The sequence below is a fragment of the Kocuria sp. KKT182 genome (assembly GCF_055635395.1).
The window spans coordinates 1-111,247 of the sequence record NZ_JBVMVZ010000002.1 but is presented as its reverse complement, the minus strand read 5'-3'; the positions used below and the strand labels follow the sequence as shown (position 1 = coordinate 111,247).

Genomic DNA, 111,247 nt, shown 5'->3' with positions numbered 1-111,247 from the left:
GGGTCCGGGAGCACTTCTCCGAGCTGCTCAGCGTCGAGGACGCCCCGGCGTGGAAGCCTGCCCGGTCCGCCTACGACTACGCCGCCACCCACCGCGGCACGGACCCGCAGGACATGCTGCTGATCGCGGTGCACCCCTGGGACATCCACGGCGCCCACGAGGCCGGGCTGCGCACCGCCTGGATCAACCGCACCGGAGCCCAGTACCCGGCCTACTTCGCCCGTCCCGACCTGGAGGCCGCGGACCTGCCCTCGCTGGCGGACCAGCTCACCGCCGAGGGCAACTGACCCGGAAAACCAGCGCAACGGGGTAGTCGGTCCTGCTCAGTCGGTCCTGATCAGTCGAGCAGGGCGTTGACGGCCTCGGCGACCTGTCGGGGATGGTCCTCGGGGGTGAAGTGCTTCCCGCCCTCGATGCGTATCAGCTCGGCCTGGAGGTCCTCGGCCAGCCGTTCACCGTAGGGCAGCTTCTGGAACCGGTCGGCCACACCCCACACCACGCGCGCGGGCAGGTCCAGGCCGGGCAGCTGCCCGGCGATGTCCAAGGTGTCCTGCACGTCCAGGGCGCGGACCTGGGCCATCATCGCCGCCGCGGCACCGTGGGTGACGTAGGGCGCCCAGTGCTCGCCCAGGGACTCCAGGGCCATCCGGTGGTCGTCGTGGCCGCGGTGGATCAGCTGGGCGAAGGTCGGGTACAGCAAGGCCTCGGGGGTGTGCGCCAGCACCGGGGCGACGCGCTGCATGGCCTTCACACTGGGGATGGGCCAGGAGCCGTAGGCCACCGCGTTGGTCAGCACGAGCCCGGCGAACCGGCCGGGGGCACGCGTGGCAGCGATCTGGGCCACCCCACCGCCGAGGTCGTGGCCGACCAGGACCGGCTGCTGCTCCAGCTCCAGGGCTTCCAGCCACTCCAGCAGGTAGCCGGCCTGGGCGGCGAGACCAAGATCCCGGCCCCGGCCCTCGGAAATGCTCCTGCCGTAGCCGGGCATCTCCCAGGCCAGGGACCGGCCCGCCACCAGCGGCATGACGTGGCGCCACAGCCGCGGTGAGGTCGGGATGCCGTGCACCAGGACCACCGGAGCCCCGGTGCCGTGCTCGAGCCAGCGGACCATATGACCGCCGATGCTGCGCTGCAGGGCTTCCACGACCGCGTCCTCTCATTCCAGGGATCTCACCGTGCGGCCCACCCTACCGGGGGTAGCACCGGCCCCAACCGTGGACGCGGGGCCCTTCACGCCGATGCTGCAGGTACATGTTGAGCCTGAACCTAGTCACTCATGAATACGCGACTACACCGGTATTACGTGAGCATCCGAAAATGGTCCCGCATGAGATACGGGGAGTATGGGTTGACATATGGCTCACAAATCGGCCACTCAGTCACAGCGACTGTATCAGCGGGGTCCTTTGGTGGGCGTTGCGGGTGACGGCTCCGGTCGGGGCGGTCTACGGGTGCTGAGGTTGACCGCTGGGCGCTCACAGCATCTCCGCCCACCCGGGGCTGTGGTCGTTCACGGCCATGGTCGGGATCAGCTCAGGGCCAGCCGGCCTCCAGTAGCGGGGTGACGGTGACTTCGTTGAGCACCAGATCCCGTGGCGAGACAGCGATCCAGGTGATCAGCTGCGCCACGTGCTCCGGAGGCATCGACTCTACAGTGGGGGTGTCCCCGTCTGCTGGTTTCCGGTCTTTGGGGGTCCAGGCGCCCCACTGGGTGTCCATCATCGTCGCGGCGGCCTCACCGGCGGGCCGGCGCCCCAGGGCCGGCATGACCACCAGGGAGAACGCCAGGTAGAACCCGCCGAGCAGGCCCGTGCCGAGTCCGGCGCCGAACACCAACCACGCCTCCACGGGCCCAGGGTCAGCGCAGCCGCAGGTCGTAGTCGATCACGTCGAGCATCTTGCGCTGACCGGTGCCGATCTCACGGATCCACACCACGCCGAGCTCGGGCAGCGTCTCCTCCACGATCCCGGCGTGCAGCAGGACCCCGCTGGACCAGGCCTCCAGCCGGTGCCCGACGTGCACGGCGGTGAGATCGTCGATGAACAATACGGTGTCGGCCACGATGACCCACCCCTTTCCAGATCGCGTTGTGCTCCCACCTTGCACTACGGCCATGACCGCCTGGTAAGCATCCGGTGGATGGGCGGTGGACACCGCGGGGACCACCCCCTGGGTGTCCCCGTGGTCCCGGGCGGCTGAACACCTGCCGGTGGCGCACCTCACGGTGGCCGGCGCTATCGGCGGGCGAAGCGGCGTCCGTATCCTGGAGGTGGACAACGACGTCGAACCCCCTCTCTGGCACCGGCGTCCACCCGGTGCTTTCACATCCCGGAGGTCCTCGCCATGACCGCTTCCCCCCTGGTCCCCGCCCCCACCCCGAACGATCACGGCGCGAGCCACCACACCCGCGGCCCGGCATCCGCCGAACCGGTCACCGCCCGGGCGGCTACCCGGTTGTCGCGCTACCGGATGCACACTGACCGTCCCGGGCTGCGGCTGCGGGCGGGCGAGGTGATCCTCGGCGTCCCCTACGCCTTGGCTGAGACCACCATGGTGCTGCCGGTGCGCTGCGAGAGCGACGGTCACAATCCCGCCACCCTGCTCTCACCCGAGGAGCTCGAGGACCTCGGTCCGACCGACCAACTACTGGGCCCCTGCTCCTGGGGCAAGGCCGGAGTCCGCCCCTGACCACCAGGTCACCGGTACCGGAACCCATCGGTCGCGCCGGGCGCGGGCGCTCAGATCAGGGACAGGGCGAGCATTCCGGCCCCGGCCGCCGCGAGCACGCCCACCACGACGGCCTGGGTGCGCGCGACGAACGGGGCCTTGGCCGGTTCGCGTTCGTGCTCGCGGCGCCGTTGCAAGATCTGCTCGATCCAGTCCAGTGCCCACGCCAGCTCCCCCCGTGCTGGGGCCCCCGTCCGGTGAAGCTGGAATGGTGTGCTGTTGCTGGGCTCAGTAGCCGTTGGCGGACAGCCACTGCTGTGCGGCGTCGGCGGTGCTGATCGGGTTCTCTCCGCTGACCTGCTGGTTGAGCCCGATTAAATCTTCCGTGGTGAGCTTGCCGGAGAGATCGTTCAGGGCGTCCACAGCCTCCTGGGGCAGCCGGTCCTGTGCTGTGAGGGGCACAACCTGTTGGGCGATGAAGTTGTTCTCCGGGTCCTCCAGGACCACGAGGTCGTTCTCGGCGATCGAGGGCGTGGTGCTGAAGATGTCAGCGACGTCCACGTCCCCGTCGAGCAGGGCTTGGAGGGTCAGGGGTCCGCCGCCGTCATTGATCGGCTCGAAGGAAGCCGGCACACACCCGTAGTTCTCTTCCAGTCCCTTCAGCCCGTAGGCCCGTTCGGCGAATTCCGGGGTGGCGGCCAGCACCAGCTGGTCGCAGACGTCGGTCAGGTCGGCGATGCTCTCCAGCTCGTACTGCTGGGCGGTTTCGGGGGTGACGACCAGGGTGTCCTTGTTCTGCGCCTGCGCCGGTTCCAGGACGATGAGGTCCTCGGGCAGTGCCTCGGGCAGGGCGGCCATGATCTCCTCGGCGGAGCTGGCGGTGGCCTGGGGGTCAGCGAAGAGCAGGAGGTTGCCGGAGTAGTCCGGAATGACGTCGATAGAGCCGTCTTGGACGGCCCCGACGTAGGCCTCGCGGGAGCCGATGGAAAGGTTGGTTTCGGTCCGGATCCCGGCCGACTCCAGTGCTCCGGCGAAGAGCTGGGCCAGGATTTCGTTCTCCGGGAAGTCGGCCGAGCCCACGGTCACGGTCTCCACCGCCGACTCCGCGGACCCGCCGTCCCCGGCGAGGGGGTCCCCGCCACCCCCGCAGGCGGTCAACCCGAAAAGCAGGGCTGCGCCCAGGGTCGATACGGGGACAGCTGGGCGGGTTGCAGCACCAAGGGTCATCGTGGTTTTCCTATCAGTTGGTGTCTTGCAGGTACCCACCGGGGCATCTGCCGGGCTGAGCTGAACCCGTGATGAAAGGCATGCCGTGGCCCGATGGCGTCGGTGAGGCCGGGATTCCGTGCAGCAAGGTATGGGCTTCCCTCTCCCGTGTTCGCACCAGCGCATGGTGTTGCCGCCGGTGACCTGCTGTGCTTTCGCTGAGGTCTCCCGATGTCAGGTTCCTCCACCGAGAGTGTCCGGCTCTGATGTGGGGACTGTCGCTCTAACGGTGTAAGAGGCGTTTCCATGGTTAGTGGTTCTCCGCCGCCGGCATCCGGTCGGCGAAGGTGATGGCGAAGGCGTTCAGCGCCGGCTTCCACCGTGTGACCCATCGTGTCTGCCCGGTGCCCTTCGGGTCCAGGGATCGCACGACCAGGTACAGCGTCTTCATCGCGGACTGCTCATTCGGGAAGTGGCCACGTGCCCGCACCGCCCTGCGGAACCGGGCGTTGAGGGACTCGATGGCATTCGTCGAGCAGATCACCCGGCGGATCTCCACGTCGTAGTCCAAGAACGGCACGAACTCGCTCCACGCCGCCCGCCACAGCCGGCTGATCGCCGGGTACTGGGCGCCCCACTTGTCCTCCACCTCCTCCAGGGCGGCCTCCGCGGCAGCGGCGGTCGGGGCCGTGTAGACAGGCTTCAGGTCCTTGGCGAGCTCGTCCCAGTACTTCCTCGAGGCGTACCGGAACGTCCCGCGGATCAGGTGGATGATGCAGGTCTGCACCGTGGCCAGCGGGAACACCGCGTTCACGCTGTCGGGCAAGCCCTTGAGCCCGTCGCACACCACGAAGAACACGTCCCTGACCCCGCGGGACTTCAGGTCGTTGAGGACCGCGTACCAGAATTTCGCCGACTCCCCGTCGCCGTCCCCGGCCCGCATGCCCAGGATGTCCTTGTGCCCGGCCAGGTCCACCCCGATCGCGGCGTACACGGGTCGGTTGCGGACCTGCCCGTCCCTGACTTTGACCATGATCGCGTCGATGAAGACCGCCGCGTAGACCTGCTCCAGGGGCCGGGCCCACCAGGCCTGCATCTCGTCCACGACGCGGTCGGTGATGCGGGTGACGGTGTCCTTGGAGACCTCCGCGCCGTAGACCTCGCCCAGGTGCGCGCTGATCTCCCCGGTGGTCAGCCCCTTGGCCGACAGCGAGAGCACGACCTGGTCCAGGTCCGTCAGGCGCCGCTGACGCTTACGCACGATCACCGGCTCGAAGCTGGCTTCCCGGTCCCGTGGGACCTCGATCTCGACGGGGCCGGCGTTGTCGGTGATCACCGTCTTGACCCGCCTCCCGTTGCGCGAGTTGCCCCGGTTACGCCCCTCGGGTTCGCCGGGCTGGTAGCCGAGGTGTTCGTTCATCTCCTCGTCCAGGGCGGCCTCGACGACCATCTTGGTCAGCTGCTTCAACAGCCCGCCGGGACCGGTCAACGCCGCCCCGCTGGCGCGGGCGGCACGGACCAGCTCCCGGACGGTGTCTTGTTCGACCGCGCTCAGCTGCGCGTTCTCTTCCGGCTCGTCACCGGGTGTCGGTGGGCTCACGTCCACCAGTGTCTCGATGTTCTCGCTCATGTCGACCCTCCAACCCCGAACGGGGTGATTGGGCCTCTTACACCGTTACTGCGATAGTCCCCTGATGTGGCGTGATGGTCAGCTTATGCGACGCGGCGAGCTCTGGCCCGGTCTTCACGGTCAACGGCCAGCACGGATGAGGCGGACAGGCGCTGGTGGAGCCTTCGGCGTGTGTGGCAGGTTGCGTGTCTTTTCTGCTCTGGCCGGTCCTCGGCCTGACGTGACGCCTTTGGAAGCAGCGGCGATCGTGGCGGTACGGGTTGAGTATTTCGGTTGTCCCCGGAATGCTGGCTGTCATGCCGTGAGCAGCGAGGCGTTATGCACGGTGCTTCGCGCGTTCTGGACGGCTGAGGCCACGAGCAGTGCGCCCGTTGCCGGTGACCCCTGAGGCCTGTACTGGAGGTCGTTGTCAGTCCCCGAGGGTGTCCATTGAAAGGGCGAGGTGTGGTCATGATCCATCCAGGTTTGGAACACGATCTCGAGGTGCTCTCCGAGGCGGAGGCCGAGGAGCATGTGACTGCCGGCTGTTTCCGGACCGGACCCGTCGGGGCCGTGGGGCTGGAACTGGAGCGCACCATCCACGACGCCCGTAACTGCGCCCGCGCAGTGCCGGTGCCCGAGGTCAGGGCGGTGGCCGCAGACCTTGAGGGCCATCTGCCGGGTGCCGGGGCGATCACTCTGGAACCGGGCGGTCAGCTGGAGCTGAGCTCAGCCTGCGCACCGGACCTTCCCTCCGTGATCGGCGCGGTGCGGGCCGATCTGGCGGCGATTGACGGGCGGTTCGCCGTTGCCGGACTGCGGTTCGGGCCGCTGGGGATGGACCCGGTGCGCGCCCCGGCGCGCACGCTGGAGCATCCGCGGTACGCGACCATGGAACGCCACTTCGACCGTGACGGGGTGGCCGGGCGCACGATGATGTGCTCCACTGCCTCCTTGCAGGTGTGTCTGGACGCCGGCTTGCCGGGCACCGGCACGGGCAGCGCGGTGCAGCGGTGGCAGCGCCTGCACCGGCTGGCTCCGGTGCTGGTGGCACTGTTCGCCAACTCGCCTTTCCGCAACGGCACTCCCAGTGGCTGGGCCAGCACCCGGCAGTCGGTGTGGCTGGCCACCGACCCGTCCCGGACCGCCCCGGTGCCGCCCTCGGACGATCCGGCGCAGGCCTGGGCGGACTACGCGCTGGACGCCTCGGTGCTGTGCATTCCGTCCCAGGACGGGTCCTGGGACCCACCCCGCGGCCTGACGATGCGGGGGTGGTTGCGCGGGCAAGGCCCACGGCCGGTGACCCGCGCTGATCTGGACTATCACCTCAGCACCTTGTTCCCGTTCGTGCGTCCGCGCGGTTTCCTGGAGATCCGGGTGATCGACGCTCAGGCTGGTGCTGATTGGGAAGCAGTGGCGGCGATCACCACCGCGGTGGTGGACGATGAGCAGGCCGCGGATGCAGCGGCCGAGGCCTGCGGCCCGGTGGGCGCCTTGATAGATCCGATGCGCGCCGCTGCCCGGGACGCCATGGCCGAGCCGGCGCTGGCACGTGCTGGGCTTCTGTGCGCGGAGGCCGCTGTGGGGGCACTGGGCCGATTGGGCGTCGACGCCCGCACCCGATCTCTGGTGGAGCACTTCCTCGAGCGCCATACGGCCCGTGGGCGGTGCCCGGCCGATGAGCGGCTGGAGCACTGGCACCGCACCGGAAACTTCTGGGACAGCACCGACGATAAGGAAAACGCCGCATGAACCACCCCGGTTTCCCCCCGCACGGCCCCGAGGCCGCCGCCGCGCTCAAGGAGCGGATCGCCTGCGGCCTGGAACGGTCCCGCCGCCGGGTGCACGCGCTCACCGCCTGCGATGAGGCGGAGCTGCTCGCCCAGCACTCCCCGCTGATGTCGCCGCTGGTGTGGGACCTGGCCCACGTGGGCAGCCAGGAGGAGCTGTGGCTGGTCCGCGACGTCGGAGGCATGGAAGCCCTGCGCCCGGAGATCGACTCCCTCTACGACGCCTTTGAACATTCCCGCAGCTCCCGCCCCTCGCTGCCGCTGCTCGACCCGGCCGACTCACGCGCCTACATCGGCGAGGTCCGCGCCAAGGCCCTCGACATCCTGGACCGCGTGCCGATGGAAGGCTCGCCCCTGCTCGAGTCCGGCTTCGCCTTCGGGATGATCATCCAGCACGAGCAGCAGCACGCGGAAACCATGCTCGCCACCCACCAACTGCGCGCCGGGGAACCGGTGCTGCAGGCGGATCCGCTGGATCCGGCCGTGCTCGCCACCCGGGGAGCAGACCTGCCGCGGGAGGTGCATGTGCCCGCAGGGCCCTTCACCATGGGCTCCTCGGTAGAGCCGTGGGCCCTGGACAACGAACGCCCCGCTCACGAGGTGCACGTGCCGGGCTACTGGATCGACACCGTACCGGTCAGCAACGCCGACTTCGCCCGGTTCATGGCCGACGGCGGCTACGACCAGGAGGAATGGTGGAGCCCCGTGGGCTGGGCGCACCGGCAGCGCACCGGGCTCAGCGCCCCCGGGTCGTGGTGGTGCGAGGGCGGACAGTGGTGGCGGCGGCGCTTCGGCGTCGAAGAACCCGTGCCCGACAACGAACCGGTCCAGCACGTCTCCTACTGGGAGGCCGAGGCCTACGCCCGGTGGGCCGGACGCCGGCTGCCCACCGAGGCCGAGTGGGAGAAGGCCGCCCGCTGGGACCCGGGCAGCAGCCGGTCCCGGCGCTTCCCCTGGGGTGACGAGGATCCGACGGCCCGCCACGCCAACCTCGGCGGGGCGGGCCTGCGCCCAGCACCGGTGGGCTCCTACCCCGACGGCGCCTCCCCGCTGGGCGTGCACCAGCTCATCGGGGACGTGTGGGAGTGGACCTCCAGCGACTTCCTCCCCTATCCCGGGTTCCGTCCCTTCCCCTACCGGGAGTACAGCGAGGTGTTCTTCGGATCCGAGCAGAAGATCTTGCGCGGCGGGTCCTGGGCCACCGACGCGGCCGCCTGCCGTGCGACGTTTCGCAACTGGGACTACCCCATCCGGCGGCAGATCTTCACCGGCTTCCGGACCGCCCGCGACGCCGGAGAGCAGGGCTGAGGATGTGCCGCCATCTGGCCTTCCTCGGCCCGCCGACCTCTTTAGCAGATCTCCTGCTGGCCCCGGAGCACGGGCTGCTCACCCAGTCCTGGGCGCCACGGCACCAGCGCAACGGCACCATGAATGCCGACGGCTTCGGCGCCGGGTGGTACGCCCCCGGGGACCCGGTGCCGGCTCGGTACCGGAGGGCGGTGCCGATGTGGGCGGATTCCTCCTTCGCCGACGTGGCCCGGGTGACCACCAGCACCGCGGTGCTGGCCGCCGTGCGCTCGGCCACGCCGGGCACCACCCCCGATGAGGCCGCGGCCGCCCCGTACACGGACAACACCTGGCTGTTCAGCCACAACGGACGGGTGGACGGCTGGCCGACCTCCGTGGCCGCACTGGCCGCGCAGCTGCCCCCGGCCCGCCTGCTGAGCCTGGAGGCGCGCGTCGACTCCGCCGTGCTGTGGGCCCTGGTCCAGGACCGGCTCGCCTCCGGGGCTGCCGCGCCGGAGGCACTGGCCACGGTGGTCGCCGACGTCTCGGCCGCCACCACCGGCCGGTTCAACTTCCTGCTCACCGACGGCACCACGATCGCCGCCACGGCCGCCGGGGACACCCTGTGCTGGCGCCGGAACGGTACCGGGACCGTGGTGGCCAGCGAACCCTCCGACGACGGACCGGGATGGCACCAGGTCCCGGACGGGTCCGTGCTCACCGCCACCGCCCACCACCTGGACGTGCGCCCCATCGCCCCCGGACGGGCAGAACCCGCCCCTGCTCAGGACAGCGCGGCGATCAGCCGGTCAAAGTCGTCCTCGGTGTTGTAGTAGTGCACCGATGCCCGCACCGCCACGGTCTGCTGCTCGGGGGCCGGGTCCAGGACCACGGGAGCAGCTGACGGCGGCAGCGCGGCGGTGGAGACATTGATCTTCTGCCTGCTCAGCTGCGCCTTCACCTGCTCGGCCATTTTCCCGTCGACGGAGAACGTCACGATCCCGCAGCGGAGGAGCCCCCGGTCGTGCACCCGCACCGCGGGCACCGCCGCGAGCCGGGCCCGCAGGCTTTCCGCCAGGGCGGCGACCCGTTCACGGATCGGCTCCAGCCCCAGGTCGAGGGCGTAGTCCAGCGCCCGGCCCAACCCCAACCGGCCCGCCACATTGGTCTCCCAGCTTTCCAGCGCCCGAGCCTCGATCTTGTCTGTGCCACCGGTCGAGCGGTGCCGGTCGTGCAGGGCGGGTTCGAGCCGGTCCAGCAGCTCGCGGCGGACGTGCACGAAGGCGGTGCCCCGGGGCCCGCGCAGGAACTTCCTCCCGGTGCCGACCAGGACGTCACATCCAAGCGTTCCCACGTCCAATGGCAGCTGCCCCACCGACTGGCAGGCATCCAGCACGAATGGCACTCCAGCAACCCGGCAGGCCCGGCCCACCTCAGCCGCCGGCTGGATCTGCGCCCCGCCCATGGGCACGTGGGTGAGTGCCACCATCGCGGCCCCGCCCCGGTCCAGCTCGCGCTGCAGGTGCTCCACATCCATCTGCCCGTGCGCGTCGTCGTCGAGCACCACGAGCTCAAGGCCGTCGCGGCGGGCCAGCTGCCGCAGGACCAGCACGTTGTGCCAGTACTCCGTGCGGCCCAGCAGGACGCGCCGACCGGTCAATGGGAGGCGGGACACCACGGCGGCCCACGCGGTGGACCCGCTCTCCAGCACGGCGACTTCGCCCGGGGTCGCGCCGATCAATCGAGCCAGGGACAAATACACGCTCTCGAACCGTTCTTCGGCCTCCGCGGCGGCTTCATACCCGCCGATCTCTTCCTCACGGCGCAGGTGTCCGACCACGGTGTCCATCACCGGGCGCGGTGCCAGGGAGCTACCTGCGTTGTTGAGGTGGGTGACGTGCCCCGTCCCCCAGGTGTCCTCGCGCGCGGCCTCGACATCGATGCTCATGGCCTCATCCTGCCAAAGCACTCCGGCCGCCCAGAGCCCTACCGGGGACTGTAAGAACAACGGTGTGTGAGGGTCCGGCCTGATCCGAAAGGAGACGGCCGTGTCAGAGTCCACGACCGAGATGACAGGCATGATGATCGATCCCGTGACGGGAGAGATCATCGATCAGAAGGACCTCGCCGAGCGGCTGCTTGCCCAGGCGAAGGAGCAGGGCGTGAGCCTGGTCGGCCCGGGCGGGCTGCTGAACCAGCTGACGAAGAACGTGCTGGAAACCGCCCTGGAAGCCGAACTGACCGAACACCTCGGTCACGACCACGGGCAGACGCCGATCGCGGCCAACATGCGCAACGGCACGAGGCCGAAGACCGTGCTGACCGAAATCGGCCCGGTGCAGATTGAGGTGCCACGGGATCGGGATGGGTCCTTCGAGCCGGTGATCGTGCCCAAGCGCAAGCGGCGTCTGGACGGGATTGATCAGATCGTGCTCTCCCTCTCTGCCCGCGGCCTGACCACCGGGGAGATCGCGGCACACTTTGAGGAGGTCTATGGGGCCAAGGTCTCCAAAGACACCATCTCGAAGATCACCGAGAAGGTCGCCGGTGAGCTGGCCGAGTGGTCCTCCCGCCCGCTGGACCCGCTCTATCCGGTGCTCTTCGTCGATGCGATCGTGGTGAAGGTCCGCGACGGGCAGGTGCGCAACACGCCGTTCTACGTCGTCATGGGCGTGACCGTGCACGGAGAACGCGACATCCTCGGGATCTGGGCCGGCGACGGCGCCGAAGGCGCCCGGTTCTGGCTGCAGGTCTTCTCCGAGCTGAAGAACCGGGGCGTCGAGGACGTGCTCATCGCCGTCTGCGACGGGCTCAAGGGCCTGCCGGAGGCGATCAACACCACCTGGGAGCAGGCCGTCGTCCAGCAGTGCATCGTGCACCTGATCCGCAACAGCTTCCGCTACGCCGGCCGCCAGCACCGCGACGGCATCGTCAAGGCGCTCAAGCCGGTCTACACCGCGCCTTCAGAACAAGCGGCAAAGGACCGGTTCGCCGAGTTCAGGGCCGAGTGGGGCCAGCGGTATCCGGCGATCGTGCAGCTGTGGGAGTCCTCCTGGGCGGAGTTCGTGCCGTTCCTGGAGTATGACGTGGAGATCCGCCGGGTGATCTGCACGACGAACGCGATCGAGTCGATCAACGCCCGCTACCGGCGGGCGGTGCGGGCGCGCGGGCACTTCCCGAACGAGGCTGCTGCGCTGAAGTGCCTCTACCTCGTCACCAGGTCTCTTGATCCGACCGGCGGCGGTAGAGCACGCTGGGTGATGAGGTGGAAGCCGGCGCTGAACGCGTTCGCGATCACCTTCGCCGGGCGGTTCGAGAGAACCGCTCACTGATGAAAACCGCCGGGCCCCACACACCGTTTATCGGACAGTCCCCCCTACCGGTCTTTGAGGAGCTGTCGCAGGAACGGATGCTCCTATTGGCGTCAATCGGTTTTGAGGTGTTGTCGGTCAGTCTCGTCGTACCGGTGCTGGCAGCGGTGGGCAGGATTCAGCATGGTCGCGGGAAACGATGAAGAAGCGGCGTGACAGGTCAGTGCTGGGGCTACTTCGGGGGAGGGGCTGGGGTTAATGGCTTTTCTTAGGTTGGAGACGGTCGAGGGCTGTGCGTATCGGGTGCATGCCGCTCAGCCCGGGCAGGGCAGCGAGGATCCGGTCCGCCTCGGCCACCGGGGTGCCGGTTTCCGGGGTGGGGTCCAGGTCCCTGACGATCGACTGTGCTGGGGCAGACCCGGTGTAGCGGGTGCCGGGGAAGTGCCACCGGGCAGCAGCCATGCGGGCGAGCCGGCGTGCGCCGGCGTTGCCGGCCAGCCGGCTGTCGGCTTCCTCGATGTAGAAGTGCAGGTGCCGGTCCTTCAGGCGAACGATGTCACCGGTCAGCCGGGTGAGGACGGGCTCGATCTCGCCCAACCTTCGGTAGGCCAGGGTGAGGACGGCGGTGTCCAGCCAACCGGTGACCATGTGGGCGCCGGTGATCTCGGCGCCCAAGACGTTGCTGCAAAGGGCGTTGATGGTCGGGCGGGCCCGGTCGTCCCAGATCCGGCGCAGCCGACCTGGTGCGGTGTCCACCGGGGCCTGGGGGATCCGGCCGTTGGCCTCGAGCACCGAACCCAGGGTGGTGGTGAGCCAGTGCTGTTCGTAGGCCCAAGTGCTGAGGAAGGCGGTCACCCGGGAGTCGGCGTGGGTCGGGGTGACGAGCACGTCACGCAGGCGACCCAGCATGTTGCTTTCCACCGCCCACAGGTAGGTGAGCGTGTTCAGGGCAGGAACGGACACAGTGCCCGTCGTTTCCTGGTGGAAGTCCTCCGGTCGCAGGGCTCGGGGGTCGCGCATGTAGGTGCGCACGTCGAACCCGGTGGTGTTCATGCGGGCACCCCGCGGGCGTCCAGGGCCTCGGCCACCAGGGTCAGACCCTCCATGCCGGGCAGTTTGGCGATGTGCCGGTCGATGGCCTCGATCTCCTTGCGTCCCTCCGGGCCGGAGAACAGGTGACGCAGGACGTGGTCGACCTCGGCCTCGGGGGAGACCCCGGATCCGACCGGTTGCCAGGCGGTGCGCAGCGCCAGGCGGGCCAGTTTCTGGGCGCGCGGGTTGTCCTGCAACCGGGTGCGGGCCTGGGTGGTGTAGAAGGCGATGTGCTTGGCCTCCTGGGCTGCGATCCTTCGCAGCAGCGCGATGAGCACGGGGCTGTCGGTCAGGGTGGCGAGGCGTTTGTAGCCGGCGGCGGTGGAGCGTTCGTTGATGGAGCCCCAGAGCATGTGCACGGCTACGAAGTCGGCTCCGACGATGTTGGACAGCAGCGACTGCTTGACCGGGCTCAGCCGGTCCCGCCAGCCGAGCTTCACCCGTTTGGCCTTGACCTCGTCGAAGGCCACCGTGATCCCGTGCAGGCCCAGCACGTGGGCCAGGGCCTCCCCGTGCCAGATTTCCTCCCAGTTCCAGGAGGTCATGAAGGTCCCCACCTCCGGGTCTTTGCGGGAGGGGCTGACGAGCATGTCGCGCAGATAACATACGGTGTGGAACTCGATCTCGCACATATAGCGCAGCGTGCGCAGCGTGTCTGACGGCAGCGGGTTGTCCCGGAACACCTCGTAGTCCAGATCCTCCCAGCTCACGGGAGTGGCCTCGCGGGCGTATTTGTCGATGTCGAAGGCCATGGTGTGTGCTCTTTCCCCTTTTTCGGTCGGAGGAACATCGCGGGCCCGAGGAGCTGGGGGAGGGCCGTGGTGTTCGTCCGCACGGTGCTGATGGCGTCGGTGTCGTCTCATGTTCGTCGCCGGTGGCCCGGCGGATGGGTGACGACACGACGGCGACCTTGCCCTGGTGGGCCCTCAGCTGAGGGGGTTCACCGGTGGCTCCGGCGTTCAGGACAGGGAGCCGGCGGGGGCGCCCGGTGCACCACGTGCGCCGGGCGCCACCTGCCGTGCTGCGGCTCGTTCAGGGTGTTCTGCGGCGGGCGGCCACAGCGCCCAGGGCAAGGTCCAGGAGCAGGAACGCGGCCAGGCTGATGCCCAGCAGCGGGAAGAACACCCCCAGGCTCACCGCGACCACGGCGACCCCGGCCACGGCAAGCCACGATGCCTGGCGCAGGCCACCACGCACCGGGGGCGCGCCGAAGGTGAGACCGGTGGCGCGGGTCGGGCGGCGGCGCCACCACATCAGGTACCCCCAGATCACCATCGCGGCCAGACCCAGGGCGAGGGCAGCGAGCACGATCTGGTTGACGAGACCGAAGAGCACCCCCATGTGGGCGGCCACCCCCCACTGGGCGAGTTTGGCCATGATCCCGAACTCGGCGAAGCGCACCTGGCCGATGACCTGCCCGGTGGTCGCATCCACGGCCACGGCATCGACCTGGGTGGGCCAGGACCGGTCGATCTCGGCCACCGTCCACGCCATCCCGGCCTCGGGGGAGGGCGTGATCTCAAGCAGGGTGGCGTCGATGCCGGCATCGCGGGCGGTGCCCAGCACGGCGTCGAAGGACCCGGCGCCGGAGACGGCAGCGGCCACGGCGGCCTGGTCGTGGTGATCACCGTGCTCGGAGTGCTCGGCGTGCTCGTCCGTCGCGGCCGCCGGTGACGGAACCGGGGTCGGGGTCGGTTCCAGGGTCTTTTCCAGCGCCGGGGTGCTCCAGCCCAGGGTGGAGCGCAGGTCGGTGACGTTGGCCCCGGCGTAGGTCGACCAGGTCAGCCCGGTGGCGGAGAGGAACAGGAACCCCAGGCCCAGCCACACCCCGGTCGCGGCGTGGAAGGACAAGGTCCGACGGTAGGTGTTCGTGGTGGTCGTGTCGGGCACCAGCAGGGCTCGGCGCCCGGTGCGGGTTCTCCGCCAGCGGGCCGCCCACAGTCCCAGCCCGGTCAGGGCGATGACGCCCAGCCAGGAGGCGGCCAGCTCGCTGTAAAGCCGACCGGGTTCGCCCAGGCCCAGGCTGCGGTGGAGTTCACCGATGGTGGTGCGCAGCGGCAAGGACCCGCTGGTGCCGTAGACGGTCTCATCCTCGACCACCTTCCCGGTGCCCGGGTCCACGAACACGCCCCGGTGCTCAGAGGCGCCCAGGGCGGGGTCGGTGAACATCACCCGGGTGGTGGACCCGGGTTCGGCCGGGCGCACCGCGGCGGGGGGTGCCTCCAGGCCGGTGGCGGTCTGGGCGGCAACCACCTGGTCGTCCAGGGACAGCGGCTGCTCGACCGTGGTGCCGGTCAGGGCCTCGGCGTAGATCACCCGCTCCAGCTGTGGGCTCAGGGCGTAGAGCGCCCCGGAGACGGCGGCGACGAGCAGGAACGGGCCGATGAACACCCCGATGTAGAAGTGCAGGCGCAGCAGCAGCGCCCGGCCCCACCGGGTCGGTGTCGGCGGACGCGGTGGTCGGGGGCGGTGGTCATAGTGGTGGGAGCGGGCATGATGGATTCGCCTGTCATAAAGGTCGAGGGAGGCGGCTGGTCTTAGCCCTGGGACAGTGTGGCCGGTGGCACAAGTTAGGCTGCGTCACACCAGCGACAGCTGGGGACAGTGACCGCTTGGGTCCCTCGAGAAGGGTGTGGTGGGTGCCCCTGCACCAGACGGCGACGGGGTGCCGCTGTCGTGGGGCAGGGGTGAAGACTCACGACAGCGGAACGGGCGGACCCCTGGGTGTGACGATCTGCAGGGCGCAGCCCAGATCGTGGAGGTCTCGCTGGAAGAACCGGCCCGGTCGACCCAGGGGGCGCCGGGCTGCCACCCACGGGAGGACCTTGGTCAGCAATCGGCGGATCGGTGCGACCAGCACATCGACCAGCGACCACCACGCGTGCTCCCCGTGGCGCAGAAGAAAGTAGGTCACGACCGCGGCCAGCAGGTGCAGCAGCAGCATCAGCCAGTGGGCGGTCTCGGCCGTGGAGAGGCCGGCGAACAGTGGCCCCGGCGGCGGATGGGTGTGGCCGGGCGCCGGTTCGATCCCCCGCAGAACGCGGGATCCGACTCCAGCGGTGTTCCCACCGGAGGAGGAAAACAGCAGGTGATAGGCCCCCTGACTGAGCAGCACCGCACAGCCCAGCCGCACCGGACCCATCCGGTGTCCTGCCAGCAGCACGCAGATCCCCACCGCAATGGCTACCGACGCCACCACGACCACCGGGTCCGGCGCCGCCCTGTCCACGGCGAAGTGCGAGGCGGCTGCCAGTGCGGTCGAGAGCACACCGGCGAGACCACCGCGCACCACGCGCGCGAGCAGACTCACCGGCTGTGGCCGGTGGACCGTCTGCCTCTCCGGTTTGGCGGTGTCTGGTTTCCGAGTGCTCGTTCCCCGTGGGGGCGGGGTGGTCATGGCGTGGCCGGCCTCAGATCTCGGTGGCGGCGATGACCGGCAAGGTGGGGGTACTGGAGCCCCCGGCCGGTTCGATGGTCATGGCGATCGCCCCGGCATCGGCGACGTCGCCGTCCAACCAGGTGCGTACCTGTCCGCCAGTGAAGCGCGCGTCCGGGACCGGGACGTCTTCGTCGATCAGCCACAGCTGGTACTCCCGCCCCTGCCCGGGGTCGGGCAGGTCGGTGGAAACGAACAGGGCGGTGTCCTGCTGCTGCGACACGAGTAGGGTGGCGGGCCGGCCCTCCACCTCGATCCGGTGGGTGGTGATGTCAGAAGCGGTCAGCAGCCGGTGCTCCCGCTGCTGCTCCTGGGCGAGAAGTTGTTGCTGTTGTCGTTGTTCCGACTGCACCCCCAGTCCCCACCCGCCCAAAGCGATTCCCGGGACGAGCGCGGCGGCGGCGGCAACGGCCAGCAGCCGACGGCGGCGACGCCGATGGGCCTCCAGGGACACCACCTCTGCCCCGTTATTACCCGTGCCGCCTGCGGGCAAGCCCTCTTCTGTCGTACCGGCGCGGGGGCTTGTTCCCGTATCTGTCGACACCGTGACCACCTCAGCGGGCGTCTCCTCCGCGGAGGCAAGCAACGGTCGGGTGCTGTGGATGGCCCCCAGTACGGTGGCCCGCAGGGCGGGCGGGGGATCCTGGGCCACCACCTCTGCTAAGTGGGCCGTGACCTCGGCATAGTCGGCCAGCTCCACCTGGCACCAGGGGCAGCCTGGCAGATGGTGCTCGAAAGCGGCCTGTTCGGCCGGCTCCAGGGCGTCCACGGCGTAGAGGGCGGCCAGCTCGTGCGGTTCGCCGGTGGCCGCGGTGGGATCATGGATGTCGCTCATGGTCGCACCCCCAGTGCGGTGCGCAGCCGGTGCAGGCCATCGCGAATCCTGGCCTTGGCCGTGCCCACAGGGATTCCCAGGCGCCGGGCCACCTCCTGATAGGTGCACCCCTGGTAATAGGCCAGTGACACGGCCTGGCGCTGCAGCGGAGTGAGCGCCTCCAGTCCAGCCTGTACTTCCTCGGTATCGAGGGTCTGCTCGACTTCCTGCCAGGTCTCATCGGCCGGTGTTCCCACCCGGCGGTTCTCATAGCTCTGTTCCCGGTCCCTCTCCCGCGCCACCTGCCGGACCCGGTCCACGGCACGGCGGTGAGCCAAAGTGCACAACCACCCCAGCACGGTCCCGCGGGTCGAATCGAAACGAGAGGCCTGTTGCCAGGCCATCAGATAGGCCTCCTGGAGGACTTCTGTGGCGATCTCCGGGGAACGGGACACCCGCAGCGTCACTCCGTACACGGTGGATGCAGTGGCGTCGTAGAGGCTTGCGAAGGCCGCCTCATCACCGTCCCCGCTGCGCCGGAGCAATGTCGCCAGATCGATTTCTGCCTCATCGCGGGAGGCCGCCGGCTTACCGGTAGGGGAGGACTGGTCCGCGAAGCCGGAGCGGCCCGGCAGATCGAGGGAACGGTCCGGGCGCTCTTCCCGGCGGGGGTGGGGCTCAGTCATCAGATCCCCCCGTTCATTCCATCGGCGCCGGTGCCCCATCCCGGACGGGGACATGCTCGGTGTGAACACTGCCACAGCCTGACAGTGCTTCGCCATCGACGCCGCCCTCCGCCACCGCCCCGGCCCCAGCGAGGCCCTGCCGAGCAGGCCCCTGGGCAGGGTCCGGTCGTGTCTGCCGGAGGCCAGAAGCGGAGATGGATTCTTCACATCTACTGTTCGTCACCGCCCCCGAAATGGATGGGTACGCCCGCACTGAGGACTCAAGGAACAAACCGGAGGAGGGGATGGCTCGGGCCGACGGCGTGGTCGCGTTCCAAGTCGTGAACAGGCAGGGCGATCAGTTATAACCCCGGGGAAAATCCGGGGCGGAAATCTCTGCTACCTCACTCAGAACAAGGCATCCCGCACATCCCAAGGCTCAGGAACTCTTCCCACTTGGTGCGATGACGGTTACGCTCGTGAACGGCCCTGATCGTAAGAGGGCTGATGAAATCGGTGCCGATCACTGTGGGGGCTTGTTCTCCACGGCGCGGTGACGGAATCTGCGGGCACTGCCGTGGGCTGTCAGCGTGGTGCTGGAACTTTTTTCGAAGTTTTTTCCCGGACCACCCATCCGGGTGGTGATCGGCTCCGAACCCCCCATGCACACACCCCAGTGTGCGAACCCAGCACGACGAAGGAAACGATCATGAACACGAAGATGCGTCTGCTCGCCGTTCCCACCCTCGCCCTGAGCGCCATGGCCCTCTCAGCGGCTCCTGCCCTGGCCGCCGATCACGGCCATGACTCCTGGTCCACCCAGGCCACCCTGAACACCCTGAACAACTCCGGCACCACCGGCCAGGCCATGGTCGATGTGCAGGGCAACCAGGCCACCGTCACCGTTGACGTCTCCGGTGCGGCCGAGACGTTCATGGACGGGCCGTTCCCGCACGCCCAGCACATCCACATCCAGGGCCAGGGCACCTGCCCCGGCCCCGAGGCCGACGCCGATGGCGACGGCGTGGTCAACACCACCGAGGGCCACCCCTCCTACGGGATGATCGGCACCTCGCTGACCACCGAGGGCGACACCAGCCCCGACTCCGGCCTGGCCGTGGAGCGCTTCCCCGGTGGCAGTGCGTACTCCTACGAGCGGACCTTCGAGCTCGACGCCCCCACCGCCGAGTCGCTGAAGAGCGGCACCGCCGTGATCGTCGTCCACGGTGTGGACCCGGCGAAGATGCCGGCCGCGGCCGCCGAGAAGATGTCGGATCTGGACCCGGCGCTGCCCGCGGCCGCGACCCTGCCGGCCGCCTGCGGCACCCTGACCGCCACCCAGATGGGGGCCATGCCCGAGGGCGGGGCCGACACCGGGGTGGCTCAGGAGACCGGTTCCACCACCCAGACCGCGGCGCTCGGCGGCGGTATCCTGGCGGCCGCCGCCGGCGCCGCTTGGGCCCTGCGCCGGCGTGCCGCCCGCGCCTGAGCCCTCCTCAGCTGATCCCAGCTGAATCCGAGGCTCCGATTCCCATGACGGAATCCCGATCCGGTCGCCGCGCAGGTTTCACCACCTGCGCGGCGACCGCCGCCCTCCTGTTGCTTGCCGGGTGCACCGGCGCCACCGGCCCGGAAGCCGGGGCCACCAGTCCGGCCCCGTCGGCCGCGGCGAGCACCCCGACCACCGAAGCCACCCCGACGGCCACCCCGGCACCGACCGCCTCCAGCCCGACCCCGGCTTCCACTGCGCCCGAAAAACCACCAGTACTGGCCGCCTCCGACCCGATCTCCCTGACGATCCCGGCCACCGGCACCGCATCCGAACTGCTGCACCTGGGCCTGCGGGACAACGGCTCCCTCGAGGTCCCACCCGAAGGCCCCGGCTCCCCGGCCAGCTGGTACACCGACTCACCCACCCCCGGCGAACGCGGCCCGGCCGTGCTGCTGGGCCACGTCAACGCCACCGGCGGCGGCCCCGGAGTCTTCGCCGACCTGCGCGCCCTGGAACCCGGCGACACCATCGAAGTCACCCGGGAAGACGGCGCCACCGCAGTGTTCGCCGTCGACCGCGGCGAGCAGTACGGCAAGGACGACTTCCCCACCCTTCAGGTCTACGGCAACACGGCCGGCTCCGAGCTGCGACTGATCACCTGCGACGGCTACGACCCGGCCACCGGGGAGTTCGACGACAACTACGTCGTCTACGCCACCCTCACCACCTGACCCGGGGGGGGGGGTGCACCCTGCCCCGTAAGCCCAGCCGTTTGCTGCGGTACCCGGGGCTGCAGAACGACGCTGGATGTAATGCCAGGACCGGTGGCCGGCCACTGACCACGTTCCTTTTGAGCGTTCGCCCCGGGTTCTTCGGCCCAGGTCTTTGTCGGTTGGTCACGGGCGGGACCTTTTCTTCGGGTGATTCCCCGGAGCATGTCTGGTGCGTCAGTGGGGTCGTCGATGTCGGCGTCCCGTGCCCGCGAAACGGGACATCATTGGGCCGTAGACGCGGAGCAGTCCGGGGTGAGGGCGGTGAGGACATCGTTCCTGAGCCGGGCGAGGTCCAGGGTTTGGCCTTCGGCCAGGCCGTGGACCCGGACCCAGTTCCGGGCCAGGGACCGGAGCCGGTCGTGACCCCGGTCGGTGTCGGCGTGGGTCGCCCCGACCCGCGCCTGACCGCGCTGACCGGTGTTGGGGCCGGTGAAGGAGATGACGGCCACCGGGCTGGAGGCTAGGCCCACCTCACCCTGGACGGCCGCGATGGTGCGCCCGTGGAAGTGATCCCCGGGGCGTAGATCCCACGCGCGTAGGGCGGCCGTCGGCCCCCCGGGCTTGGTGGTGTTGTCTTGGGCTCCTGGGGGCACCGCCTCCTGGGCCTCCCGGGGACGCTCCTGCACGGGTGCTGTCGACATCATGTCGGATCTCCTCCACCGGCACCCCGGGATCCGTCCCGTCGTCGACGGGAACACCGGCTCTCCGGGGCTGCTTCCGCAGTACCCGTAGCGCTGGGACCTACAGGTAGCGGTCGTTCATCAGTGGTTCGGAGCGAACCGGTCCGTGGACGGGTGTGCTTGCCGGGAACAACCGCGCTGCCTTGAGCATCGCCAGGGTTGGTCCCCGGAGCGCCGGGTTGGTCCCCGGAGCGCCCGATGGGAAGGAAAGAGGAGAACATCACCGGGCTCACCCATCCGTTTCCGCCACGGCGACGAAGAACAGATGCACGGGTCAGCACCACGACTCGCCGCACCGCAGCAATGATTCGAGGCCGTTGCCCCGTCACCGGAGCGGCAGTGCGTGGACCGCCCCGAGCCCGACAACAAACGTGGGATCAACTGGACCCACATGATCGCTGCGCGTAGGCCCCCGGATCCTCCGGGGCCCAAGCTCGGTGCCATAGGCGCCGGCTGGTGTTCTCCGAAAGGAACAGTCATGAAGCTCAAGCAGGCCATGGTCATCGTCGTACTGGCAAGTGCTGCAGGCGGTCTCACCGGCTGCGGCGCGCAGAGCGGGCCGTCCGCGTCCGTACCGTCCGACTCCTCTTCGAGCGCGGCCTCTACCGCCGCCTCCTCGGTGCCGGCAACACCGGCGTCCTCAACGCCTGAGGCCAGTTCTTCGGCATCTGCGACCGCCGAAGATGTCGTCATCACGATCAAGGATTTCCAGTACGAGCTCCCCGCATCGGTCGCCCCCGGGGCCACAGTCACGGTGATCAACGAGGACACCGCCCCGCACACCGTCACCGCCGACAACGACGGGGCGTTCGACGCCGTCGCCGCCGGTGGTGAGACGGTCACCTTCACCGCCCCCGAGGAGCCGGGGGAGTACCCGATCATCTGCACCTACCACCCCCAGATGTCCGCCACATTGGTCGTCCAATGAGCCGGCCCACCCGGTCACCGGCCCGGATGCGGAACGGGGCTTCGATGCTTCTGCTGCGGGTGCTGATCGCGGCCGCGCTGGTGGTCACCGCCGTCATCCACCTGCAGCTGGCCCCGGGCTATCAGCAGGTGCCCCATGACGGAATCGGGCAAGGCACCCTGTTCCGCGCCCAGGCCGTGGCCTCCCTGGTGGCGGGCTTCTACGTCCTGGTGCGGGGCACCCGGTCCGCCTACCTGATCGCTGCGATCACGGCATTGTCGGCACTGGCCGCGGTGCTGATCACCCGCTACGTGCCGCTGCCGGCGATCGGCCCGCTCCCGCCGATGTACGAACCGGTCTGGTACACCGCCAAGACCCTCTCCGCCGTCGCCGAAGCCATCGCCGCAGCCCTGGCCGGTGTGGCCTACCTGCTCCTGAGCCGGGCCCGGGCACACGCCCGACAGGGCCCGGGGCTCCGGGAAGTATTCCCCGAGCACCCCTCCATCCCTTAGCCGGACCGCACGGACAGCGACGTGACCGGAGCGACAAGAGAAGTACGCGGGGCTGCTGGTGGCCTCGCGGGGCCCTCGACCCGCCTCGACACCACGTCCGCGTCCACCCCCTCTCTGTCAGGGTCCCTTCGGTGCTCTCGCGCCCGTGCGGGTCGTGACCGCACATCACCCCTCACCTCGGCGCCTGTTCCGTCTACTGCGGCACCACCGCCGGCCGAACCGTCTTCAAAGAACTCACCATGACCGGATCCACCACCGTCGACCGCCCCCGGAGCACCGCCCCGGAGGCGCACCTGCCGACTTTCGCCCGCCACCGGCCCTTTGCCGTGTTGCTGCTGACCACGGGGGTGATCGGCTGGATCGCCTCGGCCGTGCTGGTGCTCGAGCGCTTGGCGCTGTACCGGGACCCCGGATATGTGACCAGCTGCGATATCAACCCGTGGGTGTCCTGCGGGCAGGTCATGGGCACCTGGCAATCGGAGCTGTTGGGATTCCCCAACCCGTTGCTCGGGATCGTCGCCTTCGCCGTGGTCATCACCACCGCCATGGCGCTGCTGGCCGGGGCGAGATTCGGGCGCTGGTACTGGGCAGGGCTGCAGATGGGGGTCACCCTGGGCGCGGTGTTCGTGATCTGGCTGCGGTCCCAGGCGCTGTTCTCGATCTATGTTCTGTGCCTGTACTGCCTGATCGTGTGGGCCGCGATGGTCCCGCTGTTCCTGCTGCTCACCGTGCGCAACCTCGCCCACGGCGTCATTCCCGCCCCGGCGGCCCTGGTGCGCTTGGCTTCCGAGTGGGTCTGGATGCTAGTGGCCCTGAGCTACGTCGCGGTCGCAGCCTCGGTGTTCTTCCGGTTCTTCACCGCCTTCACCGGTCTATGAGGCGGGGGTCCCGGGTCGTTGTCGGGTCAGCTGTTGGGAGACCACCATGGCGCAGTGGCCGGCCAGGATGCCTCCGGCCCACAGGGTCTGCCCGTCGAAGGCGTCGCGGGCATCGGAGTACAGCGTGAGTACGACCGTCGTGTCCGGGGTCTCCAGCAGCGACATCCGGTAGGTCAGCAGACTGGCCACACCGAGTTGTCGACTCGCTCGGGCACCGAATCGTGGCCACCGGGGGTCCTGGGCCAGGTGGGAGGCCAGATGGACGGAGCCTGGCAGGTCTGCCTCCACGCCCGGGCCCGAGCCGAGTTCACGCTGGAGGGCATCGACCTGCTGGGCGACCGGGGCGGTGGCCACCAAGGGGCGCCACTGCCCGTGCCGCAGCAAGGTCACGCTGGCCCACCGGGCGCCGCGCAGATCGTGCACGGCGGCGCGGGCCACCGCGGCCACCGCCGCACCCCCGGACAGGGTCTGCAGGCGCTGGTTCAGCCCACTCAGCACCCGGTTGATCTCCGTCAACTGCGCCGGGGAGTTGTTCATCAAGGGTGTAGGAATGCTCATGCCGACCTCCAGGAAAGGGAAATGGGGCAGGGTCGCCCCCGGAGCGCCACCACCGGTGCCACGCAGGAGTGCCTTCCGAACCAGCCGAGAGCGCATCTGCACACCGGTGGCAGGCACCACCCCGGGTTCCTGTCACGAGCCCGACCCTCGATGACCGCAGTAGCGAAGGCCGGCACATCGTGAGCCCCCGCCCCGCGGGGACGAGCGGCACCTGCGCTCCTATGGTCAGTTCGGAGCGAACCCCGGTGCGGATGGGTGGAACCCTCGATCGCCCGCCATGGAGTCACCGCCATGGTGCGGCGCACGGGCACCACCGGCAGCGGAGAGTTCCCGCTCGGGGATCGCACCGCAGCACAGGGATCCTCCGGAACGGACAGCAGTACACCGTTGTCGCCGGGCGTGGATGCCGGTGCTGGAAGGCGACGAGAGAAAGGTTTTCCGGAATCTGCCCGGATCCACCCATCCGCACGGTGATCGGTGCCGAACCACAGATGCACGCACCCGCCGGAAGCATGACCATGACGAAAGGCACAGCCGGCGAAGCGGCCATGCAGTGATGCGCATTCCGGATGCCACCTGCATGAACACCCAGAAGTTACTGGAAGGTAGCGGTTGACCCTCAGCTCACTGCATGTACGGTCGTAAACGGCATGCGTGATCCCCGCCACCCCCAATCGGAAGGACACCCCATGACCAAGAAGATGCTTCTCGCCGCCCCCGCCCTCGCGTTGGGCGCCCTGTCGATGGCCGCGGCCCCGGCCACCGCGCACGAGTCCGACATGGTCTCGACCCAGGCCACGCTGAACACCCTCAACGGCTCGGGCACCACCGGTGAGGCCATGGTGGACCTGCACGGGTCCGAGGCAACCGTGTCGCTCAACGTGAGTGGTGCGGCCGAGACGTTCATGGACGGGCCGTTCCCGCACGCCCAGCACTTCCACATCGGCGCCCAGGGCATGTGCCCGGGCCCGGAGGCCGACACCGACGGCGACGGGGTGGTCTCCACCCCGGAGGGCCAGCCCTCCTACGGCATGATCGGCGCCTCGCTGACCACCGAGGGTGACACCAGCGCGGACTCGGCCCTGGCCGTGGAGCGCTTCCCGGGCGGGTCGGCCTACACCTACGAGCGGACCTTCGAGGTCAACGCCGAGACCGCCGAGGCGATCAAGAACGGCACCGCCTCGGTCGTCGTCCACGGCGTGGACCCGACCCTGCTGCCGGCCGCCGCGGCCGAGAAGCAGTCCTCGCTCAACCCCGACCTGCCGCTGGCCGCGACCCTGCCGGCCGCCTGCGGCACCCTGGCCTCCACCCAGATGGAGGCCATGCCCGAGGGCGGGGCTGACACCGGCGTGGAAGGTGTGGCCGAGAACGGCAACACCGCCGGATTCGTCGCGGCCGGTGCCGCAGCGATGGTCGCCACCGGCGCCGGTGCGCTGGCGCTGCGCCGTCGTGGCGCCGGTGCTCGCTGAGCCGGTAGTCGAACCAGCACGCATCACTACGTGATGTCGGCCTGAGGGCTGTTGCACCCCGCACGGGGTGCAACAGCCCTCAGGTCGTCTCAGCCCCCAGCAGCGCGGACGACCTCGCACACGCCCATCCGGTCGCAGAGATCATGGCGGGGCGGGAAGGCCCCATTGAGACGCTTAGACCGCATCTAACAGACGTATTAGGACGCTACTTTACATAATCGCGCTTATCGGCCACCGGTCACAGGGGAGTTCTCGCATCTGTTTGGAACTCCCGTCCGGCCGATTCAACGGTGACCAAGACCAGATTCCAGTCGATCTTGAGGACACGCAGGTACCGCCGGCGATTGGAGCCGATCACCCTGAAGGGTTCAAGAGGCGCGGTGGCCGGTCAGCACTAACCGGCGGGTGAGGCCCGCGCCACGGGCCACGACGCGCTCGAGAGGTCCCTGTCCGAGGGCGCGGTGCCAGGCGGTGGCGAAAAGCGCGGCCACCCCGATCTGGAGGAGGAACCACAGGTAGGGCTGGTCGTAGTGCACCTCGGCGGACAGGGCCAGCAGATGAGCCGAGTACAGGGTGAGGGTCATGGTGCCCATCGCGCTCAACGGCAGCAACCAGCTCCCGAAGCGGCGGGTGAGCAGGAGGAAGCCCCCGAGCACGGCCGCCCCCGAGCCCAGGCCCATCGCCAGGGCCAGAGGGGTGTTGGTGTGCGGGCCGGCGATCGCCAGCCACCACCAGGTGGTGGTCGGCAGCACCGGGTCCGGGCCGAAGATGATGATGTCGTCGATCCCGTCCTCGGTCAGGGCCGGGGTGTGGGTCATGAGCTGGTCGTAGCCGCTGGCCTGGAGGATCAGCGCCCAGTAGGCCAGCCACGCCACCACGGCGACCCCGAGGCCGACCAGCAGCAGGCCGGCCTGCACCTGGATGCCGGCCAGGTTCAGCCGCCCGATCCCCAGACCGGCCAGCAGGTAGGCCAGGTACGGCAGGGCGGGGTAGGTGCCGGTCAGCAACAGGTGGGCGAGGGTGGCCCCGGGGGCGGCGGCCAGGTCGGCGAAGCCGGGGTTGAGCGCCGCGGCGGCCGGCAGGGCCTCACGGGTGGCGTGCATGAGCACCGGGGCGGCCAGGGCGAACACCGCCGCCCAGCCGAAGAGGGCCTTGGCGGAGAGGCTCAGGAACGGGATGGCCAGGACGAAGAAGGCCCCGTAGTAGATCAGGATGTTGATCGCCGGGATCTCCTCGGCGGTGGCGCCCGGGATCAGCGGGTTGATCGCCAGGCCCAGGGCGGTGATCAACCCGGCCCGGACCAGGATCCCGGCCCGGGTGGCGGTCATCGCCCGGCCGGTGTGGGCGGTGCGTCCTCCGGAGGTGAAGGCCAGGCTCACCCCGGCCAACAGCGCGAACAGGGCGGCGGAGCGTCCGGCGAAGAGAGTCCACTGGGCGGTGGGGGCGAAGGTCTCCGGGTCCCAGGCGGGCAGGATGTGGATGGAGACCATGCCTATCAGTGCCAGGCCGCGGGCGGCGTCGATCCCGACCAGCCGCCGCTTGCCCGTGACGGGCTTGGTGCCCGGCTCGTCGTCGGAGGCTCCCGCGTAGCTCGTCCCCCACGGCGTGGCTTCGTCGGCTGCTGGGGCAACGGCTCTGGGACGGCGGTCGGATTCACTCATGACAGGTGTGGGCTCCCCCGGGTGATGCGGCGGTGAGCCCCCCGGCCCACCGGTCCGGCCCAACCGGCCCAGGACCCCTACCACTGGACCAGGTACAGGTATGCCCCAGTTATCAGCAACCTGTGTATACACTGGGAACCCCCGGCTGACTGGGCAAAATGCCTCCGGGGCGTTGAGTTGACCGCCGCGACTCCGGGTGATCCCCCGGCCAGAACTCAGGGGACGGCACGACGCGCAGCCGCGCCATCAAAGAACGCCCGGTCTGTACCCCGGTACTGACTGGCCCTCCAACGGTCGTGAACCTGTCACGACGCGACGACCCACAAGCATCGCTTGACCTCCTGAGTCCGGCGGACCCGCAGAGCACCACTGAACCCATCGCCTCCCTGGCACACAGGAGCAGGGCCCGACCCCTTCCCCAGCGTGGGCCGGGCGTGCGATGGTGCAGCCGTGGCTCTTGTCACCACAGGTCAGACCGCGGTAGGAACGACCACAGGGATGCCCCGTGAGAAGCATCCAGAAGGGACACGATCCGCGGTCTTCGCATCGAGCGGTGATCCGCGCCGACGACGATGCCCCCACCCCTACTGCGGTGTCCCAGCAGCGAGAAATTATCCCTCCCGAATACGCAAGGTCTCCCCTGGAGCCCGGGCGAGGAGGCGAGGATTCGCCCCGCCGAGACGAAAGGCAACCGATGCACCCCACTCCCCACGACCCCCACCCCTCCACATCGGAAGACGAGACCACCCAGGACCGCTCGAACCCCGCCGCAGACACCCCGGACGGACTGGCCGATGCGGAAACCGCTGAGAAGTTCCAGCAGGCCGTCGAGCACCGCTTGAACGAGCCGGCCCCTGACGAAGAGTCCGGCGCCGAAGAGCAGCCCGCCGATACGGGCGCCGACGACGACAACCCGGTCACCGTGGACAATCCGGAATAAGACTCCACGAAGCAGTTCCCCAGTTGCTCGAGCTGGGACGGGGCGGTGACCGCACCCGCCGGTGTCGCCGTGGATCGGTGAGGTGAGAGTATCGGTGTTGTGCGCAGTTTCGGTGTCGAAGAAGAGCTCCTGCTGATCGAGGAGTCCTCGCTGCAGCCGATGCCGATCGGCCAGTACCTCGTTGACCACCACCACGGCCCCACCGGCTCCGGGCACCGGCTGGGCGTGGAGTTCCAGCAGGAACAACTGGAAGTCGTCAACCCGCCGTGTATGACCCTGGGTGAACAGCTGGAGACCATCCGGGCCGGGCGCGCCCTGGCCGATGCCGCCGCCGGCGAGGTGGGCGGACGGGCGGTGGCCCTGGCCACCGCACCGGCCCCGGCCACCACCCATCTGGTGCCCGAGCACCGCTTCGAACAGATCGCCGCCTGGGGTGGGATCACCTCCCGCCAGCAGCTCACCGGGGGTCTCCACATCCACGTGCAGATCGACTCCCGCGAAGAAGGAGTCGCGATCCTGGACCGGATAAGGATTTGGCTGCCGACCCTGCTGGCGATCAGCAGCAACTCCCCGTACTGGGACGGCACCGACACCGGCTTCCACAGCTACCGGTACCAGCTCTGGAACCGGTGGCCCGCCACCGGACCCACCGACATCTTCGGGTCCGCGACCGCCTACGACCGCCACTGCGAACACCTGCTGGCCTCCCGGGTGCCTCTGGACACGGGCATGCTCTACTTCGATGCCCGCCTCAGCGCCCACCACCCCACCGTGGAGATCAGGGTGGCCGATGTCTGCTGGGACCCCGAACACGCCGCGGTGCTCGCGGGCCTGGTGCGAGCCTTGGCCGAGACCAGCGCCCGCCGCTGGCGGGCCGGACACCCACCTGCCCCCGTGTCGGTCGGCGTACTGCGGGCCTGGATGTGGCAGGCCAGCCGTTGCGGGCTCGAGAGCTACCTGATCAACCCGCACACCGGCACCCCCACCCCCGCCGGGGATGTGGTGACCCACTTGTTGGAGCACCTGCACCCGGTACTCACCGAATACGCCGAACTGGACGCGGTGGAGACCGTGCTGACCACCATCCTGCGCGAGGGCACCGGAGCCCACCACCAACGCGAAGCACACGGCGCCGAGAAGGACCTTGCCGAGATCATCCGGGCGGCGCTGTCGGGCATCGCCTGAGGACCAACCAGAGCGAACCCCACCGCTGCGGGGTCCTCGTCTCGGGCTTTGAGGGCGTCTCCTGACAGACCGGCGATGGTCAGGCTGGCCCGGGCGGACGCTTCAGAGAGTCCACGGCCACACCGAAGCTTCCCTGCTTCGGGCTTCCTGGGCAGACCTTCTATCAACGACGACGAATCTGTTTCTGCTCCTTCTGCTGACGGTCCTCTCACGAGCCATATGTCATTCCGGGTTGCGTCCTGATCGGCGACGAAGACACTGCCGTCATCCACGCCATCCATTGGTGCGTCCGTACCGGTCCCTGTCGGAGCTCGGTGCTGTGGTGGACGGTCCGGCAGGCGCGCCGGCAGCGTCAGCGCCCGGAGGCCCCGCGGCGGCTCCGCTGACAGCCGGGCGCCGGCTGCGCCCTGTGTTCCTGTCCGCCGCTGGGGTGGAAGGCGCGGGCCTACTGCTCGGCGGGGTGGGCTGGTTCTTCCCCGGGGGCGGCTTCGACGTGCTCAGGGCCGGCCGCGGCGTCCTTGACGGCGTGGCCGCCGAACTGGTTGCGCATCGCCGCGATCATCTTCATCGCCGGGGCCTCGTCCTGGCGGGAGGCGAACCGGGCGAACAAGGCGTTGGAGATGGCCGGGACCGGCACCGCCAGGTCCAGGGCGGCCTCCACCGTCCACCGGCCCTCCCCGGAGTCCTCGGCGTAGCCGGCCAGCCGATCAAGGTGCTCGTCCTCATTCAGGGCGTTGACCGCCAGGTCCAGCAGCCAGGACTTGATCACCGATCCTTCGCGCCAGGAGTTGAAGGTCTCGCGCACCGAGGTGACGTGGCCGGCGGCCTCGAGCAATTCCCAGCCCTCGGCGTAGGCCTGCATGATCGCGTATTCGATGCCGTTGTGGACCATCTTCGCGAAGTGGCCCGCCCCGTGCTCCCCGGCGTGCACGAAGCCGAACTCCCCGGCGGGTTTGAGGGAGTCGAAGATCGGCTGGACCTTCGCCACCGTGTTCTCGTCCCCGCCGACCATCAGGGCGTAGCCCTGGGTGATGCCCCACACGCCCCCGGAGACCCCGCAGTCGAGATACTCAATGCCCTTCTCAGCCAGCTTCCGCGCCCGCGGGGCGTCGTGGACCCACCGGGAGTTCCCGCCGTCGATGATCACATCGCCTTCCCCCAGCAGCCCGGCCAGTTCCTCGATCACCGGATCCACCACCCGGTCCGGGACCATCACCCACACGACCTGGGGTTCGCGGTCGATCCCCTCCACCATCGCGGTCAGGTCCTCGACGTCGGAGAGATCCGGGTTGGTGTCGTAGCCGATGATGGTGTGCCCGGCCTCGCGCAGGCGTTCACGCATGTTCCCGCCCATCTTGCCCAGCCCTACCAGTCCCATCTGCATGGTGGCTCCCCTCGTCGGTCCTACGGTGTTCGGGCGGTACTCCCCCGGAAGCCGGTGCGACGGGCCCGGACCGTCCCGGAGCAGTGGCGCGAGGTGCGGGGCAGTCCCTTCCGGCGCGGCCCCGCCCCCCGGGGGTGCTCATCACGTTCTCACGGTGCGCCCGGCGTTGCCACCGGTGCTGGGCCTCCAGGTCGTGGCGTCTTGCACCTTGTCCCTGGTCGGTGGCTCCTGCGTGAAGAATCCACGGAGCTGTCCTGGGCGTTCTTGGACCCGCACCCGAGCAGGACACGGGGAGGGTATGCAGGGGCTTGTCCTCGTGGTGCGGCCCCTGGCCGGAGAGCGGCCGCACGACACAGTCTCGGAGTGGTGCGCTCAGCCGTCCTGGTTCTGCAGGCGCTGGACCGGCATGCGTTTGCCCTGCTCGCCGGTGGCGCGGTTGTCCTCCTGAATCTTGCGGAACCATTGGGCCGGCTCGGTGTCCCTGGCGGCCTTGGCGTCACTGGGGTAGGTCTCCATCGTTCCCACCACCCGCAGAGGGGCCTCCAGGACGGAGATCAGATCGTAGTCGGAGTTCTTTACGGGCTCTGGGTCTCATCGGCCACGGTCTGCGCCTTCCTGCTCATCGCGGACGTGCTGACGTACCTGACATGCCGATCACGCGTGGCGACACCCATGCTAGGGACTTCCCCCGGGGGGAGAAGCGACAGGCCATCCCCCCGGGGGCGGTGTATGTCCGGCGCCCGAACTGTCGGAGCGGACCTGACGCTGACCAGCAGAAACACCGCGACGGCACCAGTATCGATAACGATGCAATCACGACCAGCCAGTAGTCCCCGCGAGAAGGGTGTTACGCCTTGTCGCCCAACCAACAGTGTGCTTAGGGTCGAAGGGCACGAGCCGAGGTCACCGCGGACACCGACTCCGGGGGTGGCCACATCCACCATCAGGAGGCACCCGATGACCATTCCCCACCGACACACCACCCGCCTGGCCGTCGCCGGTCTGGTCGCCGCGGCCGGACTCGGCCTGGCTGGTTGCGGCAACGAGGACACGGGCACTGATGTCGAGGACATCACCGAGGGCGAGGTGGCGGAGTCCTCCCCGGCCGCTGAGGCCACCGACGGCATGACCGGGGCCGTGCCGCCGGTCACCCCGTACCGGGGCCCGTACAACCAGCAGTACTACGACGAGCAGCAGGTCTACGAAGGCCAGGAAGTCGCCCTGACCGGGGAGGTCGAGGAGGTGCTCTCCGACCAGGCGTTCGAGATCTCCGATCCCGACGACGCCGAGCTGGGCTCTCTGCTGGTGCTCCACACCTTGGAGGAGCCCCCTGCTCTGGAGGACGGGCAGCTCGTGGAGGTGGTCGGCGCGGTGCAGGCCTCCTTCGATCCGGCCACGGCCGCCGAGCAGCTGGGCATCGAGCTCAACGCCGAAGGGCTCGAGGACCACCAGGACGAGGGCTGGGTCCAGGCCACCGAGGTCAGCACCGACATGCCCACCGACGCCGCCACCGAGGGCGGCATGGGCGGGGGCGCCACGGACTCGCCGTAGTCGTCGTGGCACTCCCGATCGGGAGCCTGATCTCCGGCCAGGACCGTGAACCGGGCCACGGGATTCTGTTTGCCGCAGAGATCATCCGGGGCCGCCGACACGTCGGCGGCCCCGGATGACGTCCGTGCCCTGCGGGTGTGCTCATCTCGCTGTGCCGCAAGGGCAGAGCATGACTCGCCGGGGTGTGCCCCGGCACATCCCGTGGTGCGCTGCCGGCTTCCCCGTGGACCTCTGGTGTCGTGGTGATGGCCTATTCCACGACACCGCAGGCCAGCCGGGATCCGGCGTCGCCAGTGCCCAGGGTGTCTTCGTCCGGGCCCTCGGGGGCGTAGCGGTCGGAGATGTTGGCGTAGTTGTCGGTGCCGGTGTGGATCATCACCGCGCTGCCGTCCTCGTCCCGGAGCTCGTCCAGGGCGAACCGGTCGGTGAGGGTGACCAGGTTGCCCTGTCCGCTGTCGGTGACGTAGAGACTGGGCAGGTCACCGGCGTGGTCGGGGTGCTCGGCCTCCTGAGCCCCGAGGTGTCCGCCGGCGGAGAGGAACGCCCCGGTCTCGGCCGGGTCATCCGGTGCCGCGCTGTCGGGCACGCACAACCCGGTGCCGTGGACGTGGAAACCGTAGAACCCCGGTTCCAGGCCCTCGACCTGGGCGGCCACTTGGACGCCGCCCTGGACGTCGGAGAACTGCACGGTCCCCACATCGGCGTCCTGGGTGTTGCGCAGGCTCACCGTGAGGGTCTCACCGGTCTGTTCGGTGTCCGCCTCGTTGTCGGTGGTGTTCCCGCACCCGGACAGCGCCACCACCCCCGCCGCTGCCACGAACGCCGTGAACCGTGTGCTGACCTGCATGAGAACTCCTCCGGCACGAATCGAACAAGGGTGTTTGCTGCGACGCTATGCCCGGGCACCGGCCCGGAGCAATGGTTGCCCCACGCCCACGATGAGCTGCACCGGCACCTGCCACGGCACGCAATGCCACGGAGTAACCGGTCTGGGGTCCTGTGAATGCCCTGGTGAGAGGCGTGATCGCCGGACTACAGTGAGGACACTGGTGGATTTGATCCGGTGTGCGGTCTTCCGCGAGCCCGCCCCCTGTTGGAGGAGAGGCCATGAGCACCACAGTGGAGACAACCATCGTCGTGGACGTGCCGCTGAGCACCGTGTACAACCAGTGGACCCAGTTCGAGGAGTTCCCCCGGTTCATGGGCGGGATCGAGCAGGTCAACCAAATCGCCGATGACCGGTTGCGCTGGGTGGCCCGGATCGGCGGGGTGTCCCGGCAGTGGGAGGCCCAGATCCTGGAACAGGTCCCGGACCGCAAGATCGCCTGGGCCGCCACCGAAGGGGCCCTCAATGCCGGGACGGTGAGCTTCGAGGACGCCGGGAAGAACCGCACCCGGGTGCACCTGGTCCTGGAGTACGAACCCGAAGGTCTGGTGGAGACGATCGGGGACAGGCTGCACCTGGTGGAGAACCGGGCGCAGCAGGACCTGGAGCGGTTCAAGGAGTTCATCGAAGCCCAGGGCGAGGCCACCGGGGCCTGGCGCGGATCCGTGCACGAGGACGCCGAGGTCGGTACCCCCGGGGTGGAGGACGCCAAGGCGTTCAGGGGAGACGGCGCCGGGACCCGGCCGGCCGGCACGGCGGGTGCGGGTGCGGCGGCCGCGGAAGCCGCCAGCGACGATGCGGAGGAGTCAGAGACACCCGCCTGGCCACCGGGTGCCACCGAGGGCGGCACCGGGGCGCCCCGTGCTGAGGACGACGCCCCCGTGCAGGCCCGGGGGACTGGGGCCGCGTTCGAGGCCGAGGACCCGGCCGCTGCGGGGAGCCCCACGGAACCACCGATGGCCCCGGAGGACACCACCGGCGCGAGCAAGGACGCCACACCGCAGTCGAGCGTCCACGGTGACACCTCGTCCTCGGAGGAGTCGGTGCCGCCGGCAGACTCCGCCGAGGACCTCATCCCGTCCACCGGGGCGCCACGGAGCGCGGCGGATCCGGACATCACCGACCAGCCCCTGGATGTGGACGCCCCACTGGACGCCGAACCACCCGCCGGAGCGGGCCCCTTCACGGGACCTCCGGAGGCCGCGGAGGACACCGCGGGCGCCAGGCAGGACACCGCGGGCAGGCAACCGCCGACTGCCTATGACATGGCTTCCCCTACCGAGACACCAGACAAGCCCCGGGTGGATGCCCCGTTGGACGCCGAGCCGGTCCCGCCGTTGGAGACCCCGCCGGTGGACATGCCCGATGCCGCACCGGGGACGGGTCGGTCCCGGGTGGACCCGGTAACCGGGCGGCCGGTGGAGGAGAACCGCCCCGGGGAAGGCACCCTCTAACCACCGTCCAGTGCCGTGGCAGAACGATCACCGGCTGCGGGCACCGGAGGGACAGGAGTGAGGCCGTGCGGCAGATCCAGGACCGGGTGGAGGCAGGCCGGCAGCTGGGTCAGCGTCTGATGGGCCTGCGCGGTCCAGATGTGGTGGTGCTGGGGTTGCCCCGGGGCCGAGTACCGGTGGCCGATGAGGTGGCCCAGGCCCTGGAAGCGCCGCTGGATGTGCTGATGGTGCGCAAGCTCGGGGTGCCCGTCCACCCGGAGCTGGCGATGGGAGCCATCGGCGAGGAAGGCCTCCGGGTCCTGGATGAGCGCATCATCGGTCACTTCCAGATCACCGGGGCCCAGCTGCAGGAGGTGGAGGAGCGCGAGCGGGTCGTGCTGGCACAGCGCACGGCCCGGTTCCGGGAGGGCCGGGCACGACGGGAGCTGTCCGGGCGCACAGCGGTGATCGTTGATGACGGGATCGCCACCGGCGCCACCGCACGGGTGGCCTGCCGGATCGCCCGGCATCTGGGGGCGGCCACGGTGGTGCTGGCCGCCCCGGTGGCCGCCCCACGCGCAGTGGAGCAGTTCAGCGAAGCGGACGAGATCGTGGTGCTGGCCACGCCACCGGACTTCCAGGCCGTCGGCTACCACTACCGCGGCTTCTCCCCCACCCCGGACGAGGACGTCATCGCCGTGCTGGACGCCGCCGCCCGACCGGGCCCGGGATAGCGACCCCCGCCGTACATTCTGGCGTTTCTCAGGTCAACCCTGCGGCGTGCACCTACCCGTGGGTTAGGGACATATTGGCTGGTACCAGGCATCCGTCCTTGTGGTCGGGCGGTTCGCATCCCTACGGTGGCCAGACGGAGGCGGGTAGTTCAGCCCCTGGGGATGTGTTGCACGCGATGAAGGGTGCCGTCATGGGGGAGATGCTCTCCGTTGTTGTCCAGATTGATCTCCACGGGGCCGATGTGCGCCTGGTGGTCACCGGCACGGTCACCGATGCCACGCAACGGGCCTTGCACCCGCTGATGAGCCGGGCCCGCAGCATCTTGCCCGGTGCCATTGTGTGGGTGGACCTCACCGGGGCTGACCGGGTGGAGACGACGGCAGTTGAGCTGCTGCAAACCGCGCTCCAACACGATCCCCCCGATTCCGGGGCTGGGTCCGTGAAGATCCTCACCCCGGCTCAGTGCCTCGGCGCGCCCCCGGTCCCGGGTCCTGGGCCCAGCCGCGCGCTGCTGGGTAGGGAGTCTCGCTACGACCGGTTCCACCATCCCCGGCGCCCACCGGTAGCCCCGCAGGCAGTCTCGCGCACCCCCCGAGATCGAAGCCTGCGGTGAGAGGCCGTCATGTCCAGCGCTGAGCACCACAGCACCCGCCGCAGGACCACCACCGTGCAGCTGAACAAGATCAACCAGCTGCTGGGCGCTCTCGAGCACCGAGTGCGGGCAGTCCCTTCCTCGGCGGCGGTGGCGGCTCTCGCGCAGGCGGCGATGCACCAGGTCCCGGACACCCGGTGGGTCAGCGTGACGATGTGGCGCGACCAGCACTTGCACACCGTGGCTGCCACCGCCGCGGCCGCCCAGGAAATCGACGCCCTGCAACGTGGGCTGGGCCAAGGCCCGGCGGCCACGGATGCTCAGCACCCCGGGGTGGTCCTGTCCCCGGACGTCTCCCAGGACCCCCGCTGGCCGGTGTTCGGCCCCCGAGTCCATGACCGGCTCGGGGTGGCCAGCCTGCTCACCTACCGGGTGCCGTTGAGCGGCGACCCGGAGACCATGGTCGGGCTGAGCCTGTACTCCGAGATCGACGGCGCTTTCGACGAACAGGAGCTGTGGGCGACAGCGGTGATGGCCGCCCAGTGTGCTGGCGCGGTCTCGGCTCAGCTCCATCAGCAGCACCGCGCGCAACTGAGCCGCGCGCTGCACACCAATCGGGAGATCGGGGCCGCGATCGGCGTGCTGATGAGCGTCCAGCGGATCACCCGTTGGCAAGCGTTCCACCTGCTGCGCCAGGCCAGCCAGAACAGTCACCGCAAACTCGCCGACCTCGCCACCGAAGTCGTCGACACCGGCGGACTCTTCCCTCCCCGTACCTCCAACGCCTCCCGGGCCGCGCCGCAGAATCCACCCCGGCACCCGGCACCGGCAGGCACGAGGTGACCCCGGCCCCGACGCGACCGGCACCTACACCGCCGCTGCGGCCACCGGGCATCCTCCTTCCCCGACAAACCGCTCCCACACCTTGAGGAGAACACCATGACCGACACCACCAGAGCGCACCGGGAACGCCCCGAAGACGACGAGGTCCTCATCAGCGAAAAGCACCCCGCCATCACCCACGGACCGGGTCGGGAACGACCGGAGGACGACATCGAGTTCCTCACTTAAGCCACGCTCCCGCTCAGGATGCGACTGACGGTGCCGCATCGAGCACCTCGGACCGGGCACACCCCCAACTGATGGAGTTCGGCCAGGCCCATCGCACCCGAGATGGACTCAGCACATCCGCTTGCCAGACCCCATTGATCAGGAGCATCGACGCAAGCTACCTGCGGCAACGACTGAAGACCGTGTGCGCGCCCCGGGCCGCCCGCCTGGGCACCCTCGAGGAATTCACCAAGCTCAGCCCTATTCCGGTCCTCGCCGAGATCCTCGGCTACCACCCCAGCGCCATCGAACGTCACGCCACCAACGCGGCCAGCACCTACGCCCGCTACATCGCCGCGCGCCAGTAGCACCAGGAACCCCGTCAGGGCGGAACTCCCGCCTCATCACTATCCGTGCCTACCGGTTAAGCAGGACGAGTAGAAGTAGATGAGAGAACTCGTCCCACCCTGCCTACGGGCGTCCGCCCAGGCGGCAACTGGGTGCGCGGCGGACCGGTGGGGTCGTCGAGCTCGTGAGGCGGGCGTCGTCCGCGCAGGCCAGCATGGAGAACTCTCGTTTAATGAGAGATTCGCGCGTACGGTGCCTCTGCCGGATGCCACGCCGCCGAGTCCTCACCCGTCTGCGCCGGGTGCATCGCGACCTTCCGTGTCATCCAAAACCTCGCATCGACGCCTTGAGGCTTCGCCGGCAGCCTCCTGCTCGTCCTCCCGCAGCGCCTCGCAACCGATTTGGTCTCCGGGAGACCCCGCATTTACTGGTCCTCTCGCTCCACCCCCATTTTGTAGCCGCATTAGGTGCTACAATATGGGGGTGGGGGTTGAGTGGACGCATAGCGTCGGTAGGCACGGCATCACCAGGCAAGATGCGCTGTATGCCATGGCGCATGCCGAGGTCAGCGCCGAGGTGGAGGGGCGCCCCGGTGAGGTGACGGTCGTCTACGTGGGGCACCCGCACGGGCAGACGGAGCGTTACCTTGAGGTCATTGCCGTCCACCGTCCCCCGCGTGACCTGGTGATCTTCCACGCGATGGAACTCAGCGATCTGTACCGGTATTTGCTCTATGAAGGAGCGTGACCCTGATGGGTGATTACGATGAGCTGGCTCGCCGCGCCGAGCACGGCGGTCTGGGTGTGAAGCCGGGCACCGTCCGGCGTGGGCCGGAGGCGGCCGAGGCTGCCCGGGCCGCCCTGCTGGAGGCCACCGGAACCGCGACGGTTCAGGAGGCCACCCGTATCGCGGTGGGCCGGCCCGCCCTGGGCGGGGAAGGGAAGTCCCCGGTGGTCCGCGCCCGCGTCCCACAGGCCCTCAAGGACCGGTTGCACCAGATCGCGGAAACCCAGCACCGGAAGGAGTCCGAGATCGTGCGCGAGGCGCTGATCGCCTACGTGCGTTCCGAGGAAGGGGCGCAGGCGGCGAGTGGCCGGTAGTGGGGGTGGTTCCCACCGGTTGGCGTGGACTCGGTGACCACCGTGGCCGGCCCACCCGTCAGGGCCGACCACAGCTCTCCCATCCCCGGCTCGACATCGAGGAATCGAAGCGCGATGACTCGAAAGCTCACGAGGCGGCCGAATCGAATCGACCCGGCCGGCTCATTGGCTACGCGCGGGTGTCCCCCACTTCCCAGGACTTCGAGGTGCCGTTGCCGGCGCTGCCCGGGGGCGAGATGGACGTCGGAGACGTCGAGGTCAACGAGGCCATGGGTTGCGCGCCGGCCGATAAGGAGGTCTGATGCCGCGCATCTTGATCCCGTATCTGTTGTGGTGGGTGCGCCTGTACTACCGCCTCGGTCATGGGGTGGCGCACTGGGTTTTGCGCATCATGCCGATGCCTTCGGCGCTGCGGCACCGCTTGGCCGGGACCGTGGCCATCACCCCGTACCTGTTCATGGTGTGGGCTGTGGTCGGCGCCAACGACTTCACCTGGACAGCGATCGGAGTCGGTGCCGTAATCACGGGCCTGCTGCTGGTGCTGGTTCACAAAGTGGAGGCCCGCCGTGCGTTCCTCGGACGTTGAGCGCTTCAACTCCCACGTCCTGAAAGGCCCGGAACCTGATTCGTGCTGGTTGTGGCTCGGGGCGATCAGTGATGACGGCTACGGCCGCTTCTGGTTACCCATCCCTAACGGTCAACGAGCCGTCGCCGCCCACCGCTTCTCCCTGGCCACCGTCCACGGCGGCCTGGCCGCGATCGAGGGCCTGACCGCCCTGCACTGGTGTGACGTCCCGTTGTGCGTGCACGCCTCCCTGGAGCCGTCCACGCACCTGTTGCTGGGCACCGCCTCGGAGAACATGGTCGACCGGGCGATGAAGGGGCGGATGCCCTCGGCCACCGCGGCGCGGTGGCGCCGGCTGTCCAGGGCGGAGCGCTCGGCCCGTTCTCGGCAGCTGCGCGAGGAGCTCAAGACCCACGGGTGGGACGAGGATGTGGTGCGCGAGCTCGTGCACGGCATCGACCCCGACCACCCCACCTTGTTCTAGGCGATGCCTGGGCGTTCATCGTCTGTTCCGGGGTGGGCCTGGGCATGCTCGGCGTCCACGGTGGTCGACGCTGTGGTGGTGCGTCGCCTGGTGTCCGGGGAGGGGTCACATGCCCGCTGTGGGGAGTACTTCGATCGGGGCGGTGCTCATGCAGTGGTGGGGATCGTCTTCACCGGCGGGGCCGTTGGCGGTCCATGGGCCGGTGCGTTGGTAGCCCAGCTCGGCGAGGTAGCGCTCTGCCGCCCCGTGGGGCCACAGGCCCGCCGGGCTCAGTCCGGGAAGACTCGTCGGGCCGACAATGGTCTCCACTCCCCCAGCGGGGAGATGGGGGTCAGGTGCTCGGCCCGGCGCTTGGAAGAGCAGGAGGGTGCCGTACCAGAATTCTTTGGTGTCCTCATCGTGGCCGCAGGCTTCGCAGCGGTGCTGGATCTCGGCCCGGTTCAACCGGGGATCGGCAATCCGGCTCTCGGCCCGCGGAGCACCTCCTGCGCTCCGCCGGACGGGGACACCAATGCGTTGACTGTCTCTCATGCTGCGGCCCGCTTGTCCTCGTGGGCGCCCTCACGGTCTTCGGATGCGTCATCGGCGGCGCGGGGCGAGGTGTCGCCGCTGGTGTCCTTCAACAGGCCACGGACCTCAGCAACCGACAGCTCCAGCCGTTGGGCGATCTCGGCCACCGCGACCCGCTCACCCTTCATGCCGGCCACCACGCGGGCCTGGGCTTCTTGGGCCTGGACAGCATCGTGGGCGGCCTTGGCGCGGATCTCCGCGATGCGCTGCTCGGCCGTCTCCAGGATCTGCTCGGCCTCACCCTGAGCAAGGAAGAACTCCTCCCCCAGTTCCAGCAACCGCTGCTCCCGGGCCATCGACTCCGCGGCGGCCCGGCGGGCTCGTTCCCGCGCCTCGGTCTTCGTCGCGCTCTTCCGCGGGGCCATTCCATCTCCTTCACATCGACCAACACCATTCCCTTCCATTGAACACCACCACTTCCTTGACGGTCGTGACCCCACTTCTTGGCGCGGGCCCCGTCGCCGGCGGGGCCCGCGCAGCGGGAAAGGACGCCCACCGGGCGGCAGTGCTGTGAGCTTTCGCGGGGGGCTGTGGACCGCTTCCGAGATTCATCCTCCGGTCTCTCCACCGGACCCACACCCCGCCCGCGAAACCTCGTGCAGGGTGTCCACCCGAAACTGCGCGCGTGGACACCCTGGTCCGGTTGCACCCAGTCGACCTGGAGTGTGGACAGCTGATGCAACTTTGTCTGTCCTCGTTCCTCGTCCGCTCATTGGCATCATCTGTCCACACTCCAGGTCTCGTGGGCACAACCGCGTCACTTCCGTGACGGACAGTCTGGGTCGCTCGTCCCGATGACTCGCCAGCTCGCATCGGTCCTTCCCGCCCTGTCAGACCGTCACACCTCTTGCATTGTTGATAACTGAGGATGAAAACACGCATGATTGCGTCTGTGATGACCGTCCACAAGCTCAGCGCTGGGGACGGGTATGCCTACTACACCAGCGAGGTCGCCTCCGCTGATGAGCTGCGCGCCGAAGGTCGGGAACTGGGCGACTACTACACCGTTGATGGAATGCCTCCGGGCCAGTGGGTTGCCCACTCCGAAGCACTGCTGGGGGTGTCCGGGGAGGTCACCGAAGCCCAGATGGCGGCCCTGTTCGGGGAGGGTATTCACCCTGATGCCGATCGCATCCTGGCCGACGGGGGCGCCGTGAAGGACATCCGGCTGGGGCGGAAGTTCCACAAGTACACCCAGGTCAACACCGAGCTGACCCGCCGCCTGGATGAGGAGATCACCCGGCACGAACGCACCACCGGTGTCACACCGACCCGTCAGGAACGCCAGGCCATCCGCGGCCGTGTCGGCGGCCAACTGTTCCGCGAGACCCACGGGCGCGATGCTCGGCACAAGGAGGAACTGGGCCGGTTCATCACCTCCCAGACCACCCCGAAGCAGCAAACCGTCGCCGGCTACGACCTCGTCTTTTCCCCGACCAAGTCCATCTCCCTCCTCTGGGCCCTGGGCGGAGACGAGGCCCGCAAGGCCGTCGAAACGGCGCACACCGAGGCCATCTCGGAGACCCTGAGCTTCCTGGAGCAGGAGGCCACGTTCACCCGGCGTGGCTACAACGGGGTCCGGCAGATCGACGTCGAAGGCGGTCTGGTGGCCACCCAGTTCCGGCACTACGACTCCCGCACCCGGGACCCGCACCTGCACGATCACGTGGTGATCGCCAACAAGGTCAAGGGCACGGACGGCAAGTGGTCCTCCCTGGACGGGCGCACCCTGTACCGGATGGGGGTGGCCGTCTCAGAGACCTACAACGCCAAGGTCATGGAGAAGGTCTGCACCTCCCTCGGGGTCGCCGCAGTGCCTCGTCAGGCCGGTGGGAACGAGCCGATCTATGAGATCGCCGGGGTGGACCTGGACGCCATCCACCACGCCTCCTCCCGCCGCGCCGACATCGCCGGGACCCTGGATCGGCTGCAGGCGGAGTTCACCGACCGCCACGGCTACGCCCCGTCGCCCAAGCAGAAGATCGCCCTGGCCCAGCAAGCCACCCTCGAATCCCGACCGGCGAAGAAGTCGGCTCGGCGCCTGTCCGAGCTGGTCGAGCAGTGGGGCCAGGAGTACGGGCAGCAGATGCAGATGCCAGTCGGAGACGACCTGCTGGCCCACGTGCGGGCGGCCGCCACCGGCCTGCCGACCGGGCCGGACGCCGGCCAAATTGACGCCAGTGAGCATGCCCGCTTGGTGGTGCATGAGCTGTCGCAGAAGCGCTCCACGTGGAGTGTGAACCACGTCCAGGCTCAGACCCGCCGGCACCTGAAAGAGACCATGATCGGGCGCACCGTGCCCGATGAGCTGGTGGCCGAAGTGGTCAAGGAGGCCACCGGCACGCACAGCCTGTCCGTCACGCCGGCCGCTGATGTGCCGCGCCTGGCGGAGTTCACCCGCGCCGATGGCACCAGCCAGTTCATCCGTTCGGATGCCACAGTGTTCACCTCCCGCGAGGTCCTGGAGACGGAGCACCAGGTGCTCGCCGCCGCCCAGCGCACCGTCATCCCCGCTGTATCCGCGGAGCGATTCGAGGAGGTACTGGCTTCCCACACCGGCCCCCTCAGCCAGGGGCAGGTGGCCCTGGCCCGGGCCTTCGCAACCGACGAAAAGCTGCTGGCTCTGGGCATCGGCCCGGCCGGTGCCGGCAAGACCACCAGCCTCGCCCTGGCCGCTAATGCTGTCCGGGCGACCGGCGGCACCGTCATCGGCCTTGCACCGACCGCGGCCGCCGCCGCCGTGATGTCCACCGATATTGGGGCGCAGGCGACGACCATCGACGCCTTCCTGATCGCCCACCGCACCGGCCGCACCGGGGCCGCGCAGCTACACGCTGGGGACGTGCTGATCCTCGATGAGGTAGGCATGGTCACCACCCCGAAGCTGGCCGAGCTCGTGAGCGTGGCCGCCCGACACGGGGCCGTGGTGCGCGCCATCGGTGATGACCGCCAGCTCGGGGTGATCGGCTCCGGCGGTGCGCTGCGACTGCTCGACAACGAGGTGGGAGCCACTCGCCTGGAGGCCGTCCACCGCTTCCAGACCGAGGGCGAGGCCACCGCGTCCCTCGCGCTGCGCGAGCCGCCGGCCGCTGGCGCCGACACCCCGTGGGCCTGGTACCTGGACAACCGCCGCGTGGTCGCCGGAGACACCGAAGCCATGACCGACACCGCCCTGCGCGCCTGGATCACCGACACCGATGCGGGTAAGCGGTCCCTGCTGATCGCCACCGACAACGCCACCGTGACGGAGCTGAACGCCCGCGCCCAGGCGGCTCGGATCGCTACCGGAGCCCTGGACGCTTCCGGGGACTCGGTGGTGCTGCGCGATGGCCTCACGGCGCATACCGGGGACGTGGTGGTGACCCGCCGCAACGACCGGACCTTGCAGCTCAACGGCGGTAAGGACTTCGTGAAGAACAACGACGTGTGGACCGTGGAGAAGGTGGGGGCGGACACCGCGACGCTGCGCCACACCGGACATGGGGGCAAGATCACCCTGAAGGCCGAGTACCTGAGCAAGCACGGCCAGCTCGGCTACGCCGCAACGGTGCATCGAACCCAGGGTGCGACGGTGGACACCGCCCACGCGATCCTGGACGACTCCACCGACCGTGCGGCCGCCTATGTGGCCGCTACCCGAGGGCGGGAAACCAATCAGCTCTACGTCGCCCTGAGCGACGGGCAGAGCCGCGACGAGGTGCTGGAGACCATCGCCGGAGCCTACGACCGGAATCTCTCGGCGCACGAGACGGTGGCTACTGAGGCGATGCGTAACGGCGACGTCGCCACCTTGGGTGAGGTCTACCGCGAGACCCACGACGCGGCCTGGACTGCCAAGGCCCGCGCGATGGCCGTGGAGGTCATGGGCGCGGACAAGGCCGCCGACTTCACCAGCGCCGAGGCGTGGGGAGCGGTGGCCACGCACCTGCGCACCGCCCAAGAGGCCGGCATGGACCCGGCCGAGCTGCTGAACCGGGCGGTGCACCAGCGAGGTTTTGGTGGTGCGGAGGACCTGGCCGCCGTGCTGGCGTGGCGGTTGGAGCACCAGATTCAGGCCGCCCAGCGCGTCATCGACAACACCGACCGCCGGCCCCTGGGCAACCTCACCGACGAGCACCTGGAGCGGCTGGCCCAGCGCACTCGGGACGCCCAGAACCCACCCCAGGTCGAGGACCCGCAGTGGGCCTCCCACCCCTACGCCTGGATGCCCTCGGCGCAGCTGGCTGAGGCGAAGGCCAGTGCGGAGGCCGAAAACCTGGCCCTGCCCCCGGAAATGTGGGAGTCCACCACATCGCTGCACCTGGACTGGACCGCCCGCACGATGGGCGCTGAGCAGGAACGCCGGGCGGGCCTATCCCCCGCCCAAGCCGCGGTGGAGCAGATCGCCCGTGGAGAGCGCCCCCGCACCGACACGGGCGTGTCGATCAGGGAGGCGATTGCCGCCGAGCAGCAGGTGCGGGCGGTGGCCGCCAAGACCCCGGCACCAGCACCCGTGGCGGACGGGCGCCGGGTGAGCGAAGACCTGGCCCCCACCCCGTTAATCAACGACCCGCAGGTGCCGGCCCAGTATCGGGAACAGCTGGAGCGGTTGCGCACCCGCATAGAGGAGCGCGTCATGGTGCGCGGGGCCGAGCTGGCCGAGGCCCGCCCCGAGTGGGCCGCGGCCCTGGGGCCGGTGCCGGCCAAGCCCGCCAAGGCGGCCGAATGGCACCAGGTCGCCGCAGAGGTCGAGGCATACCGGAACCGCTACAACATCGGCACCCACGAGACGTCGTTGATCCCCAAGGCCCACCAGGAGGAGCCGGTGGCGGCCGCGCTGATGGCTCGCGCCACCGCGCTGCACAAGCACTCCGCGCTCACTACTGCAGCACCCCAGACGGCGGAGCAGGTTGGTCAGGCCGTTGATGAGGCGCACGTGGCCGAGCGAGTGCGCACCACCCCCGCCGAAGCGCAGAAGGTGATGGAGGCGCTGCGCGCTACCCGTGGACAGGCCGCCGACCCGCTTCCCGACCCCCAGGCCCGCCAGGCAGCCGTCACCGAAGCCGCCACGGTTCCGGTAGCCGCGGAACCCCGGCGGGTGCTGACCACGGACGAGTTGATCGCCCACGCGGTGGCCCACCACCGGACCCAGACCCAACAGGCCCCCCCGACCACCGATGCAGCTTCCCCCCAGGAGCCGGCCTCCCCGAAGCCGGAGCCCCAGAAGAAGGAGGCCGACGTGTCCGACAACGCCCAAAACGACTCCACCAGAAAGCCCATCAAAACGGACCTGGAGCGCACCCAAGCCGACGTCATCAAGCGATACAAGGCCGCCAACCGCACCGAGCAGAAATCCCGTCAGCAAGAAGACAACGCCGCAGCAACCCGCCACGCGGCCGACCGCATACGCCGCGACGGCGGCCGCAGCCTCTAAATAAGAGCTGGGGAAGGGACCATCCGGGACTCAACCCCTGCGTCGCTTGGTGTAGTTCAGCCGCCTCCGCGTGGGTGTTCACAGTAGGGGTGACACCCATGACCAGCATGGAGGCGAGTGTGGGGCAAAGGGCGTGAGAATTGTCGATGTCATCGACCAACATCGTCATGTTCTGCCTAGTCAGTTAGCATTCGTGACACCTCTTCCCATCTGTGAAGGACACCCCTGTGACCCCCGATCCCACCCCCGTTTCCACACCCCTCACCGTCCCCGGCTACGTGATCGCTGCGGCCTCCATCGCGCTGGCGGTCATCACTGCGGCCGGCTCCGGTCTGTTCGTCGGCGAGGGCGCTGCCGGCGGGGCGATCTTCGGGCTGTTCATGGCCGGGCCCGGCATCATGCTCGCGTTACTGATCTGGTGCGTCACAACCGGGCGCCACTGCTTCCTGATCTTCCTGCTGGCCACGATCCTTGTAGCCGTCGGTCAGTTCTTTGTCGGGTTCTTTGTACTCACCGGTGGGGGCAACGCCTGGGGCGTGATCTTCGCGCTAGTCACCATCCTCACCGGGGTGGCGCTGGCCTACTTCACAATCCAGGCCTTCCGCGCCCGCCGGATGGTGCGCGCATGAGCTACCAACCGCCCACCGCGCCGATGGGCACCGGGTCCTCCCCGGCACAGAAACCGAAAAAGAAGCGCGGCTGTCTCGGCTGTGGCCTGCTGATCATCGGTTTGATTGTGGCGTTGTTCATAGGGTCGGCCGTGATCGCCGGGATCGTTGAAGTCGTCAACCCCTCCGAAGACCCGGACCCGGCACCCACCGCCACGGTGAGCGTCACCCCGGAGTCCACTACTGCAGCCCCGGAGCCCACCTCGACGCCGTCGCCGGAGCCGACCACCGTGCCGCCGCCTCCGCCGCCGCCCGAGCCGGAACCCGTTGAGCCGGAGCCTGAGCCAGAGGTTCCTGCGCCGGAGCCGGAAGCTCCGCCTCAGATGCCCGAGATCGTTCCGGCTCCGGATCCGGTAGCACCACCGGCTGTCGTCCCCTACCCGAACTGCCAAGCAGTGCGCGACGCCAATGCGGCGCCAATCCGCCCCGGAGACCCCGGGTGGAATCCTGAGCTGGATGCCGACGGTGATGGCCAGGCCTGCGGTAACGACCGATAGCCCCCGGCCCGCAAGGCGCGGGTAGCCCACAGCACGGAGACCGGAGGACCCGGACACCATAGGGTGTCCGGGTTCTTTTCCTGCCTCGCCCGGGCGGACCGTGCACTAAAACGGGAACAGCCCAGAGGGACCCCGGCCACTGTGGGGCAACGCACGAGTGCCTGCCCCTTCGGAGGGGCAGGACGCCTACTGGGAAAGGATGGCGGCCTGCCCCGGATCTATGTGGTCACCACGACCAGTCGGTAGGGGGTTGCTCGCAGGCCAGTGTGCGCCGGAAGCTCTTCTCGACGTGGGAAGTGCCGCACTCTCCAAAGGGGCCGCGTTTGGTGAACAGCACGGCGGCGTGGCGGTCGAAGTGATTGGTCCACCACGAGGACATGCCGCCACCGGCCTGACACACGATCCATTCCTCATAGAGAGACTTGAACCGGTCCACGGCCTCGGTGTGAGCCCACCACTGCGGGCACCATCGCATGGCCTGGTTCATGTCCACGGATTCCACTCGTGCCATCAATCGCTCCACCCAGTCCACGAACTCCTCCGGGGTGAAATCCTGACTCACCTCCGCCTCCGCCTGCTGCTCGCTCATGAGCGTTGTCCTTCCGTGATCCGCTCCAGCACCGGGGTGATGCGGGCTTTCAAGTCCTTGTCCTCGAACCACCGCACGGTGCGCACGATCGTGCCGCCGCCGGTGGAGGTCTTCACCCAGGCGTGCCCGGCCGGCAGTTCGGAGAGCTTGGAGACCGGCATGATGTCGCGCTGGACGGTCTGCACCGACCGGGAGGCCACGCCCCGGGAGGTGGAGGTGCTGCGCACCTTCGCGTCGTAGGTGCCGATGAGCTTGCGCAGCGACTCCAGGAACTCCGCGTCATCGGAGCCACCGCCGTAGACCTTCACCGCCGCCGCCGACCACAAGGTGTCCCACCCGGTGCGTTGGAGCATGTCTACGCCCTGCCCCTTTGTCTGGAAGTAGGCGGAGACGACGATGCCCATGGACCCGAAGAAGGAGTACCACTCGGGTAGCTGCTTGAGCTTGACCACGTTGCCGACCTCATCGAGGTCGGCCACCAGCGGCACCGGCAGTCGGCCCCCGTTCCTGCGGGCGGTGTGCTGGGCGGCGGTGACCACGGCGTAGACCAGGGTCGAGACGAAGGCGGCCCCGGAGCCGGCAGCGTCTTGGGTGAGCAGGATCAGGGTGTCCTTGCTGGTGACGAAGCGGTGCGGGTCGAACACCGGTACCCCCGGGGTCGGGGTGGTCCAGGCCATTAGCTCGTCGTGGACCAGGGCCGAGGACATGCGCTGGGCACTGGCAGCTACCGACCCGCGGGTGTCCTCGGGCTGATCCCCCATGCCTTCCAACGCCGCGGCTGGGCCGGTGTGTCCGGCCTGTTTCAACAGTTGAGCCGGTTCCATGAACGCGGCCGAGGACACCCAGCGCAGCACGTCCGCCAGCGTCTTGCCGCTCTTGGCGGCCGCCAGCAGGCACCAGGAGAGGTAGTCGCGGCCCTGGGAGTCGAACTGCGGATCCCCCTTGCCGCCGGCCGACCCGGAGGCGGAGGCCGTTTGAAAGATCGAGGCGACCTCCCCGGCCGAGACCGTATCGGTGACGGTGGCCAGCAGGTTGAAGATCATCGCCGGGCGGGTGCTGTTCCGCCAAATGCGCTGGGGGTCGAACAGCCACACGGTGCTCCCCGTAGTGGTTCGGGCGGCCAGGACCTCGGCTACCCCGTCCACCTTGTTCGACGTCATCACGAACGCCCCCGGCGCCTCGACGGCATGGCGGATGACCTGGGAGGTGGTCTTGCCGCGTCCGGTGCCCCACACGTGTGCGGAGCATTCCCGCCAGCCCTGATAGACCGGGTTCTTGCCCACCAGCCCGATCGTCAGCCCGGGACCGATGCCTTGTGCCTCCGGGTGGAGCCGGTGGGCCTCCGTGGAGCGAGCAGCAGACATGGCCGGGTTGATCCGGCCTGGAGGGCTCATCCGGCGTGCGGCCTCCTGGGTTTTGGACGGGGTGCGGGTGCCCCACACCATCAGCGCGGCCACACCGGCCACCACCTCCAGGCCCACGAGGAAGGTGGCGGCCGTAGGCCAGTCCACCGCCCCGGTGGCCAGCTGGATGCCCAAGGTAAACGGGTTCCACGGCAGGTCCCCGGTCACCGGGGTCAGCACGTTCCCCAGGTGCACCAAGCCGACCGCACCCATCACGGCCGTGAACAGAATCAGGATGCCGACAAAGCTCTTGTTCTGGTCGGTGTTCATGCGTTCACCCGTGCCTGTGCGGCCGCCCAGGCGGCGTTGGTGTCGTGCACGCGCAGCTCTCCGGCGGTGAGGTTGGTTTGGAACGGCACCCCTGGTGCCTCTCCGGTCTTGAGCATGAACCTCCCCCGCCCCGGAGGGGGCGAGGTGCGCCCGGTCTTGGGATTGACGGACCCCTCGGCCGACCAGGCCACCAGCAGCGCCTTTTCCTGCTCGGACAGTGGGAAGACGGTCTCCAGCATCCCCATCTCGTTCTGCGCCAGCCCACCGAGAACCTTCATGGAGGAGCGTTCCATGAACCCGGTGGCGATCTTCGTCAGCTCCTCCGTAGAGAGCTGGAGGTCCTTCATGGAGTGGGTGATCAACAGCTGGCCGAGGCCCTTGGTGCGGTTCAGGCGGGTGATGCCGTCGATCTGGTGGACCAGCAGCTCCGAGGCGCGCAGGGCCTGCCAGAGTTCGTCCATGATCATCAGGTGGTGGCGTTCCTCCATCAGCCCGGCCTCGGCCAAGGTCTTGGCCGCGGAGATCCCGGCCTGGGCGTAGGACCAGCACACGATCTGCACCGCGGCCCGCAGGTCCAACAGGGTCTCGTCGATCGCGGAGAGATCGAAGTCCACCGACTGGTCAATCTGCATTTCCTCGGAGGTCTGCCGGCAGAACACGTCCCCGAACGGACCGTGCGCGCCCAGGGCGTTGAGCCCGGCCAACAGGTTGCGCACCTGCCCCCGATAGGAGGTCTCGTCATCGACCAGGATCGCGGCCATGATCGCCGGCCGCGCGGCCGTGATCACCTCCACCACGTCTTGGATGATCGGCTGCCGGCCCTGGGCCTCGGCGTGCTCGGCGGCTTCGGTGATCGCCATCGACAGCACCGTGGGCTCCTGCTGCCGGGCATCCAACGGTGCCTTGAACACCAGCTCCAGCAGCCCGGTCAGGGCGTTGAGGCGGCGGCTGTGGATCTCTGCGCGCATCTGCCGCTGCAACGCCTCGGGCAGCTCACCCAGCCGGCGCCACAGCGGTCCGGCATCCAGCGGGTTGATCGCCCCTACCCCGGGGGCGACCCGGATCACCTGCCCACCCACCTCGACGGTGAGCCCGGCCAGGTCGGGTTTGACGTCACTGGCGCCGACGAACAGGAACCCCTGGTCCACCAGGGCCAGGGCCATACGCACCGCCACCGAGGACTTCCCCCTCGCCTGGAGACCGAGGATGAAGCAGGACGGGGAGGAAATGATGCCGCGCAGAAACAGGTTGATCGGGTCCCCGCACACCACCGAGCCGTTGAGCTGGTTGCGCCCCAGCACCGCCCCCACCAACGGGGAGGAGGTGCCCACGGCGAAGGGCCACAGCCCGGCCGTCTGGTTGGAGGTGGCGGTGAACTCCGGGGGCGCCTCCACCCAGGAGTTCATCCCGCCGTGGGCCACGTCCATGCCCTTCTCCGTGAGCTCGCGCAGCTGCCCGTTACTCTGCGCGGCGGAGCGGCCGAAGAACTTGTTGAGGACCGCATCGGTGAGCTGATCGAAAACAGACATCACAGCGCCTTTCGCACATCAGCCGGAATCGTGGCCACGGCATCCGGGACCACACCGAGGCCGAGGTTGAACGCGAACGCCGCGTCGTCGTTGTAGTCGCATTCCCGGAGGCCCAGCTGCACGCCCTGGGCGGCGTTGCGCCGCAGCGTGGCCGCCACCCGCGGCAGTCGCTCCGGGGTCTCCACGGTGGCGGTCACGACGATCGAGAACCGCACCAGCGACGCCCCCTCGGCCTGCTCACGCTCGGCCTTCCGGGCCTTCTCCAGGGCGATGATCTGGGAGCTGGTGGGCCGGCGGTTCTTCTGATTCGCCGCGAACTGCGCGTTCGTCAGCGACTGCTGCACCTGGATGGCCGACTTGTCCGGGGACTGCGGCCGGTAGAACACCGTCACCCGCTTCTGCAGCATCTCGGAGTTCGGGGCAAGGAGGGCCACCAGGGCGTTCTCCCGGAACGTGCCCGCCGGGGGGCGCCACATCTGCCAGGACTTCGACACCACCCCGCCGTGCTCGTACCGGCCCGGGGAACCAATCACTCGGGCCGCGGAGGGTCCGACTTCCTGCCACCGCAGTCCGGTGCCGGCCTCGGACAGGCGGGCCTTCTCCACGGCCGCGGCCGCCAGGGGGTTGTAGGCGACATAGGTCTGGTCGATCAGGTCGTGTGCCTGCATCAGGGAGACCGATCCGGCACCGGCCTGCTCGAGTTGTTCCAGGAACCCGCTCAGCAGCGAGGACACGTCCGTGGCCAGCTCCTCGGCCGTGCGTTCGGGCACGCCCTCGCGTTCGTTGGCCCTGGCGCTGAACGTCAGCGCGATCCACTGCTCCAGCTTGGGCACGTCCTGGTTGAGATTGGCCACCACCTCGTCCATCGTCGCCCGGGCAAAAGACGGCACCGACTGGGACCCCGCCTGAGCCCGGCCCACCGCCACCGCATCCGGCAGCCGCTCCCCCGGGTCAGTAGTGGACTGGGTGGTGACCGAGACCTGCACCAGCTCGGTGTTGGAGCCGGCGTCACGCTGGAACGCGGCCCAGGTACCCACCATCCGGTCCACCCGGTCCTGATCCAGCAGCCCCAGCCCGGAGGAGTTGGCGATGACGAAGACCGTGCCGGTCTTCAGCTTCGGGTGCCACAGCATCACCCCGCGGTGGCCGAACAGGTCCGTGAAGGTCACCGGCTCGGTGGCCGCCAGCACCCCCGGGGCCCGGAAGGAGCCATCCGGGATCTGTGAGGTGGGACCGGCCTTGTAGGTGGTCCGGTTCTTCTTCTCTGCCCGGGAGAACATGCGTCGGGCGATCCACCGCTCCGGCTTGGACCGCCCGTTGCGGTCCTTGGACCCGAGCACGGTGGCCACGATGAACGCGGCCACCGCGATCCCGGCGGCCACCCAGATCTGGGAGGCCATGATGAACAAGAACACCAGCACGGACCCCACACCGAGGACCACGGTGGAGGCCATCGAGAAGCCCAGCAGCCCGGCCGTTTTGTCCTCGGCGATGTTGCCGTACTGCCGCACGATCACCTGGTTGCTACTCACAGATCCTCACCACTCTCAATGGATTGCTCGCTGTCCCGAACGACTTCCCGCAGCCCGAATTCCAGCCGTTGGCCGTTGATCAACGGTTTCTTGGCCCCCGTGGCCGAGGACCCTTCCCCAGCCGGGTGACCGGTCGGCCCAGCGCCATTCGTCGGAGCCACCGGCTCGGCACCGGCTGGCCCAGACGTCTCGAATGCCCCACCGGCAGCTGCCGGGGACGGGCTCGAGCTCTGCACCTGCTCCGCACCCGAGGCGCCCCCGGTCGTGGTCCCTGGTGCGGAGGTGGGAGCTGCACCGGCCGTGGTGCTCTCCACGTTCTCGGCACCGGCCGGTCCACCGGCCGAGGAAGGCCCATCACCAGGCCCGCCAGCACCAGCCGATTCCGGCGCCCCGGTCGCGCTGGAGGCACTGGAGCCGGTGGAGGTACCGCCCCCGGTACCAGCGCCCGAGGCACCTGCTCCAATGCCCGAAGCACCGGACCCCGCACCGGAGGCACCGGCCCCGGCGAACCCGCCGCCTCCACCAGCTGCTCCGGCCCCAGCACCGCCGGCACCCGCAGCACCCGCACCTGCGGCACCGGCACCCGCAGCTCCAGCACCTGCGGCGCCTGCTCCTGCTCCTGCTCCCGAGGCTCCGGCCGCACCGGCACCTGCAGCGGCGGCCATCGTGCCGATGCCGGCGGTCACCGCACCAATGGCCACCGCGCCACCGAGCATGGCCAGCCCACCAGCGCCCATGCCGCGGGGCCCAGCACTGACGGCCGGGACCATCACCCGGGCCAGGGCGGGCATCGCCAGGCAGGCAGAGAAGATGATCACGGTGCCGGTGAGCAAGGTGATGATCTGGTTGGCCACTTCATCGTCAGCGGTGCCGCTGATCCCGTTCATCAAGGCCAAGCCGAAGCCGTAGAGCACGGCCGCGACCGGCTTGAACAAGATCACTGCGATGAGCCAGCCCACCGCTTTGTCGAACGACTTGCGTCCCCGCTCCGTGGTCGAGGCAGCAGCGAAGATCGGCAGCAGCCCGCACAGGGCCCCGGCCACCCCGTAGGAGAAGATCACCAGGGCCGCGTTGAGGATCGACCCGAGGATGGCGAAGGGCGCCAACACGATCAGAATTCCCGCGGTGGTCAGCGCCATCGCTGAACCGCCCACGGCGTCCAGGCCCATCGACTGTCCCAGTCCGTCCCGGGCCGCGTTGCCGGCGATGGTGTTCACCAGCCACGGGGCCACTTCATCGGTGACCGCCAGGGACAGCGCCACCATGGACACCGCCAGCCCGGAGACCACCACGGTGCGGATTAGGCCCATGACCAGGTTCTCGGCCGACTCCCGGCTGTGATCCCGAGCGATCCTGATCACGGCGAAGGCGGTGCCGATGATGCCCGCGACCCCGACGAAGGTCGTGGTGGCGGTCTGCACCCGCTCGGTGGCCGAGCCCGCGCCCATCTCCGGGGCGCCGATGTTCAGCCACCAGGTGCCCACGAAGTCGAGCATCGTGGAGAACACCTCCACCAGCCACCCGGCCATGAACAGGATCAGTTTCTCCACCGTGTCCCCGGCGATACCGCCGGCGAGGTCTCCGACCCAATCCATCATGACTTTGGTCCCCACTCCACGTAGGGCTGGCCCTGGTGCTGGTCCCCGGTCATCATCGAGGTGCCCGAGGCCGGGTCCAGTTTCCAGTCCCCGTCCTCCCACACCAGGTCAATCTGACCGGCGATCTTCTGCGTCAGGCCGTTCTCCGAAGGCAGGTCGTAGATCAGCTGATAGGACGCCGCCTCGTCGGTGTAGTGGTCTTGGGAGTAGCCGATCAGCGTGGCCGAGGATGCGGCCAAGCCTCCCTTGGCCTCCTCCAGCCCGTCGCGGATGCGCTGAGCCTTTTCCTCCAGGCGGTCCCGGTTGGGGCCTTCCGCGATCGCCACCTCTAGGTCCTTGGCCGCGTCCTCACTCACCGAGGGGTCCAGAGCCATCGCATAAGTCGCAGCAGCCATCAGCGACCCGGCTTCGGAGTGGGCGTAGCCGACCCGCAACCCGGAGTCCCGTCGCTCACAGCCGCCGAACTCGTCGGAGGAGGGCACCACGTTGTAGCCGGCGGCCACCCAATCCAGGACCTCGGGGGCCTCAACGGCCACCGAGGAGGTGTCGGTGCTCAGCTGCGCTTGGCAGTCCCAGGCGAAGTCCTCCCCCGAGGCGGGAGCAGCCGCCTCGGCTTCTCCCTGGGTGGGGGCGGTCGTGGCAGCAGGGGTCGTGGGGGCCTGGACCTCATCGGGGGCGGTGAGGTTGCGAATGGTCCACCCGGCCACCGCGACCAGCAGCAGCACCAGGGCGATCAGCGCCGGGCCGAACCAGCGGGGACGGGTACGGGTTGCGTTGTTGTTGTTCGTGTCCATCAGGGGGTCTCCTTGGCGTTGCGGTGCCGGTTGAGGATCGGGGGCCGGCTCAGCCGCCGGTGATCATGTTCCAGATCGCCCCGGCCGCCCCGAGCAGGGCGGCAGCGACCAGCGGCCACACCGGGGCCTCGACCTCATCGCCACGGCGGCGGTTCCGGCCGGCGGTGACGAGTCCGAAGATGAAGTAGACGAACAGGACGAGGCCGGCGGCCCAGAGAATCCAGCCGAGGATCATGGTCACGTTCTCCATCCCCGGGGGCTGGGTCGGAGTGGCGTTGATGGCCGGGATCATCAGGGCGTTGAGGGTGTTGATGAACATTGGGGGGTTTCCTTTCTCAGTGCCCGGTCTGGGCGATTTTCTCGATCTTCCGCAGCACGGTTTTCAGCCGGGTGCTGGAAGGGGCGGGGGTGACGCCGACCTCGCGCCACGACGACTCATAGGGGACCGTCATGGCCACCGGGAACATCCGCGCCACACCCCGGGCGAAGCTCAGGGTGGGCTTGGTGATCCGGTTCTTGGGCCGGTCATGGACAATGACCAAACCGATCAGCTCATAGGGCAGCTGCCCAGTGGCGGAGGTCCGGGCTAGCTGGGCGGCCGACTCCAGGGAAGACGCGCTGGTGGAGCACACCAGCAGGGCACGTCCCGCCCATTCCGGTTCCTGCACCGCCGCGTCCACGACCTGCTCGGAGCACAGCCCGGCCAGAGTGGTTGTGCCCACGCCACCGGAGGCCCCGACGAGCCACAGCGTGGCCGGGGTGCCTTCCACCGGGGCCGCCGGCTCCTCGGCGGGCACCGGTTCCTCGGCCAGGGCCTGCTGGAGGTTCTGCGGGCCTCGGATGGAATCCCGGGACCCCAGGATCGGGTCCTCCTCCATCGGGTCCTCCTCCTCCACCACCTCGGGAGCGGCCACGAAAGGGTTACGAGGACTGTCCACGATCACAGGCCCTCCCGCACCGCTGCCCCGGCCCGCAGCCAGGCCCGGCGGGTGGCCGGGGTCATCGCGGAGAACCGCACTCGACCCTCCACCAGTGCCCGGTCATACGGGATCGTGGCTACGGCCCGCACATAGGGGGCGAACTCTTCGGCCAGTTCCTTGGCCTTGGTCTTCTGGTGGCCGGGCTCGCAGCACAGCACCACCACTACCGCGTTGCGCGCGAGCTCCTGGGCGTGGGTGTCTCCGGCGTGCAGGGCGGCCAGCACCCGGGAGGCACCCTCGGCGGCGTCATCGACGGACTTCACCGGGATCACCACCTGATCGGCGTGGCCGATCATCGCCTGCCAGTTCGCCCCGCGTTCGGTATTGCCCGAATCCATCACGATCGCCCGGTAATACTTCGCGGCCACCGCGTGCAACCGGTCCACCTCGTCCCCGGTGACCATGTGCCGCTCCTGGTCCCCGGAACGGTCATCGGAGCGCAGCACGTCATAGCGATCGGCCGGCTGGTGGTGGACGTACCCGGACAGGTCCCCCACCCGGGCATCGGATGTCATGAAGTGCTCAGTGCGCCCCAGCAAATCCACCACAGTCGCCTCATGGCCGGCGTCGAAGGTGCGCCACCCCAGCGACCCCAGGGAGTTGTTGTTGTCCCAGGCCAGCACCCCGCCCCCGGACAGGCGGGCGAACACAGCCGCCAGGCAGATCACCGTGGGGGTCTTGCCGGCCCCGCCCTTGGGGTTCAGGACCGCGATCGTGCGCGGCCCGGCCCAGTGGGCCGACACCGCGGCCTCATCCTTCCGCTGGCTCAGCTCCGCGGCCGAGGGCGCCAGGTGCAGGCCCAACTGGTTCAGCGCCCCGCGCCACCCGTGCTGGGCCGGGGCGTCCACCTCGGGGCGGTCCACGAAGGACGGCAACGACTCCCGCCGGCTGCCAGCAGTCTCGGGCTCCACCACCGCCGCGGGGCGGGCCGTGGACGGGCGGCCACCGAGAAACGGATTAGGCGCGGGAGCAGCCGCCGTAGCCAGTGCAGCGGGGGCCTGTTCCTCCTCCGCCGCAGCAGCCACCGGGACGGTCTCTCCCGACACCACCGATTCCACGGCAGGCACCGACTCGGACCTAGCGGGCTCGACCGGGGCCGGGGGCTCGACGGTGGCCGGTGCCGGGGACACACTTTCCTGCCTAGAGGCGCCATCGGCACCGACCAGGAAGGTGCGGGACCCGGCAGGGTCCTCGATGTGCAGCTGCATGTCCTGGCTGGTCTGCTCCGCCAGGGTCTTGGCCGTGGCCATGACCGAGCGGCGGGCATCGCCTACGGAGGAGTGGTTCTCCTGGGTCGTCTCCCCGTCAGTGTCCAGGTGCACGGTACCGGTGGAGTCGATCGTGGCGGTCATTCTCATCAGGGGGTCTCCTTAGCAGTGGGGGTAGGGCTCGCAGTCGGTGACGTGCTGGCTGTGGGAGTCGGGCCGGTCTCGACCAGGGCATAGAGGGAGCCATCGGTGGACCCGTCCACCCGGGTCAGCGCCATCCCGTTGTCGGTGATGACGTCGGGCACCGCCGCCTGATCGGCCGTCGTGGTGGCCTCGGTCTGCCCGTCACGGGTGACCTGGGTCTGCTCGCCGTCATCGGTGACCCAGGCGTAGCCGGCCGCCAGCGTGGCTTGGCCCTCCAGGCGGTGGGCGGTGGTGGCGTCCACATCGACCAGCACCGTGGAGGCCAGCAGCAACCCGTGCACCCGGTCGGTCTGCACCGTGGAGGCGGTGATCTGATTGCCGTCGAGTTCGCGCACCGCGACCTGCTTCACCCCGGTCGCATCAGTGGCCTCGTCCACGTCATAGAACCCGACGACGGTCTGCTTCCCGTCCTTCCAGGCGGCGACCACCCGGCCGTCCACGCTGCCGAGGATGCCGGTGAGTTCCGCACCCTTGGCCGGGGCCGGCAGTCTCGCCGGTTTGGGCAGGGCGGCGGAGTCGGTGCCGACCCGCCACACCTTTCCCGCCTTGGCATCAGCAGCGATCAGGTCCGCCCCTTGGGCCTCCAGCGGTTTGGCGGCCGCGGGCACCACCCGGGCGGCGGTGGACCCGTCCGCTGCCACCAGCAGGGACTTCTGATTGGGCAGGTCCAGGCGGGGCACGGTGCCGCCGTCCAGAACCACGGTGGCCTCCTGGGGGACCTGGACCCGGATCGGCTCGGTGGAGTCCGGGGTGAACAGCACCAGCTCTTTGCCCGTGGCGGCCGCCAGGCGGGTCTGCCCGTCTACGGTGAACAGCCCCAGCTGCGTCACGGTGAACGGCGCGGTGCGGCTCCACTGCTCCACACCCGTGTCGGGGTCGTGGCCGATGAGCTTGCTCCCGTCCACACTGACCGGCCGACCCTCCCAGTCCAGGACCGCCTGCACCTGTGACCCGGACATTGGCGTGGCCCACGCACCGTAGGTGTCCCATCCGGCCGGGGCCGGCACCGGCAGCTGGGCCGGGGGCGGGGTGTGCACCACCGCCACCGGCTCTCCCTCGCCCTCGGTGAGGTTCATCGCCACCGAGGCCCCGGCGGTCAATCCCAGGACTCCGACGCTGCCCCAGATCGCCAGGGCGCGACGGCGCTGGTTCCCGGATCGGGCACCCGCCGTGCGTGTCCGGGCGGAGCTTCCGCCCCGGCGCGCTGCCCTGTGCTCAGCCGGCCCGGGGCCAGCCGGGGGCTCGTACTCCTCCAGGGTGCCCAGTTCGGCGTCCACGACCATCTCGAACATGGACCCGTCCTCGGTGTGACCCTGCACCCGGCACATCTTCAACCCCAGCCGCCGGCACACCTCAGCCGCCGCATCAGCAGCGACCTCATGGGTAGCGCCCGCATCGAGGACGGGGTAGGTCAGCACCTCCCCGTTGGCCTCGGCCACGATCTGCTCCTGACTAAACGTCAGGGCGATCACCGGCCAGGTGTGCACGGCCGGGCTCACGAGGTGGCCTCCCCGGCGGGCAGCTCGTGGGACTGGTGGCCCACGACCTCCCAGGCCCCGGAGTGCTTTTCCAGGTAGATCGTCACGTGCCGGGTCCCGGTGCCCTCGGCCGGTTCCCCATCGCGGCTGGCCCACCGCCAGGTCACCTTGTACGCCCGGATCGCCTTGTCCTGCCCCACGTCGCGGGTCGTGTCCCCGATCGCCGGCACCGCCTGAGCCCGGCTGTAGGCCCCGTGCGCAGCGGGGTCCAACCACGCCCCCTGGGAGGAGTTGCGTTCGGGCTCGATCTGCTGGGCCGCCCACTCATCGGACATGAGCGGCTTCGTGCGGATTGCAGCGGCCGTCTCAGTGCGGTCCACCACGGTGTCCCAGGAATGCAGCAGAACCGCGGCCGCCCGGGCGGTGGAGTCCACATCGGTGCGGTCCACGTCCTCAACGGCCGGGAACGTTCCATCCCCGGGGACCTCCGGGGTGGGGAAGCTGCTCGACGTCGGCCAGTCGGCCGGGGCCGAGCTGGCCGGGGACGCAGCACTGGAGGAGGCGGACGTCTCCTGAGCTGGCTCAGCAGAGCAGGCAGCCAGGGGCAGGGCGCACAGGGCCAGGGCAGTGATCAGGTGGGGGCGGCGGCTCATCGCGGCCACGCTCCTTTCTCTCGCAGGATCGGCTCGGGGTCGATGTTGAAGCCCTGATAGGGGGAAACCACGTCGGGGGCATTGGGCTTGTAAATCTCGATGTGCAGGTGCGTGGACATACCGAACTGGCCCCGGTTGCCCTCCACGCCGATCACGTCGCCGCGGGTGAGCTTCTGGCCCTTTTTCACGCCCCAGGCGTTCAGGTGGCAGAAGGCGAACCCGAAATCGGGATCGTCCCCGTCCTCCTTGGCGATCACGCATCCATCGGTGTCGTTGAACCCGGTGATCCGCAGATCGGTCGGGGCGATTACCGGCCCCCCGGGGCGGGAACCGGCACCGGGGGTGGCGAAGTCCAGGCCCACGTGGTTCTGCGCCCACTCGGGCAGCCCTGGCACGTTGCGCCGCCCGTAGCCGGAAGTGAACTTGCCCCCGGGCAGCGGGGCGGTCCACTCCCCGTCACCCAGGTCCCCGTCCCACGCCTTGCCCCCGGCGGGGGCCTCACACCCGGGCGAGAACTCGACCTGACCACCGTCGAGGATCCTGGCCACGTAGCGCTCCGTCTCCGCGAACGGCGGCACACCCTTGTGCTGGGCAACCGCGCCGGGGCCGGCGTTGTAAGCAGCCAAGGTCAGGCGCACCAACTTGCTTGCATCGTCGCCGGCCAGGGACTTCACTTCATTCCTGAGGTCTGCCATATAGCGGCCGTAGGCCGGAATCGCGTCCTCGGGGTCAGTCACGTTCCCGCCGTTCCCGTACTGGGCCCAGGTCTCGGGCATGAACTGGGCGATGCCCTGAGCCCCGGCAGAACTGCCGGCATTGGGATTCCAGTTGGACTCCTGCTGGAGCTGGGCAGCTACCACGCTCACCGGCAACCCGGCCGTCTTAGCGGCCTCCTCCACCAACGGCCCCCAACCGTTGGGGACATTGATCACCGCGTCCTCGGAGTCCTCATCGGAGACGACCGCGGAAGGGGAACACTGACCCATTGCGGCTTGCATATCGGTCACCAGGGCGATGCCGGCCACACTCACAATGGGGGCGCCTACTGCGACCACTCCCACCAACGCCAGGACAGTAATTGCGAGTGTCGATGAGCTTCTGGACTCTTCCTCTTCCACGAGTCACCTCCTTTCACGTTTGGTAGTACCATCATGTAGTGAAAGGAGAGTGCAATCAAGAAAGCGTGGTGGGTCCATCGGGGCATTCGCTGTCTTGAGGAAATTCGGCGCAATCAGTGGAAGGTGTGGACAATGGTCCGTATGCCAGCGCCGATTCAGCCCCAGGGCCAAAGTGACGACGTGCATCAGGCCGTCATCGCGCTCGGGAACGGACTACGGGCCGCCATCATTCACGAACTCAGACGGAGCCCCCTGCTGGGGCCCGACCTCAACGAGCGGTTATCCCTGCCCTCGGGCACCGTGACTCCACAGCTGGCAATCCTGCGCGACCTCGGTGTAGTGGTGTCTGAAACCCAGACAGGCCGGGGCCGGCCGACACTCCACACGCTCAACGAGGCGCGGATCCAAGAACTGCTCGACACGTTGGATGCCTACCTCCTGGGCGACAACCCGTCCTGATTCTGTTGCGGCACACCAACACAACGCTCTCCCCCCAAAGGTCCTTTCTGTCCCGCTCTTGCAAGGCGGAGCCCTACCTCAGCTCAACGCCGATGGTATGTATGCAAACTCCAGGACCCCAATCAATGCGGGGGACATTGCATCGCCGCACCCCAGAGGCAGGGACGTCAAACATGCAGAGCTACAGGACCAGCAGTCAGATCGCATCTGTCCCCTGATCCGGGGACGCGGTACTCATTATGTGAACAGGTAGGTGCTGTGAGGCATGAGGTTCTTGCCATGGATGGGCCGATGAGCTGTGAAACGGGATCCGCGCTTCAGGATGGAAGTTCCTACACAAGTCGTGCGCGAAGAGAGCCCCACTCCTGCTTTACGCCAACCAGGTCGCCATCTACATCCAAGCCGCAACGGGCAGGGGGACGTCGTTAGCCCCCAGTTCAGCGGCCTGCCTCAGCGGCGACACGCGACGGGCCGGAAGATAGCTATTGTGCAATAGGTCTGTAAGACTGGCCTCATGAGTGAGTACAAGGCGCCGAAGATGTATGGCCGCAAGGTCGCATTTAGCACGCGCTTTACGCCTGATCAGCATCGACTTGCAGCTGAGGCTGCTGCTAGGTCCGGTCTGTCAATGGCGGAGTACCTTGGCGCGTTGATCGAACGCGATGCAGGGCGGACCAACAAGCTCGACAACCCACAGGAGGCGGAACTCCCGCTCAAGAACACCGCTTAAACGACTGACGGTCCGCCTGCCAGGGCGGACCGTCGAAGTCAATCAGCTGTCGCAAGTTTGGCGACCGAGACAGCTGGTTCAACAGAAACCGGATGAGAACCGCATATGAACCCATTACCAGGGGACTGTTGTGTCCCCTAGTGTACCTGAGGCGCGTCCGCAAGTGGACCCTGCCTTGCTGGATGTTGCCCTTTTTTGCCCCGAGACCCCGGCCCGCCGGTTTCTGGCGCACCACCGGATCGAGTACTTCCGGTGCGGTCAGACCAAGTCGCAGGCGTTCCCCAACCGTGGGCGGCCTGCTGGGGAGTTCGCGTTCATCCAGCTCAATCCGGCCGATTGGTTGAACTTCCTCGTTGTGGACGTCGATGACGAGGACGCGTTGTTGAACCTGATGCACCCGGCCGTGCCCGAGCCGACCTGGATCATCGAGAACCCGGACACCGGTCATGCCCAGGCTGGGTGGGCGATCGAACCGGTCTACCGGGGCGAGGGTGCTCGGCCGGGTCCGATCCGCTACGCGGAGGCGGTGCAGCGGGCCCTGGACCGGCTGGTGGACGGGGATCCCTGCTTCACCCGGTACCTGGTGCGCAACCCGGCCGCTGCGTTCCCGGCCGGGCGCGTGTGGTGGGGCCGCAGAGTCAGCCCATGGTCTCTAGGGGATCTCAAGGCGCACATGGCCGAGTACATCGATCCGTTCCACGACGAGGCCATCGACGGGCCAGCAGCACCGGCCTGGGACCCGGGCACGGCCCTGTTGGGGCGAGTCGGCATCCCGCGGGTCCCGGTGGTGGACACCGCGACGGAGGTGGGGCGCAACACCGCGGTCTTCCGCGCCACCCGCCGGTGGCTGTGGGACCAGCGGCAGGCCCGCCAGCAGACCCCGACGGAGGCCGCCTCGATCGCCCACGCCAAGGCGCTCAACGCCCAGCTGACCCACCCGCTGCCCGATGGGGAGGTGACGTGTCTGGCGCGCTCGGCCGTCCGTCAGGTCAACGCCGGCAAGGGACGTCCCACCTCCACCAGTGGTTCCGATGCGGCACACGAGTATCTGGCCCGGATGGGACGGCGTGGCGGGAAGGCCAGGACCGAGGCCAAGGCGCGTGCGGCGGCGAACAACGCCGGGAAGGCACGCCAGGCCCGTACCGACCGTGTGGGGCAGTTGCGTGCCCAGGCGGTGCGGTTGCGGGCGGCGGGGGCGACCTACCGGGCCATTGCCGAGGCCGTGGGGCGTACCGCCCGCACCGTGATGGCCTGGCTGAAGAACGCGCCCATCTACAACACCGTGGGAGACGGTGAAGTTCTCCAAGCAACAGGTATTGGTTCCGCCCCCTCCCCTAGCCTGGAGGTGCCCCCCGGACCTGCCCAGGAAGACGATGCCCCCGTAGCGTGTGAACCCGCTTACCCGTGGCCCGAAGGCGTCCTGCCTGGAGAACCAGACCCCGACTTCCGGGATCGGCTCCTCCCCGAGCACTGCGGTCTCACTCTCTGGGTGCCCCTGGACTACCTGGAGGACTACCCGCTGGGCTCCGGGTACTGGTCTTTTACCACCGCCTCCGCCTACTGGGAGACGGTCAAGGACGGACCGTTCCACGGTGCTGCGCTGGGTGGCCGGGAACTGCACGTGACGCAAGTTGGGGCCCGTCTCGGCAAACTCCACGGGTTACGCGTCCCCCATCTGACGGCCGTCACCTACGAGGTCATTCGAGGTGCCGGCGAGACGCGCTGGTCTGCACGGTTCGCCGGTTACATCGTCCACTGACAAGGCGTGTCCGGGACCAGTGTGGCGGTGCTCCCAGTGTTTATCTGACCGTTAGCTGGGCCGGTCAGGAACGCGGCCGAGTGCGGTGTGGTGCGGGAGCGAGGATCGCCGCGAACATCTCCTGTAGCGCAGCGAGGTCGTGATCCTCGGCTGCGGCCCGCGAGGCGGCATCGTTGACCGCCCCGGTGAACTGGGTCTAGTTGTTGTGGGTCATGAGGTTCTTGGCGCGGGTGCGTCGATGAGATGAGGAACGGGCTCCTCGTCACAGGATGGAAGTTCCTACACCGTCCGTCCGCGCGAGAGAGCCCGTTCATGACCCACGTTAATGCACCTCTGACCCCGACCGGCCGGCTGCGCATGGTGTTGCGCCACCTCGACGACGGGATCCCGATGGCCCACGTGGCCGCGGAGTTCCGCGTCAGTCGGCCCACGGTGGCGACCTGGGTGGCCCGCTACCTCGAGTCCGGCGAAGCCGGGCTGGCCGACCGTCCCTCGACCCCGCGGCGCAGCAGCACCCCGCACCCCGGCGGCGGTCGTGGAGCTCATCGAGCGCTGGCGCCGCAAGCACAAGTGGTCGGCGCGGCGCATCCACCGCCACCTGGTCGACCGCGCCGTGGCGATCAGCCTGCGCACCGTCGGCCGCTGGCTGCACCGGCTCGGGATCTCCCGCCTGCGCGACCTCACCCCCGCCGGCGAGAACTCCCGCAGGACCCCGGGGCGGATCCGCGCCGCCTGGCCTGGGCACATGGTCCACCTGGATGTGAAGAAGGTCGGGCGGATCCCCGACGGCGGCGGCTGGCGGGCCCACGGCCGCGGCACTACGGCCGCGAAGGCTGCCAAGCGCGGACCCGGGGCGAAGGTCGGCTACACCTACCTGCACTCGGCCGTGGACGGCTTCTCAAGGCTGGCCTACACCGAGGCTCTCGAGGACGAGAAGGCGGTGACCACGATCGGGTTCTTCTGCCGGGCGAGAGCCTTCTTCGCCGCCCACGGCATCGCCCGGTTGCACCGGGTCGTGACCGACAACGGCGCCAACTACCGGGCCAAGGACTTCACCCGCTGCGTGGAAGCCCTCGCCGGCCGGCACCAGCGCATCCGCCCCTACACGCCGCGGCACAACGGGAAGGTGGAGCGGTACAACCGGCTGCTGGCTGACGAGGTGCTATACGTCCGCCCCTACGCCAGCGAGCAGGCCCGCCGGGACGCCATCGGGGTCTGGGTGAACCACTTCAACTACCATCGGCCGCATACCGCCTGTGGTGATCAGCCCCCGGCCTCACGCGTCCCGGCCCGTGCCAATAACGTCATGCCCTCTTACATCTAGTCCAGCTACCAGTCGGCGGCTGTGGCCAGAAGATCGAAGACGAAACCGGCCGAGCGGGGGATCATCGACACCGGTAGGAACGGCTGCGCTCCGGGATCGTTTTGCGCAGCTGCCCCGCCCAGGGATAGATGTCCTAGAACAGGAGACAGTGAATGGCCTGCAGTTCGGCCAGATCTCGGGTGGGTGGCGGAACAACCGCCGGATGTGGGCCGTCACCGGGTCAGCTTCCGCAGTGGCGAGCTCTGTGGTGGTGCAGGCGCCGATCAGGTCGGTCAGGATCCCGGTGTGTGGGTCCAAATACCGGGCACGGTGCGGGCCGGGGGCCTTACTCAAGGCCGTAGCGGGCGCGGGTGCGCCGAACCAGCTCCTCGACCTCGAGCCCACCGGCGGCGAAACGATCCAGCTCCGCCTGGGTCGCTGTGGTGACGTGAAGCCCTTCCATGGCCGCACTGTGCACCACGGAGCCCACCTGTCGTGCCCGGTCTATCTCGAGAGCCGGCGGCAGAATGTGCTGCTGAGCCATGGAACCTCCCCGATCAGTGTGTCGAGCCGCGCCATGCACAACTGTCTCCCGCTCCCCCACTCCTTTTGTGTGCTTCGCCGGTCCAAGAAGATGCAGGAATGCTGATTGGCCGGCCGCCGTCGTGATCGTTGCCCCGGTCATCGATGATCCGGTGGTGTCGACGGCATTTAGTCCGGTGGTCACGGATCGCTGCGAGAGGCCGGATCTTCACAGGGCCTTCCTCATGTGGAGGCTGGGTATGGCCACCTTCCGGTCGGCCGGTGCCCGACGGGCCCCCACCGCCTGGTCGGGCCCTGGTCGATGTTCCAGCTCTCTATCGCGCTCGGGCACTCCGGAGGGTTCACCGCGGGGTGGACCAGTATGCCTCGAGCCGGGCCATGGCGTCTTCGGGAGTCATCGCGGCGACCTCTTGGACGCTCAGTCCGACCTGGGTAATGAGGCGGCGGGCGAGCCAGTCCGGGACGGGCTCCACCGGGACCGGTTCGGGGGTGGCCTCGAGGTCAGCGAAGAGACGGCCCATGGACTCCAGCACCGTGGTGAGAGCGGTTGCCTGGGGCAAGGTGCCCAGGGCGGCGACACGGGCGGTCATCTCCTGGTAGACCTCATCATCGGATCGGGCGCCGGCGGCCCAGACCTCGGCGACATCGATCACGGTGGCCCCGACGGTGTCGGTGGTCGTTCGCCACACGATGCGCCAGTCGCGGTCACCGACCACTAGTTTGCGGAAGCCGATGAGGTCCCCCAGTAGTGGTTCGCCGGCATCGACGGAGCGTTCCAGCAGGAGCATTTTCTTGAAGGCCCAGCGCACGATCTGGGGGTCCTTGCGGTGCAACCGGTGCAGGTCGGCGATGGCGTCTTCGGTGAGTCGTACTACCGCCCGTGGAGCATCCGGGGTGGAGGGCCCGGGCGTGCTCACGGTCTGCCGGCGGCCAGGTCAGCGTCTAGTTCCGCCTCCAGCTGGGCCCGGTCCAGGCCGAAGGCGGTCAGTGCCTCATCCAGGGAGCCGCGCACTCCGCTGTCGGTGGCAGCACGCACGATGACCAGGGCCGCATCGCGCAGGTCTCCCTCCAGGGTGCGCAGCTGCTCCAATTGGCGGGCGCTCACAACGGCGGCCACCGTCTTGCCGTGGCGGGAGACCACGACCTCCTCCCCTGCCTCGGCGTCTTTGATCAAACCGGCCACACCGCGCTGGGAGGCCTCGGTGACCGAGATGGGATGGGAAAGATCCAGAAGAGACATACCCAAAGTATACAGTTTTCTGTGCAGTTTAGGGGCTGGCGAAGATCGCCACCGAGGCCGCGAAGAAGCTGCCCGTCACCGGTGGGGTCGTCCACTGGGACCAGGCCCCGGAGGGGTACTGGGAGCGGCTCATGGCGGCCCTGCCCGTCACCCAGGTGTGGGTATCGCCGGGCGGCTGGCCAAGCGCCTGGAGGCGATGGGCATCGAGACGATCGCTGATCTGCGTGATGCCGACCCGGTGGCCATCCGCCACAAGTTCTCCGTGGTGCAGATGCGCACCGTGCTCGAGCTCAACGGCTTCCCCGCCATCCCCGTCGAAGACGTCGCCGCGACCAAGCAACAGATCCTGGTTTCCCGGTCGTTCCCGGACCCGATTCACGACCCGGAGATCGTCGGGGCCGCGGTGGCCGAGTTCGCCCAACGCGCCTCCCGCCGGCTCCGGAAGGAAGGCGAGGTCACCGGGCGCCTCACCGTGTTCGCCTCCACTTCCCCGCACCGGCCCGGACCCACCCACAACGTCTCCGCGCATGTGCGTCTGGCCGTGCCCACCAACGAGCCCACTCCCCTGGTGGCCGCGGCCCGGGCCGCCCTGGTGCCCAAGCTGATGCACGGGATGTCCTACATGCGCGCCGGCATCTTGTGTCTGGACCTCGCCCCCGACGGGGCCGTGCCGGTCCTGCCCGGGGTCCTTGAGCAACCCGCCCCCATCGGGGAGCTCATCGACGCGGTGAACGGGCGCTTCGGAACCGGCACCCTCGCCCTGGGGCGCACTGGCGCCCACTCCCCCACCCCCTGGACCAACCGCCAAACCGACCTCTCCCCCAGGTACACCACCGATTGGAACGAACTACGCACCGTCAGTTGAGCGCGGTGCATTCCATTGTTCCTGTGCAGTCAATTAGGTCTATTCATTCCATTGCCTCTAGTGATGGTGCTACTAAAACCGTTGGGGCGACTCGATCTGTGCTATCGCTTCCAAGGTGCGCACCCTGTCCCGGGCAGTAGTCCGCTCGGTCCGCAGTTCTTGGGTTCCGTGTACGGCTTCCTCGCGCCAGCCCCGCAACCACTGGACGTCATGCAATATCTGATCCGGGACCAACCCGGCCGCGGCGATCACGGTGGCCAGCTCGCCGACCACGACTTCGACCCGCCTCCCAGTCGTGCTATGCAGGGCGGCCCTCAGCGCGAGGCGCCCACAAGTGTCATGGCCTATCTCGGCGGCCTCGGGTGCGTGGAGAGGGATACGCAGGGGGTTCAGGCGAGAGACGAAGGCTGCCGCACATTTCCTCGGCCCTGGCGGGCCTCCGAAATGATTGCCCACGAGGAGCAAGGTCGCCTCCGCACATGGGTTGATCAGCACGGCAAATGGAGTGCTGCACCGTTCTCCCCACGCTTCCTCGGAGTCGGGAGGGCATCATTCAAGTACTACATTATATTGTGTATATTCAATATATTCGACGGTGCACTATTGGTGCTTGGGGATGGCTTTGCCTTCCATGGTCCTGGTGCTCGTCTCGCAGGAGGTCCCTCTGAAAACGCCGTATCGGTGAGGCGAGTGATGGAGGGAGGGTCTGTCGCCTAGGGACAGCCACTCCCCTCGAATCAGAAGTCACATGGGATGTGTTAAACACACAGCAATGCATGCATTGAATATAGGCATGGCATGGGCGACACCTTTTGCCTACACCGACGGGACATCGCTCTTCGGTCTGCGAGGGCTTAGGGCAGGGTGCTCCACTTAGGTTGCTTGAGTCAGTCCTTCCGGGACGAGTTCTACGCTGAAGCGTATGGTTGTTCTAGTTGCTTTAGAGAGTATATTCAATCTATTTTTGTGCATGGTTAGATTGAATATACGCGGCAAAAGCTATGCAGAGTGGCCGGTCGGAGCGTAAAGCCCGGACGGATGGCCTCTGAGGTTGGACCGTCGTCTTCGATGTGCGCGAACGCCTCGCGGCACATATAGTCAGACGGTCGCCGCGGGGTGGAGCAGTTCGGTAGCTCGCTGGGCTCATAACCCAGAGGTCGCAAGTTCAAATCTTGCCCCCGCAACCAGGCAAGGCCCCCAGATTAATCTGGGGGCCTTTGTTCTGCGCGGGCTAGGGTCTGGGCCACGCTTCCAGTGAGACTTTCGCTACCTTGCCTGCATCGGCGGTCTAGGGGGAGGCTGGCAGGCCTATGTCGATAGAATCACTGGAATCCCTAAAAGCACTGGATTGAATATATGCACTGCATCTCGCAGCAACAGTAGCCCCATTGGTCGTCGTTCCCGAGGGGCGACGTCTGCCTACCTTGTGTGCAGCCCTCTCACCCACTGCGGGCAGGCACGGGGCGAGAGGTGTTGCACATTCCGAGGCAACGAAATTGGACCCAGCTAGGTCACGTGCATCGTCTTGTCCTCAATGCGTACCGGCATGCCTGTTGGGGGAAAGGGGCAGGGATTGGCGAGAATGCATCCACGACTCATACGCGCCCGACGCGAGGGTTAGGATTGACGACTCATAGTGGTCAGTTGCGATAGATTGAATACACGCAACAGGTTGGACACTTCCAAACTGCCGGTACTACCGAAAGGGGCACCCACGCATGACCGTCTATACCGTCGCCTTGTCCAAGGGCGGCTCCACCAAGACCACCACGGCTGCAGAAATCGCAGCTGCTCTGGCTTCGGCTGGACGCCGGGTGTTGGCCATCGACCTGGACCAACAGGGAAACCTCACCACGCGACTCGGGCTCACCGATGACAGCGAAGTCACCGCGGTTGCTGCCGAGGTGCTGACCGGGGCAGCCACTGCCGCCGATGCCGCAGCACCGAGCCCGACTGTTCCGGGGGTGCATGTGCTGGCTGGCACCCATGATCTAGCTGACATGGACACCCACCAGGTTCCGGACCTGGTGACTGCCCTGCGCGATCACCTGCCCACCGTGGCGGACCGTTTCGATGACATCGTCATCGACACCCCGCCGGCGCTGTCCGGGCTGACCCTGGCGGGTTTAGCTGCTGCTGATGTGGTGGTAGCGGCGGTGGCCTGTGAGGTCGAGGCACTGGATCAGCTCACCCGACTCACTGACGTCATCGAAGCCCGCCTGGCCCGCCGGATCCGCCCTGGGTTGGCCGTGTCTTGGGTGGTGCCCACCCGCTATGACGGGCGCCGGACCCTGGATAAGGAGGTGGTGGAAATGCTCGAGGAGATGCACCCGGGCAAGGTCACCGCACCGGTGCGTGAGGCGGTGTCCGTGCGTGACGCCTACACCGCCGGGATGCCGGTGTCCGTCTATGACCCATCTTCTAAGGTCACCGCCGACTACAAAGCCGCCGTGTCCCCAATCATCGCCGTCAGCACAGGAGTTCGAGTCTGATGCCCGCCCGCAAGTCCCTCAAAGACCGCAACAAGGCCGCTATCACCGGGCCTCTCGAAGAACCCACCATGGAACCCGCAACCATGGTGTCTTCCGAGCCAGCTGCTGCCCCTGTGGTGGAAACGCAGGCAGGGTCAGTGGGGGAGCAGTCCATCTCGCAACCCGCCGTCGCCGAGCTGACAGAGGGGTCGACCGGAGCTGTGAGGAATGGTGGCACTGCGCGTCGGGCCCAGGCGCTGCCGGCTGGCACGGCTCGCCTAGGTCTGTATCTTCGCCAAGGCACCCTGGAGAGCGCTAAGTCCGCCTACGTGGCCGATCTGGACACCCTCACCGACCCGCCCAGCAGTTTCGCCCGCTGGATCGCAGGCGCGTTGGATGCCCATATCGGACGGACCCCCGCCGACCGAGCCCAACTAGCTGAAGTGCATCCGGACCCGGAGGAAGGCAACCGCGGAGTTAATCGCGCTTTCATTCTGCCCGTGGACACTATCGCTCGTATGGAAGAGACCACCGGCATCGACCGACGGGCCGGGCGTATGCAATCGGTGAGCCAACTGGCCGCCGAGGCCCTGCGCATCGCCATTCACGAAGCTAGAGAGCGCAACGGCGGCACCCTGCCGGTGGCCCCCAAGCGGTTGCCCAACAAGCCAACCCGCTAAGCAGGCAAACGAGTTCCATTAGCGCATGTATTGCGTCAAGTGAGTGCCCTGCATCCAGTGTGTATATTCAATCAATTGTTCCGTGTGAAGTCCGAATCGGATTGCTTGCTAGGCAATATGGGGCGCCTGGTGGGGGGAGACTTCGAGATCATGGACGACAGAGCCATCGCCACCCCGCCTGAGGGCGAGGTGGCGATGGCTCTAGTAGTGACCAGCATGTGCCGGTCGCCGCGGACCTCAGCTTGAAGACCGCGAAACGGGCTAGGGGAGGACGGTGACGTTCGCCGCCTGGGGGCCTTTGGGGCCGGCTTGGGTTTCGAACTCCACGTGGTCGCCTTCGTTGAGGGAGCGGAACCCGCTGGAGGCGATGGCGGAGTAGTGGGCGAACACGTCCTTGGAGCCGTCGTCGGGGGTGATGAAGCCGAAGCCCTTGTCGGCGTTGAACCACTTGACCACACCAGTAGTCATATCTTCTACCTGCTTCTGTTCTGCGATCTATCGAGCTTTCCGAGGTTCGGAGGGCTCGTGCACGTCAGGGACGCACGTTCCCCACCCTGGCAGAAAGGTCCGTCCCCGGACAGGGGCTGATCGCATTGCGACGCATGGACCACCCCGCCCCAGGGGTGGCAGTGATACCGCGCTGAGCGCTGTGCTGACCCGACGTGTGGCCTCCGGGCCGGCTCGCCGGCCCGGCCCCAGGGACCGCACAGGGCGGCGGGGGAGGGGTCGGGGCCCTGGCGGGGTCGTGACGGGGTAGCCCGGGCAGGGTGTGGCGGCGTGAAAAGCGTTGAGGTGCCGGTGTCAGGGTCGGGCGCAGGTCAGCGCCGGGCGCGGGCCGCGGCGCCGGGGTGGCCGGCGCTTAGCCGGGGTATGCCGGTCGGCAGAGGAGTCTCGGGCTTCGAGCAGGTGCTTGGCCCCGGCGAACAGGGTGGCCGCGATCAGCAGCACCCCGCCGTCGTTACCCAGCAGCAGGTCCGGGTCCACCACGATGGACGAGCACTTAGCCTTCAGGTCGTTGGTGACGCCTACGGTAAAGCCGGTCCCCCGGGCGGTGGCCGGGACGGTCTCCACCCGCTCCACGGCGGTGACCTCCACTTCGGGCAACTCATGTCCGGTGAGCCGGTAGTCGACCAGGGCTTGCTGTCCCAGGCTCAGCAACGCCGGCACCAGGGCGGTGAGTCCTCGCCTCGGGCGCGGCCAGGTCACTGGCCCGGTGCCCGCTCGGTGCTCCTGGAGGGGGGGCGGTGCTCTGGTGCTCAGCTACCCCGGCGCGGTGACACGCCCAGCGCCGGGGGCTGGGCCGCGCTATCGCCGGATCAGCGCGGTGGTGGCTGAGACTGGGACTGTCCCTCCCGCCCCGCATCCCGGAAGAACCGATGGCACCCACGCACAGCACGATCCCGACCCGCCTGCTGCCGGCCACGTTGCGGCCCATCCCGGCCACCACGGACTACGTATTGGGCGCCTACACCGCCACCCAGGAGGCCTACCCCGGGGCGGACCCGGCCCAGTGCCTTGAACTGCTCCTGGAGGGCACCGTCGTCGCGGTGGTCACCGAGGGTGACGGGGAACCGGAGGAACTGACGGTCCGGGGTGCCACCGAGCAGGAGCGCCAGCTGCGTGAGGAGCAGGTGGAGGCGTGGATCGGGGACTTCACCCGGGCCGGGCTGAGCTACCAGGAGGTCATCGGCGGCCGCCTCTATGAGGTCGGCTACGACCGGGAGCTGGTGGCCATCGCTTTGCTGGCCGAAGCGGAGCTCACCGCCAGGTTCGCCCAGGAGACCGACCGTTTCTACGCCGCCTCCCGGACCGCGGTGGCGCGCCAGGACTTCCATCCCCTGTCCGGGTCCTCCTCGATGACCGATGAGCAGATCCGCGAGCAGCTGGCCCACCACGGGGCCGAGGCCGTGTTCTGGTCCCCGGGCCAACACGCCTGGATCACCTGAGAACACCCAACGGGCGAGCTTGATTCAACAACGCTTCCGCCGGTTCCGGCATCGACTGTTCCATCTCGGGGCGATGCCCTCGGCCCCGCACCGTCTCCCCCCGGGAAATTGACCGGGCTGATCATGGACGAGCTGCCGCTGTTGATCTCCCTGACCGGTCTGCAGGCGGATGTGGTGGTCATCGACTGCCCCAACCGGCAGGGCGGGCCGCTGACCCTGTCGGCGTTGAACGCGGCGGACACCGTGGTCTACGCCGCCACAGCCACCAGTGACGGCATCGACGCAGGTGGACGGGGCCCGGCGCACGGTCGCTCAGTTCCGCCGGCACCGCCGGCACCTGGGCGCCCCGGACAACCTGACCGAGGCCGGCATCGTCGTCGGCGGGGTGAAAGAGACGATCATGAGCCGGGCGGCGGTGGCCAGCCTCGAGGAGCTGCGTGCCACGGGGTTGTTCTTGGAGCCGTTGATCCCGGACCGGGCCATCGTCCAGGAGGTACGGATATCGGGGGAGTGGTACGGCCAGTACCGCAAGGGCGCCCGGGTGCTGGAGGCTTACACCGCGATCGCGAAGCAGGTGCTGCGATGACCGACCAGCCCGAGCGTCCCGCCTCGCTGGCCCGCCGCCGGCCGCGCCCGGCCCCGGATGAGCACATCGACCCGGTCGACTACACACCCCGACCCGCCACCACACCCCAGCCCGTGGCACCGGTGGTGTCGTCCCCACCTGTGCAGACGGCACCGGCTACGGAACCCACGTCCGCGGCGCCGAAGCGCGGCCGGGGCCGGCCGCGCCGGGAACCCACGATCCAGCTCGGGGTGCGGGTGGCCCAAGACGTCTCCGATCTGATCGAGGAGCTCACCGAGCACGACGGCACCGCCCGTGCGGTGATCGAGAACGCCGTGCGCGCCTACGCCCAACAGATCAACCGATAACACCGGACCCCGATAGGGGAGGGGGTGGCTGCGGGCGGCTTTCCCATGGTCGGCGATGAAGGAACCCGGCTCACCGTTACTGGTGGGCCGGGTTCTCTTCTTCTGGGGACAGGCGGCGGGATGGGGCGGGTGGTCCCGTGGGTCTTCGAACGACGCGGGTGCCCGCGCCCGGTCCGAAAGCTGCCAGGGCCAACCCCCAGCAGGATCCGTTGTCGGGGGCCAAAGGGAGGACCAGCGCTGTCCAGGCTGGACGCGGGGCGTCCCGGGGGCACCGTGGCCGGGAACGGATCCTCAGCCCGTCACCGGCTGCTGATCGTGCGGAGGAGCCACGATGACGGGTCCCCGTGCTCGAGCCCTGCCCTGAGACATTCCCCGGTGATGCCACGGCCGTGACCGCCGGCATCAGAACCCGCTGTCTCGCAAGCACCCGGACAGGCCCGAGGGGGTGGCCGGTGGGGGAGTGGGGGATTACTGGGCGGCGTAGTAGGCGTCCTTGACGGACTGGTGGATGCGGCCGCGGTCGGAGACCTCGTAACCGTTCTCCTGCGCCCAGGCCCGGATTATTGCCGTCGCCGGTCGTGGCCGCGTTCGCCAGCACCACCGCGACCGCGATGACCATCATCAACGAGATTCTCTCGCGGCGGTCTGCCTTTCAAGCACCCAACCATGCCATACGATTTGCTGCTGACGCGGCCGAGTGAGCATTGACTCCACATGGCGACTCGCCATAAGAGATATTATGAGGGTTGCGCTAGGAAGGCTGTCGCTCTCAGGAAGTAGTGTTTGCAGCATGTCACTATCACGAATCGAGCGCTTCAGACTTAAGAGCCGTCTCGTCGAGGAAATGGATCGGGACCGCCTGAAGTGGAACATCCGTCGGCAAAACTTGCTTCTAACGGAGTTTGGGTTCCCAGCCCTTGAGGAGAAGTATAACTCCCCGGCGTTCGAGGAAGCCATTGCTAACATATCCGACTCTAATCTCATTGCGATTTACGAAGAGATCACGGGAGAGGATCCAGAGGAGTTTCGATACGCTGCCGCAGAAGATGATCCAGGTAACTGGAAGCCAGGATATGTGCGTTTATTCATATCTCACTCGGACTCGAAGAAAAACTTCGTCGGTGATGTTGCTAACGAGCTGGCTGTCGTTGGTATTCATGGTTTCGTTGCCCCTCATACCATGGCTTACAGCCAACCCTGGCAGGACCAGATCGAGCAGGCTCTGTGGTCGATGCAAGCTTTCGTGTCCATCGTTCATCCCGAATTCAAGGACAGCGCATGGTGTCACCAAGAGGTTGGTTGGGCACTTGGGCGTCGAGTGCACCGGTACGCCGTCCGCATGGGGAGTGATCCGGGCGGGTTCATCGAGCGAGAACAGTGGCCATCGAAGCCTGATGCATCCCCGAAAGAGGTCGCTGAGATCATTACCGACTGGGTGTCCGCCGTCCCGGAGCTTGGCGAAGCTATGAGCGATGGGCTGTTCGCATCGCTCGAAGCAGCGGGTGACTATGTCAGTGCGGAGGCGGCTGCACGGCGAATATCTGCCCTGGGGTCACTTAATAATGACCAATGGAATCGTCTCGACAAAATCTACTGGGAAAACGATCAGGTTCGCAATGGTGGCCTTCCGACCAGTGAACTTGAACCATTTTATAAAAAGCAAAAACGGGCATGGCCACCCCCCAAAACAGATTCCAAATAGTCTCTGTTCTAAACGACGCTGTTTTACAGTGTTCAGGTCGAGGCGTACTTGAGGGGTCTACGGAGCTGGTCGGCAAGCTTGACGATTACCGGACGAGCAAGAAAATCCCGATTCCTGCGACCAGGAGTAATCCGTAGAAGGGCGCTACGGACCATGACGACCAGACGGCCCACGAAGGGAACCAGCGACGCCCTAGCTGGACAAGCTTCTGCCCTGCCGAGGAGGAGGCTTCGATTGGGTCGTCAGCGTCGGAGGGGTCCATGGAAAAAAGCGGTATCGTCCGCGGTCCCTGACCTGAGCGATCCAGCCCTGCGACATCGTCGTAGAGCTTCCGGTATGCCTTCTCCTGACGGAGGTAGTTCGCATCGAGGAACGCAAAGACCAGAACCGCCATGATGCCTAAGAGTGCGACGGAGTCGGCTCTTTGGGTGAGGGCGTAGCCGTAGGCCGCAGTCACGACCGGGAGAAGCCAGGACTTCGTGTTCGAGGAAGCCGTCGACATGCGGGTGACGACCGCTTGGATAAACTCCAGGTGCTTCCGTCGGTCCTCATCGGAGGGGGTCACAGCCTTGGAGTCCTTCCAATTTCCTTGCGCAGCTTCTCCCATGCGTTGTCCTTCTCTGACTCGGAATAACTCGTCTCCGGGGGCCAAATCCGGCCAACCGCATCACCGCTCCATCTCGGCACGATGTGCACGTGCAGATGGAACACGGTCTGGGTAGCCACCTCACCGTTGGACTGGATGATGTTGAGACCCTCAGGCTCGACTGCTGTCCGCATCGCATGAGAGATGCGGACTACAGCCCTGGCTAGATGTGACGCTGTGTTCTCATCCAGATCCCAGACATCGGAGATGTGCTTCCTGGGCACAACCAACGTGTGACCGAGTGTCGCCGGCTCCAACGGGAAGAACGCCACCACATCCTCGTCTCGGTACACCTCACGAGCATCGGGATCTTCGCGCTGCACGATCTCGCAGAAGGGGCAGTCTTCTTGTATCACCACAGGCGGACCTTACCCTGACCGGACCATGTCTCCAGGTTCCGCACCAAGTTGTTGTAGGTGGCCTTCGAGTCGATGTTCCCCTGCCAATCCCTCTGTGTCGGGTCGAAGACAGGAACCCCGGACACACCTTCGGCCTTGTCGAAGGGATTGGCTCCCATCGAGTCGACCTTCCCCAGGGAGGACAGCCCATGGATGTAGATCCCAAGGAGCGGCTTCTTGTCCCTCCATGCCTTCTCGATCTCATAGATTACCCACTCCCGCGAGGCGGTCTGCTTGCCGATCAAAACGATGACCGCCTTCTTGTAGGACATCTGGTCATGGATCCAGCTCTCAATGGCCTGGTCTCCCTTGCGACGCACCTCCTCCCACTCCTGAGAGTTGAGCACGGGCTGCCCCTCAAGAGCATTGATGTTGCGAACGAGCTGCACCCGATGGACATCCTGCTCGTAGTGAAAGCTGTAGAAAACTGACTTAGCCATGGGGGATTCCTCTCCAGATTCTCGGCAACCTGGGGGTGTTGCCGTTCCCATGAGTCTGGACCACTACACCGACACGTTTGCAGATGACTACTAATCGAGTACTTGTTACCGCAGATTTTCCGCCGGCGGTCCTCTACTCCACTGTGCGCTCATGCCCGAGGAAGGGACGCCGCCGCGCCGCCGTCCCGTCCTCCGGGCCAGCTCGCAGGAGCGCTTATTTCAACTGGGGGCGGACCCTAGGGGGTTTCTCCGCGTGGGGCCCGAGAAAGGAAGGTTGCAACAGCGGGCGACTTTCCCATGGTTCAGGGCGCAGGAGCCGGGCTCACCGTTGCTGGTGGGCCGGGTGATCCCATGGGTCGTCGAACGACGCGGGTGCCTGCGCCCCTTCCGAAAGGAGCCAGGGCAGACCCCCAGCAGGGCCTGTTGTCGGACGCCAAAGGGACGACCGACGACCAGCGCGGTTCGGCCTGGACGCGGGGCGTCCCGGCGGCTCCGTGCCGGACAAGGGACGTCAGCTCGTTGCTGGTTACTCACAGTGAGGAGAGACCCTCACAGCGAGTAGCTCCCCGGGCTCGAGCCTTGCCCCGAGGAGTTCCGCTGCGATGCCGTGGCGGTGGCCCGCTAACACCAAGCGTTCGCTGTCTCGGGTCGGACGGGGAGCCCGGGGGCGTGTCCGGGTGGGGGAGTGGGGGCCTACTGGGCGGCGTAGTAAGCGTCCTTGACGGACTGGTGGATGCGGCCGCGGTCGGAGACCTGGTGACCGTTCTCCTTCGCCCAGGCCCGGATTTTCGCCGTCTCCGGGTTACCACCAGTGGAGGAACGGGGCCCGGTGGACCGGGCGGGCTTGGACTGGGCCCGCCGGCCAGCGGCCGCGTAAGGGCGCAGGGCCTCCCGCAGCTTCTCCGCATTGGCGGTGGAGAGGTCGATTTCGTACTGCCGGCCGTCCAGACCGAACTGGACGGTCTCCTCAGCAGGACCGCCTTCGAGGTCGTCCTCCAAAATGATCTGCACGCTCTGGGCCATCACAACACCTTTCCCATAATCTCGTCTTGTTCTGCGTTTAAGTGCGCCCACGGGTTGGGACGCTAGCACCAATTCATATTCCCGAATGCATTCTTAGGGAGGCCGGTGTGGCACCGACTGGGTGAGCGTCATTACGCAGTAGCTGACTCTACCGGTATTTTCCTGCCGGTGTCCTCGCCGAGAGAACGGCTCCTGTATGGGCACCATCCTCTTTTTCGAGGACTATAGATCCGAGTGGGGCCATACTTCGCATATGACCCGGGTCAGGTCCTGGCTCCTGGCGTGGATGGCGTCCTCGTCCCATTCCGCTTGGTGGTTCAGCACTACGGAACGATTGAGTACCAACAAGGTGAACTCTTCAATCAATGTTCTCTTGCCGCGGGTGTCACCCGCAGTGCCCGCATTCGCCTTGCGCACGTCGGAGTCCGTCCAGGGCCTATTGCTCAAGGTCGCATTGAGCTTGCGTGTGACAAGGGTCAGGTTGCCCAGTGTGTTGACGGCGATGTCCCGACGTGCTGCAGCCTCGGAATCTAAAGGAGGGTCCTCATCCCAGTGCCGTTGCCAGCCTTGGGGCATGAGATGCTCAACTTCGAGTTTGGCGGGCAGCGACACGTCCTCGCTATAACCGTGGGATCGCATATGCAGTTCCACTGCCTGCAACGCCATGCGAATGCGGCTTTGCCGGACGACACCGTACAGTCGCTTGGTCGGTAGTTCCTCGAGCATTTGCTCGTCGGAGGGCCATAGCGAAGTCTCGGTCGTCTGGGATTTGAGAAAATTCACGACTACCTCAGCAACGTGCTCATGAGGTGCTTGGTTCAGCTCCCGAAGCAAGACCACCATCAACTTGTTCACGCCCTTGGTGGTCAGGCGCAGCAGACTCCGGCGGATGGCCCAGCTTTCCAGGGCGATCAAAGCGATCTTTCGCGCTGGAGCTGAAACCTGGTGGTTCTCCGAGGTCAGCCACAGGAACACGGGGGTGGTAGCGGCTAGTTCCATGCCCTCGATGACGTTGCTGTAGAAGCGTCCCTCGGGAGTGTTGCTGGCAAGATCAGTGAAGTTTCGGAACGTGTCAGCGTCTTTGCGGAATTCCTGTAGTAGTGCTTCTGCTTCCGAGGTATTTGACATAGGTTTTTTGGCGAACTCGCGGAACGCTTTGAACGTATCATTCATCACCAGATCTTTACTGGTGCGCATTGTTAGCCAGTACTGAAGGAAAATGTCAATTCGCGAGCGGTACAGTCGACCCTGTGTGATTTCCTCACGCCACCAGTCCGCGTCGAATTCGCTCCAAAACTGGTCAGCCCACTGCTCGGTGTCGGCGCCTAGATCTTCGGCGCATTGGAAGACCCAGTTTTTGATCAAGTCTGCCTTCAGCAGGGGTGTCCCGCGGTCGTTGAGGGTCTCAAAGATAACTTGGTCGTCGTCGTTGAGTTCCAACTGGATTGCCACGACCATCAGTTGGTCCTGCAACGTAGCAGCCAGGGCCCGGACCCGTTCGTGCTGGCTCACCTGCGGGGCATCTTGGCCGTCGTCACTCTCTGCGTCGATCCATTGGGCGATGCGTTGCTGGAAAAACTTGTGAGCCTCCGCCACCCGATGACCGTCCGTATCAGCGTCGTGGCCGTCCATCACCCGCGCGAAAGCAGTGCGGTCTGCACGCGAGGGCCACAGCTTGAATCTCTTGTGGGTATTCTGAAACTTCTTCCTCTTCTTGTTTCGCACGAGCTCATCGAGAACTTCCTGCTCGTCCTCATAGTTGCGCTCACCGATGACCGATTCCGCGGCATCTAGAACTATTTGCAAGGTCGTCAACCGCTGTTGCCCATCAATCACCGAGTGCTCCGTAACATCACCAGCAACAGCCGGACCGGACTTGAATACGACGGCGCCGAGGAAATGGGATGTGAAATCAGGTCCCGGGCTTTCGATTTCCTTCGCCTTGAGAAGACGTAGACATATGCGCTCGATGTCTTGCCACAGTGGCTCCCACTGATCTTCTTCCGACCACACGTAAGGCCGCTGGAACGGCGGGATCGTGTACTGAACCGGTGCCGAGAACAGCTCACGGGGTGACAGCGCGTTGGCCTTCACAAAATCTCCTGTGCGGGGTGACTCGGGGCCTGAGACCAGGATGGACGCTTATCACTCTATGCGGCGTGCGACGCAGTGGTGTGGACGGTTATGAGCTCCCGACCGGTAGATTCGATGGTGCCCCCAGTGCAGTCGAGTAGTAGGAGTGACCCGGTGACGACTTCGGTCCATGAGGTGATGGCGGCGTTCCGTCAGGAGCGCACCAACTACGACCGGGGGGCGAAGTTCGAGGAGCTGATGGTCCGCTACTTCGAGCTGGACCCGATCTACTCCTCCACTTTTGACCGGGTGATGCGCTGGTCGGACTGGGAGGGCCGCAATGGCCAACCCGACACCGGCATCGACCTGGTGGCCCGGCATCGGGGGGATGGGTCGTGGACGGCGATCCAGTGCAAGTTCTACGAACCGCACCACTTGCAGGCACCCGTACAAACGGCTAACCCACTCGGGTTTGAGCGGGCCGCCCCAAAGGCCGCAATAGTTCTGGCGACCGACGTAGAAATCCGCCACTTGAGTAGAGGAAAAGGATAATATATTGCCATGGAACGGAGGGGGCATGGTTATGCGTCTAGGCAACATCTACGCCAGGAGGAAAGGGGCATCATAATACATTACGATACTGCTGGCCCCAACATTATTCAGGCTAGTTCAGTCGATCCCGCCAACCTTAAATTACGCCCCCGCCCTTTAAAACAATTATTCCGTGTAGCGCCCAATCAATTAAGGGCTGAGTATGAGCGGTAAAGCATCCGATCAGTCCGTTGTCGGCAAGGAACTTGTAAGCTTTAGTGTTACCGGAGCAAATTTTCTCGCCGAGCCAGCGCGCCATGCCTTTGACCTAAAAGTGAAAAATTATGCAACGGAGCTCCTTGATGAGGCCAGTCGATATGAGGCTTCGCATAGGGCCGAAACGTCTCAGGTGCCTCAATATACGACTGCCCATATCTCTGACGCAGAAAGAATTGTCCGGAACCGAGGCATAATTGCTCCGCCAATGCCCAAATACATAATTTTCGCAAGAATAGCCCAATATATAATGGCAATTGCGGTAGGGGTCACCAGTGCCTTCATGACACAAAATGATCCGATGCTGTTTTCCAGGGGTGTTTGGATAGCGATGTTCGCTGCATGTCTCACAATTGGCATCGCTGCCATCGTTGTTACGGTTATTTATGACTCAAAAGGGGGACGCAAGTGAACGCTGGAGCTGAAGAGCATGCCGCAACGCCCCAGCTGACCCAGAATGCTGCGAAAATTCTGAGTCAACTATTGGATGAACATCGCGCGCGAGTGATCGAAAAGGCCATGCTGAACTCGTCGCATGATGTGTTAACCGAAACAGATATACTGTCTGCGTTCAACGATATTACTACCGAGTTAACCAGCGAAAAAAGGGTTGACTTTGACAACACGGGAGGAGCTCTCTCTCAACGGCTTCCCACTAGGACTAGTGCTGTCCTTATAACTGTCTTACTAGTCGCGGCCTTTGCCAACATACTTTTTCTTACTTTTGTGTTTTTCCGTGCCTCGCGGGACTTGATTTCCTCAGACATAGTCTGGTCTGTATTATCTTTGGTCGCCGCTCTAATTGCTGCCGGAGTGGCGTTCAGTAGTAGCTTGAGCCATTCCCGGCGTAAGGAAGCAGTGCTGAGGGAGCTTGCGCTCAGGGAAGCGCTACATAAAGGTCTTTATGATGCGGAAACAGTTTATAAAAATATTTATGAGGCACGGGTCAACGCGCAGCATCACACCAGTTCGGACAAAGAGATGAGCGAGGCTGAAGTTCAGTTCACTTTTATTAACCGCTGGAGGCACATTGAGGAGGGTATCCGGAAAATATCAGAGCGCAATGCATTGGGTAGTGATCAAAAGTTGAATGCGCCCATAGGGATGTTGATAAATAGACTCCACCAAGAAGGCATTGCAGACGCCGAACTTTCACTGGATATCCGCCGAGCACTTGCAATCCGCAACTTGGTCGTACATGGCAAATCAGCTTCCATGGACGAAATGCGTGATGGCCTTGGCCTTCTCGAATCTATTAGCGATCGACTCGATCGATTAATGCGTGCATCTCATTGATATGGATATCAATATATCGAGTTATCGTCGGTGGCACGGCATGACAAACGGCGTATCGCAAGGAAAGGTTTGCGGTGCACTTGGTGCCTTCACCATCTACGGGGCTGCGACCCGCAGATGTGTCTTACCCTTCTACACGGAGTCGCAGGAAGAATGTGGTGGCCAGGGATCAAGGCCTGCGCTTACACGCTAGCAGGGATGTGGGAGGGAAGGGACATGGCCGCTAGTGGTCCCACCCCCTGGCGCGCCCAGTTCACCCGTCAGTCGGTCACTACGAGCTGTGTGTGGCCAAGGAACGGTGTGCCTCAAAATTAGTCGCAGTCTTGGCGTTATGGGCGGCACAGACCTTGCCGTTGAGCCGATTTACGGCAGCGCTGAGGTTTTCCGTTTCGGTAGGGCGGCCATGGGACACCCGGCCAGCGGAATCAACAACGATGTAAGCCCACTCAAATAAGGCATCACAGCCTAGGGCGCAGATCAGCATTGCGGCCGCGGTGAAGTCAGTGCGCTCCTCTTCGGTGCACAGGTTCCGGGGCTTGATGTGGCCGGCGATAAGCAAACGTGCGGGCAGCACTTCACCACAGATTGAGCAGGGCGCTACGATGCGTCCTTGTAACAGGTGTTGGCGCAAATAGGCTTGTTCGCGGCGAACCGCTCCCTGAGCCTTCCCATCGGTTTCTTCTTCCCCCCATGAGGTTGCAGGGCGCCCCAGTATGCTTTCCTCGTTCGCCACGTCTGACGGGAGAGAGACACCAACCTCCTGCAGCAGCCGCAGGCCTTCTTCGTTACTTAACGGTGAGGCATACTTGAGCGCTGGCACGCCCTTATAGGTGAGCGGGCCAGGGGAGCCGTGGTTGATCAGCTCAGCCACGCGTTGCCACGGGATCTCCAAGTCGAGCTTCAGCGGTTCCACCCGGATCCGCCACCCTTCATTGAACTTTTTTTCCCGGTGTCCGCGGGGCCGGGATGCGGGTTCCCACTCTTCACTTACCCGACTCACGGCGCGAAGAAAAGGGCCGGAGTAGTGGAATACGATGTCTCCGCGCCGCATCTCCTTTAGACACACCCGGCTTTGAGGCAGAGCGCCGCTGTCGGTGGGGCGACTCCACAGGATGCGCTGTTCCATTACGAGGGGGAATTTGTTGCCTTGGCTCGCCCACCAGTACCTCACTCTGATTCTCCAACTGTCGTATTCGTCTATCGCGTGCAGGGGCTGCAGTAAGCACCGTGGGTGCTTTCTGCAGCGGTGCCCTTAGGGAACCTGTATGAGTTTTGCAGAATGGATGGCCCGCATGCGGTACAGGACCAGACGAGTATCGGTCATCGGCATCCCTGAAGCCGGACGCAGAGCCAGAGGGTTGCGTACCGCCTTGTCCACTGGGATCTGCCTGGGGTGATTCTGCGGTCCCTGGATGGGCTGGAGTCCTCTGACCGGTAGATTCGATGGTGCCCCCAGTGCAGTCGAGTAGTAGGAGTGACCCGGTGACGACTTCGGTCCATGAGGTGATGGCGGCGTTCCGTCAGGAGCGCACCAACTACGACCGGGGGGCGAAGTTCGAGGAGCTGATGGTCCGCTACTTCGAGCTGGACCCGATCTACTCCTCCACTTTTGACCGGGTGATGCGCTGGTCGGACTGGGAGGGCCGCAATGGCCAACCCGACACCGGCATCGACCTGGTGGCCCGGCATCGGGGGGATGGGTCGTGGACGGCGATCCAGTGCAAGTTCTACGAACCGCACCACTACGTGTCCAAGGCCGACATCGACTCGTTTCTGGCCGCCTCGGGCAAGGAAGGGTTCTCCAACCGGATCATCGTCTCCACCACCGAGCACTGGGGCGGCAACGCCGAGGAGACGATCAAGGAGCAGGCGATCCCGGTGCAGCGGATCGGGCTGTCGGAGATCGCAGCGGCCCCGATCGACTGGCACGTGGCCTGGCCGGCCGAGGACCAGCTCGAGGTCGATCTCAAGCCGGCAGCCAAGCACCAGCCGCGCCCGCACCAGCAGGAGGCGATCGAGAAGGTCACCGCCGGCTTCACCGCCCACGACCGGGGCAAGCTGATTATGGCCTGCGGCACGGGGAAGACCTTCACCTCCCTGAAGCTGGTGGAGACCATGGCCGCCACCGCACGGGAGCAGGGGCGAACCGGGGCGTTCCGGGTGCTGTTCTTGGTGCCGTCGATCTCCTTGATGTCTCAGACGCTGCGGGAGTGGACCGGCCAGACGGCGATGCCGATGGCCTCTTATGCGGTGTGCTCGGACACCAAGGCCTCCCGGGCAGCCGAGGACATCTCCACGGTGGATGTGGTGATCCCGGTGACCACCGACGCCACCAAGCTGGCCCACGCCATCACGGGAGAGGTGGGAGAGCCGGAGGTCTCGGTGGTGTTCTCCACCTACCAGTCCCTGCCCGTCATCCACGACGCCCAGGCCCAGGGGGCGCCGGGGTTCGATCTGATCGTCTGCGATGAAGCCCACCGCACCACCGGGGCCACCCTGGCCGGGGTGGACGAGTCGAACTTCGTGAAAATCCACGACGCCGACTACATCACCGGGTCCAAGCGGTTGTACATGACGGCGACCCCGCGGATCTTCGCCGAGGAGACCAAGGCCAAGGCCACTGAGAACGCCGCGGTGCTCACCTCCATGGACGACGAGAGCGTCTACGGCCCGGAGTTCCACCGCCTGGGCTTCGGGGATGCGGTCGGGCGGGGGTTGCTGACCGACTACAAGGTGCTCGTGCTCACCGTTGATGAGGAGTACATCGCCGGGCCGCTGCAGCGGCAGCTGGCCGATGAGAACCACGAGCTCACCCTGGATGATGCCACCCGGATCGTGGGGTGCTGGAACGGGTTGGCCAAGCGCACCGGCCACAATGGCGCCGGCGGCTTCGGAGCGGGGGAGAAGCCGATGCAGCGGGCGGTGGCGTTCCTGCGGGACATCAAGACCTCCAAGCGTCTGGCCGGGGCCTTCGAGGAGGTCATCGACGCCTACGAGGCGGCCGGCGACAACATTCTGCGGTGTTCGGTGGAGCACGTGGACGGGACCTACAACGCCCTGGAACGCAATCACCGCCTGGACTGGCTGAAGGCCCCGGTCCCGGAGGGGGAGTGCCGGATCCTCTCCAACGCGCGGTGCTTGTCCGAGGGTGTGGACGTCCCTGCCCTGGATGCGGTGATGTTCCTGAACCCGCGCAACTCCGTGGTCGACGTCATCCAGTCCGTGGGCCGGGTCATGCGCAAAGCACCCGACAAGGACTACGGGTACATCATCCTGCCCGTGGCCGTGCCGGCCGGGATGGCCCCGGAACAGGCGTTGGCGGACAACCAGCGGTTCAAGGTCGTCTGGCAGGTCCTCCAGGCCCTGCGGGCCCACGACGACCGGTTCAACGCCATGGTCAACAAGCTGGACCTCAACAAGAGCAAGGCTCCCGACAACCTCCTCACTGTCCATGTCGGCCCCGGCGAGAGCGACGACGAATACACCGACAAGACCACCACCGACCAGGAGCAGGAGGACGCCCTGCGCCGCGGCGTCCAGGGGATGCTCAACCTCGAACTGGAGTGGCGCGACGCCGTCTACGCGAAGATCGTGGACAAGGTCGGCACCCGCACCTACTGGGAGGACTGGGCCAAAGACGTCGCCGACATCGCCGGCGCCCAGCACACCCGCATCCGCGCCCTCGTCGACCAGGCTGATGACGAGGTGGCCGAGCAGTTCGCCGCCTTCGTGAAGGGCCTGCAAGAAAACCTCAACGACAGCATCAACGCCGAAGCAGCGATCTCGATGCTCTCCCAGCACCTGATCACCAAGCCGGTCTTCGATGCCCTGTTCGAGGGCTACGACTTCGCCGCCCACAACCCGGTCTCCATCGTCATGGACACCATGGCCACCGCCCTCGAAGGCAAGGGTCTGGATGCGGAGACCGAAAAACTGGCCGGCTTCTACGCGTCCGTCAGGATGCGCGCGGCAGGGGTCGACAACGCCGAGGGCAAGCAGCGCATCATCGCCGAGCTCTACGAAAAGTTCTTCAAACTCGGCTTCCGCAAACAGGCCGACGCACTGGGCATCGTCTACACCCCCACCGAAGTCGTCGACTTCATCCTCCGGGCCGCCGACGACGTCTCCCGGACCGAGTTCGGCCGCGGCCTCACTGACGAGGGCGTGCATATCCTCGACCCGTTCACCGGGACCGGGACCTTCATCACCCGGCTGCTGCAGTCAGGCATCATCAGCGAGCACGACCTGGCACGGAAGTACGCCTCCGAGCTGCACGCCAACGAAATCATGCTGCTGGCCTACTACATCGCAGCCGTCAACATCGAAGCCACCTACCACGGCATCGCCGGCGGCGACTACCGGCCGTTCGAGGGCATCGTGCTGACCGATACCTTTCAGATGTCCGAGGACGAGGACACCCTCGACACCGAAATGTTCACGGCCAACAACGACCGCGCCGCAACCCAGCTCGAGGCCCCGATCAAGGTAATCGTCGGAAACCCGCCCTACTCGGTCGGCCAGACCAGCGCCAACGACAACAACGCCAACATCAAATACACGTCCTTGGACGCGGCAATCGAGCGCACGTACGCGGCACGCTCCACTGCCACGCTCAAGACCAGCCTCTACGACTCCTACATCCGCGCCATTCGCTGGGCTACCGACCGTATCGGCGACTCCGGCGTCATCGCCTACGTCACCAACGGTGGCTGGATCGACTCCAACACTGCCGACGGTCTCCGCCTGACCTTGGCGGAAGAGTTTTCCAGCCTCTACGTCTTCAACTTGCGGGGCAACCAGCGGACCGCTGGCGAACAGTCGCGCAAGGAAGGTGGTAAGATTTTCGGCTCTGGCAGTCGCAACACCGTCGCCGTCCTGATTGCCGTCAAGAATCCTGCCCACAACGGCTCCTGCGTCATCTACTACCGGGACATAGGCGACTACCTCACCCGCGAAGAAAAGCTCGACATCATCGAGCAGTCCACCCTGTACGAAATTGACTGGGATGCTATCGAACCCAATGAGGCAGGGGACTGGACCAGTCAGCGCAACACCGACTTCATGACATACCCAACTATCGGCGACAAGAAAGCCAAGGACGGGCAGCTCGCCATATTCCGTTCATACTCTGCGGGACTGAAGACAAGTCGTGATGCTTGGTGCTACAACTTTTCATCGGAGAAACTGACCAGAAATGTCCGGAGCATGATTAATTTCTACAATTCGGAAGTGGATAAGTTTCAAAGACTTGGGCGGCAGCCCGATTCGACACCGGATGTCGAAAAGATGATCGACTTCGATTCATCCAAATTTAGCTGGGATCGTATTAATAAGGCCGACGTGCTGCGGGGTCGTTACGGAAAATTTGATCCGGAAGGAATTCGGGAGGGCATATACCGCCCCTTCATGAGAGAGAAACTTTACTTCGATCCGAAACAGCAGTTTAATAACTGCACATATCAATTGCCGACTATTTATCCAACCGCCAGGCATGAAAATTATGGATTCTACCTGAATGGGATTCATGCAACTTCTCGGTTCGCGTGTCTCATGTTGGACTCCATGCCATGCTTGGATTTATACGGCAAGGCAGGGCAGTTCTTTCCTCGTTGGGTCTACGAAAAAGTAAATAATTCTGAAGGGCAACTAGATCTTGGCGGCACGAACGGCAACATCGACCAGTATGGGTATCGGCGGGTCGATAACATTACTGATGAGATCCTCGCCGACTACCGCTCTTCCTTCGGCTCACCCGTCACCAAAGATGATGTCTTCTACTACGTCTACGGCCTGCTGTACTCTCCGGACTACCGCTCCATGTATGCGGCGGATCTAACGAAGATGCTCCCGCGCATTCCCAAGGTGTCTAGCGCTAAGGAATTCCAGACCTTTGCCGACACCGGTCGGCAGCTGGCCGATTTGCACCTGGGATACGAGGCAGTAGAACCGTATCCACTGACTGAGGTCGTCAAGGACGGTGCTCCGTCGAATCCCATGGATCTCTACAGGGTCACCAAAATGAACTACGGGGCTGGTAAGGATAGAACCAAGCTCGTCTACAACCCATGGATCACGCTCGAACGTATCCCCATTGAGGCCCATGAGTACATGCTTGGACCTCGATCTGCGATTGATTGGCTGATCGATCGGTATCAGGTCAAGGTAGATAAGAAGTCCGGGATCACCAATGATCCCAACCACTGGGCCACTGAAAACTCCGACCCCCGCTACATTATCGATCTCATTGGACGAGTGACTACGGTCAGTGTCCGCACGATGGAGCTCGTCTCTCAGCTTCCGGAGTTGCAGACTGCAAATTCTTGATCATCACTCCGACAAAGACACCCAGCGCTGTATGTTGGAAAAGCTCACCACATCGTCGTCGGCGTTCCAATGGAACTCCATGGCCGCAGCGAAGGAGTAGAGCAGCGCCTGTGCTGATTCCTCCCACGCCCGCGCATGGAAGCGACGTTGTGCAAGCTAATGGACGGTACGATCGGTCTCGTTCAGGCCGCTCTGACGGTCCATGCGGCGTTGCAGTGCTCGGGCTCGGGGAAGGTGTTGCCGGTGACGAGTGGTGCGCGGAGGTCCTGGAGAGCTCGCGTAAGGTGAACTAAGCTGTTGACAACGGCGTGGTGGTCACTAGTGCTATCGCGGCGTTGAGGGCTCCGGAACGAGCAAGGGGCGCGGATGCTGTGAACATCCACGCCCCTCGTCCTGGCGTCTCTTAGAACACCAGAGGGATGACAACCGGGGCAGCCACCACACCCAGCTTCATGATCTCCAGCGTCAACTGGAGGAGAAGCATGGAATGGTGACGCGCCCGGCGGATGCACGCTTCGCAGACATGTTCCGCCATTGGTTGCGCCTCCTTCCTCGAAGGCACCCGCTCATGAGCACCCAGCTCGGAGCGGGTGCTGTTTTTAACCAACGAGAGGCGTTCTCGCTGCCTCCCATCGTAAGGACCGCGGTGATCAGGTGCTCCTGATCGGCCTTCCGCTCGGGTGTGGCACTCCATCCCGACTCAACGCAATGTGAATCGTTCGGAGCGTTCACCCCCACACCCAAGATCTGGCTTTCCGGAACGCCTCATCTGGTCCGCTCCCAGGATACTGGTGCTCAGACGGTGAGCCGGCCGAGGGCCCGGCTGCGCAGCAGGTGGTCCTGTCCGTCCACGAGCACAATCATCTCGTCTGGGGACAGGTACGGGTCCTTGTCGAACACGATCTATCCCATCGTGGATTCCTTCTTGGGATGGCGCTTGTGCGAGGCCTCCGTGAGCTGCGGGCGTTCCCGCACGGGGACCCCGGCCTTTCGCGCGTACAGCATCACGGTGGACAGGCAGCGCAGCCAGGGGGAGGTGAGCACCCGCTCGGGGGACCATGCCCGGAGCAGCCGGGTCACGGCGAGGGCCTGGCGCTTGCCGGTCGCGGCCAGCGGCCGGTCGCCCTCGGCCCGGGACCAGGACGAGCGGGGCTTCGCCTTGGCATGGCGCACGACGACCGCCCGCCGTGCGCCGGGGCCGAACTTCGCGGCCCAGTAGTGCACGTCCTTGCACCCGTCCTTGACGTCGTAGCGGATCGTGGGCAGGGGCACGCCCAGGCGCGGGAGCAGGCCGATCTCCTCGCTGACCTCCCGGTGGGCGGTCTCGGGCAGCGTCTCGCCGTCGTCCTGCTTGCCCTTGGGGAAGGACCAGTCGTCGTAGCGCGGCCGGTGTATGAACTGCTGGTGGTGTCCGAGGAGTAGCGGGCCAGCAGCCGCACGAGCGCCTCCGCCTGGTGGGGGTCCGTGATCCGCACCAGCGTCTCCACCCGGCGGTCCAGGTTGCGGTGCATCATGTCCGCCGAGCCGATGTAGACCAGGGGCTCGTCGGCGTTGCAGAAGGCGAAGACCCGGGAGTGCTCCAGGAACCGGCCCAGCACCGAGCGGACCCGGATGTTCTCGCTCAGCCCCGGCACCCCGGGGCGCAGGGCGCAGATCCCGCGGACCACCACGTCGACGGGCACCCCGGCCTGCGACGCGCGGTAGAGGGCGTCGATCACGGCCTCGTCCACGATCGAGTTGCACTTGACCTGGATCCGGGCCGGCCGGCCGGCCCGGTGGTGGCGGATCTCGGCCTCGACCAGGTCGATGAGCCCGGAGCGCACCGAGCGCGGCGCCACGAGCAGGCGCTGGAACGTGGTCTTGGGGGCGTAGCCGGAGAGCTGGTTGAACAGCCTCGAGACGTCCTCGCCCACCTCGGGGTCGCACGTGAGCAGGCCCAGGTCCTCGTAGAAGCGCGCGGTGGAGGGGTGGTAGTTGCCGGTGCCGATGTGCACGTACCGGCGCAGCCCGTGCTCCTCCTGGCGGACCACGAGGGAGAGCTTGCAGTGGGTCTTCAGGCCCACGATGCCGTAGACCACGTGCACCCCGGCCTGCTCGAGCTTCCGGGCCCAGGAGATGTTGGCCTGCTCGTCGAAGCGGGCTTTGATCTCCACGAGGGCCAGCACCTGCTTGCCGGCCTCGGCGGCGTCGATGAGCGCGTCCACGATGGGGGAGTCGCCCGAGGTCCGGTACAGGGTCTGCTTGATCGCCTGGACCCTCGGGTCCGCGGCGGCCTGCTCCAGGAAGGCCTGGACGCTGGTGGCGAACGAGTCGTAGGGGTGGTGCAGCAGCACGTCCCGGGCCCGGGTCGCGGCGAAGACGTCCGCGGCCTTGGCGGTCTCCGCGGCGTTGAGGTAGCGGGAGGTGTGGGCCACGTGGCGGGAGTAGTGCAGCTCCGGGCGGTCGATGCCGGCGATGACCCCCAGCCCGCGCAGGTCCAGCGGGGCGGGCAGCCGGTAGATCTCGGACTCGTCGATGCCCAGCTCGGAGACGAGCAGCTCGAGCACCTCCGTGCTGATGCTGTCCGTGACCTCCAGGCGCACCGCGGGACCGAAGCAGAGAAGGGGAGGAGCGTTACGCCCCTCCCCTTCTAGAAAACTCTATGTACTTTTCCCTGTTGAATCATGTCTACCAAATAAGTACCCACAAATTAACGCAACAATTGCAATTATCTGACTAGTCGCGCCGCTTTCAGTAACTAAGCAAAACAGCAAAAGACCAATAAGGCCAATGATCAAAAGCAATCGCATCTTGTCATGCGGTGACCAAGTCGCTGGTTTTTTAAGTGGGACATCAAGCGGTAGATATGAAGATTCGTTGGGGGATTCATCGATAGGATCGATCTTTGCGTTTCTAAGGGGACATTGTGCGCCTTCTTCTATCTGGTCGGGACTGCGATAAGCTATTTTAGGATCCCCTTGGCGGATGGAAGCTTTAGTACCTTTTTTTCCACCAAGGCTGTTCGGGCCGTCCGGTCTCATGTGTGTAGCCTTTCTTGTTTAACGAAAAACAACCCTTTCGGCTTCATTTGTGTCAGGATCTCGAACATAAATTAACTTTCCGTCGCGCTGGGCATCCTCAATAAATTTGTGAGTGCTGATTGCGCGACGAAGAACTTCCGTCACGGTTACAGAGTCTGAAGCCGCCATGCCACGAAGTGCTTCAAGCACTTGATCAGAAAGGTTTACCGAAATCTTCTGGAAGCCGGTTGCCATGAAGGTAAATCTCCTAACGAGCTATTTTAGGTCGCGGGTTTTTTGTGCCGAGGGGGGAGAGCGGTTGGATATCATGGCAACCTCCTGACATACTCCGTATGGATAGCGTATGCAAAGGAGTCTCATGATCCCACCCCCTGGCATAACGATTGGGGTGTTGTCGCGGGTTGGAATACGAGGCAGAGAGGCACTTGGTGGGCGGTCATGTGAGGTTGGCCAGGCGATGGTCACTCGAGACACGGCATGTGGGGATCTCGCATCCTATGGGTTGTGAGGCGCTTTGGTTGTGAGACGGCCAGGGATGTGACTGTTGGAAACAGATGGCGGCGTTCTGACAGAGATAAATGGCGGCCGCGGGACTCTCGAGGCGGCAGTGCGCCGAGCTGCGCACTGCTTGGTCTGCTTCTCGGTCGGGCCCCCGCTCACGCCATCGGCAGCATGGTGCCCGCCGTCATTTATCGCCACCTCCTCCCCGGTGGGGCGTGGCGGGTCGGTGTCCGGGTGCGGGTCGTCGTAAAACAAGGAGCGTTGCTACGTCCCCCGTGCCAGGAGATCCCCGTGAGTACTGTGTCCGGCTTTGATCCCACTACCGCCGGCGCTCCGAGATCCATCTCCGGCGCCGCCGCGGAGGGCCTTCCGCAGGAGCTCGAGGAAGTCCTGGCCCTGGGATACCGCCAGGGGGAGGGCATGCAGGAGCTACGCCGCTGCCTGGATGAGTTGGCTGGCGACCCTGTCCTCGGTCGGGACCACCCCGACGTCGTCACGGCCCGCGGACACCTTGCGCACTGGACCTGGCAGGCGGGCGACATCGCCCAGGCGCGTGAGTTGTTCGCCGCCTTGGTCCCGGACGTCGAACGCATCTTGGGGCCGGAGCATCGGCGTGCTCTCGACGTCCGGCGCCGCTGGGCCGCTTGCACCGGCTGGTCCGGTGCCCCAGCAGCGGCTCGCAATCTCTATGCCGAGCTCATCCCTGTCGCCGAGCGTTCCCTGGGGACCGAGCACCGCGACGTGGTGAACATGAGACGTGAGTTCGCCGCGTTCACCGGGCAGGCCGGCGACCGTGCCGGGGCCCGGGACCTCTACCTCGACCTCATCCCCATCGCCGAGCGCGTCCTGGGGCCGGACCACATCGACACTCTTTCCGCCCGGATGTACCTGGCAGCCTGCACCGAGGTGGCCGGTGACCCTGCTGGAGCCCAGGAGCTCTACGCTGCCCTGCTCCCCGACATGGAGCGCGCCCTGGGACCCCAACATCCGCGCACCCGTTACGTTCGCCGCACCATCGATGACTGGGCCGCCAAACACAAGACCGCCCACCCCTGATCGGATCACGGGCATGCCTGGGCCCACGGGGGCGCGTACCAAGAAGTCGGCCAACTCCTTCGAAAATCTCCAGAGGTGAACTCATGTACGGACGCACTGATGAGCAGTGGGAACAACTCCGCGAATCCGCCGAGTACTATCTCGTGACGGTTGCCAAGACCCGCTGCACGACGGACTACAGCACGCTGAACCACGTCATCGCCGAGGAAAACGACCTCCCGCCCTTCGACTTCTCCCAGCAACCCGGCCGCGACGCCATCGGGCAGCTGCTGGTGGAGATCTCGGAAAAAACCCACGCCGAGCACGGCATCCTGCTCACAGCCCTGGTCATGCACAAAGGCAGTTCCCATCTGGGCGGGGGCTTCTACAAGCTCGCGGCCAAGCTCGGGCGGATGCCCGAGAACCCGACGGCGACCCAGAAGGAGAAGGCTCTGAGCCAACTCACCACCGAGGTGCACGAGCACTACGCTCGTCCCAAAACCATCATTTGAGTCCCAAACGCCCGCGAAACCGGTTCGAAGCCGCTAAGGTGCCGTCGTTTTTCGAAGTCGACTACACGACCGCGCCATCACAAGCCCGATGATGCAGTCGACGTCGTATTACACCGGGTTTCCGCGGCGGCATGGCCGAGTCGGAGCCAGCCAGGGAGTCGCTGAAGCGCGTGAAACCTGGCGAAAGGCGAGACGGCGTATCGCGAGGCTTGGGTTACGCGGCACATTCATGGCTGTCTGTTTCCTGCGCTTTCCGCAAGAGCCGAGCGACCTCCGGTGTCATAGAGTAGCGCTCACCGTCCCACCCCCAGATGTAGTGCCAAAGCTTGCCGCTAGGGGTGGTGTACATCGGAAGGCCCGCGCGGCGGATTGCCTTCCCCACGCCTCCGAGAACGCCTGCGACGCCCGCCGTGCCTTTCGGGTGCGAGATGGCCTTGGCAATCTCCTCCGGAGGGAAATGCGCAACCTCGTCACCAGTCGCTCGGATCATGTGAAGGAGAACCACATGTCCCTTTGGCGAGATCTTATCCCATAAGGTCGCGGCAATTGCTGGAGCTTCATCGGTCTCAACCCAGGAGGGGATGGTCCCCGACTGCACCAGGGTGGGCGCATCGGGGTTAGGGACGTCGGCGACGAATTCTCCAAAACGGATGTAAAACTCATCAACACGGTGGTCAGGGACATGGACGGTAATCGGAATGAGCATGTGACTTCTCCAAGCTAGGTTGCAACGTAGGTTGATGCCCTGAGCATGGCTTCTCGTGTTTCGAAAGTCAAGGGAGGTTGCAACCTCCCTCGACGTCGGTGGTGTCGTACTGCACCGCCGCAGGGCCCCAACCGGCGGAGTCTCGATGGGCTCAGCTACTGGGCCCTTCGAGCCTGTCTCGTGTCCTAGGGGTTGCGCGACGACTTAGCTGCCAGACGCGAGCCAGTACGAGGGGATGCGCGCCCTGGTGCCAGCTTGGAGTGCTTGACCCCGTGGCAGTGTTAGGAGATCCTGACAGTGTCAGGGTTTCATGACACCTTGGGGGTGGACGTGCTTGAGCGCGATGGACAGCAGGGCGTGACGGCGCCGCACGCGGCATGGGAGCTGGGGGCGGCTCTGGCTGATCATTCCGTGCCGGTGGACGACCGTGATGGGGTGGCGGTGGCGCAGTTCTTACGCATGGCGGCCGATGCATGGGCGGCTGCCAAAACCGATGAAGCCGCCGACCGAGCCTTGGAGCGAGTACGGTTCCTGCGCCTGTTGGAACGCGGGGCCGGCGTGGCGCTGCACGATGCCGTGGAGGACGCCCGGGGGAGCGGGGCCTCGTGGGCCGGGGTCGGGTGGGCGTTGAGCACCTCCCGGCAGAGCGCCTATGAGCGGTTCACCGGCTGACGCTGTCTCTGGTGGGGGTTCGGCGGCGGGTGAGACCGAGTCTTAGAGGCTTTCGGAGCGTTGGTTCGTCTCGCAGGTCATGGGATGCGAGACGTCTCGTCCGGAAAATTTGCTCCCGCGAGTTTGCGCGGTCCGGCATGTCTCACATCCTTGTGCTTTATCCATGCCTCTAGAATTCGATACTCAACGTTGGTTGCGAGACAGATGGGGTGGACATGGGGAAGCTGATCGGGTATGCCCGGGTATCGACACGGCAGCAAGACGCCGACCGTCAAGTGTCTGACCTGTTGAATGCCGGCGTGCGGCGCGATGACATCTATGTCGACAGTGGAGTGTCTGGAGGGCGTGCGTCCCGTCCCGCCTTTGACAAGGCGGTGGCCGCCCTCGAGGAGGGCGATACGTTGGTCATCACCACATTGGACCGGTTGGGGCGATCGACGCAGAACATGCTGGCCTTCGCCGAAGCACTGCGGGGCAGAGGTGCCGGGCTGCGGGTGCTCAATCTGGGTGGGGGAGACGTGGACACCGCCACCCCGATGGGATCGATGGTCTTCACCGTCATGGCCGCGTTGGCGCAGATGGAGCTGGAGATCAAACGGGAGCGGATCACCGACTCGGTGGCCAAACGCCGGGCCGCCGGCAAGGACCTCGGCGGGCGGCGCCAGACCTTCACCGACTCCCAGATCCGCAACGCCCTGCGCCTGATTGACGGCGGGGAACCGGCCACCCAAGTCGCCCGGGACCTGGGCATGTCCCGGGCCACCCTCTACCGGCGGATCCGTGAATTGCCCATGCCGGTGATCTGAGCACGCCCTGTCCCTGGATCAGGGGATGCGCCCCCCTTCGTCGGCCTCGCGCCGTGCGGATCATGAGCGCCGCACTGGCCTCGGGGGTCCTTCGACGCGGCATGGGCTGTGCGCGGGCGTTGGATCAGTCGCTCTCCGTCGATGCCGGCTGCGCACCCGTATAGGTGTGGCGCAGCAGTGGCCGCCGGCTGCGGAGGAGGCCTTCGACGACGAGCTCATAGGCGTTGAGCACCAGCTCCTCGACCAGCTCCGGGGTGATCCCGGGGCCGGAGGCCAGAGAAATCCAGTGCTGTTTGTTCATGTGGTAACCCGGTGTGATCGTGGGGAACTCCTGGCGCAAGGCCGCCGCGTGCGGGGGTTCGCACTTGAGCGTCACGATCGGCTCTCCGGGTGCTTCGGTGGTCATTAGGAAGACCTTGTCCACGACCTTGAACACATCGTGGTCGGGACCAAAAGGAAAGGTGCGGGACACGGCCGGCAACGTGGCGGCGACCTGCATGGCGATCTCCTGAAGCCTCGTCCCGTCCACGCTGACTCTCCTTGTCAGGTCACTGGCTCTCGGTGACCACCTGTTCTGCCCGGTCTCATCACCAGTATCCGTCCTCGCGCCGAGCGTCCCCCTGGGGTGTCACATCTGACGGGGGAGGGATCTCAATGCTCTGCTCAACCCGCAGCGTTACACCAGGGGCCCCGCCAGTGGGAGCGGGGTTGTACTGGCCGGAGGTGTGCTGACCCTTTCGAGGATGGGAGCCTTCGGATCAGCCGTTGGAAGCCTGTGCGACCAGTGCCAGCACGAGTGCGTTGTTGGCCGCGTGCAGGGCCAATGGTGCCCACAGGCTGCGGTGCCACAGGTAGAGCATGCTGGCGGCCACGGCCAGGAAGAACAGGTACACCGCGGCGATCGAGACCAGATGGATGGCAGCGAAAAGGATCGCGGCCACCACTACGGCCACGACCTGCGGCATCCGGGTGAGCAGCCACCCCAGTAACACCCGACGGAAGATCACTTCTTCCGCGGCTGGCAACAGGACCACCACGCACAGGCTCACCACAACAAGCAGCCAGGGGGTGACGGTCATGGCCAGGGTCAGGGCACCTCCGCTGGTGGTGTCGGTGGCCACCCAGACCCACCCGGCCGCCGCCGCGAACAATCGCGAGCAGCTATAGACGCCCATTAGGGCCACGGGCACTTGCCAGCACAGATGCCATGCCGATCGGCGGGAGGACACGAACCCCAGCTGTGCCCAGCCCCAACCACGGCGCATCAAGCCCAGCCACAGCCCGGCGGCGCTGCCGAGCACCGCCGCCGGAAGGGCCAGCAGCACAAGGTCGAGATTCTCCAGCCACAACCCAGGCAGCACTCCCAACAGGCCGCCCACGAGCATCCCGCCCAACCCCGCCAGGGACGACCACACCACATCGACCCCTCGAGGAGAGGGCAGGGACGGGCCAAGCCTGGACGCTGGGACGGTCTCTGTCATGGCCCCGACGTTACGGCCCGGTATGGGGGTGGGTCTTGGCGCACAAAAGGGGACCGCGACCACGAACCCATCCCTGGGGTAGTCGACCGAGACAAGGACGATGCCCACCGTCCAGCTCATCAGCGCCCCGGTTGTGACCGGTGTGCGGGGCTCTTCCCTGCTGGCGCGTAGCTGTCGTAGTTGCTCCCATGCGGCAGGGCCCGAGGGAACCAGGCGCAGTGCCGCCAGGGCGCGAAACCACCCCCTCCCCAGCGCACCCTTTGCGACTGTCGTGGACCACAGGCTCGGGTCGGCGGTGAAAGGCGAGGCCTTTGGGTAGGCGAGTGGTCTTCATCGGAAGTAGGGACAGGCTCGACCCCTCCCTCGTCCTTCACTACTGCACATACTGGGAGGGTTTAGCCCGTTGCTGGGGCGCATCCGACTTGCACCTCTCATCCCTGCGCTCCTTCTTCCGGGGCGGTTCCAAATCACCATTGAGGAGTTCACGCCATGAGCACGCCACCACCGCAGAGCCCGGACCAGCCCCCGTATCCCCAGGGTGGGACGGCCGGGGCCGGGATGCCCTACTACCACCCCGGCCAGGACCAGTACGGGCGGGCGAATCGGGGTGCGCCCCCGCCCCAGCACGCCCGGCTGCTGAAGCTCACGCTGGCCTCGGCCGGGCTCTACTTGCTCAACCTGGTGGTCTCTCGGGACTGTAAGAACAACGGTGTGTGAGGGTCCGGCCTGATCCGAAAGGAGACGGCCGTGTCAGAGTCCACGACCGAGATGACAGGCATGATGATCGATCCCGTGACGGGAGAGATCATCGATCAGAAGGACCTCGCCGAGCGGCTGCTTGCCCAGGCGAAGGAGCAGGGCGTGAGCCTGGTCGGCCCGGGCGGGCTGCTGAACCAGCTGACGAAGAACGTGCTGGAAACCGCCCTGGAAGCCGAACTGACCGAACACCTCGGTCACGACCACGGGCAGACGCCGATCGCGGCCAACATGCGCAACGGCACGAGGCCGAAGACCGTGCTGACCGAAATCGGCCCGGTGCAGATTGAGGTGCCACGGGATCGGGATGGGTCCTTCGAGCCGGTGATCGTGCCCAAGCGCAAGCGGCGTCTGGACGGGATTGATCAGATCGTGCTCTCCCTCTCTGCCCGCGGCCTGACCACCGGGGAGATCGCGGCACACTTTGAGGAGGTCTATGGGGCCAAGGTCTCCAAAGACACCATCTCGAAGATCACCGAGAAGGTCGCCGGTGAGCTGGCCGAGTGGTCCTCCCGCCCGCTGGACCCGCTCTATCCGGTGCTCTTCGTCGATGCGATCGTGGTGAAGGTCCGCGACGGGCAGGTGCGCAACACGCCGTTCTACGTCGTCATGGGCGTGACCGTGCACGGAGAACGCGACATCCTCGGGATCTGGGCCGGCGACGGCGCCGAAGGCGCCCGGTTCTGGCTGCAGGTCTTCTCCGAGCTGAAGAACCGGGGCGTCGAGGACGTGCTCATCGCCGTCTGCGACGGGCTCAAGGGCCTGCCGGAGGCGATCAACACCACCTGGGAGCAGGCCGTCGTCCAGCAGTGCATCGTGCACCTGATCCGCAACAGCTTCCGCTACGCCGGCCGCCAGCACCGCGACGGCATCGTCAAGGCGCTCAAGCCGGTCTACACCGCGCCTTCAGAACAAGCGGCAAAGGACCGGTTCGCCGAGTTCAGGGCCGAGTGGGGCCAGCGGTATCCGGCGATCGTGCAGCTGTGGGAGTCCTCCTGGGCGGAGTTCGTGCCGTTCCTGGAGTATGACGTGGAGATCCGCCGGGTGATCTGCACGACGAACGCGATCGAGTCGATCAACGCCCGCTACCGGCGGGCGGTGCGGGCGCGCGGGCACTTCCCGAACGAGGCTGCTGCGCTGAAGTGCCTCTACCTCGTCACCAGGTCTCTTGATCCGACCGGCGGCGGTAGAGCACGCTGGGTGATGAGGTGGAAGCCGGCGCTGAACGCGTTCGCGATCACCTTCGCCGGGCGGTTCGAGAGAACCGCTCACTGATGAAAACCGCCGGGCCCCACACACCGTTTATCGGACAGTCCCGGTCTCTCTGGTGGTGACTTCCACGGTGGATCTGACCGCGGCCTACGAACGTCTGGGTTTCACCACTGAGCAGGCCCAGTTGGCGGCCGCGGAGGCGAGTGGTTCGGTGCTGAGCACGATCATCTCCGCGGTGATCGCGGTGGGCCTTTACGCCCTGGTCTACACCGGGCTGAAGAAGGGCCGGAACTGGGCACGGATCGTCGGCATCATCCTGGCCATCCTCAGCGCCATCGGCACCGTGTTCGGCGTTCTCGGATCCCTGCTCTTCGGGGGCTGGGCGGTGGTACTGATCGCTCTGACCGTGGCGGTGCTGATCGTGGACATCCTCTGGTTGATCACCGCGTTCAAGGCCCCGGTCCGTGCCTGGTTCACCGGCCGATAGTTAGCCAGCACCACATCCTCCGTTTTGGGGCGGCCACGGGTGAACGGTGGTTGGCCCAGGGGGGTGCCTCTATGGTTTTCGTCAAGCGGCCAGGGCCACCGGTGGCGAGGTCTGAGGCTCGGTGGGGTCTTGGTACAGGGTGCCGTCGCGCAGCATCGCGAAGAGCACGTCGGTCCGTCGTCGGGCCAGAGCGATGATCGCCTGGTTGTGGCGTTTGCCCTGGGCTCGTTTTCGATCGTAGTAGGCCCTCGACGGGGCGTGGCTGAGCGAGGCGAAGGCCGAGAGGAACAGGGCCCGCTTCAGGCGTTTGTTGCCGCCCTTGGCGGCGTGCTCGCCACGGATCGAGGTCCCGGATCGGCGGGTGACCGGGGCGATCCCGGCGTAGGAAGCCAGGTGGCCGGCGTCGGCGAAGTCCTTGCCGACGACCTCGGTGAGGATCCTCGCGGCGGTCCTGACTCCGATGCCGGGCATCGAAGTCAGGACCTCGGAAAGAGGGTGGGCCTCCACGAGGGCCTCGACCTGGGCGGCCACCGTGGCGCGCTGGTGGATCAGGGTAGCTAGCTGCCCGGCCAGGATCGGTACGACGGTCGCGGCGGCCTCGGTGCCGGCCACCACCACGGACTGCTGCCCCAAGGCGGTGAAGACCTCCTCGGTCAACGACTCGGCCAGCCGCGGGGCATGCTTGCGCAGTCGGGCCCGCACGTGGCCCCGCCCGGCGGCGGCCAGCTTGGCGGGGGTCGGGTATCGGGTGAACAGATCGGCCACCGCAGGATGGGTCACCCTCGGTCCCAGCACCCGTTCCAGTGCGGGGTGGATCTGGGTGAGCATGCCCCGCAGCCGGTTGGAGGTTGCGGTGATCTGGGCGGCGAGATCGTCGTCGAAGCCGGCCAGCACCGCCAGCTCGGCGATCTGTTCCTCGTCGACCCGGATGTTGCGCAGGGTGTGCGGCATGGTGCGGGCTGCCTCGGCGATGATCAGGGCGTCGCGGGCGTCGGTCTTCGCAGTACCCGGGTGCAGGTCCGCGATCCGCCGCATGGCCAGGCCCGGCAGGTACGCCACGGTGACTGCCTCCGTCGCCTGGGCCACGGCCACCGGCAGGGCCCCGATCGTGGCCGGCTGGTCCACCACCATCAGCACCGGCCCGTGGGCGGCTGCCAGCTCTTCAAGGATGGCCTGCAGCCGGGTCTCGTCGTTGGGCAGGGCCTTGTCGTGGACCGTCTTGCCGGCCGCCGTCACCGCCACGGCGTGATGGTCGGACTTGCCGACGTCGAGGCCGATGAACACGGCCGGACGCTGATCTTCCATGGCGGTCTCCTCCTCGACGTGGGCCCATGGCGCGTGCCGGCCGGCCGGGTGGTGGTCACGCTCGGCATCCACGTTACGAAGGTCCCTCGAGAACAAGGTCGTGCCTCTATCAGCGATCCGTGACCACCGGACCGGCCCTCGGTGACAACACCCCCCGGATCATCGACGACTGGGGGCAAACGATCATGCCGAGGACCGACCGGCCAACACCCTTCCATCCTGCTGGACGGACGAGCTACGAAGAAGGTAACGGGGGCAGAGTCAACACATCTAAGGGGGATCGTGGGGGCCTATAGTACGTCGTCGACGGGGCGGTGGCGGTGGTGGTTCGTCGGCCTGGCGGGACTGCTGCTGCTCACCCAGGTCGCCCTTGGCGTCGCGAGCGGCTGGGACCTCGACCGCGCCTTGGGCGTGGTGACTGCGGTGGCCATTGGGCTGTCCTTCCTGCTGCAGATCCGCGATGTCCGCCGGCGCCAGTCTGCGACGGATCAGCATCAGGAGGTCATCACGGCCGCCGAGGAATACGACCGTCGCCGCGGAACGAGCCCGGAGGCGGACCCCAGCCCTGGTGGGCTCGCGGAAGGTCAAGCGGGGAGGGGACTGTGAGTAGACGGACACCTGGACCGGAGGCTGGGCCGAAGGTCGCGAGAGGAGCACGGCATGGCACGCAAGACGATGGCGCGCTGGTTCGTGGCCGTGCTCGCCGCGGCCTTTCTCGTGCCGGGCGTGGTGCAACTGGTGGCAGGCGAGCCGTTGGGGTGGGCCGCCGTGATCGGCGCGGTGTCGATGGGGACCGGTCTGCTGCTGGCGGTCCACAGAATCACCTGGGGGCATCTGCTCATCAGCGGCGGGGCCGTAACCGGGTTGACCTGGTTCTTGTCCATGGTCTCGGGGTGGTTGGGCCGCGGCGACGACTTCATCTACGGCGGCTGGGGTGCTGGCATCGGTATCGCCATCGCCTCGTTCTTGATGGAGCGCTCGGACCGGCATGCGGAGCAGTGGCACGAAGAGCACACCGAAACCACCCACCCGCACAACGATGAGCAGGGCTCCGGCACTGGGGAAGCCCCGCCCCCACAGGGCAGTCCCCGGGGCGACGGGAAGTCGTAGAGACGGAGGATTCATGTCACCGCGTTGGAGGGGACCGATCTTGATGGGGTCATGGCATCGCTGTTGCTGGTGCTGGCCCTCTACAAAGCGCCCGAGGTCGGCTGGTGGGCGGTGTGGCTGGCCGCGGCGTTCCTCCTCATTGGCCCTGTCCTGGTGGCCTGGGACATGAGGCATCCGCCCCAGGCGACGAAGCGGCGGCAGATCACCTCCACGGTGTTCATCACCGGTGGGTACCTGCTCGTCTCGGTTCTCAGCGCCGTGGCCCGCGGAGACGAGGTGCCCGGGTCGCTGTCACCGCTGGTGTTCGTCTTCGCCGTGCTGATCGGGCTGATCAGCTGGTTCGCCGGCCGCCCCAAGGCGTCGGATCCCGCAGCGCCAGGGGAGGAAACGTGCTGATCCTCGAGCCACCCTCTACCGTTCGTGTGGGGCGAAGTGTCGAAGGAAGGACCCCGCGGGTCGCCGCTGCGTGTCGCGTTCCGGTGGAAGACTCCAGGTCATGAGTGATGCGCGGAACCGGCTTCGTCCCCTCCTTCGACCGGGCGAACAGCTGCGCTGGGTCGGGCACCCCGACCCCCAGGTGCGCTTCGCGCCGATGGACCTCTTCCTGGTGCCCTTCAGCCTCATGTGGGGCGGCTTCGCAATCGTCTGGGAATGGCAGGCCGTCACCAACACCGAGTCCCTCTTCTTCGCCCTGTGGGGCATCCCGTTCGTGCTGGTGGGCCTGTACTTCATCGTCGGCCGCTTTATCTACAAGAAGCACCGCAAGCTGAAGACGGTCTACGGGCTCACCGATTCGCGGGCCATCGTGTCGACCAGCGAACGGTCCTTCGACGACACCCCGGTGAAGAACGTCCCCGTCCGCGTCAACCGCTCTCGTGACAACCGGCATGCCACGGTCATCTTCGGAGGCGGCCGCCATACCGCTTACCTCAACACGGGAATGGACTTCTTCGCCTTCGGTTCCGCGCAAGGAATGGGATTCTTCGACGTGGCCGACCCGGAGGCGTTGATCCGCGAGCTGGACCACGTGCGCTGAACCAACGGTCTCTGCTTCTCGACAACCCGCCCATCACAACCAGGTGGCACAGAAAACCATGCCCCGCTCGAAGCTTCACTTCATCCAGATCATCACGGTCGCGATCGCCGTCATTGTGGTGATCACTCTGACAAATGCCATCGCTACAGGCTCTGCGCGCGCGTGGTGGGCAACTCTCAGTGCTTCCTGCAGCCTAATCGTCGGCTTGATCGGCTGGTGGCAAGTGAAGAACGAGCAGAAGCGCCAAAACCGCGACCGATCTCGGCGGCGACCTTGACCATCAGTACGGACGACACTGCGGGCCGTTCGAGCGCTGCGAAGGCCGAGCCACGCCCCGGATGAGGGGTCAGACAGGTGGGGTGTGCTGTCGTGCCAGGATGCCGTTGCCGCAGGCCATGACTGGGGGAGGGGGACGATGCTGACCAGGGTCGACAAGGTGCTGCTGACGCTGTGGCTGATACCTCTGGCCGTCGGCGGAGGCGCTGCTGTGAACACCGGCGGGGACGAGCAGATGATCATCCTCTTCGTCACCGGGCTCACCACCCTGATGTACGTCATCACGGTGATCAGCATGTTCCACTACGCCCGCCGCCGGCGCGACTGGGCCGAGCAGATGGCCCACGAAGAAGCTGACCCGGACCACGTGGAGGGGCACATGTTCTACCCCGGGCACGGCTACATCGACACCCCGCGAGCCCGCGGACGGTCCATGATCACCAGCGACGCGATGAAACTGTTCATCTTCATCCCAGTCGCGGTCTTCTTCGGCGTCACCCAGGGTGAGTGGACCTTCGCCGTGTTCGCTCTCGAGTTCATCGCCATGCTCACCATGGGTGTCTACCTCCACGAGCGTGACACGGAGCTCGACCCGGCGAAGTGACCGGAAGTCCGAACCGGCAGGGCCGAGGGCTTGGAGCGGGTCGAGACTCTTCATTGCAGTAGGGGTTCCCCAGTAGACCGGACCGGCAGATGAAGAAGTGCTTTCCTGCCCTCCTCAGTGGTTTTCGCCTCCGTGCTTCCGCCGCGCTCGGTGCCGAAGGAGGATGGCAAGCACAGTCGTCAGGGCGAAGACTGACAGGGAGGCCCAGAAGATCCAGGGCCCGGTGGGGTACATGTCCACGTAAACCATGGACTGCGGGTCCGCCTGTGCGGGATAGGCACAGACGAACGTGGGCGGGAAGAACGTACTTTCACCGGAGACCATTCCTTGGCTTGATGCACCCAGTGCTCGAGCGCTGTCTGGTACTGCATCTCTCGCGCAGACGTACTGCGGGCCTTCCCTGACTGTCACCATATGTACGACTTGGTTGAGCACCCAGAGCAAGGAGGCGGCGATGGCAATGAACCAGGTGATGAAGAGCCAGTCGCTGCTCTGCATGCCGGGTTTCGAGGTGCTTGAGGTGCCCGGTAGGACAGAGTCCGGCGCAGGGGCGTTCATGGCTGGAGCTTAGGCCCTGAGCATCCGCTTCCCTGGTTGCTCTGCCGAAGCGGTAAGCCTGTACAGACCCCAGCTCTCGGATGCCTCGGCAAGGGTTTCCCTCGCGGTGGTCGCGAGACGCGCCCTGACGACGGTCCCGGAGGTTCTGTGCCTACGGTGGGAGCCCCGGTTGAAAGGTGATGCCTGGTGAGACGAGCCCTTCGCGTGCATCCGCTGAGCACCTACCTGGTGTTCCAAGCACTGACCGCAATGGTGGCACTGGCCTACACCGGTGTCCTGTCAGTGGACGGCATCGGATGGGTGACCTGGGCCGGGTACTGGGCGGTGCTGGGAACGGTCGGGCTGGTGTGGACCCAGCTGGCGTGGGGACCGTGCTGGAAGGCCGGGGCCGACTACGGGCTGTCTACGGGGGTGCGCATCGCGTTCATGGCCGTCGCCGGCGCAGCGCTGCTGCTGCCGTTCCTGGTCTTGAACGTCATCCTCGACCCGGCGTGGTTCTTCTACGCCCTGTTCCTGGCTCCCTACGGGGCGATCGTGGGCCTCCTGGGTGGAACGGTCCTCGCGGTCCGGGATCGCAAAACCACGGCCGCTGTCCGTGCGGATCACACTTAGGCGCCCGGTCCACTGGAAAGCTGACGCTTGCACGGCCGTGACCGCTCTCTGCACGGTGGGTTAGGGGTTCGTTCGCGCACGTCGCGTGTGCGGCGCCACGGGCTCGAGTGCGGCATCCGTGTCAGGATGCCGGTAATACATGATCAAGATTCCGGAGCGCGCATGTCGAAGCTCAGACCTTCCAGTGGCCCGGTCCTCGGGTGCGCCCTGGTGGTGGCCGGCGGGCTCCTGGTGCCGTTCGCGCTGCTCCAAGCCCCGGACTTTGTGAACGAAACAAGTCTGGTGCTGGGCGCGGTCCTGCTCGCCCTGATCGTGCTGCTGGCACTGGCCCGAGGGATCCTGCGGAGCCGCCGGCCCGGCGCGGTTGCACGGCAAGGCACCCGCCCGACCCGGGCCTGGTTGTGGCTGAACGCGGTGGTCCTGATGGGTGCTGTGGCCGTCCTGGTGTCCAACCAGTTCTCGGTCGTGAGCCTCGGCCACGATGGTGCGGACCGAGCCTGCGCTCGAGCCGACGTGTCTCCGTACCACGCTGATCCCACCGTGGGCTACGAGGGGGAATGGACCTTCCTTCCCCCGACTCTGGTCTGCCACTACTCCTCCGGTGACGGGCACCCGGGGAAGAACTTCACCACGGATCTCTTCCCGACCGGTGCCGGCACCTTCTGGCTGGGACTGAGCGCACTGGCCTGCGGCATCACCGCTGGCCTGCTGTTCCGATCGACCCGCAAGGCCGACAAATCCGCACCAGTCGATCTACAACGCCCCGCCGCCGCTCTGTAGCTCTCTGCGGCCGAGAAGGCGCCGCACCGGCTTAGACCCAAGGACGCTGCAGTAGGGGTTCGTGCCCGGGCGCGGGGCAGTGTCCGGTGGTCGCTTGCGGTGCTTCTCAAATTCGGCTGACCCGTGCAGAGCGAGGGCGCGTGGCGTGAGAGCCTGAGACCTGTTGATGTCTCTACGGTGGTGGCATGGGATCCATCGTGTCTGCTCCTGCCGATCTGGTGATCGCCACCAGCGACGGGATCGATGTGCGTTTCGCTGGCATCGATCTCGCCGCCGAGCTGTCTGCCCACGCGCAGGAGCCACCGGATGTCCACGGTGTGCGGATCAGTCTCGCCGCGGTGCGCGGCGCCGAGACCATGCGCCGGGATGGGCAGTTCCAGGCCGCCCGCCTGGCCTGGGCCCAGCGGGAAGATGGCGGAAGGCGGGGGAAGGAGCCGGTGCCGCTCATGCCGGGGTTCTCCGTTCTGGACCGGGTCGGGGTGGTGCTTACGGATGAGGCCGGCACCGAGTACCGACTGATCGCCGGGCAGGCGGCCGGGGACGGCACCGAATGGGAGGCGACCTGGGAGTTCGTGCCCCAGCACCCGGAAGCGGCCGGGATCCTTCGACTCCAGTTCACCCTGGACGGGACACCAACCGGTCAGACCTGCGAGGTCCGGATCCCGTGAGCCTCTGACAGCGCTTGGGAGCCCGGTGATCGTACCGGCGACCGCTGGCGTCGTGTCGTCGCGGTGGGGCGACAGGCCTGGCCCCGCGACCTCAGGGACAGGGACCACGGGCACGCTGGAGAAAGGAAGCGCGATGGGCAGCCCGGACTATGCAGGGCTTGAGCGTCTGCTGCGGGAGCGCAACGAGATCGACTGGGTGATGGTCGCCAACGTGATCGACGATGCCACCACCTACGGCCTGCCCGCCAGCGAGGAAAACGCCATCGACTACATCGTGGGGCTTCATGGACAGGGCAAGATCCGTGTCGGCACCTACGTCCATGGCACCCGGGAAGGGTTCATCCCGTGGGAGGAACCGATCCTCGACCTGCCGGCCCGGCTGCGGGCGGCCCTGGTGCCCACGGACCCCGAGGACCCCTTGGGGCCGGTGATGACCGTCATGTTCACGTTCACCGACGAGGACCCACCCGCCGCTTGTCCGGTGGAGCACTAAGGGTTGGTGTTCGGTCGTGGCGGTGGCGGATGTCCGGCCGGCGGGGGATCTGCGGGTGGTGGCATCGGGGAAGAATGGGGTGGCCGTGTTGCCGTTGAAAGGCTCTTGTCCGTGAGTTGCGCCCCTGTTTTGTCCGTTCGTGAGCTGGTGTGTGGTTATGCCGGGGTGCCGGTGACCGCTGGGGTCAGCTTCGAGGTGGGGCCGGGGGAGGCGGTGGTGCTGCGCGGGGCCAATGGGGCGGGCAAGTCCACGCTGCTGCGCACGGCCGTGGGCCAGCAGGCTCCGGTGAGCGGGGAGCGGTGGCTGAAGGGCGGGCCGGTGGTGGAGAACTCGCTGGCCTACCGCCGGGCGGTGAGCTGCCTGTTCGACGAGGACGCGTTCTTGCCCGGGGTGTCGGTGGGGCATCACTTGGAACTGGTGCTGCGCGGTCACGGGGTGGCCGATGCGCCGGTCGTGGCCGCTGAGGCGGTGGTCGAGTTCGGGCTACAGGACCGGGTGGACGCCTCGCCGTTCGCTCTGTCCTCAGGCCAGCGTCGGCGGGCGCTGCTGGCCGCGGCCCTGATCCGCCCGTTCGAGCTGCTGGTGCTCGATGAGCCCGAACAGCGCCTGGACACTCTGATGCGTGCCCGTTTGGCCGACCGTCTGGTCACCGCCCGGCAGGCAGGGGCGGGGTTGCTCATCGCCACCCACGACGCGCCGCTGGCGGACACGGTGGGCACCACCGTGCTGAGCCTCGACTCCGACGGTGCCCTGCCACCGATTACGGCTGAGCCGCAGCGGGAGGACCAGTCGTGACGGGCGGTGCCGGCCTGAAGCCTGCCGAGCCCGCCGAGATCGTAGTGTTCCTGCGAGCAGCCCAGGCCCAGGGCCGGGCTCGAGGTGCGGATCGGTTCGTCGACGTCTACACCGGGCTCTTCGTCACGGTGGTGCTGGTGGCCTGGGCGGTCGCCGGAGTCCTGGGTCTCGGTGCCTCGTTGGGGGATCTGATGGCGGCCGGTTCCCCCGGCGGGGTACTGCACCGCCCGGCGGCCGCTTGGGTGGGGGCCGGGGCGCCGGTGCTCGGAGGCGCGGTGTTGCTCGGGGTGGCCTGGGTCGGTGCCGTGGACCTGTTGCGCGGGCTGGGGCCGGTGGGGGTGTCCCCGGAGCGGGCGGTGTGGGTGTGGCCGCTGCCCGGGGCCGGGGCGCAGGAACCGATCCGCAGTGTGCACCGGATGCTGTGGGTGGCGGCGGTGGCCGGGGCGGTGTTCGGTGGCACCGGGCTGTTGCTGCTGTCGGGTGCCGGGCCGGCAGCCGGGCGGGGCGCGCCGTGGTGGCAGGCAATGGCGCAGCTGGTGTGCTGGGCCGGTCTGGGGGTCAGTGCGGTCGGGGTCTCTGTCTGGGCCCAGACCGCCGGCGGGGTGCCGGACTCGCTGCGGTCCCGCCCCTGGGCGGGCTGGTTCCTGGTGCTGGGGGCTGTGCTGGTCGTGTTGGCTGGGACCCGGGACGGGGCCACCGGCCGGTGGAATGTCCTCGTGCCGCCCCTGTGGGTCGTGGGGGTCGCAGGATTACTGGTGGTAGTGGCCGGGCTGTTCTGGGTCTGGGCGCTGCGGTGGGCCCGCGGCCTGGACGGGGTGCAGTTACGGGCGTCCGGAGCGCGGACCCGGCACCTGAGCAACGCCGTGTCCCTGCTCTCGACCCAGGACCTGACCGCCGCGCTGGCCCCCGCCACGGTGACCGGGGTGCGGGGACTGTCGGGGAGCACACCGGGCTGGGTGTCGGGGCCGCGCACGGTGGTGCTGTTCGCCTCGCTCACGGCCCTGCGGACCAGCCGGTGGCGGGCCGGACTGGCCGTGGACCTCGGGCTGACCGTGGTGCTGCTGGCCGCCTTCTCCCACACCGTGGTGCTCGCCGGCTGGGCTGCGCTGCTGGTGGTGGGATACCGGGGGTTGGGCCGCGGCACGGCCTATCTGGGTGATCTGCGCGCCGGGGCCGCCGCCGAACGGCACCTGCCGATCGGGGCCACCGCAGCCGCCCTGATGCACCTGGTGGTCCCGTGCGCGCTCAATGCGGCGGTCCTGGCCGCCGTGGCACTGCTGGCCGGGCTCGCGGTCGGCACCAGCTGGGCGGTGCCGGTGCTGCTCGGAGCCGTGGCAGGTGCTGGTATCGGTGCGGTCGGCCCCTACCGTGCCCTCGGCCCGGAACCGGACCACACCCAGCCTCCGATCGACACCCCCCTGGGGCCGGTGCCCGTAGCCCAGCTGATCGGCTACAGCCGGGGACTCATCCTGGTGCCCGCCCTGCTCGCGACACCCGCCACCGCCCTGCTCCATCCGGCCGCCTGGCCGGCGGCCCTGACAGCCGCCCTTGCTGTGACGGCCACCGCCGTGGCCCTGGCGATCAGCACCGACCGGAAACACTGAGGCCCAAATTGTGAGGGCTACGACCGAGCCCCACCACACCTACCAGGCTCACGAAGTGCGATAGGAGTTGGTGTCCGCCGGGCCAGCACCACAGCAGTGACCCCCTGCCGCATGAGCCGCCGGGAGCTGCCCCCGGGTGAACGACGCGGACCGGAAACGCCTCGCGAGCACGATGGGGCGTTCCGCCAGCGGAAATGGGGACATGATGAAAGTCGATCTTTTGTCTACTGGTCGGTACGGTTGAGGTATCGCGCACGGTGCTCAGTCGGGGGGCTGGGCCACCCAGCGTGGACCGTGTCGCAGTGCTCAGCCGGGGGGCTGACCCGCTGCCGACCGGTCGAATGGCCGCCGTCCTGGCGGCAGAAGACCTGGGGCCTGGGGTCCCGTCGTCGGGGGGCGGACTCTTCTGCCGCCGGGCCGGCGGCCCCACACGGCACCCCTGACCATCCCTCCGGCGCTGTGGCAGCACAACGACCACGTGCCGGCAGCTGTCCCGGTTGAGGCGGTCCTCATGAACGATGGGTACCTTGCCGGAACGTACTCCAGGTGGGCGAGTCCCGTGAGGGATCCGCTGTCCCGGGCGGCGGCCTTCGCAGCACTGCGCCCGGCCCTGGAGGCCCTGATCCACCAAGCCGGCGCCGATACCCGGCTGAGTCCGGAGGCCCGTCGCGTGCTGCGCGCGGTGACCCGCACCCGTCCCGAACACACCCTGGCTGTGGCTGGCCTCGCCGCCCGCGCCAGCACGGCCAAGGCCCGGGTCCCTGCCGCGTTGACCGAGCTGGACGTCCACGGCTATCTCGCCCAACTGGTACGTATCGCCCCGCACCTGAGTGCAGCACTGCCGCCACCAACCCCCTCCACCCTTGCAGGGACCCCCACGATTGACCCCGCCGACCCGGAAACCGCCTAGAATTCCTCGCCCATATTCCGGCATCCGCGCACGAACTCACGCTGAACCAGGCGCGGCGGGTTGCAGGGAGGGTTCCAACGCGGGCGAGGACGCCGGAGGAGCTTGCTGGGGGATTAGGTGGGGCAGGCACATGATGCGGCGCTGGCGCGTTCGCCATCCTCGAGGTCGTGCGGCGTTCATGTTTCTCGGATGCACCCGGTTCTAGGGTGGGAGAACGGCTCTTGGCCGCCCGTGGACCCGAGGCGAGGACGACGCATGCACAGGTATGGCACCTTCACCACGCTGGCGGTCTGCGTAGCTTTGAGCCTGTCCGGGTGCGCCGAATCCACCCGTGACCTCTACGAGGGCGAGCAGACGGAATCCGATGTTCTTCCAGAAGACATCGCCGTCGATAGGGAGAACTGGGACACCAGTACGTCCCGGTTACTGGCCACACACGATGGGCATGAGTTCTACGCCTTCGTTTCCACCACTGAGGGCGATTGTTTGTTGACCTACGAGCCTCAGGCCCCGGAGAACTGGGTCGTGGGATGCGGCACTGCGGGGCCGCTGGGCACGATGGGTCCGAGCGGGGTCAAGACGAGGTTCGACCCGGAGGGCTTGCCGGAGGAAACGACGGCCGGCTGGACGCGGCTCACACCGGAGCTGGAAGTCACCGGTACCTGAGCGACTGCATCTGTAGAGCAGAACCCTGCCAGCACTCACCCTCTCGTCTTGCTGCAGAAGAGGTTCGTTAGTTGGTGTGGTCGTCGTGGTGGGCCGCGCGCAGGTAGGCCCAGGGGTGCCGGGCGCGGAGAACGTGGATGACCGCCAGGATCCCGGCGACGACGGCGAAGACGGTCCAGGCCGGCTGCGGCACGAGCAGCGAGGCGACCAGCACCCCGGTCGTGGCGGCCACGGCGTAGGCGGCGGCCTCGACCCGTTGGCAGGCGGTGACGCCGGCGGCGGCGCGGACTCGCGGTTCCGAGGGCACAGCACCGGTCCGGGCGGCGGAGACCAGCGCGTTGCGAACCCGCTCCGCGGACACCGGCGGCAGGCCAGTGGGCCGCGGGGCGCGGGCGAGTCGAGCCAGGAGATGGAACAGGGCCAGGAGACCGAGCAGCAGCGCCGGCCACCACGGGGTGCGCAGTGCACCGGTGGAGGTGTCCAGCAACCACCGCAGCGCCACCGGCATCGCGAGGACGAGGATCGCGGCGGCGGGCACGGTGCGGGCCAGGACCTGGCCGACGGTGGGGGCCGGGGCGGTGTCGATCTGTGAGGACTCTTCGTGTGCGGGTCGGGGGCGGTCGTCCATGCTGTTCACGCTACCGGCCGCCCTCGGTGGTGGTCGTGGACCAGCGGGTGGCTCGCGTGCTCCGGAGGTGGTGCAGGCCTGCCCCCAGCAGCACGAGCATTCCGGCGGGCACGGCGTGCAGCACTGCGAGGTCCAGGGCTGCGGTGGCCCATCGGGCTGTTTCCACCACGGTCAGGGTCATGCCCTGGGTGACACCGAGCACCGCGGTGTAAAGATGCGCGGCGAGCACCATCGCAGCACCGACGACGGCCCAGAGTGCTACGGCCTGTCCGGTGGGCACCAGGCGGTATCCGTCGGCCACCGCCCAGAGCCCGGCCGGGAGGAAGGCGACCAAGGTGGCGGCCTGTCCGGGGTCGAGGTGAGGGTTCCGGAGGAACCAGTCGGTGCGCAGCAGCACCTCGAAGCTCACCTGGAGGGCCACCATGATCGGCGCCCAGCGCACCAGGAAATGCCCGATCCACCGGAGGGCACCGGCCCAGGGCCGGGTGGGCATCTGAGCTGGGGCATCCACGGGACGGGTTCCTTCCTGGACGGCGACGAGGTCCTCGCTCGATACGCGGACCTGGGGGGCAGGCGTCTTCTGGGGGGTCTACGGTCGCCGATTGCCGGGGTGGTCGCCGTGCTTGCGCACGTAGTCCCTGATGCCGGCGGTCACGCCTTTGCGCACCACCCAGTAGAAGATCAGCAACGAGATCACAAACATGACCAGAGGAAAGAGGAGAGCCAACAGGGGCAGACCCCAGTCACCAGGAGTGGGATTGATCCCGGACGCGGCCAGGACGCCGGGCGGTGCGGCGAGATCGGTGAACAT

The 111,247-nt window shown here is 67.0% G+C and carries 114 protein-coding genes, 1 tRNA gene and 5 pseudogenes (1 of these 120 cut by a window edge); 64 read left to right on the top strand and 56 right to left on the bottom strand.

What is annotated here, in order from left to right; all coding sequences use genetic code 11:
• Positions 1-287: the 3' portion of a haloacid dehalogenase type II gene (locus ACZ2G1_RS18740; protein WP_470377770.1), read on the top strand. It extends 391 nt beyond the left edge of the window; the window shows 287 of its 678 coding nt (coding positions 392-678); the start codon falls outside the window, past its left edge; its stop codon occupies positions 285-287.
• 50 nt (positions 288-337) lie between these two features.
• Here the strand turns inward: ACZ2G1_RS18740 and ACZ2G1_RS18735 are convergent, their stop codons facing one another.
• The 3 genes from ACZ2G1_RS18735 to ACZ2G1_RS18725 all read right to left on the bottom strand — a co-directional run bounded on the left by ACZ2G1_RS18735 (position 338) and on the right by ACZ2G1_RS18725 (position 2,062).
• Positions 338-1,144 carry an alpha/beta fold hydrolase gene (locus ACZ2G1_RS18735; protein WP_470377769.1) on the bottom strand — a complete coding sequence of 269 codons (807 nt, stop codon included), beginning with the start codon at positions 1,142-1,144 and terminating at the stop codon, positions 338-340.
• A 389-nt stretch (positions 1,145-1,533) separates the two neighbouring features.
• A complete protein-coding gene (locus ACZ2G1_RS18730) occupies positions 1,534-1,848 on the bottom strand; it encodes a hypothetical protein (protein WP_470377768.1) in 315 nt (104 codons plus the stop codon).
• A 10-nt stretch (positions 1,849-1,858) separates the two neighbouring features.
• The gene (locus ACZ2G1_RS18725) at positions 1,859-2,062 is read right to left on the bottom strand and encodes a hypothetical protein (protein ID WP_470377767.1); all 204 of its coding nucleotides are present in this window, start codon (positions 2,060-2,062) and stop codon (positions 1,859-1,861) included.
• A gap of 282 nt (positions 2,063-2,344) precedes the next feature.
• On the opposite strand from ACZ2G1_RS18725, the gene ACZ2G1_RS18720 reads away from it, so the two are divergent.
• A complete protein-coding gene (locus ACZ2G1_RS18720) occupies positions 2,345-2,689 on the top strand; it encodes a hypothetical protein (RefSeq protein WP_470377766.1) in 345 nt (114 codons plus the stop codon).
• Between the two features lie 50 nt (positions 2,690-2,739).
• Here ACZ2G1_RS18720 and ACZ2G1_RS18715 read toward each other — a convergent pair whose 3' ends face one another.
• The 3 genes from ACZ2G1_RS18715 to ACZ2G1_RS18705 form a co-directional block, all read right to left on the bottom strand.
• Positions 2,740-2,865, bottom strand: coding sequence for a hypothetical protein (locus ACZ2G1_RS18715; RefSeq protein WP_470377765.1), 126 nt, complete (start codon positions 2,863-2,865; stop codon positions 2,740-2,742).
• 91 nt (positions 2,866-2,956) lie between these two features.
• The gene (locus ACZ2G1_RS18710; RefSeq protein ID WP_470377764.1) at positions 2,957-3,895 is read right to left on the bottom strand and encodes an ABC transporter substrate-binding protein; all 939 of its coding nucleotides are present in this window, start codon (positions 3,893-3,895) and stop codon (positions 2,957-2,959) included.
• 289 nt (positions 3,896-4,184) lie between these two features.
• A complete protein-coding gene (locus ACZ2G1_RS18705) occupies positions 4,185-5,504 on the bottom strand; it encodes an IS256 family transposase (RefSeq protein ID WP_229588804.1) in 1,320 nt (439 codons plus the stop codon).
• A gap of 450 nt (positions 5,505-5,954) precedes the next feature.
• Between ACZ2G1_RS18705 and ACZ2G1_RS18700 the strand changes: the two genes are divergently transcribed.
• The 3 genes from ACZ2G1_RS18700 to egtC are packed head-to-tail and all read left to right on the top strand — an operon-like array spanning position 5,955 to position 9,393.
• Complete coding sequence (locus ACZ2G1_RS18700) at positions 5,955-7,235, top strand: glutamate-cysteine ligase family protein (protein ID WP_470377763.1); 1,281 nt, start codon at positions 5,955-5,957, stop codon at positions 7,233-7,235.
• Positions 7,232-8,581 carry an ergothioneine biosynthesis protein EgtB gene (gene egtB / locus ACZ2G1_RS18695; RefSeq protein WP_470377762.1) on the top strand — a complete coding sequence of 450 codons (1,350 nt, stop codon included), beginning with the start codon at positions 7,232-7,234 and terminating at the stop codon, positions 8,579-8,581. The genes ACZ2G1_RS18700 and egtB overlap by 4 nt, the downstream gene beginning before the upstream one ends.
• 2 nt (positions 8,582-8,583) lie before the next feature.
• Entirely contained in the window at positions 8,584-9,393 is an 810-nt protein-coding gene (gene egtC, locus ACZ2G1_RS18690; protein ID WP_470377761.1) for an ergothioneine biosynthesis protein EgtC, read from the top strand.
• Here egtC and ACZ2G1_RS18685 read toward each other — a convergent pair.
• Complete coding sequence (locus tag ACZ2G1_RS18685; RefSeq protein ID WP_470377760.1) at positions 9,345-10,508, bottom strand: aminotransferase class V-fold PLP-dependent enzyme; 1,164 nt, start codon at positions 10,506-10,508, stop codon at positions 9,345-9,347. The two genes, egtC and ACZ2G1_RS18685, sit on opposite strands and share 49 nt — an antisense overlap.
• A 133-nt stretch (positions 10,509-10,641) precedes the next feature.
• Between ACZ2G1_RS18685 and ACZ2G1_RS18680 the strand changes: the two genes are divergently transcribed.
• Positions 10,642-11,892 (top strand): IS256 family transposase, encoded by a 1,251-nt coding sequence (locus ACZ2G1_RS18680; protein WP_470377889.1) that lies wholly within the window; start codon positions 10,642-10,644, stop codon positions 11,890-11,892.
• Between the two features lie 234 nt (positions 11,893-12,126).
• Here ACZ2G1_RS18680 and ACZ2G1_RS18675 read toward each other — a convergent pair whose 3' ends face one another.
• The 6 genes from ACZ2G1_RS18675 to sigK form a co-directional block, all read right to left on the bottom strand.
• Positions 12,127-12,924, bottom strand: a complete 798-nt coding sequence (locus tag ACZ2G1_RS18675; protein WP_470377759.1) for a hypothetical protein — start codon at positions 12,922-12,924, stop codon at positions 12,127-12,129.
• The gene (locus tag ACZ2G1_RS18670; protein ID WP_470377758.1) at positions 12,921-13,715 is read right to left on the bottom strand and encodes a ferritin-like domain-containing protein; all 795 of its coding nucleotides are present in this window, start codon (positions 13,713-13,715) and stop codon (positions 12,921-12,923) included. The genes ACZ2G1_RS18675 and ACZ2G1_RS18670 overlap by 4 nt, the downstream gene beginning before the upstream one ends.
• A 280-nt stretch (positions 13,716-13,995) precedes the next feature.
• Complete coding sequence (locus ACZ2G1_RS18665; protein ID WP_470377890.1) at positions 13,996-15,384, bottom strand: PepSY-associated TM helix domain-containing protein; 1,389 nt, start codon at positions 15,382-15,384, stop codon at positions 13,996-13,998.
• Between the two features lie 274 nt (positions 15,385-15,658).
• Positions 15,659-16,273, bottom strand: a complete 615-nt coding sequence (locus ACZ2G1_RS18660; RefSeq protein WP_470377757.1) for a hypothetical protein — start codon at positions 16,271-16,273, stop codon at positions 15,659-15,661.
• Positions 16,274-16,373: 100 nt separating this feature from the next.
• On the bottom strand, positions 16,374-17,234 hold the full coding sequence (locus ACZ2G1_RS18655) for an anti-sigma factor (protein ID WP_470377756.1): 861 nt from the start codon (positions 17,232-17,234) through the stop codon (positions 16,374-16,376).
• Positions 17,231-17,899, bottom strand: coding sequence for an ECF RNA polymerase sigma factor SigK (gene sigK / locus ACZ2G1_RS18650; RefSeq protein ID WP_470377755.1), 669 nt, complete (start codon positions 17,897-17,899; stop codon positions 17,231-17,233). The genes ACZ2G1_RS18655 and sigK overlap by 4 nt, the downstream gene beginning before the upstream one ends.
• Before the next feature lie 688 nt (positions 17,900-18,587).
• Here sigK and ACZ2G1_RS18645 point away from each other — a divergent pair.
• Positions 18,588-19,367, top strand: a complete 780-nt coding sequence (locus tag ACZ2G1_RS18645) for a hypothetical protein (protein WP_470377754.1) — start codon at positions 18,588-18,590, stop codon at positions 19,365-19,367.
• A gap of 44 nt (positions 19,368-19,411) precedes the next feature.
• Entirely contained in the window at positions 19,412-20,101 is a 690-nt protein-coding gene (locus ACZ2G1_RS18640) for a class F sortase (RefSeq protein WP_470377753.1), read from the top strand.
• A 263-nt stretch (positions 20,102-20,364) separates the two neighbouring features.
• Here ACZ2G1_RS18640 and ACZ2G1_RS18635 read toward each other — a convergent pair whose 3' ends face one another.
• A complete protein-coding gene (locus tag ACZ2G1_RS18635) occupies positions 20,365-20,787 on the bottom strand; it encodes a hypothetical protein (RefSeq protein ID WP_470377752.1) in 423 nt (140 codons plus the stop codon).
• A gap of 514 nt (positions 20,788-21,301) precedes the next feature.
• On the opposite strand from ACZ2G1_RS18635, the gene ACZ2G1_RS18630 reads away from it, so the two are divergent.
• From ACZ2G1_RS18630 to ACZ2G1_RS18620, 3 genes are all read left to right on the top strand, one after another.
• Positions 21,302-21,751, top strand: a complete 450-nt coding sequence (locus ACZ2G1_RS18630) for a cupredoxin domain-containing protein (protein ID WP_470377751.1) — start codon at positions 21,302-21,304, stop codon at positions 21,749-21,751.
• Between the two features lie 44 nt (positions 21,752-21,795).
• Entirely contained in the window at positions 21,796-22,242 is a 447-nt protein-coding gene (locus ACZ2G1_RS18625; protein ID WP_470377750.1) for a hypothetical protein, read from the top strand.
• Between the two features lie 239 nt (positions 22,243-22,481).
• Positions 22,482-23,120: a vitamin K epoxide reductase family protein gene (locus tag ACZ2G1_RS18620; RefSeq protein ID WP_470377749.1), complete on the top strand. Its 639-nt coding sequence runs from the start codon at positions 22,482-22,484 to the stop codon at positions 23,118-23,120.
• Here ACZ2G1_RS18620 and ACZ2G1_RS18615 read toward each other — a convergent pair.
• Positions 23,115-23,678: a hypothetical protein gene (locus ACZ2G1_RS18615; protein WP_470377748.1), complete on the bottom strand. Its 564-nt coding sequence runs from the start codon at positions 23,676-23,678 to the stop codon at positions 23,115-23,117. The genes ACZ2G1_RS18620 and ACZ2G1_RS18615 overlap by 6 nt on opposite strands.
• Positions 23,679-24,367: 689 nt before the next feature.
• Here ACZ2G1_RS18615 and ACZ2G1_RS18610 point away from each other — a divergent pair.
• The gene (locus ACZ2G1_RS18610) at positions 24,368-25,147 is read left to right on the top strand and encodes a hypothetical protein (protein WP_470377747.1); all 780 of its coding nucleotides are present in this window, start codon (positions 24,368-24,370) and stop codon (positions 25,145-25,147) included.
• 368 nt (positions 25,148-25,515) lie between these two features.
• Here ACZ2G1_RS18610 and ACZ2G1_RS18605 read toward each other — a convergent pair whose 3' ends face one another.
• Entirely contained in the window at positions 25,516-26,808 is a 1,293-nt protein-coding gene (locus ACZ2G1_RS18605) for a heparan-alpha-glucosaminide N-acetyltransferase domain-containing protein (protein ID WP_470377746.1), read from the bottom strand.
• A 694-nt stretch (positions 26,809-27,502) separates the two neighbouring features.
• On the opposite strand from ACZ2G1_RS18605, the gene ACZ2G1_RS18600 reads away from it, so the two are divergent.
• Both ACZ2G1_RS18600 and ACZ2G1_RS18595 read left to right on the top strand, forming a co-directional pair.
• Positions 27,503-27,748, top strand: coding sequence for a hypothetical protein (locus tag ACZ2G1_RS18600; RefSeq protein ID WP_470377888.1), 246 nt, complete (start codon positions 27,503-27,505; stop codon positions 27,746-27,748).
• 99 nt (positions 27,749-27,847) lie between these two features.
• Positions 27,848-28,933 (top strand): glutamate--cysteine ligase, encoded by a 1,086-nt coding sequence (locus tag ACZ2G1_RS18595; protein ID WP_470377887.1) that lies wholly within the window; start codon positions 27,848-27,850, stop codon positions 28,931-28,933.
• A gap of 445 nt (positions 28,934-29,378) precedes the next feature.
• Here ACZ2G1_RS18595 and gnd read toward each other — a convergent pair whose 3' ends face one another.
• On the bottom strand, positions 29,379-30,317 hold the full coding sequence (gene gnd, locus ACZ2G1_RS18590) for a phosphogluconate dehydrogenase (NAD(+)-dependent, decarboxylating) (RefSeq protein WP_470377886.1): 939 nt from the start codon (positions 30,315-30,317) through the stop codon (positions 29,379-29,381).
• Positions 30,318-30,689: 372 nt separating this feature from the next.
• The gene (locus ACZ2G1_RS18585) at positions 30,690-30,833 is read right to left on the bottom strand and encodes a hypothetical protein (RefSeq protein ID WP_470377885.1); all 144 of its coding nucleotides are present in this window, start codon (positions 30,831-30,833) and stop codon (positions 30,690-30,692) included.
• Positions 30,834-31,274: 441 nt separating this feature from the next.
• Here ACZ2G1_RS18585 and ACZ2G1_RS18580 point away from each other — a divergent pair, with 441 nt between their 5' ends.
• Positions 31,275-31,868 carry a hypothetical protein gene (locus ACZ2G1_RS18580; protein WP_470377884.1) on the top strand — a complete coding sequence of 198 codons (594 nt, stop codon included), beginning with the start codon at positions 31,275-31,277 and terminating at the stop codon, positions 31,866-31,868.
• Positions 31,869-32,118: 250 nt separating this feature from the next.
• Here the strand turns inward: ACZ2G1_RS18580 and ACZ2G1_RS18575 are convergent, their stop codons facing one another.
• Entirely contained in the window at positions 32,119-32,715 is a 597-nt protein-coding gene (locus ACZ2G1_RS18575) for a superoxide dismutase family protein (protein ID WP_470377883.1), read from the bottom strand.
• Positions 32,716-32,975: 260 nt separating this feature from the next.
• Between ACZ2G1_RS18575 and ACZ2G1_RS18570 the strand changes: the two genes are divergently transcribed.
• From ACZ2G1_RS18570 to ACZ2G1_RS18525, 10 genes are all read left to right on the top strand, one after another.
• Positions 32,976-34,208 carry an SRPBCC family protein gene (locus ACZ2G1_RS18570; RefSeq protein ID WP_470377882.1) on the top strand — a complete coding sequence of 411 codons (1,233 nt, stop codon included), beginning with the start codon at positions 32,976-32,978 and terminating at the stop codon, positions 34,206-34,208.
• A gap of 65 nt (positions 34,209-34,273) precedes the next feature.
• On the top strand, positions 34,274-34,921 hold the full coding sequence (locus ACZ2G1_RS18565; protein ID WP_470377881.1) for a phosphoribosyltransferase: 648 nt from the start codon (positions 34,274-34,276) through the stop codon (positions 34,919-34,921).
• A gap of 623 nt (positions 34,922-35,544) precedes the next feature.
• A complete protein-coding gene (locus tag ACZ2G1_RS18560; RefSeq protein WP_470377880.1) occupies positions 35,545-36,357 on the top strand; it encodes an ANTAR domain-containing protein in 813 nt (270 codons plus the stop codon).
• Between the two features lie 96 nt (positions 36,358-36,453).
• On the top strand, positions 36,454-36,585 hold the full coding sequence (locus tag ACZ2G1_RS18555) for a hypothetical protein (protein ID WP_470377879.1): 132 nt from the start codon (positions 36,454-36,456) through the stop codon (positions 36,583-36,585).
• 134 nt (positions 36,586-36,719) lie between these two features.
• Positions 36,720-36,932, top strand: coding sequence for a hypothetical protein (locus ACZ2G1_RS18550; protein ID WP_470377878.1), 213 nt, complete (start codon positions 36,720-36,722; stop codon positions 36,930-36,932).
• A gap of 529 nt (positions 36,933-37,461) precedes the next feature.
• Complete coding sequence (locus ACZ2G1_RS18545) at positions 37,462-37,659, top strand: hypothetical protein (RefSeq protein ID WP_470377877.1); 198 nt, start codon at positions 37,462-37,464, stop codon at positions 37,657-37,659.
• Positions 37,656-38,012 (top strand): CopG family ribbon-helix-helix protein, encoded by a 357-nt coding sequence (locus ACZ2G1_RS18540; RefSeq protein WP_470377876.1) that lies wholly within the window; start codon positions 37,656-37,658, stop codon positions 38,010-38,012. The genes ACZ2G1_RS18545 and ACZ2G1_RS18540 overlap by 4 nt, the downstream gene beginning before the upstream one ends.
• A 179-nt stretch (positions 38,013-38,191) precedes the next feature.
• Positions 38,192-38,314, top strand: a complete 123-nt coding sequence (locus ACZ2G1_RS18535; RefSeq protein WP_470377875.1) for a hypothetical protein — start codon at positions 38,192-38,194, stop codon at positions 38,312-38,314.
• Positions 38,314-38,598 (top strand): hypothetical protein, encoded by a 285-nt coding sequence (locus ACZ2G1_RS18530; RefSeq protein WP_470377874.1) that lies wholly within the window; start codon positions 38,314-38,316, stop codon positions 38,596-38,598. The genes ACZ2G1_RS18535 and ACZ2G1_RS18530 overlap by 1 nt, the downstream gene beginning before the upstream one ends.
• On the top strand, positions 38,579-39,061 hold the full coding sequence (locus ACZ2G1_RS18525) for a hypothetical protein (protein ID WP_470377873.1): 483 nt from the start codon (positions 38,579-38,581) through the stop codon (positions 39,059-39,061). The genes ACZ2G1_RS18530 and ACZ2G1_RS18525 overlap by 20 nt, the downstream gene beginning before the upstream one ends.
• A 527-nt stretch (positions 39,062-39,588) precedes the next feature.
• On the opposite strand, the gene ACZ2G1_RS18520 is transcribed toward ACZ2G1_RS18525, so the two are convergent.
• A complete protein-coding gene (locus tag ACZ2G1_RS18520; RefSeq protein ID WP_470377872.1) occupies positions 39,589-39,996 on the bottom strand; it encodes a hypothetical protein in 408 nt (135 codons plus the stop codon).
• 515 nt (positions 39,997-40,511) lie between these two features.
• Between ACZ2G1_RS18520 and mobF the strand changes: the two genes are divergently transcribed.
• From mobF to ACZ2G1_RS18505, 3 genes are all read left to right on the top strand, one after another.
• The gene (gene mobF / locus ACZ2G1_RS18515) at positions 40,512-45,044 is read left to right on the top strand and encodes a MobF family relaxase (protein WP_470377871.1); all 4,533 of its coding nucleotides are present in this window, start codon (positions 40,512-40,514) and stop codon (positions 45,042-45,044) included.
• A 227-nt stretch (positions 45,045-45,271) separates the two neighbouring features.
• Complete coding sequence (locus tag ACZ2G1_RS18510) at positions 45,272-45,673, top strand: hypothetical protein (RefSeq protein ID WP_470377870.1); 402 nt, start codon at positions 45,272-45,274, stop codon at positions 45,671-45,673.
• Positions 45,670-46,209, top strand: a complete 540-nt coding sequence (locus ACZ2G1_RS18505) for an excalibur calcium-binding domain-containing protein (protein ID WP_470377869.1) — start codon at positions 45,670-45,672, stop codon at positions 46,207-46,209. Before ACZ2G1_RS18510 ends, ACZ2G1_RS18505 begins: the two co-directional genes overlap by 4 nt.
• Positions 46,210-46,435: 226 nt before the next feature.
• On the opposite strand, the gene ACZ2G1_RS18500 is transcribed toward ACZ2G1_RS18505, so the two are convergent.
• From ACZ2G1_RS18500 to ACZ2G1_RS18445, 12 genes are read right to left on the bottom strand one after another with little or no spacing between them, the layout of a single operon-like run.
• A complete protein-coding gene (locus ACZ2G1_RS18500; protein ID WP_470377868.1) occupies positions 46,436-46,798 on the bottom strand; it encodes a DUF4913 domain-containing protein in 363 nt (120 codons plus the stop codon).
• Positions 46,795-48,471, bottom strand: a complete 1,677-nt coding sequence (locus tag ACZ2G1_RS18495) for a type IV secretory system conjugative DNA transfer family protein (RefSeq protein WP_470377867.1) — start codon at positions 48,469-48,471, stop codon at positions 46,795-46,797. The genes ACZ2G1_RS18500 and ACZ2G1_RS18495 overlap by 4 nt, the downstream gene beginning before the upstream one ends.
• Positions 48,468-50,000 (bottom strand): hypothetical protein, encoded by a 1,533-nt coding sequence (locus tag ACZ2G1_RS18490; protein ID WP_470377866.1) that lies wholly within the window; start codon positions 49,998-50,000, stop codon positions 48,468-48,470. Before ACZ2G1_RS18490 ends, ACZ2G1_RS18495 begins: the two co-directional genes overlap by 4 nt.
• Positions 50,000-51,532, bottom strand: coding sequence for an SCO6880 family protein (locus tag ACZ2G1_RS18485; RefSeq protein WP_470377865.1), 1,533 nt, complete (start codon positions 51,530-51,532; stop codon positions 50,000-50,002). The genes ACZ2G1_RS18490 and ACZ2G1_RS18485 overlap by 1 nt, the downstream gene beginning before the upstream one ends.
• Positions 51,529-53,130: a TrbL/VirB6 family protein gene (locus ACZ2G1_RS18480; RefSeq protein WP_470377864.1), complete on the bottom strand. Its 1,602-nt coding sequence runs from the start codon at positions 53,128-53,130 to the stop codon at positions 51,529-51,531. Before ACZ2G1_RS18480 ends, ACZ2G1_RS18485 begins: the two co-directional genes overlap by 4 nt.
• On the bottom strand, positions 53,127-53,924 hold the full coding sequence (locus ACZ2G1_RS18475) for a DUF8175 domain-containg protein (protein WP_470377863.1): 798 nt from the start codon (positions 53,922-53,924) through the stop codon (positions 53,127-53,129). Before ACZ2G1_RS18475 ends, ACZ2G1_RS18480 begins: the two co-directional genes overlap by 4 nt.
• 49 nt (positions 53,925-53,973) lie before the next feature.
• A complete protein-coding gene (locus tag ACZ2G1_RS18470) occupies positions 53,974-54,243 on the bottom strand; it encodes a hypothetical protein (RefSeq protein ID WP_062737190.1) in 270 nt (89 codons plus the stop codon).
• A 16-nt stretch (positions 54,244-54,259) separates the two neighbouring features.
• A complete protein-coding gene (locus ACZ2G1_RS18465) occupies positions 54,260-54,838 on the bottom strand; it encodes a DUF6668 family protein (RefSeq protein ID WP_470377862.1) in 579 nt (192 codons plus the stop codon).
• A 26-nt stretch (positions 54,839-54,864) separates the two neighbouring features.
• Positions 54,865-56,262 carry a MinD/ParA family ATP-binding protein gene (locus ACZ2G1_RS18460; RefSeq protein ID WP_470377861.1) on the bottom strand — a complete coding sequence of 466 codons (1,398 nt, stop codon included), beginning with the start codon at positions 56,260-56,262 and terminating at the stop codon, positions 54,865-54,867.
• Positions 56,262-57,815 (bottom strand): hypothetical protein, encoded by a 1,554-nt coding sequence (locus ACZ2G1_RS18455; RefSeq protein ID WP_470377860.1) that lies wholly within the window; start codon positions 57,813-57,815, stop codon positions 56,262-56,264. The genes ACZ2G1_RS18460 and ACZ2G1_RS18455 overlap by 1 nt, the downstream gene beginning before the upstream one ends.
• A complete protein-coding gene (locus tag ACZ2G1_RS18450; RefSeq protein ID WP_470377859.1) occupies positions 57,812-58,447 on the bottom strand; it encodes a hypothetical protein in 636 nt (211 codons plus the stop codon). The genes ACZ2G1_RS18455 and ACZ2G1_RS18450 overlap by 4 nt, the downstream gene beginning before the upstream one ends.
• Positions 58,444-59,565: a transglycosylase SLT domain-containing protein gene (locus tag ACZ2G1_RS18445; protein WP_470377858.1), complete on the bottom strand. Its 1,122-nt coding sequence runs from the start codon at positions 59,563-59,565 to the stop codon at positions 58,444-58,446. Before ACZ2G1_RS18445 ends, ACZ2G1_RS18450 begins: the two co-directional genes overlap by 4 nt.
• A gap of 180 nt (positions 59,566-59,745) precedes the next feature.
• On the opposite strand from ACZ2G1_RS18445, the gene ACZ2G1_RS18440 reads away from it, so the two are divergent.
• From ACZ2G1_RS18440 to ACZ2G1_RS18425, 4 genes and pseudogenes are all read left to right on the top strand, one after another.
• On the top strand, positions 59,746-60,024 hold the full coding sequence (locus tag ACZ2G1_RS18440) for an ArsR/SmtB family transcription factor (RefSeq protein ID WP_277552062.1): 279 nt from the start codon (positions 59,746-59,748) through the stop codon (positions 60,022-60,024).
• Positions 60,025-60,538: 514 nt separating this feature from the next.
• A complete protein-coding gene (locus ACZ2G1_RS18435; RefSeq protein ID WP_081994610.1) occupies positions 60,539-60,754 on the top strand; it encodes a hypothetical protein in 216 nt (71 codons plus the stop codon).
• Between the two features lie 163 nt (positions 60,755-60,917).
• Positions 60,918-62,513: a replication initiation protein gene (locus tag ACZ2G1_RS18430; RefSeq protein ID WP_470377857.1), complete on the top strand. Its 1,596-nt coding sequence runs from the start codon at positions 60,918-60,920 to the stop codon at positions 62,511-62,513.
• Between the two features lie 312 nt (positions 62,514-62,825).
• A pseudogene (locus ACZ2G1_RS18425) lies at positions 62,826-63,837 on the top strand (IS481 family transposase).
• Between the two features lie 325 nt (positions 63,838-64,162).
• Here the strand turns inward: ACZ2G1_RS18425 and ACZ2G1_RS18420 are convergent.
• The 3 genes from ACZ2G1_RS18420 to ACZ2G1_RS18410 form a co-directional block, all read right to left on the bottom strand.
• Entirely contained in the window at positions 64,163-64,360 is a 198-nt protein-coding gene (locus tag ACZ2G1_RS18420) for an antitoxin VbhA family protein (RefSeq protein ID WP_277552065.1), read from the bottom strand.
• 340 nt (positions 64,361-64,700) lie between these two features.
• The gene (locus ACZ2G1_RS18415; protein WP_470377856.1) at positions 64,701-65,276 is read right to left on the bottom strand and encodes a type II toxin-antitoxin system RelE family toxin; all 576 of its coding nucleotides are present in this window, start codon (positions 65,274-65,276) and stop codon (positions 64,701-64,703) included.
• Entirely contained in the window at positions 65,273-65,599 is a 327-nt protein-coding gene (locus tag ACZ2G1_RS18410) for a type II toxin-antitoxin system Phd/YefM family antitoxin (RefSeq protein ID WP_251356446.1), read from the bottom strand. Before ACZ2G1_RS18410 ends, ACZ2G1_RS18415 begins: the two co-directional genes overlap by 4 nt.
• A 157-nt stretch (positions 65,600-65,756) precedes the next feature.
• Here ACZ2G1_RS18410 and ACZ2G1_RS18405 point away from each other — a divergent pair, with 157 nt between their 5' ends.
• The 4 genes from ACZ2G1_RS18405 to ACZ2G1_RS18390 all read left to right on the top strand — a co-directional run bounded on the left by ACZ2G1_RS18405 (position 65,757) and on the right by ACZ2G1_RS18390 (position 69,615).
• Positions 65,757-66,464, top strand: coding sequence for a DinB/UmuC family translesion DNA polymerase (locus ACZ2G1_RS18405; RefSeq protein ID WP_470377855.1), 708 nt, complete (start codon positions 65,757-65,759; stop codon positions 66,462-66,464).
• A 1,110-nt stretch (positions 66,465-67,574) separates the two neighbouring features.
• Positions 67,575-67,651, top strand: a tRNA-Met gene (locus tag ACZ2G1_RS18400).
• Positions 67,652-68,182: 531 nt separating this feature from the next.
• Positions 68,183-68,956 (top strand): ParA family protein, encoded by a 774-nt coding sequence (locus tag ACZ2G1_RS18395; protein WP_290467963.1) that lies wholly within the window; start codon positions 68,183-68,185, stop codon positions 68,954-68,956.
• Positions 68,956-69,615: a hypothetical protein gene (locus tag ACZ2G1_RS18390; RefSeq protein ID WP_470377854.1), complete on the top strand. Its 660-nt coding sequence runs from the start codon at positions 68,956-68,958 to the stop codon at positions 69,613-69,615. The genes ACZ2G1_RS18395 and ACZ2G1_RS18390 overlap by 1 nt, the downstream gene beginning before the upstream one ends.
• A gap of 261 nt (positions 69,616-69,876) precedes the next feature.
• Here the strand turns inward: ACZ2G1_RS18390 and ACZ2G1_RS18385 are convergent, their stop codons facing one another.
• Positions 69,877-70,083 (bottom strand): cold-shock protein, encoded by a 207-nt coding sequence (locus tag ACZ2G1_RS18385; protein WP_277552625.1) that lies wholly within the window; start codon positions 70,081-70,083, stop codon positions 69,877-69,879.
• Between the two features lie 333 nt (positions 70,084-70,416).
• The gene (locus ACZ2G1_RS18380) at positions 70,417-70,773 is read right to left on the bottom strand and encodes a hypothetical protein (protein ID WP_470377853.1); all 357 of its coding nucleotides are present in this window, start codon (positions 70,771-70,773) and stop codon (positions 70,417-70,419) included.
• Positions 70,774-70,991: 218 nt separating this feature from the next.
• Between ACZ2G1_RS18380 and ACZ2G1_RS18375 the strand changes: the two genes are divergently transcribed.
• From ACZ2G1_RS18375 to ACZ2G1_RS18365, 3 genes are all read left to right on the top strand, one after another.
• Positions 70,992-71,561, top strand: a complete 570-nt coding sequence (locus tag ACZ2G1_RS18375; RefSeq protein WP_470377852.1) for a hypothetical protein — start codon at positions 70,992-70,994, stop codon at positions 71,559-71,561.
• 268 nt (positions 71,562-71,829) lie between these two features.
• Positions 71,830-72,147, top strand: a complete 318-nt coding sequence (locus tag ACZ2G1_RS18370) for a hypothetical protein (RefSeq protein WP_470377851.1) — start codon at positions 71,830-71,832, stop codon at positions 72,145-72,147.
• The gene (locus ACZ2G1_RS18365; RefSeq protein WP_470377850.1) at positions 72,144-72,494 is read left to right on the top strand and encodes a hypothetical protein; all 351 of its coding nucleotides are present in this window, start codon (positions 72,144-72,146) and stop codon (positions 72,492-72,494) included. The genes ACZ2G1_RS18370 and ACZ2G1_RS18365 overlap by 4 nt, the downstream gene beginning before the upstream one ends.
• A 468-nt stretch (positions 72,495-72,962) precedes the next feature.
• Here ACZ2G1_RS18365 and ACZ2G1_RS18360 read toward each other — a convergent pair.
• Positions 72,963-73,070: pseudogene (locus ACZ2G1_RS18360) on the bottom strand (Lsr2 family DNA-binding protein); the annotation flags it as partial.
• A 214-nt stretch (positions 73,071-73,284) separates the two neighbouring features.
• Between ACZ2G1_RS18360 and ACZ2G1_RS18355 the strand changes: the two are divergent.
• Positions 73,285-74,196, top strand: a complete 912-nt coding sequence (locus ACZ2G1_RS18355) for a toll/interleukin-1 receptor domain-containing protein (protein WP_470377849.1) — start codon at positions 73,285-73,287, stop codon at positions 74,194-74,196.
• 85 nt (positions 74,197-74,281) lie between these two features.
• Here ACZ2G1_RS18355 and ACZ2G1_RS18350 read toward each other — a convergent pair whose 3' ends face one another.
• The 5 genes from ACZ2G1_RS18350 to ACZ2G1_RS18330 all read right to left on the bottom strand — a co-directional run bounded on the left by ACZ2G1_RS18350 (position 74,282) and on the right by ACZ2G1_RS18330 (position 78,797).
• Entirely contained in the window at positions 74,282-74,761 is a 480-nt protein-coding gene (locus ACZ2G1_RS18350; protein ID WP_470377848.1) for a hypothetical protein, read from the bottom strand.
• The gene (locus ACZ2G1_RS18345; RefSeq protein ID WP_470377847.1) at positions 74,758-75,201 is read right to left on the bottom strand and encodes an HIT family protein; all 444 of its coding nucleotides are present in this window, start codon (positions 75,199-75,201) and stop codon (positions 74,758-74,760) included. Before ACZ2G1_RS18345 ends, ACZ2G1_RS18350 begins: the two co-directional genes overlap by 4 nt.
• Positions 75,195-75,680: a TIR domain-containing protein gene (locus tag ACZ2G1_RS18340; RefSeq protein ID WP_470377846.1), complete on the bottom strand. Its 486-nt coding sequence runs from the start codon at positions 75,678-75,680 to the stop codon at positions 75,195-75,197. Before ACZ2G1_RS18340 ends, ACZ2G1_RS18345 begins: the two co-directional genes overlap by 7 nt.
• Positions 75,681-76,373: 693 nt before the next feature.
• Positions 76,374-76,703: a histone-like nucleoid-structuring protein Lsr2 gene (locus tag ACZ2G1_RS18335; RefSeq protein WP_470377845.1), complete on the bottom strand. Its 330-nt coding sequence runs from the start codon at positions 76,701-76,703 to the stop codon at positions 76,374-76,376.
• A gap of 222 nt (positions 76,704-76,925) precedes the next feature.
• Positions 76,926-78,797 carry a DUF262 domain-containing protein gene (locus tag ACZ2G1_RS18330; RefSeq protein ID WP_470377844.1) on the bottom strand — a complete coding sequence of 624 codons (1,872 nt, stop codon included), beginning with the start codon at positions 78,795-78,797 and terminating at the stop codon, positions 76,926-76,928.
• Between the two features lie 114 nt (positions 78,798-78,911).
• Between ACZ2G1_RS18330 and ACZ2G1_RS18325 the strand changes: the two are divergent.
• The 3 genes and pseudogenes from ACZ2G1_RS18325 to ACZ2G1_RS18315 all read left to right on the top strand — a co-directional run.
• Positions 78,912-79,220: pseudogene (locus ACZ2G1_RS18325) on the top strand (restriction endonuclease); the annotation flags it as partial.
• 310 nt (positions 79,221-79,530) lie between these two features.
• Positions 79,531-79,995, top strand: coding sequence for a hypothetical protein (locus ACZ2G1_RS18320; RefSeq protein ID WP_470377843.1), 465 nt, complete (start codon positions 79,531-79,533; stop codon positions 79,993-79,995).
• Positions 79,992-80,879, top strand: coding sequence for a hypothetical protein (locus tag ACZ2G1_RS18315; protein WP_470377842.1), 888 nt, complete (start codon positions 79,992-79,994; stop codon positions 80,877-80,879). The genes ACZ2G1_RS18320 and ACZ2G1_RS18315 overlap by 4 nt, the downstream gene beginning before the upstream one ends.
• 271 nt (positions 80,880-81,150) lie before the next feature.
• Here ACZ2G1_RS18315 and ACZ2G1_RS18310 read toward each other — a convergent pair whose 3' ends face one another.
• On the bottom strand, positions 81,151-82,005 hold the full coding sequence (locus ACZ2G1_RS18310) for a hypothetical protein (protein WP_470377841.1): 855 nt from the start codon (positions 82,003-82,005) through the stop codon (positions 81,151-81,153).
• Between the two features lie 317 nt (positions 82,006-82,322).
• On the opposite strand from ACZ2G1_RS18310, the gene ACZ2G1_RS18305 reads away from it, so the two are divergent.
• Positions 82,323-87,203 carry a DEAD/DEAH box helicase gene (locus ACZ2G1_RS18305; RefSeq protein WP_470377840.1) on the top strand — a complete coding sequence of 1,627 codons (4,881 nt, stop codon included), beginning with the start codon at positions 82,323-82,325 and terminating at the stop codon, positions 87,201-87,203.
• Between the two features lie 921 nt (positions 87,204-88,124).
• Here ACZ2G1_RS18305 and ACZ2G1_RS18300 read toward each other — a convergent pair.
• The 4 genes and pseudogenes from ACZ2G1_RS18300 to ACZ2G1_RS18285 form a co-directional block, all read right to left on the bottom strand.
• A pseudogene (locus ACZ2G1_RS18300) lies at positions 88,125-88,598 on the bottom strand (histidine phosphatase family protein); the annotation flags it as partial.
• An 8-nt stretch (positions 88,599-88,606) separates the two neighbouring features.
• Positions 88,607-89,797 (bottom strand): annotated as a pseudogene (gene ppk1 / locus ACZ2G1_RS18295) (polyphosphate kinase 1); the annotation flags it as partial.
• Between the two features lie 45 nt (positions 89,798-89,842).
• On the bottom strand, positions 89,843-90,223 hold the full coding sequence (locus ACZ2G1_RS18290) for a hypothetical protein (RefSeq protein WP_470377839.1): 381 nt from the start codon (positions 90,221-90,223) through the stop codon (positions 89,843-89,845).
• 18 nt (positions 90,224-90,241) lie between these two features.
• Positions 90,242-90,457: a hypothetical protein gene (locus ACZ2G1_RS18285; RefSeq protein WP_470377838.1), complete on the bottom strand. Its 216-nt coding sequence runs from the start codon at positions 90,455-90,457 to the stop codon at positions 90,242-90,244.
• Positions 90,458-91,015: 558 nt separating this feature from the next.
• Here ACZ2G1_RS18285 and ACZ2G1_RS18280 point away from each other — a divergent pair.
• On the top strand, positions 91,016-91,780 hold the full coding sequence (locus ACZ2G1_RS18280; RefSeq protein WP_470377837.1) for a tetratricopeptide repeat protein: 765 nt from the start codon (positions 91,016-91,018) through the stop codon (positions 91,778-91,780).
• An 83-nt stretch (positions 91,781-91,863) separates the two neighbouring features.
• Entirely contained in the window at positions 91,864-92,271 is a 408-nt protein-coding gene (locus ACZ2G1_RS18275) for a hypothetical protein (RefSeq protein ID WP_470377836.1), read from the top strand.
• 214 nt (positions 92,272-92,485) lie between these two features.
• Here ACZ2G1_RS18275 and ACZ2G1_RS18270 read toward each other — a convergent pair whose 3' ends face one another.
• On the bottom strand, positions 92,486-92,977 hold the full coding sequence (locus tag ACZ2G1_RS18270) for a DUF6416 domain-containing protein (protein WP_470377835.1): 492 nt from the start codon (positions 92,975-92,977) through the stop codon (positions 92,486-92,488).
• Positions 92,978-93,301: 324 nt separating this feature from the next.
• Here ACZ2G1_RS18270 and ACZ2G1_RS18265 point away from each other — a divergent pair, with 324 nt between their 5' ends.
• Together ACZ2G1_RS18265 and ACZ2G1_RS18260 are read left to right on the top strand one after the other, a co-directional pair.
• Positions 93,302-93,649 (top strand): hypothetical protein, encoded by a 348-nt coding sequence (locus ACZ2G1_RS18265; RefSeq protein WP_470377834.1) that lies wholly within the window; start codon positions 93,302-93,304, stop codon positions 93,647-93,649.
• Positions 93,650-93,864: 215 nt separating this feature from the next.
• Entirely contained in the window at positions 93,865-94,455 is a 591-nt protein-coding gene (locus ACZ2G1_RS18260; protein ID WP_470377833.1) for a recombinase family protein, read from the top strand.
• Between the two features lie 124 nt (positions 94,456-94,579).
• Here ACZ2G1_RS18260 and ACZ2G1_RS18255 read toward each other — a convergent pair whose 3' ends face one another.
• Both ACZ2G1_RS18255 and ACZ2G1_RS18250 read right to left on the bottom strand, forming a co-directional pair.
• Positions 94,580-94,984 carry an MmcQ/YjbR family DNA-binding protein gene (locus ACZ2G1_RS18255; protein ID WP_470377832.1) on the bottom strand — a complete coding sequence of 135 codons (405 nt, stop codon included), beginning with the start codon at positions 94,982-94,984 and terminating at the stop codon, positions 94,580-94,582.
• A gap of 229 nt (positions 94,985-95,213) precedes the next feature.
• The gene (locus ACZ2G1_RS18250; protein ID WP_470377831.1) at positions 95,214-95,936 is read right to left on the bottom strand and encodes a lysostaphin resistance A-like protein; all 723 of its coding nucleotides are present in this window, start codon (positions 95,934-95,936) and stop codon (positions 95,214-95,216) included.
• A 780-nt stretch (positions 95,937-96,716) separates the two neighbouring features.
• Between ACZ2G1_RS18250 and ACZ2G1_RS18245 the strand changes: the two genes are divergently transcribed.
• Together ACZ2G1_RS18245 and ACZ2G1_RS18240 are read left to right on the top strand one after the other, a co-directional pair.
• Positions 96,717-97,967 carry an IS256 family transposase gene (locus ACZ2G1_RS18245; RefSeq protein ID WP_470377889.1) on the top strand — a complete coding sequence of 417 codons (1,251 nt, stop codon included), beginning with the start codon at positions 96,717-96,719 and terminating at the stop codon, positions 97,965-97,967.
• Positions 97,968-98,019: 52 nt separating this feature from the next.
• Positions 98,020-98,391 (top strand): hypothetical protein, encoded by a 372-nt coding sequence (locus tag ACZ2G1_RS18240; protein WP_470377830.1) that lies wholly within the window; start codon positions 98,020-98,022, stop codon positions 98,389-98,391.
• Between the two features lie 81 nt (positions 98,392-98,472).
• Here the strand turns inward: ACZ2G1_RS18240 and ACZ2G1_RS18235 are convergent, their stop codons facing one another.
• The gene (locus tag ACZ2G1_RS18235) at positions 98,473-99,696 is read right to left on the bottom strand and encodes an IS110 family RNA-guided transposase (RefSeq protein ID WP_470377829.1); all 1,224 of its coding nucleotides are present in this window, start codon (positions 99,694-99,696) and stop codon (positions 98,473-98,475) included.
• Between the two features lie 282 nt (positions 99,697-99,978).
• Between ACZ2G1_RS18235 and ACZ2G1_RS18230 the strand changes: the two genes are divergently transcribed.
• From ACZ2G1_RS18230 to ACZ2G1_RS18205, 6 genes are all read left to right on the top strand, one after another.
• On the top strand, positions 99,979-100,302 hold the full coding sequence (locus ACZ2G1_RS18230; RefSeq protein WP_470377828.1) for a hypothetical protein: 324 nt from the start codon (positions 99,979-99,981) through the stop codon (positions 100,300-100,302).
• Between the two features lie 54 nt (positions 100,303-100,356).
• Positions 100,357-100,806, top strand: coding sequence for a hypothetical protein (locus ACZ2G1_RS18225; RefSeq protein ID WP_470377827.1), 450 nt, complete (start codon positions 100,357-100,359; stop codon positions 100,804-100,806).
• A 51-nt stretch (positions 100,807-100,857) separates the two neighbouring features.
• Positions 100,858-101,202, top strand: coding sequence for a hypothetical protein (locus ACZ2G1_RS18220; RefSeq protein ID WP_470377826.1), 345 nt, complete (start codon positions 100,858-100,860; stop codon positions 101,200-101,202).
• Positions 101,203-101,302: 100 nt separating this feature from the next.
• Positions 101,303-101,842 carry a hypothetical protein gene (locus ACZ2G1_RS18215; RefSeq protein WP_470377825.1) on the top strand — a complete coding sequence of 180 codons (540 nt, stop codon included), beginning with the start codon at positions 101,303-101,305 and terminating at the stop codon, positions 101,840-101,842.
• 43 nt (positions 101,843-101,885) lie between these two features.
• Positions 101,886-102,119 (top strand): hypothetical protein, encoded by a 234-nt coding sequence (locus ACZ2G1_RS18210; RefSeq protein ID WP_470377824.1) that lies wholly within the window; start codon positions 101,886-101,888, stop codon positions 102,117-102,119.
• A 138-nt stretch (positions 102,120-102,257) separates the two neighbouring features.
• Positions 102,258-102,722, top strand: a complete 465-nt coding sequence (locus ACZ2G1_RS18205; protein ID WP_470377823.1) for a hypothetical protein — start codon at positions 102,258-102,260, stop codon at positions 102,720-102,722.
• 114 nt (positions 102,723-102,836) lie between these two features.
• Here the strand turns inward: ACZ2G1_RS18205 and ACZ2G1_RS18200 are convergent, their stop codons facing one another.
• On the bottom strand, positions 102,837-103,220 hold the full coding sequence (locus ACZ2G1_RS18200; protein WP_470377822.1) for a hypothetical protein: 384 nt from the start codon (positions 103,218-103,220) through the stop codon (positions 102,837-102,839).
• 246 nt (positions 103,221-103,466) lie between these two features.
• On the opposite strand from ACZ2G1_RS18200, the gene ACZ2G1_RS18195 reads away from it, so the two are divergent.
• The 8 genes from ACZ2G1_RS18195 to ACZ2G1_RS18160 all read left to right on the top strand — a co-directional run bounded on the left by ACZ2G1_RS18195 (position 103,467) and on the right by ACZ2G1_RS18160 (position 109,808).
• Positions 103,467-103,892 carry a hypothetical protein gene (locus ACZ2G1_RS18195; RefSeq protein ID WP_470377821.1) on the top strand — a complete coding sequence of 142 codons (426 nt, stop codon included), beginning with the start codon at positions 103,467-103,469 and terminating at the stop codon, positions 103,890-103,892.
• A gap of 162 nt (positions 103,893-104,054) precedes the next feature.
• Positions 104,055-104,672, top strand: coding sequence for a hypothetical protein (locus ACZ2G1_RS18190; protein WP_470377820.1), 618 nt, complete (start codon positions 104,055-104,057; stop codon positions 104,670-104,672).
• 185 nt (positions 104,673-104,857) lie between these two features.
• Positions 104,858-105,340, top strand: a complete 483-nt coding sequence (locus tag ACZ2G1_RS18185) for a hypothetical protein (RefSeq protein WP_062737243.1) — start codon at positions 104,858-104,860, stop codon at positions 105,338-105,340.
• A 133-nt stretch (positions 105,341-105,473) separates the two neighbouring features.
• Positions 105,474-105,833, top strand: coding sequence for a hypothetical protein (locus ACZ2G1_RS18180; RefSeq protein WP_470377819.1), 360 nt, complete (start codon positions 105,474-105,476; stop codon positions 105,831-105,833).
• A 171-nt stretch (positions 105,834-106,004) separates the two neighbouring features.
• Complete coding sequence (locus ACZ2G1_RS18175; RefSeq protein WP_470377818.1) at positions 106,005-106,628, top strand: ABC transporter ATP-binding protein; 624 nt, start codon at positions 106,005-106,007, stop codon at positions 106,626-106,628.
• The gene (locus ACZ2G1_RS18170; RefSeq protein ID WP_470377817.1) at positions 106,625-108,232 is read left to right on the top strand and encodes a hypothetical protein; all 1,608 of its coding nucleotides are present in this window, start codon (positions 106,625-106,627) and stop codon (positions 108,230-108,232) included. The genes ACZ2G1_RS18175 and ACZ2G1_RS18170 overlap by 4 nt, the downstream gene beginning before the upstream one ends.
• A 559-nt stretch (positions 108,233-108,791) precedes the next feature.
• Positions 108,792-109,142 (top strand): hypothetical protein, encoded by a 351-nt coding sequence (locus ACZ2G1_RS18165; RefSeq protein ID WP_470377816.1) that lies wholly within the window; start codon positions 108,792-108,794, stop codon positions 109,140-109,142.
• Between the two features lie 255 nt (positions 109,143-109,397).
• Positions 109,398-109,808, top strand: a complete 411-nt coding sequence (locus ACZ2G1_RS18160; protein ID WP_470377815.1) for a hypothetical protein — start codon at positions 109,398-109,400, stop codon at positions 109,806-109,808.
• 67 nt (positions 109,809-109,875) lie between these two features.
• Here ACZ2G1_RS18160 and ACZ2G1_RS18155 read toward each other — a convergent pair whose 3' ends face one another.
• The 3 genes from ACZ2G1_RS18155 to ACZ2G1_RS18145 form a co-directional block, all read right to left on the bottom strand.
• Complete coding sequence (locus ACZ2G1_RS18155) at positions 109,876-110,436, bottom strand: hypothetical protein (protein WP_470377814.1); 561 nt, start codon at positions 110,434-110,436, stop codon at positions 109,876-109,878.
• Between the two features lie 10 nt (positions 110,437-110,446).
• The gene (locus ACZ2G1_RS18150; RefSeq protein WP_470377813.1) at positions 110,447-110,947 is read right to left on the bottom strand and encodes a hypothetical protein; all 501 of its coding nucleotides are present in this window, start codon (positions 110,945-110,947) and stop codon (positions 110,447-110,449) included.
• Between the two features lie 78 nt (positions 110,948-111,025).
• Entirely contained in the window at positions 111,026-111,247 is a 222-nt protein-coding gene (locus ACZ2G1_RS18145) for a hypothetical protein (protein ID WP_470377812.1), read from the bottom strand.

Coding starts and splice junctions, on each gene's coding strand:
- ACZ2G1_RS18720 (WP_470377766.1), top strand. CDS start 2,345: ATGACCGCTTCCCCCCTGGTCCCCGCCCCCACCCCGAACGATCACGGC.
- ACZ2G1_RS18710 (WP_470377764.1), bottom strand. CDS start 3,895: ATGACCCTTGGTGCTGCAACCCGCCCAGCTGTCCCCGTATCGACCCTG.
- ACZ2G1_RS18705 (WP_229588804.1), bottom strand. CDS start 5,504: ATGAGCGAGAACATCGAGACACTGGTGGACGTGAGCCCACCGACACCC.
- ACZ2G1_RS18700 (WP_470377763.1), top strand. CDS start 5,955: ATGATCCATCCAGGTTTGGAACACGATCTCGAGGTGCTCTCCGAGGCG.
- egtB (WP_470377762.1), top strand. CDS start 7,232: ATGAACCACCCCGGTTTCCCCCCGCACGGCCCCGAGGCCGCCGCCGCG.
- egtC (WP_470377761.1), top strand. CDS start 8,584: ATGTGCCGCCATCTGGCCTTCCTCGGCCCGCCGACCTCTTTAGCAGAT.
- ACZ2G1_RS18685 (WP_470377760.1), bottom strand. CDS start 10,508: ATGAGCATCGATGTCGAGGCCGCGCGCGAGGACACCTGGGGGACGGGG.
- ACZ2G1_RS18680 (WP_470377889.1), top strand. CDS start 10,642: ATGATCGATCCCGTGACGGGAGAGATCATCGATCAGAAGGACCTCGCC.
- ACZ2G1_RS18675 (WP_470377759.1), bottom strand. CDS start 12,924: ATGAACACCACCGGGTTCGACGTGCGCACCTACATGCGCGACCCCCGA.
- ACZ2G1_RS18670 (WP_470377758.1), bottom strand. CDS start 13,715: ATGGCCTTCGACATCGACAAATACGCCCGCGAGGCCACTCCCGTGAGC.
- ACZ2G1_RS18655 (WP_470377756.1), bottom strand. CDS start 17,234: ATGAGCGACATCCATGATCCCACCGCGGCCACCGGCGAACCGCACGAG.
- sigK (WP_470377755.1), bottom strand. CDS start 17,899: ATGACTGAGCCCCACCCCCGCCGGGAAGAGCGCCCGGACCGTTCCCTC.
- ACZ2G1_RS18645 (WP_470377754.1), top strand. CDS start 18,588: ATGAACACGAAGATGCGTCTGCTCGCCGTTCCCACCCTCGCCCTGAGC.
- ACZ2G1_RS18640 (WP_470377753.1), top strand. CDS start 19,412: ATGACGGAATCCCGATCCGGTCGCCGCGCAGGTTTCACCACCTGCGCG.
- ACZ2G1_RS18635 (WP_470377752.1), bottom strand. CDS start 20,787: ATGATGTCGACAGCACCCGTGCAGGAGCGTCCCCGGGAGGCCCAGGAG.
- ACZ2G1_RS18630 (WP_470377751.1), top strand. CDS start 21,302: ATGAAGCTCAAGCAGGCCATGGTCATCGTCGTACTGGCAAGTGCTGCA.
- ACZ2G1_RS18625 (WP_470377750.1), top strand. CDS start 21,796: ATGCTTCTGCTGCGGGTGCTGATCGCGGCCGCGCTGGTGGTCACCGCC.
- ACZ2G1_RS18620 (WP_470377749.1), top strand. CDS start 22,482: ATGACCGGATCCACCACCGTCGACCGCCCCCGGAGCACCGCCCCGGAG.
- ACZ2G1_RS18615 (WP_470377748.1), bottom strand. CDS start 23,678: ATGAGCATTCCTACACCCTTGATGAACAACTCCCCGGCGCAGTTGACG.
- ACZ2G1_RS18610 (WP_470377747.1), top strand. CDS start 24,368: ATGACCAAGAAGATGCTTCTCGCCGCCCCCGCCCTCGCGTTGGGCGCC.
- ACZ2G1_RS18605 (WP_470377746.1), bottom strand. CDS start 26,808: ATGAGTGAATCCGACCGCCGTCCCAGAGCCGTTGCCCCAGCAGCCGAC.
- ACZ2G1_RS18600 (WP_470377888.1), top strand. CDS start 27,503: ATGCACCCCACTCCCCACGACCCCCACCCCTCCACATCGGAAGACGAG.
- gnd (WP_470377886.1), bottom strand. CDS start 30,317: ATGCAGATGGGACTGGTAGGGCTGGGCAAGATGGGCGGGAACATGCGT.
- ACZ2G1_RS18585 (WP_470377885.1), bottom strand. CDS start 30,833: ATGGAGACCTACCCCAGTGACGCCAAGGCCGCCAGGGACACCGAGCCG.
- ACZ2G1_RS18580 (WP_470377884.1), top strand. CDS start 31,275: ATGACCATTCCCCACCGACACACCACCCGCCTGGCCGTCGCCGGTCTG.
- ACZ2G1_RS18575 (WP_470377883.1), bottom strand. CDS start 32,715: ATGCAGGTCAGCACACGGTTCACGGCGTTCGTGGCAGCGGCGGGGGTG.
- ACZ2G1_RS18570 (WP_470377882.1), top strand. CDS start 32,976: ATGAGCACCACAGTGGAGACAACCATCGTCGTGGACGTGCCGCTGAGC.
- ACZ2G1_RS18560 (WP_470377880.1), top strand. CDS start 35,545: ATGTCCAGCGCTGAGCACCACAGCACCCGCCGCAGGACCACCACCGTG.
- ACZ2G1_RS18555 (WP_470377879.1), top strand. CDS start 36,454: ATGACCGACACCACCAGAGCGCACCGGGAACGCCCCGAAGACGACGAG.
- ACZ2G1_RS18545 (WP_470377877.1), top strand. CDS start 37,462: ATGGCGCATGCCGAGGTCAGCGCCGAGGTGGAGGGGCGCCCCGGTGAG.
- ACZ2G1_RS18530 (WP_470377874.1), top strand. CDS start 38,314: ATGCCGCGCATCTTGATCCCGTATCTGTTGTGGTGGGTGCGCCTGTAC.
- ACZ2G1_RS18520 (WP_470377872.1), bottom strand. CDS start 39,996: ATGGCCCCGCGGAAGAGCGCGACGAAGACCGAGGCGCGGGAACGAGCC.
- mobF (WP_470377871.1), top strand. CDS start 40,512: ATGATTGCGTCTGTGATGACCGTCCACAAGCTCAGCGCTGGGGACGGG.
- ACZ2G1_RS18505 (WP_470377869.1), top strand. CDS start 45,670: ATGAGCTACCAACCGCCCACCGCGCCGATGGGCACCGGGTCCTCCCCG.
- ACZ2G1_RS18500 (WP_470377868.1), bottom strand. CDS start 46,798: ATGAGCGAGCAGCAGGCGGAGGCGGAGGTGAGTCAGGATTTCACCCCG.
- ACZ2G1_RS18495 (WP_470377867.1), bottom strand. CDS start 48,471: ATGAACACCGACCAGAACAAGAGCTTTGTCGGCATCCTGATTCTGTTC.
- ACZ2G1_RS18490 (WP_470377866.1), bottom strand. CDS start 50,000: ATGTCTGTTTTCGATCAGCTCACCGATGCGGTCCTCAACAAGTTCTTC.
- ACZ2G1_RS18480 (WP_470377864.1), bottom strand. CDS start 53,130: ATGATGGATTGGGTCGGAGACCTCGCCGGCGGTATCGCCGGGGACACG.
- ACZ2G1_RS18475 (WP_470377863.1), bottom strand. CDS start 53,924: ATGGACACGAACAACAACAACGCAACCCGTACCCGTCCCCGCTGGTTC.
- ACZ2G1_RS18470 (WP_062737190.1), bottom strand. CDS start 54,243: ATGTTCATCAACACCCTCAACGCCCTGATGATCCCGGCCATCAACGCC.
- ACZ2G1_RS18460 (WP_470377861.1), bottom strand. CDS start 56,262: ATGAGAATGACCGCCACGATCGACTCCACCGGTACCGTGCACCTGGAC.
- ACZ2G1_RS18450 (WP_470377859.1), bottom strand. CDS start 58,447: ATGAGCCGCCGCCCCCACCTGATCACTGCCCTGGCCCTGTGCGCCCTG.
- ACZ2G1_RS18435 (WP_081994610.1), top strand. CDS start 60,539: ATGAGTGAGTACAAGGCGCCGAAGATGTATGGCCGCAAGGTCGCATTT.
- ACZ2G1_RS18420 (WP_277552065.1), bottom strand. CDS start 64,360: ATGGCTCAGCAGCACATTCTGCCGCCGGCTCTCGAGATAGACCGGGCA.
- ACZ2G1_RS18410 (WP_251356446.1), bottom strand. CDS start 65,599: ATGTCTCTTCTGGATCTTTCCCATCCCATCTCGGTCACCGAGGCCTCC.
- ACZ2G1_RS18395 (WP_290467963.1), top strand. CDS start 68,183: ATGACCGTCTATACCGTCGCCTTGTCCAAGGGCGGCTCCACCAAGACC.
- ACZ2G1_RS18390 (WP_470377854.1), top strand. CDS start 68,956: ATGCCCGCCCGCAAGTCCCTCAAAGACCGCAACAAGGCCGCTATCACC.
- ACZ2G1_RS18385 (WP_277552625.1), bottom strand. CDS start 70,083: ATGACTACTGGTGTGGTCAAGTGGTTCAACGCCGACAAGGGCTTCGGC.
- ACZ2G1_RS18375 (WP_470377852.1), top strand. CDS start 70,992: ATGGCACCCACGCACAGCACGATCCCGACCCGCCTGCTGCCGGCCACG.
- ACZ2G1_RS18365 (WP_470377850.1), top strand. CDS start 72,144: ATGACCGACCAGCCCGAGCGTCCCGCCTCGCTGGCCCGCCGCCGGCCG.
- ACZ2G1_RS18355 (WP_470377849.1), top strand. CDS start 73,285: ATGTCACTATCACGAATCGAGCGCTTCAGACTTAAGAGCCGTCTCGTC.
- ACZ2G1_RS18340 (WP_470377846.1), bottom strand. CDS start 75,680: ATGGCTAAGTCAGTTTTCTACAGCTTTCACTACGAGCAGGATGTCCAT.
- ACZ2G1_RS18335 (WP_470377845.1), bottom strand. CDS start 76,703: ATGGCCCAGAGCGTGCAGATCATTTTGGAGGACGACCTCGAAGGCGGT.
- ACZ2G1_RS18320 (WP_470377843.1), top strand. CDS start 79,531: ATGAGCGGTAAAGCATCCGATCAGTCCGTTGTCGGCAAGGAACTTGTA.
- ACZ2G1_RS18310 (WP_470377841.1), bottom strand. CDS start 82,005: ATGGAACAGCGCATCCTGTGGAGTCGCCCCACCGACAGCGGCGCTCTG.
- ACZ2G1_RS18305 (WP_470377840.1), top strand. CDS start 82,323: ATGGTGCCCCCAGTGCAGTCGAGTAGTAGGAGTGACCCGGTGACGACT.
- ACZ2G1_RS18290 (WP_470377839.1), bottom strand. CDS start 90,223: ATGAGACCGGACGGCCCGAACAGCCTTGGTGGAAAAAAAGGTACTAAA.
- ACZ2G1_RS18285 (WP_470377838.1), bottom strand. CDS start 90,457: ATGGCAACCGGCTTCCAGAAGATTTCGGTAAACCTTTCTGATCAAGTG.
- ACZ2G1_RS18275 (WP_470377836.1), top strand. CDS start 91,864: ATGTACGGACGCACTGATGAGCAGTGGGAACAACTCCGCGAATCCGCC.
- ACZ2G1_RS18270 (WP_470377835.1), bottom strand. CDS start 92,977: ATGCTCATTCCGATTACCGTCCATGTCCCTGACCACCGTGTTGATGAG.
- ACZ2G1_RS18260 (WP_470377833.1), top strand. CDS start 93,865: ATGGGGAAGCTGATCGGGTATGCCCGGGTATCGACACGGCAGCAAGAC.
- ACZ2G1_RS18250 (WP_470377831.1), bottom strand. CDS start 95,936: ATGACAGAGACCGTCCCAGCGTCCAGGCTTGGCCCGTCCCTGCCCTCT.
- ACZ2G1_RS18245 (WP_470377889.1), top strand. CDS start 96,717: ATGATCGATCCCGTGACGGGAGAGATCATCGATCAGAAGGACCTCGCC.
- ACZ2G1_RS18235 (WP_470377829.1), bottom strand. CDS start 99,696: ATGGAAGATCAGCGTCCGGCCGTGTTCATCGGCCTCGACGTCGGCAAG.
- ACZ2G1_RS18225 (WP_470377827.1), top strand. CDS start 100,357: ATGGCACGCAAGACGATGGCGCGCTGGTTCGTGGCCGTGCTCGCCGCG.
- ACZ2G1_RS18220 (WP_470377826.1), top strand. CDS start 100,858: ATGGCATCGCTGTTGCTGGTGCTGGCCCTCTACAAAGCGCCCGAGGTC.
- ACZ2G1_RS18215 (WP_470377825.1), top strand. CDS start 101,303: ATGAGTGATGCGCGGAACCGGCTTCGTCCCCTCCTTCGACCGGGCGAA.
- ACZ2G1_RS18205 (WP_470377823.1), top strand. CDS start 102,258: ATGCTGACCAGGGTCGACAAGGTGCTGCTGACGCTGTGGCTGATACCT.
- ACZ2G1_RS18200 (WP_470377822.1), bottom strand. CDS start 103,220: ATGCAGAGCAGCGACTGGCTCTTCATCACCTGGTTCATTGCCATCGCC.
- ACZ2G1_RS18190 (WP_470377820.1), top strand. CDS start 104,055: ATGTCGAAGCTCAGACCTTCCAGTGGCCCGGTCCTCGGGTGCGCCCTG.
- ACZ2G1_RS18185 (WP_062737243.1), top strand. CDS start 104,858: ATGGGATCCATCGTGTCTGCTCCTGCCGATCTGGTGATCGCCACCAGC.
- ACZ2G1_RS18180 (WP_470377819.1), top strand. CDS start 105,474: ATGGGCAGCCCGGACTATGCAGGGCTTGAGCGTCTGCTGCGGGAGCGC.
- ACZ2G1_RS18160 (WP_470377815.1), top strand. CDS start 109,398: ATGCACAGGTATGGCACCTTCACCACGCTGGCGGTCTGCGTAGCTTTG.
- ACZ2G1_RS18155 (WP_470377814.1), bottom strand. CDS start 110,436: ATGGACGACCGCCCCCGACCCGCACACGAAGAGTCCTCACAGATCGAC.
- ACZ2G1_RS18145 (WP_470377812.1), bottom strand. CDS start 111,247: ATGTTCACCGATCTCGCCGCACCGCCCGGCGTCCTGGCCGCGTCCGGG.